This is a genomic window from Bacillus sp. NPDC094064 (assembly GCF_050279585.1).
Classification (GTDB): Bacteria; Bacillota; Bacilli; order Bacillales; family Bacillaceae_G; genus Bacillus_A.
In genome coordinates this window covers 270,256-360,539 of the sequence record NZ_JBNNUI010000006.1, presented here as the reverse complement: position 1 = coordinate 360,539, position 90,284 = coordinate 270,256, and the positions used below count along the sequence as shown (strand labels likewise).

Genomic DNA, 90,284 nt, shown 5'->3' with positions numbered 1-90,284 from the left:
AATTTCACCATTTTCAATTTCGGTAATTTGATATAACCATGAAATAACATAATATTTCCGTTTACTCGATTCGTTGTATAAGATTTTCTACTTTTGAATGTAGGAAAATCACTTTGTCCACTAAAAAAATTCTTATAGGCAGTTTGCAAGTTTAATTGAGCGTTAGTCAACGCTAAGGAATCGACTTCTTTCAACCATTCATACTGCGCCTTGTATTTCGCAGGAGGAGGGAATTTTTGTTTCTTTCGTTCTTCCTTGTTCTCTTTGTATGTTTCGTATATTTCTTTCCGCTCAGCCAGCATTTTATTATACACAAAGCGTACACACCCAAAAGTTTTACGAATGAGATGTGCTTGTTCTTCTGTTGGATACAGACGAAACTTGTACGCCTTATTATGCTTTGTCATATCCATTCATCTCACTTTTCGCTTCATTTCCCGTAAGCTATGACGGTGATCACACAACCTGAACAATAACATGATTATTATCTACTTTCATTGTTATACCAAACTTTACCTCTTATAAGACTGCGTATATCAGAGGCGAAATAAATAGGAAAATCAAATGTTTGGCTACGCCAAACCGAAATTCATCTCCCACCTACCGCTAGACTATCGTCTTTCACACGCCCCAGGAAGGAGACTTCTTTCGGATAATGTGTTAAAAAAACAGCTTTTTTCGCATAACCTCTTTCTCACTTCGCATATAGTTTTAATGATGATAAAGGAGGAATGTTCATGTCTCAATATGAAATCGAAAAATATGGACAAGAAGCTGCCCGTTACGAACAGCTTGCTCGTTACTATCAACATAGTAATCCCAAAAAATATGTAGAACTATATATGAAATATTACGATGCTCTTACAAAACTTGTACAGGCATATGAAAAAAGGGATGCACAAGAATCTACTTTACCCTCCCATATAAGAATTTTTCACGCTGCTCCAAACACGCCAGCGGTAGATATTTTAGTAAATGGACAAAAGGTCATTAAAAGCATTTCCTTTAAGCAATTTAGTCCTTATTTATCATTAGTACAAGGTAAATATCGCATAGATATTGTCCCTGTCGGGAACGAAACTCCAATCTTTTCAGCCTTAGTACCAATAATGGGAAATCATACTTATACGCTTGCTGCCATAAATAGTGACAATCATCTACAGTTACAACCTATACTTGATAATACACATTTACCATCTGGTCAAGCGAAAATCCGCTTTGCACACTTTTCTCCCGATACTCCTGTTGTAAATGTAGATTTGAAAGGTGGAGATCATTTATTTGAAAATGTACTATTTAAACAAACAACAGATTTCATACAAGTAAGCCCTGGTACAGCAGATATTGAAGTTTCACTCGCAGATAACAAAGAAGTTCTGTTAACTTTACCTAAATTCGATGTTGAACCGAATGTAATTTATACCATTTCAATAGTAGGTTATTCAACGAAAGATCCTAAATTAGAAGCTGTTATACTTACAAATTAAAACAGTCTACACCATTTATTTGGTGTAGACTGTTTATTTTTGAAATGCAATTTGAAATTCTGTCCAATCGTTATCTGAACGACACATAATAGATCCATTATGTTTTTCTACAATTTGTTTACATACAAATAACCCAATACCAGTTCCTAACTTTTTAGTAGTTACAAACGGTTCAAAAATCGTTTCAACATTTTCTGCCGGAATCATTGGTCCATTATTTTTTATTACAATTCGTATAGCTTGTTCTTCTTCAAATACATCAATGATAATTTTTCGCTCTTCTTTCATTGATTCCAGAGCATCGATTGAGTTCATTAAAATATTTAAAAATACTTGTCTCACTTCACTCCGATAACCAACAAGTGGAATTGGATATGGCAAATTCTTTTCAATTGAAACATTTGCATTGACCAAACTCGGGTATAAGAACTGTATAATATCTTGAAACAAGTCATTAAGCCAAAACCGTTCTGATTCATTCCACATTTCCTTTTTCGATACGAGTAAAAATTGCGAGATTCGAAAATTCAATTGATCTAATTCATGTGAAATGATATCTAAATACGATAAATTAGGATGATCTGTTTTTAACAATTTGACAAATCCCATTATTGAAGTAAGCGGATTACGAAATTCATGTACAAAACTAGCCGACATTTGCCCTAAAATCGTCAGCCTTTCTTTATGTGTTTCATTAATATATTGCTGTTTTTCTTCTAAATTTTTCGTAATAATTTCGGAGTATTTTAAAACGGTATAATAAATTAATTTGTCAAAACAAGTATGTACTTGAGCCATGATTGGTTTTAGTTCACGAGCGCTTACGTCTAATTCACACATCGCTTCAAAAAGTTCATTTCTTCCCACGTTTGCATTATAGACAAAATCTCCAATATTCGCATCTGCCCCCGCACGCTCAATAGCAATTTTCTCGCATAATGGTTGAAGATAATCAATACCTTTATCTTCCATGGTCAGTTCAATAATTAACTCTAATAAATCCTCTCCATTTTGAACTACCTCTTGTTTAAATGGATCTTTTTCGGAAATTATCATTTTGTTTTTCCAGTTCTCTACGAATTGGTGCCTGTTGTTTTTCAAGTGCGAACAAAATACTTCTTTAATATCCTTATCGATTGGAAAAACCCCCATTTCCTCCATTTCCATACGACGAATACCCTTTATATTTTGAATATTAACATAAAAATCGTAATTCGTTAATAGATTATTGTCACATTTTGTTAATATCTGTTGATAAAATTTTTTTTCGTTTCTTTATAAATTGTTACATTCATTCATTCTCCTTTCCTCCCCTTCATTCAAACTTTATTACATTTCATTCGTCTTTTTTTTGCATCCTGCTTCATTCTTGCGTACAATAGAAAATGAAAGGTGTGAAAAATATGGTAAATAAAAATGTGGAAGATTATCTCCAAGAAGGCATTTATGGCCAAAAGCAAAACAAACCCGAAGAACGTAATATGTATTTAACTACATTACGTGAGCGTGTAGAAATCGCTTTAACTATCGGTCAAGTAATGCAAAGTAATGTATATACAGAAGTAACGAGTAGTATGCGTCCTTCTCAATCATTACAAATATTCCTAAATGGTGGCATTGCTTACCCACATTTATCAAAATACATTAAATTAGCAAATGAAAAAAATGTTCCTTTCACAATTGTTCAAAATAAAGGAACAGAAACACCAATCGGTTTAGTACTATCACATAGCACCGCTGTAGATAAAGAACAAATTTATGTAGAAGATACTATTTTCAAACAAGAAATGAAGTAAACGGTACACTTGATTAAATTAAATCGTTCCGAGAAACGTAGAAAAACAATAAAAAAACGAGTATGGAATCGTAAACATTTCCTACTCGTTTTTTATTGCACTGTTTAAGTGCTATCCTACTTTATTTTTTAATACACACTAATTTCATTTCTGTCATTTCTTCTATTGTATATTGAATTCCTTCACGCCCCGTGTCACTTTCTTTCACACCACCAATTTTTAACTCATCAATCGTACGCATTGCTTTGAACAAATTATTCATGAATACTCCTGCTTGTAGACCGTAACGTGAATGATTTCCTTCCTCTATTGCTTTATCAAATCATTTTAATATACACAATAATAATTCATCTAGTGAAAGGTCTGACTTGTGTTATTGTATCATAGCCCTTATCTCTCCAGGAACATTATACTCAAAAAAACTCTGCCATATAGCAGAGTTTACGAACTAATTTGCTCTTGTAACGAAATTTGTTTTTCATCTTCTAAAATAACAATCGATTCTACTATTTTTGTAACTTCTAACCTTTTAATATAATGTCCATCTAATTCTTTCACACAAAATCTATAATTTTCAATTTCGATGGAATCTTCTTCAGCAATCTCTATATTCTTCGTTAAAATCCAACCACCGATTGTATCAACATCATTATCATCAATCGTTAAACCTAATAACGTATTCACTTCACTAACAAGCACTTTACCCTCTAGTATCGTTTTTGTTTCACTAACTTGTTGAATTTCTGGCTGTTCATCCGTATCAAACTCATCTTGAATATCTCCAACGATTTCTTCTAAAATATCTTCAACAGTAACAAGTCCAGATGTACCACCATATTCATCTATCAATATAGCAATATGTGTTCTTTCTTTTTGCATTTTTAAAAACAAATCATGAATAGGGATGGAATCGATAACTAAAATAATTGGCCTAATATATTGTTCTACTTTCTTTTTACTAACTGCTTTATGCTGCACAAAATCTGTAAAAATATCTTTAAAGTTTACAAAACCTATTACGTGGTCTTTGTCGCCATCAACAACTGGATATCTCGTATATTTTTCCTGAGACATTTTTTGTAAAGCTTCTTCAGCAGGCATTTCTTTACTAATAATATGCATCTCAGTTCGAGGTACCATTATTTCTTTTGCAATACGATCATCAAATTCAAAAATTTTATTCACATATTTATATTCAGACTGATTGATCTCGCCATTTTTATAACTTTCTGAAACTAACAACCGTAACTCTTCTTCTGAATGAACCTCATCATGTCCTTTCGGTGGTTTCAGCCCTAGCAACTTCGTAATAAATCGAGCTGATCCATTTAGGAGCCAAATAAATGGGAATGCGATACGATAAAAGAAAATTAACGGCTTAGCAACAAACAAACTTACTTGTTCAGCTTTTTGAATCGCAAATGTTTTTGGGGCCAATTCCCCAATTACAACGTGTAAAAAAGTAATAAACAAAAACACTAAAATTACAGCAAAAATGTCTGCAAGTTGAGTAGAAATATTCCAATTTGCAAAAAGCGTGTCAAACATTTGCTTTAGCGCAGGTTTACCAAACCACCCAATCCCTAGAGCTGTAACTGTTATTCCTAGCTGACAAGCAGATAAATATTCGTCTAAGTTTGTAATGACTGTTTTGACCGATGTTGCGCCATTATGTCCCTCTGCAATTAAATAGTCAATTCGTGAACTTCTCACTTTAACAATTGCAAATTCTGCTGCAACGAAAAATGCCGTTAAGGCAATTAAAACAATCACTATACTTATACTATATATGTCCAAATACTTTTCCTTACTTACAGTGTAAGCAAGGAAGCCACCTCCTACTTAATTTTATTCAAGTGAAGTAAGCATTCTAATACTCTAACAAAATTCTACATTAGCAACCACCTTTTTATATATTATATGCATACATAAAAAAGATATTTATCATTATGATAATCTAATTCATTTACCCTCGTCAAATCAAATTATTTTAACTCTTAAGACAAAATACTGTTATATAAACGATATATTCTTCACAATTAAATTTCGTGAAAAAACACTTTCTTTGCCGATTCCCCACTTCTTTTGTCACACCAGAAGGGAACTTACTTCATAGATCGAAATCATTCAACAGGATATATATAGGAGGGATTATTTTGGAATATAAAACACCATTTATCGCAAAAAAATTAGGTGTTAGCCCAAAGGCTGTTGTCCGGATTGCACAACAATTAAATCTTACAATAGAAAAAAATAAATATGGTCACTTTATTTTTACACAAAATGATTTAGAACAAATGTTAGAATACCATCGTTCTCAAATAGAACAGACTCAAACCTCTCAGCCTACTCAAAAAACATCATCAAGTGATGTTGAAGAATTAAAAACTCAAGTAAACACAATTGCTCAAAACTCATCATCGAATGATTTGGAGCAACTCGCTTCTCAGTTAAACACCATTACGAGAAGGCTAGATCGTATGGAAGAGCAAATGCAAGATAAAGCAAACGATGTCGTTACGTATCAACTCTTACAGCATCGCCGCGAAATGGAGGAAATGTTAGAACGAATTCAAAAACTAGAAGCTGCCCTTAAGAAAGAAGAACCAATATATATTACTCCCGATTCAAAACCGTCATATGAAAGAGAAAAGAAGCCAAAGCGTCGTAAAATGATTTTTAGTATATTTGGATTATAATTTTTAGACCCTTATTAAAATAATAAGGGTCTTTTTTTATGAAGAATTATATTCTATTTACACATCATTATCTATACTTATACATATTCACTTCTCTTTATTTTGTTAACATAATATTTTTACTGTATTCTGCAATTAATGCCTGTGCCTGAGCATTCCCTTGAATCACATCACGAAATTCTTTTAAAGAATACAAATGCGTAACTCCTTTTCGTGCATGAATTCGAACTGGTACACCTTGTAAAGTATCATGAAACTGAAATGGACTATCTATCGGTTCAATTGGGAAACCGAGTGTGAGTAAATACATATACATTCTTTTTGTTACTGCTGCAATATACCATTCCGCTTTCGTTTCTAACGCATGCATAAATAAAATAGCTGTTAACCTTTTGAAATGTCCTCTCCCGCGTGACGTTTTCGCAATACTTAACTTACCTATTTCATACACATTTTTCAAATCTTTCACTAATTCATTTTTAGAAAACGGATAGAAAAACTCAGAATTTGATTGTTCGGGTACCGTATACTTAATACATTCTACTGTACCAATATGATGATCATCTTCTATTAATAAAAATCGTGATGGATTTAAATTACGTTCTACAAACATTAAGTTTCTTTCTTCACAAAAATCTCCCCATAGTTGCTCGAACCAAAAATGTTCTTCCTTTGTTTGAACACGCTGGAACATATTTAACCGCCTTTCCCATCGTTGCTCTGTTTTTTGACAACGCTTTCACTATCTATCATATAAGAACAAACCTTCGTATGCAACTAAAAATATTTATGACTTATTATATTCTGCAAAATGAATTAAATTCCAACATAATCGTCTTTTATCCCGCATGCACAATTCTATTCAAAACATCTGTGTATCCCATTACAAATTCAAAACACATCGCGCATCTGTCCATATAGCATATAATTCTTCTTAATCTAAAAAAATCCTTTATAAAAAAGGATTTCTTTTACTTATTTACACTTTTTAACCATTTATCAAAAATTTGAACCATCCCATGTTTTCCAGCTAATTTCTCTTCCCCTTGTTTCGTTTTATATGGATATAATTGCAAGAAAACACCACATCCAGATTCAATTTTTTTACTATGCATATGACTTCCTGGATATACACAAATGACTTCATAAATTGCCCTTCGATGAAATACTCGCTTTCCATTCTGTTCTTCTACGTACTTTATAGACCAGTACTTATACATTTGCTCAGTTGCTTTCGTATTTCCAACGTGCTGAAAAATATTGTACATTGGGCTATACTTCACTTCAATAATAATAGAAGATTTATATACGTATTTCTCTTCCTCCCTTACATAACAGTCTAAGCGAATATCTGGCTTTTTTGTGTCTTCACCATTATAAAAATTACTCCCCTTACTTAATGCAATAAGAGGATGTGTTTCAATTAAGTCATTAAATGCGACATGCACCTTTATATCATCTTGATGTAAAATTACTGTCGTTCCATCTTGTAATCCATCTACATAAAAATGTTCTTGTATTTGCTCACGAATGGAATGCTTCGCTTCAAAACCCATTTGCTCCAGCATTGAAATAACGATAAAAAAAGCGTAATATTCATACACTAAAAACGTTGGTTTATATACAAATAATAAAGATGGTGATTGATCTGTATGTTGTGGAAGTAAATCTAAATAATGCAGTAATTGCTGATGTGGTATAGGTAACTCATTTGCATTCATGTGACCTGTTTCAGAAACTTCTCTCCAAAATGGAGAATACATTAAAGTTTTAAAGTATTGTACACTTTCATGCACAATATGCGCTAATATTTTATACTCTTGTATTTTCACAGAGCTTTTCCTTACATCCGCTTCTTTTAGTAAATGTATATTTTTATATTTTTGCTTCTCTCTATCGGTCACAGATCCATTTCGCTCAATTGTTTGCATGATCGTTTTAACAGCTTGAAATTCTTCTGATTTTTTCTTTTTTGCTCTTTCTAAAATTTCAATTGTTTGACGTAAAAAACTTTCCGCTTCAAGTAAATACTGATAAAATTGCAACGCTTTAAATTTAAGAAATGCATTTTCCTTACTATTTTTTTGTTCTATAAACTTACGGTTATAATATTTTGCATAAGGTTTTCTTTCTGCCATTATAGTTCCTTTTCTCGTTGCCTTTCGTTCCTTTGTTTCCCATTTATATTCATGTGTAAATTTAAAATTCGATTCTATCTTCTTAAAAATTCGCTTTATCTTTTTCATTTTTTGCGGCAACTTTCTTAGTAACACTAAATAAGAAGAGTCCTCAATATCGCTTAGTGCAGAGAACGTCTTTTTATAATATCCTCTATCTAAAATTAACTCATTTAAAATGGACTTTACATAGTTTTGAATCATTTCAAATTGATCATCAAAAAAATTTTTTGGTACGACTTGAAAAGCACCATAATACGTTTTCTCTTCTATACGCACTTCAAAATGATACAAACCACATCGCCATGGATAAAAGAACTCTGTTTTCCCGTGTTCATATATTAATACCTTTTGTTTTTTTTCATTTATTTCGTACTGTGACTCTTTTATATTTTTCTGTCCCTCATATACTTTATTCCATATAAACGTTATATTCATTGGATTCTCATAATAGTAATGCAATCTAATCGGTTTTAATTCTTGTATTTTATAAATACATTGAACTAATGCTGTAGTAGATGTACAAAGACGGTTTAATAAAATATGATCCCCTTTTCCTTCTGTTCCAATAATTAATTTCAATACAAAAGGAAGTGTTTCTTTCGTATCAACAATTTCTGTTTTATACTGCTCTTCATTTCGCATATCCATACAACTCCAGTTCTCTACGTTTTTCTCTTATATATGCTAAAGAGTGTTCAAATGTAGAGACTCTGTTTGCAAGTGGAGATTGCAAAAGAGGTACTAAAGTCGCTCCTCTTTTTACTTCTTCAGAAAGTAATGAACCAACCGTCATTTCGGTCCCTCTTAATTTCGTCAGTACACGTTGCTTTATTTGTAAATCAAAACCCTCTTCCCTGCTGATCATATAAGAATGATTATTTTGGAACGGTATATTTTGCAAGTAAGTAGCAATTGCATTTGCACACCGAAAAGAAATTCCCTTTGACGTATCATGTGATGACAATACAGCATGCAACTTATCTAATAGCTCTAACTCTTCCTCAGAAAACACCTCAATCATCGCTTTATTTCTAATCCAATTTATCCGAAATTCTCCCGCTGTTACTTTCAGAGGGGGTTGTAATACAACTTTCTCTTGTGCTATGCCCATCTCACAAAACGGAATTTTTTGTAAAGTAATTAAATTTGTTCGATCTAATAATCGATCGGAGAGCTCTTTCGTTGTTTCATCAAAATTTACAGTACCTACAAATATAATATTTTCTCCGATTTCAATTGTTGATGGAATTTCGTTTTCTACCCCCTGCGCACCCTCATACAAATTCAACATACGATTTTTCTGTTCAAGTTGAAGAACAGATAAAAATGGTGTAAACCAATGCTCAATATGTGACATGTTCATTTCATCAAAAACGATGATATACAATTGATTTTGATTTTCTTTCGCCTTCATTAACGCTCTAACTAACTTTGTTTCACTTTCTATAAAAGTACCATTTGGATGAAGATATCCAAGCAAATCATGTGGTTCTTGGTACGAAGGAGAAATCGGAATCCAAACCAACTCTTCCCCATAGTGTAATCCAAGTGCTTCTGCATAAGCTTGCACAAAACGTGATTTTCCAACGCCTGGTATGCCACCAAGGATCGTTAACATATTTGTTTTTACACTGATATGGAAGTTATAAATATCCGTTTCATCCAAGTATAGTCCTTTATTGCGCACCATATTTTGTACATACTGTAAAAAGGATAATTCACGCTCATCCCATTCCCATTCATCTTTTTGTACTTTTATATCCTCTATTTCAACCAGCTTACCTTCTTCAATAATTCGTTTTTTTAATTGCCCATACACTTGATCACTTACAAAATACAATTGGTCTTCTACCGCTATTTCTACATGCTTCATCCAATCATTAAATTCTATATATTTACATTCCCGATTTTGTTCAAAATACGCAATGGAACTAATTGATGACTTTAATGATATATTTCCATATAACCTTCCATTGTGCCACAATAATTCAGGAGGCTCAAAGTCTTTCGGGAATTTTGGCATAAGAAATGATAAATAACCTTTACTAAGTTTTCGTTCTAAAGACTCTCCTTTTTTGTAATCGGAAACTTTAGGCGCTGGAATCATTTTATAGCCAGTTGCTATTTCTCTCGGTTCCTCTGTACATATTAACTCCACGTATACATTTCCTCTTTCATAGTAGAGACGAAACATGACCAATTGCTTTTCTAACTTTCTCTTCTTTAATTCCAAAAAGATTTTTTCATTTTTTTTATTGCTACATAAACCTTCAAATACATAATGTTCATTTTTAAATTGTTCTTGTAAAGTAAATGGTACCGGTGATAAACATTGTACGAAGAAATTTTCTCCATTCTTCTCTCTCTCCGCTTTTGCAAATATTCCGATAAACCTCATATAGTACATTCGTTTTATAAAACTTGGCTGAAGAGCTTTATGTAATTTCACCTTAGTCACCTTCTTTTTTTCATACTATTCTTAGTGTATGAAAGAAAAGAAAAACTAGAAATAAAAAACCTGACGTTATCCGCCAGGTTCATAATTAAAACGTATTTTAATGAGAAGGAAATGCTTTTTTTTCCTGTAAAATAGCATTGTGAGCAATTTTCATCTTAGCAAGTACGTATCGTAATCGATCTTCTGCATTTTCATCTTTATTTTGCTGTAATCCCGCTAAATTCTCTACAGAACTCGCTAAATTTTCAATCACTCCTCGTAGTTCAGGATGATGATTAAAAAAAGATTCTTGTACTAATACTTTCCTTAACTCGCTGGCTAAATCAATTATTCGAGACAACTGTTCTTTTTCTTCCATTTTCATCCCTCCTGAATATCTTATGTATTAAATATTCTCCAAACAAAGAAAAAAGCCCTTTAAATGAAAAGGACTTTTACATTTTTATATTTCCAGTTAACAACATATAAAGTGATGTGAAAGCTGCAACAACAATTGCCCACATTACATATCTCTCTATACCTGTAAAACAACGATTCCCTTTTTCTTTTCTTGCAAACACGTAAACAACAATCCCGATTCCATATACAATTGAAACGAGCAATAAATTCTTTAAACCAGCTGCATAAATAAGCCATACAGAGTAAATTGAGGCAATTAAAGCTAATGCGCCATTTTTTACTTTTGCATCTTTTAATTCATTTGTAATGACTAATTTGAATTGGAATAATGCTGATAATAAATATGGTAATAAAATTGATGTTGATGCAATGAAATACATAATTTGATATGTTGATTCTGAAAACAGAACGATTATAAATATAATTTGGGCAACACCATTTGAGATCCATAAAGCCATGTGAGGTGTTTGCTTTTTATTTGTTTTCGTAAAGACTTTCGGAAACACACCATCTTTTCCTGCTACATGAGAAATTTCAGAAACAAGTAAAAACCAACCAATTAGCGTACCGACTAGTGAAGCAACTAAACCGATGTTAATCGCAACTGCCCCCCACGGTCCAACAACATGCTCTAATACATGTCCCATTGACGGCGTTTCTAAAACGGAAAGTTCTCCTCTTGTCATCGCTCCCATTGATAAAACTGAAATTAAAATATATATAGACATTACTAAAATTAATCCAAGTACTGTCGCTTTTCCAACGTCTCGGCTATTTTTCGCTCTTCCCGATAACACAACTGCTCCTTCAACCCCAATGAACACCCAAAGAGTTACAAGCATTGTATTTTTCACTTGACCAAGTACAGAGGAAACTGAAATTGTTCCTTCTCCCCAAAAGTCATGTGTAAATGTATCCCAGCGAAACGCCGTTACCATTACAACAATAAATAATACAATCGGAACAAGTTTTCCTATTGTTGCGATCACATTCATAATGGAAGCTTCACGAATTCCAAATAAAATTAGAAAATGAAGTGTCCATAATAAAAGTGAGGCACCCACAATTGACGCAACATTATTTCCTCCTTTAAAAATCGGGAAGAAATAACCTAATGTACTAAACAGCAACATAATGGTTGCGACATTTCCTAATATTCCTGCTAGCCAATATCCCCAAGCACTATTAAATCCAATATATTCCCCGAAACCAGCTCGTGCATAACTATAAATTCCACCCTCAAGCTCCGGTTTTTGTCTTGCTAATGTTTGATATACGAGCGCAAGCGGGATCATTCCCATCGCTGTAATACACCAACCAATTATTGTTGCACCACTATTTGCTCCTACTGCTAAATCATGTGGTAAGCTAAAAACACCGCCACCAACCATTGTTCCAACTACTAATGCGATTAACGGAAAGAATCCTAACTTCTTTTCTATTTGTACCACCCCATCTGTCATTCTAGGTGCTATGTTCATTCAACTATTAAAGTCACCTTTTTCTCTAATAGACGTCTCTCTTATATTTTTTCAGGAAAACATTACTTATTCTAAAAGAAAATGAAGAAAAATGGAATACTTTTTTGAAAAAATGTATAAGTATGCATGAAAAAACCGTTCATTTTGTAATAAACGGTCATTTCAAACAGATAAAATTGTATATTTATTGTAAAATTAACGAAGTAACTTTTCTTTTTGTAAAAATTGTTTTGCAACTTCTTCGCTACTTTTACCATTCACATTTACTTCATAATTCATTTTTCGCATTTCTTCATCTGTAATTTTTCCAGATAATTTATTTAATACTTTTTCGAGTTCAGGATATTTCTGTAGTGTCTCTTTTCTTAGTAATGGTGCCCCTTGATAAGGCGGGAATAGCCCTTTATCATCTTTTAGCACTTTCAGCCCATATTGTTCCAATTCACTATCTGTTGAATATGCATCGATTACGTTCACATCACCTGATTGAATTGCACTATAACGCAGCTTCGGTTCCATCGTTTTAACATTTGAAAACTTATAGTTATATAATTTTTGCATTCCCTTATAACCATCTTCACGATCCGCAAATTCTAATGTAAATCCTACTTTAGCATTTTGTGCAATATTTCCTAAATCAGAAATTGTATTTATATTATTTTGATCTGCTATTTTTTTCGGCATAGCTAGTGCGTATGTATTGTTATACTCCATTGGCTTTAACATAACCATATTATATTTCTTTTCCATTCCAATACGAGCTTGTTCATATACTTCATCACGATTTGTACTTTTCGGTTCTTCTTTCACAAAAGTAGATAAAGCTGTTCCTGAAAACTCTGGGTATATATCTACTTCACCTGATTTTAACGCTTCAAATACAAATGCTGTTTTTCCAAGGCCAGGCTTTAATTCTACTTGTAAATCTGTATCCTGCTCAATAAGTTGCTTGTACATTTGAATTAAAATTTCTGGTTCAGATCCAAGTTTTCCGGCAATAACTATGTCGTTCTTTTGTGTATTCCAAAGAAATGGCGAAGCAATCATTACGCCAACAATACATATCGTCAATATAACGCGCTTATATGAGCGTTTTGGACTCTCAAGCATACGTAGCACTATATCAAAGAATAAAGCGAGTAATGCGGCTGGTACGGCCCCTAAAATGATAAGCGCATGATCATTCCGATCGATACCAAGTAATATGAGCTTACCGAGCCCACCAGCACCTATTAAAGCTGCTAATGTAGCGGTTCCAACAATTAATACCATCGCCGTACGAATACCCGCCATAATAATCGGTAATGCAAGTGGAAGCTCTACCTTCCACAATCTTCTCCAACTATTCATCCCCATAGCTCTTGCTGCTTCAATTAAAGATTCGTCTAATTCCTTTATTCCTGTATATGTATTTCGTAAAATAGGTAATAGTGCATACACAACTAATGCGATAATGGCTGGAAGTTTTCCGATTCCTACTAACGGAATTAATAGTCCGAGTAATGCAAGTGATGGCACAGTTTGCATTACTGCAGAAGTTCCTATTATAAATTCAGCCATTCGTTCTTTTCTTGTTAACAAAATGCCAAGTGGCACCGCAATAATTACTGCAAAAAATAGTGAAATAAGTGATATTTGCAAATGCTCACTTAATGCACTTATCAATTCTATTTTTCGTTCTTGGAACGTTTGAATCAAATCAGTCACTGTTTAACCTCTTTCCTTCATTTGTTCAACAATATAATTGACAATATGACGACTTGTTAACATACCAACATATTGACCATTTTCTTCAACTGGCACTGATTCTTCAGCTTGTAAGCGAATTAGTGCTTCTTGTAAAGGTGAATGTAAAGATAAAGCAATCCCTTCAACTCGTGTACGATTGTCTAGCGGCAATACACCTTCTATACTCATTCCCTCATACCAAGGTCGGCCACGATTTCCAATGAACTCCTCAACAAACTCATTTTTCGGATTATGTATAATACCTTCAGGAGTATCTAATTGGACAACTTTTCCTTCTTTCATAATACAAATACGATCCCCAAGTGATAATGCCTCTTGCATATCATGCGTTACGAACACAATTGTTTTTTGAATCTTTTTTTGTAACTGTACAATATCCTTCTGAAGTTGTTCCCTACTTAATGGGTCTAATGCGCTAAACGGTTCATCCATAAGAACAATTTTCGGGTTTGCGGCTAATGCCCGTACGACACCGACACGTTGTTTTTGCCCTCCTGATAATTCATCAGGCATACGATCGCGATATATATCTGGATCTAGCCCGACCATCTGTAACAACTCGTCGACACGAGCTTTTATTTCCTCCTTGCTCCACTTTCTCATTTCAGGAACAACTGCAATATTTTCAGCAATTGTCATATGGGGAAACAAAGCGATTTGCTGCAACACATATCCTATATCCCAACGTAATTCGTTTATATTATATTGTTGAATATCTTTTCCATCGATTAATATTGAACCTTCTGTCGTTTCAATTAAACGATTAATCATCTTCATTGTCGTTGTTTTCCCGCAACCACTCGGTCCAATGAGAACAAAGAATTCTCCCTTTTGAATTTCTAAATGCAATGAATCCACTGCTTTTGCGCCATCATACGATTTTGACACATGATTAAACTGAATCACAAACACAACTCCTTTATTGTTGTTTCCTTTATTTTGATGGAATATGGAATTCTTTTCAAATGATACGCTTTAAAATTAAAAAAGAGCTCCCATTTGAGCCCTAACGATCGAACAGTATTGTTTTCATAATAGCAGCATATTCACGTACATACATTTTTCTCTTAGAACGCATTGGTGTTTCAGCAGCTAATGCCTCCATCTTCATTCCTAAGCGTTTTGCAATTATTTTCGTTCGATATAAATGATACGTATTACTAACAATTACTGCATGCTCTACATCATATAAATCCATACTAAACTTTACATTTTCATACGTATTTGTCGAACGGTCTTCCATTAATATACGACTCTCATCTATACCGTGTACCATTAAGTAGTTTCTCATACTGTGAGCTTCCGGTATATCTTCATCTTCTCCTTGACCACCTGAAACAATTACTTTTACCTTAGGATGCGAATGTAAATATTCCAACGCTACATCTAACCGATTTTGAAGAGATAAAGACGGTTTATCCCCGAATAACTTTGCACCTAATATAAGAACGTATGGAGAGTGATGACTCAACTTTTCACGAGCAACTTTCTTCATTCGAAACGTCATATAAAGGATGTATAGTGGAGGTAATAATAAGATTATAAGTAATATCCATTTGTTCATATATACGTTTGCACTCCCTTTCTTTTTATTATATAGAAAAAGAAAGGAAGGCAGAAGTGTTTTTTAAACGATCGATTTATTTGAAACACTCGCTTCGAATTTACGTTTTGAGATTACATAATTTATAGCAATTCCTAACGAAAGGATCAATATGAAACTTAGCAAATAAAACGGTACCATTACACCTACTTTAGAAACACCAGCTGTAAACAACATTAACAATACAATTCGAATTCCTGTGCCAATTAATCGAAATAAGCTATCCACTCTTCCCATTACTTCATTTGGAATTTCCTCCATCATCAATACATTTCTTGCTACTCTTGTCCCAGCATTTCCAATCGCATGAAAAATTGCTAGTCCATATAATAACATTATGGAAGGTTCAATCACCATTGCGGTAATTGAAATTATATAAATACCCATCGTCATGACGATCGAAACTTCTGTTTTGACATATTTCATTATGAGTGGAATACTTATCCCTGCGATAACAGCTCCAACACCATACATCATACTTTGTTTCGCGTATACAGAGGCATTAGCTTTTAATATATCTGAAATATAAACCGGGATTAAATAATTTGCCATCATGACACCTATAAACGGCATGTAAGTCGCAAATAAAAACCAAAAGAGCTTAGGACGTTTTTTCATAAAGTGAATCCCTTCGAACAATTGCTTCTTAAATGTTACTTTCCTTTTTACTGCTTTTTTCTTTACATACGGTATACATAAGAAAAGAAAGAATGCTCCTATAAAAGTTAACATATCTACTAATAAGATCCATTTTAAAGAAATGATCTCGATAAGAAAGCTAGCAGCCGCTCCTGCAATAACTTGTGTTAACTGTCCTTGTATTTCCATCGTTCCACTTAAACTTTTATAATGTTCTGCTTGAAATATTTCTTGGTTAAAGGCAAATATCGTAGGATAAAATAATAGATAGTAGAATGACCCCGCTATATAAATGAGAATATAATGAATAGATTGATAAGATTGCCCTGCAAATCCCCATATAACCATTATCCCAATTACGGCTATTCCAATCCCTTCGTTACATAACAATAAAGATTTTCTTGAAAAACGATCAATACTTTGCCCGATAAACGGTGTTAATAAAAACATAATAAGAGTTGAAATGATTGAAACATAACCGAATGTTGTATCTCCTCCACTTTCTTTAATTAACAACCACGGAATCGTTATCATAACAATCCCAGAACCAATAGCGGATAAACTATTGGCTCCTAGAATGTAATACAAGCGAGGATCTTTATAAATAGATGACATATTACTCAACTCCTAGTTGTTTTTTCACCTCTTTATATACGCTCATATACGCTTTTAATTCTTTAACTAAATCGTGAATTAATGGTTTTGCATCTTCTCCAAGTTCACCGTCTTGCACATGAAGTCCATCAAGCACAACTTGTTTTGGAATTGCATTTGCGTAAACACCTCTAGCAACCGTACGCATACTATTTAATGCGTTAATTCCTCCTTTACCGCCTCCTGCAACTGCTAACAAAGCGACAGGTTTATGAATAAATTCACTGCTACTTAAGTAATCTAACGAATTTTTCAGCGCTCCACTCATCGCATTATGATATTCTGGTGTACATAATACTACACCGTCCGCTGCTTTCACTAACGCTTTTAATTTTTTTACTGCTTCTAAATCACGTTGCGATTCTTCACCGTTATATAAAGGCAATTCCTCTACTGCTAAATCATATAACTCCCCTTCAAATTGATCTGCAATATATTTTGCCACTACACGAGTTCTACCGAATTTTCTTGGTGTACCGTTAATAACGACTAGTTTCATACTTATTTCTCCCCTTTGTTTTTAAGTTATATTTATATATTATCAGAAATTTCTATACAAAACACAACATAAAGAGGGAACTAGCTTGAGAAAATAGTATGATAGACGTAAAAAAAACTCATACTTTCGTATGAGTTCTTCACAATTTATTTTTCCTCTTTTATTGCTCAGTATACTTATGCTTTCTTTACAGCTTTTTTATTAGCAAAAACAAATATAAGCCCTTTCTTTCCACTTGTATACAATCATAATTTCTCTCATTAACATGAAAGGTTATGGGATATGAAACAAAAATGAAAGAACTATATTCACTACTACAAACAAATTAAGGAAAAATGAAAAGGCATGAATCCAGTTAAATACCGGACTCATGCCTCGAAATTACCGTTCTATTATTTAAAAAGATTCGCACGACAATGATTTAAACGAAGTGAATTATTTACAACCACAACCGTGTTGTTTAAAATCGATAACCATACGTCCTTGAATTCTACCTTCTTCCATTTCTTTGAATACGTCTTGTACTTCATCTAGTGGACAAGTTTGGACAACCGGCACTACTTTTTCTTCTGCACCAAACATAAATGCTTCCTCTAAATCCTTACGTGTACCGACTAAAGAACCAACTACTTCAATTCCATCTAGTACAAGTCGTGGAATATTTAAGTCCATAGTTTCTACTGGTAAACCTACCGCAACTACTTTACCGCAAGCACGTACCGCATCAACTGCTGAGTTGAAGGCTACTTTAGAAACTGCTGTTACTACAGCAGCATAAGCGCCACCGAGTTCCTCTTGTACAATCTTATCAGCAGGCCCTTGCGTAATTGGATTGATAGTCATATCAGCACCAACCTCTTTTGCTAAGGCTAGTTTGTCATCATTAATATCTACTGCAATTACCTTTGCACCAAATACATGTTTAGCATATTGGATAGCTAGGTTACCTAATCCACCACAACCATAGATTACGATAGGTTGACCTGGTTTAATATCTGATACTTTAATAGCTTTATATGTAGTTACACCTGCACATGTAATTGATGATGCTTGAGCAGGATCTAATCCTTCTGGTACTTTCACCGCGTAATCAGCTGTTACGATACACTGTTCAGCCATACCGCCATCTACTGTATAACCAGCATTTTTAACTTCACGACAGAATGTTTCTCTACCAGTTACGCAATATTCACAACGTCCACAAGATTGGAACATCCATGCAATACTTACACGATCACCAATCTTAAGTGAAGTTACATCATCAGCAATTTTCGTAACAATACCTACACCCTCGTGACCAAGGATGCGGCCATCCGTGTTACCAAAATCATGATTCGCAACGTGCAAGTCAGTGTGGCAAACTCCACAATACTCTACATCTACTAACGCTTCGCCTGAGCGTAACGGACGTAATTCTTTTTCAACAATTTCAATGTTTGCTTTACTATTTTTATTAACGACTACTGCTTTCATATGTGATCTCCCCTTTAGTGTTTTAGAATTTCAATGAGTTTATCTCACAACTTCTGCCTTCACTGTTTTGGTCAATTATTGTACCAAATTTAAGTGTTCAATCATCATTACATGTTCATCATAACATGTAATTTCGCAAGCATATTGTAAAATATTGAACAATATTTGAATTTTTAACCAAATAGTTTTTTAAATAGAGTAGATCTAGTGATTATATCAACAGATTATTAACGAATATAAAAAAGCTCCTCATAAGAAGAGCTTTTTTATATTCGCTTCATCGAAATTAATTGCTCCTATATGTTCTGTCATAACATGTGACACAATTATTCATACTTATTATTAGTTTCCACCATGTTTCACTGCATATAATGCAGCTTGTGTCCGATCATCTACTTCCAATTTAGCTAAAACATTTGAAACATGTGTTTTCACAGTTTGTTCTGTAATATGAAGCGCTGCTGCAATTTCCTTATTACTTCTTCCTTTCGCAATTTCACGAAGTACCTCTTGCTCCCTTTTCGTTAACATAGCAAAAGGATTCTCTTTTTCTTTTTTTACTGCTGATTGTCCTAATAATGCAGGTGTTACTTTCGGATGGAAATTCGCATTTCCTTCATGTACTGCAATGATAGAAGCGACAAGTTGCTCAGGTTGTACTTCTTTTAATTGATAACCATCTGCTCCAGCTTCGAGTGCAGGTAAAACATAATCTTGCTCTGAAAAACTACTTAGCATAAGTATCTTTATCGTCTCATCGTATTCTTTCATACGTTTTGTCGCCTCAATTCCGTCCAGCTTCGGCATAGATACGTCCATTAATACGACATCCGGTTTTTCTTTTTGCACAAAACAAAGTGCCTCTTCACCATTTTCAGCTTCCCCAATAATTTCAAATTCATCTCTTGTTTTCAAAAAGAATACAAGTCCTCTTCGAACGATATGATGATCCTCCGCTAATAGCAATTTAATCTTCACCTATCTTCTCCCCCTTCAAACCGGTAATTGAATTTCTATTTTTGTACCCTTTTTCGGCTCTGTTGTTATTTGAAACGATCCCCTCATTAATTCAATTCGTTCCTTCATACTTTTCAAACCAAGTGCGGACTCTCTTACTTGCTCTTGAATAAATCCTATTCCGTTATCTTCTATGTAAAAATGTAACTGGTTATTTTCTATCTTTAAATGAACATACACCTTTTCACACGAAGCATGTTTTTTACAATTATGTATCGCTTCTTGACTAATACGCCATAATACTTCTTCTATTTCATCTCCAATTGAGACCATTCCATCAATTCGAACTTCCACATGAATCCCTAACAGCTTTCCGTAATTTTGAACCGCTTCTGCTAATCCTTTTTCTAATCCTTCCGGCCTTAATTGCCAAATTAAAAGCGTCATCTCTTGTAATGCTTCTTGTGATAAATCTCCAATATAACTTAACATCTCTTGTAAGTCTCTATCTTCTGTCATATTTAGAGTACCTTTCGCTGTTAACATAATGGAAAAGAGCAGTTGTTTAACGGAATCATGCAAATCACGAGCCAATCGATTTCTTTCCGCTACAACAACGTACTTACGTTCTTTCTCGACTAATTGAATACGTTGTATTGTCGTTCCTATTTGAAATGCAATCGATTCTAGTAATGCTAACTCTTCCTCTGAAAAATGTGTTTTATGAGGCGCAGCCACATTTAATAGACCGAATTTCTCCGATCCAGATCTTAACGGGATTGTTGCATGATGTGTAACATCTTCTGTTTCGCCCCAATTACATTCAATTGCATCTTCTATTCGCTTACATTCAATAATATTAGTCGCTTTTTCCAATCTTCCATTCACAAAACGCTCTACACACCAACAATCCCCTTCACACATTGGCTTCTTTTCTTGCCATGTAAGAGCTGGTGGTAAGTTTTGATCTACAAGCATTCGGTGTTCTCCACTTTCATCAATAAAGAATATCCATCCTGTTTGTAAATTCATAACTTGTAACAATGTATGTAATACTTTTTCTAACATATCCTGTAAATTTGTTGCTTCATTTAATAATTCCGCAATTTCTTTTAATGCTTCTAAACGATGTATCTCTTTTTCATCAAATTTCATTCTCATCACCAATTATCATTATAACATTAAGAAATTTCTAAATTCTACAAATAAAAAAGAACTGAATTCTCCTTCAGCTCTTTTTTCTATATGGACTAATTTATTATTGTTTTTCCTTCCAGTCTTGATAGCGTAACCCTTGCTGCTAAACTACATCAAGAACTGAAAATATCTTTAAAAAAAAAGAGAGAACTCAGCTTGTTTTCTTTAACTATCTGATAAAGATTGCCCCCCATGAATAGGTTGTAAACCTTCAGTAGTAACGAACATGTTCGCAGCTGGCATTTGCACTTGATTTTTATGGAACATAGACATTAATTCAAATCTCACTTGTCTAGAAGCCTCAAAATAATCTTCTGGCTTTATCAAACCTATAATACAAAATTCGTACCCAACATATTTAAGGTTAGGATTTAAGTCTGTAACACCAACATATTTAAATGGTTCAACAGCCTCATCCTCTACTCTATAAAGACTTTGATCTAATTTTTCATTGCAATTAACACAAACTTCTTCTAACAATTCCTTAATTCTTGTAGGATCTTCCTGATAACTTACCGTGATCCGCTCAATAACTCGCATCCATCCTTTATTAAAATTTTGTATCGTTCTGATTTCTCCGTGTGGTATCGTGAGAAGTTTTCCTGACCATTCACGAATTTGCATAAAACGAATACTAATTTCCTCAATCGTTCCTGAATTTGTTCCGTTAAAAGTAACAAAATCGCCAACACGAAACTCTTTATCCGCTAATCTTGCGAATCCCAATATAACATCTTTCAGCATCTGTTGTGCAGCAAAACCGATGACAACTCCAGCTATCCCTGCACCTGCAATAATACTTTTTATATCTACAAATTGGCTAATTAAATATATGATAAGACTGATGATAATGATATATCTAAAAATAGATCGAATTACACTTTGTATCGTCTGCTCTACCTCTTCATCAAAAAAACTTGATTTTTTAAAAAACCAATCAATACTGCGGTTTATAATAAAAGAAATAATGATTAGAACTAAAGCAAATAGTAAAAATCTTAAAAGTAAAAACTCCCTTACATAATTAAAAAACTCTTCAGTATACGTTAATACACTCATCCATCCACTTCCTTACCTAATGAAAATTTCATGCAGCGCTGATTTATTATTAATCCTTTTTAATCATCTCAAATTTTTTCTAGAAACACCTGTCATTCTGATTCGAAATATCACTTTCTTAACTTATGTATTTTACTTTTCATCCTCATTCCATCTTCAAAAATATTCTCCTTTAATTAAATAGTTCATTAACCAATCTAGATGCCCTTTCCTTTTCACTATAAATATACCCTTTTTAATCGCTAAAAGGAATAAATTCACATGACATCGAATATTTCATTTGGTAATTTAAAATCTTATTATTCGTGGAGGGCACAACCAATGGGATATATTGAAGAACTAAGAGAAGTTGTTGGATCAAGACCACTCAATCTAGCAGGCGTTGCTGTAGCTGTTTTCAATAAACAAGGACAAATACTACTACAACAAAGACGAAATGGTATTTGGGGTGTTCCTGGAGGTTTTGTGGAGCTTGGTGAATCAACAGAAGAAGCAGGAAGACGAGAAATACTTGAAGAAACAGGTATTGAAATTGGTACACTTCAGTTAGTAAGTGTATTTTCAGGTAAAGAATTTTTTGTACAATTACCAAATGGAGATGAGTTTTACCCTATTACAATAGCTTACCTTTGCAAAGACATTACAGGCGGTATGTTAAAAGCTGATGGAGTTGAATCATTACATGTACAATTTTTCGATTTAAATAGGCTACCAGAAAACATTAGTCCGTTCGTAAAAAAACTAATTGAGCAAAATATCGTCTCAATTTAAACGTAAAAAAGAGGCCTTTTTGAAGGCCCCTTTTTTCACTTCACTTCTGCATGTAAGCATGCTTTAAAATGTCCAAGTGCAAATTCATGTCCTTGTGCATTAAAAGATGCAACTGCCTTTTCAAAAACAACAATTTTAAATCCTTTATTATAAGCGTCTACTGCTGTGTGAAGAACGCAAATATCAGTACAAACACCTACAAGATGAACTTCTTCTATCCCTCTTTCTCTAAGCTTCATCTCTAAATCTGTTCCAGCAAATGCGCTGTATCTAGTTTTGTCCATATAATATACATTCTCTGCATTTTTATATGTTTCGTATACATTTTGTAATTCACCATATAAGTCTCTTCCATTCGTACCTGCTATATTATGGGGCGGGAATAACTTCGCTTCTGGATGATGTACATCATTTTCTTCATGCTTATCGATTGCAAAGACAACATAATCTCCATTTTCAATATATTGCTTCGTTATATGTACAAGTTCCTTCTCAATTTCTTGGCCTGGTTTCCCACAAGTTAGGGCACCTTTTTCCGCTACAAAATCATATGTATAATCAATATTTATAAGAGCTCGCTTCATTATTTCTATCTCTCCTTTTCCTGTTTCACAATAAACAATAGAAAATTTGTTATTACGACATCGTATGTACTATTCGACATTTCAAACGAAATACCTACATCCTTCTTGTAAAACTTACCTCAATCCGAGTGTATCGTAAAACAGATAAACAAAGACAAAACATACTGTTCCTATTATCATGTCATGGATTCGATAATTGAACGTCATTTGAATAATCTCTTGTATAGTAAACCATATTACTGACATCATCATACTAATCAAGACGATACGAACAAACCGATTCACATCTTCAACCTCTTTCTCTGTCATAGTAGTAATAAGTGATTTCTTACTACTTATTACTACTAGAAAGCAGAACAAATTATTCACTATTACATCATTCAACCCAAACAAAAAAGCACACTACTTTTTAAGTAATGTACTTTTATTCATATTAAGACGCAGGCTTCGTTTCAAACGTCGCTTGATTAAAACTAACGACCTTTCCTTTCGGGTCATTGTTTTCATACTGAACTGCAGTAATCGTATGACTACCTGTCTCAAGAGTCTTTTCTTTTAATTGTACTGTTGTCTGTGTTGTACTAGTTACTTGATGTTTATCTGCATACACTTGGTCTACAAAAACGAATGTTTCTATATCGTTTTGAAAATTAGACAGTTCTAATTCAACTTGCTGAATTAAAGTATCTTTTTTGATGAATACAGTCGGTATATTACCATTTTCAGAAGTGCCATTTGGTGTAATAACTTTTGCTTTTCCTTCTCCAACTGGCATTACTCCTTCAGGAAATACGACCACATTCTCATCACTTGCATTTACAACTTGTTCTTCCTGATTTGACTGTGCGTCCCCTTTTTCCTTTGGAGCACCACAGCCTACTAATAACAATACAGACAATCCAGCGATTATGAATTTCTTCAAAATTCATCCCCCCGGTAATTTCATTATAATTTATTATACAAAAATAATTTATCAATTTGAAAACTAGTTTTCAAAACTTTCATGAACAAACTTAAGTTTACTCACGATTACTGTACCATACTTTCCTTAATAGAACATTAATTTTTTGTAAGCAATAAATAGAAATTCTTTCTTATTCATCATTTTAGCCCAATTTTGCAACAAAATATCCACAAAAATAAAAAAGACATTGTTATTTCCAATGTCCTTTTATCAATTATTTAATAAACAAATGTTGTAATTTCATCTACTTCTTTTCTTGGAAGTTTCTTCGGCTTATCTTTCGGAAAACCAAGGGAAATAACCATATTTATTTGTTTTTCAGATTCAATTTGTAAATATTTTCGCAGTTCATCTTGCGCTAACAATACCGGCCCTGTCATTGGACAAGTGCCAAGCCCCTTCGCATGTGCTGCTAACATTAAGTTTTGTGCCGCTAAACAGCTACTCTTAATCCCTTCTTCTTCCCAAACTGAATCAGGAACGAAAGCAATTGGATCAAATATCTTTTCACGAAACTTTGATTCATATGGTGTTGCCAAACATACGATTAATACTGGCGCTTCAGAGAAAGCTGTCGCATATGGTCCGAAAGAACGTGTAAGTAATTTCCCTGCTTTCTCTTCTCCATTTTCTGCTGCTTTTGCCGCAAGTTTATGTAATGCATCCCATGTCATTTGTTCAATTTCTTTAATTTTCTCTCGATTCATAATAACCAAGAACTCCCACGTTTGTGAGTTCGTATCGCTCGGTGCGTAACGAGCACAATCAATTATCTCTTTTATATCGCTAATAGATACTTCCTGTTCCGTGAATTTTCTAACACTTCTTCTACCGTGAATTATTTCTTTAAAACCATCATAATTCATACATTAAATCCCCTTTTTACAGCGTTTTCAAAACTTGTCCTATGGTTGAATTATATCATGAAAAAAAGCTGGGGGAATACCAGCTTTTTCTTCATTATTAATTTGTCACTTTAAACAAACTAATACTTTCTTCATATGCAGCTTGTAGTTTTTTCGTAATTGGCCCTCTTTCGCCACTTCCAAACTGTTCCTCGCCAATTTGAACAACCGGGAATATTTCAAGTGGCGTCGCTGTAAAGAAACATTCGTCAGCCTCGTATACTTCCTGTAATGAAAATTCCCGCTCTTCTATCTCTATATGTAACGCTTTCGCTAATGTAATAACATAGTGACGAGTAATGCCGTGTAGAATGAAATTATCAGCTGGATGTGTAATCAATTTATTATTTTTCACGATAAAAAAGTTCGAATGACACCCTTCCGTAACAATACCATCTCGTACTAATATCGCTTCTTGATATCCTTGTTCATTTATTTTATTTTTAATCATGATATTAGGTAACAAGTTTAAAGATTTTATATGACAGAACTTCCATCTTATATCCTCTTCTACTGTTACCTTGATTCCTGCTTCCATTGACGAAATGGGCCTTGGGAACGAAACAATATTTGCAAAATATGTCGGTTGTAAATCTTTTTCATATACATGATTACGTGGTTGTGCTCCTCTTGATATTTGCAAATACACATTCCCATCTTCTTGAAATTGATTTTTTTCAATCATTTGAAGCAATTCTTCTACTAACTCTTCCTTCGTAAACGGTGGAATTAGTTTTATTTCTTCCATTGAATTAAAGAAACGATCCAAATGTAAATCTAATAAATGAGGCTTACCACCGTATAGTCTAAATACCTCATAAATACCCTCACCAAATTGGAAGCCTCGCTCTTCTAACGCAACCATCGGCTGTTCTTCCTTCGTATTTATAATTCTTCCATTAAACAAGATCCAATCTTTATGAGTAACCTTCATTCTTTCCACCCCTTTTATTCATAATTGATTTAATTGTACAACTTATGACAACTCAGTTAAAGGAATTTTCTGTATTTTCCCACCGATAAAAAAGTACATCACTTCGTAAGTGATGCACTTCATCATTCATCTATTTAATTAAGAAAATATTTTTCAATATCATCTAACATAAGGTTTGCAGCTACAATACCGCCTGCTGTATTCCAAATCACTTCATCTACTTGGAATACTTTATTATTTTTAGAAGCTTGCAGTTGCTTAAAGAGTGGATCTTCTGTCCATTCTTTCGCTAATGTATTTCCTTCATCATTCTTATCTGCATCTTTATCAGATGTGAAGTAGAATATGTAATCCCCATCCATATTTGGGATTTGCTCTTTTGTAATTCCTTTTATCGCGAATTCATCTTTATCTTGAAGTAGCGGGCGCTTAAATCCAATATCATTTAAAACAACTCCTGAGAATGAGTTTTTCTGGTCAACTACCCCCACTGAGATGAGGCGTTTCAGTGGGGGCTTGAGTTAGAACACTAGGTCTTTTCGTCTATCGCTAGACAGTTTGACGCTCTAGCATTCATGCCACCTTATGTAAGGCGGTTTCTATCATTTTGCTTTAACCAATTTAAAATAAATATATATGATTGATAGTGAATATAACGTATGCAAAATAAAATAAATAAAAGGGCTATTCCAGCACCACTATACAATAAACCGAACTTTAAAAAAATGTTCAAAAGTGGTGGGAAGTTTGTTATATTTTGTAATGTAACAAGCATACAAAACAAAAGGAAAAATACAGGGACGTATTGTATTTCATATGGTTTTCTTTTCTTATTCATTCTGTTCCGAATGTATTTATGGCTTAGTTCTGCTACTATAAAACATCCTCCAATTAATACAAGACCAGAAGTCATCGTCATACATCCACCTGCCTTATATTTATTTTATCGCATAACTAATCATCGTTATATTTTCTTCACATACATTTCATCTACCTCAATAAAACCAAAGCTCTCTATGAAAGATGTAGCTTGTTCTGTCAATTGCTCTTGTAATACTTTTATCTCTTTTATGCCCCTTTGTTTCATCATTTCTTCAAATGTGAAATACGTATTTGTACCATAACCGTAACCTTGATAATCAAAATGAATAATGAGCTGAGATAAAACCGCACTTTCCTCCTGCACACTATAATCTATTACACCAATATATGTATCATCAACTTTTACACAATACTGTACTTTTTTCTCATCTAAACTATGCGAGCTGAACATTTCTTTAACAACGCTTTCATTTTCTACAGTTACTTTCTCAAACGTAATCATATGTTGTCCATCCTTTTACTATTATTGTATCAATAATACGTTCTATTTATGAAAAAAACCTTAAGATCATCTACGATCTTAAGGTTTTTCTTATTAAACTAAGCTATACGCACGTTTTGTTTCTTCGTGGAACTTATTCGTATCGTATTTATGCTCAACATAAATTTGGTGCCATACCATAAATGCAAGTACAGTCCAAATTTTACGGCTATAATCGCCTTTATCTGCACAATGTGCTTCCAGTAAGTTTAATACATACTGTTTGTCGATTAAATGCTCTGTTTTACTTTCGTTAATAATATTTATAGCCCAGTCATGCATTTCGTCTTTTAACCAGTGACGAATTGGTACTGGGAAGCCAAGCTTTTTACGATCTAACACGTGATCTGGAACGATTCCGCGTGCTGCTTCACGTAAAATAGCTTTCGTAGTTCCGTTAGCAATTTTAAATTCTGTCGGAATTTTAGATGCAACGTCGAATACTTCTTTATCTAAGAATGGTACACGAAGTTCTAATGAGTTTGCCATTGTCATTTTATCAGCTTTTAATAAAATGTCACCGCGTAACCATGTGAACATGTCAATGTATTGCATTTTGCTTACATCATCATAATCTTTAATTTCGTTATACAATGGTTTCGTGATATCCATATAGTTAACACTTTCATCGTAATACTTCATTAATTCAGCTTTCTCTTCTTCACGGAAGATTTTCGCATTTCCATAGTAACGCTCTTCAATTGGCGTACATCCACGCTCTAGGAAGCTCTTACCTTTAAAGCCTTCTTTAAGAGCACCACTTAATGCTTTTAAAACGCTCTTACCTGGGCTAGGAATGTAAGAGAACATTTTTAGTGAGTTTGGCTCACGGTAAATGTTATAGCCACCAAATAGCTCGTCTGCACCTTCACCTGAAAGAACAACTGTTACATATTTACGTGCTTCTTTCGCTACGAAGTACAATGGTACAGCTGCTGGATCTGCTAAAGGATCGTCCATATGCCAAATGATTTTTGGGAACTCATCCATAAATTCTTTTGCCGAAATAAATACGTTATGGTTTTTAACGCCTAATTTTTCAGCAGTTTCTTTTGCAACATCAACTTCGCTGAAACCACGTTGCTCAAAACCAACAGAGAATGTTAATAGATTCGGATTCATTTCTCTTGCAATAGAAGCAATAATAGATGAATCGATACCACCAGAAAGGAATGAACCTACTGGTACATCACTGCGCATATGCACTTTTACTGAATCATATAGCACATCACGAATTGCTTGGATATGCTCCTCTTTCGTTGCGCTTGAAGCGTTGAAATAAGGTTTCCAGTAACGATGGATTTCCATCTCTTTTCCAATTTCTTTCACGAAGTAATGGCCAGGCTCGATTTTATTAACATCAACTGTTAATGTTTCTGGTTCTGGACCATATTGGTACGTAAAGTAATGTTGTAATGACTTTGGATTAACTCCTTTGTCTTCCATTACATGCATAATACTTTTCTTCTCAGATGCGAAGAATGTAGTATCACCTTGTTGCGCGATATATAATGGCTTAATACCGAAGTGGTCACGCGCACCGAATAGTTTCTTTTCTTCACGATCCCAAATCATAAACGCGAACATACCACGAAGGTAATCTACACATTTTTCTTTCATATGTGCATACAATGCAATGATAACTTCTGTATCAGATTGCGTTGCAAAAGTTGCCCCTTTTTCAAGTAACATTTCACGTAATTCTACATAGTTGTAAATTTCACCATTAAAAATAATTACATATCGATCATTTTCATAAGTTAGCGGCTGATGTCCTGCCTCTAAGTCAATGATACTTAAACGGCGGAAGCCAAATTGTACATGTTCATCACGAAAATATCCTTCGTCATCTGGACCGCGGTGGAAAATCATCGTGTTCATATTTTCAAATTGATGTTTTTCTGTTTCTGAAAACTCTCTAGGGTTTTCACATAAACATCCTACAAAACCACACATACTTCTTACCCTCTTTCAGTTTTCATTCTGTCTCTATACTACTATATCAACCCTATTTATACTAGCATAATCAACTGAATATGGCGACCAAAAACTATAAAAAAATCACTCCATTTCACATTTTTAACAATTTTTTATGAAAACATGAAAACTAGGCAATCACCTTTCTCCGCTTTTGTCATATGATATTGCAAATTGATTTCTAGGAGGGAATACCATGAGTGAAGAAAAAAAAGAATCTTCTCGCCCACCGGTTCGCAATTATTTAAAGCAAATTGATGATTTCTTCGAGCAAACACCACTTCGCAGCGTAATCGCTGATTTAAATCATTTTTTCCAAAAAGGAAACCGTTTATTAACATTCCCTGTAGATTTATATGAAGTTGGTGAGGAACTTGTTGTTACAGCTGAACTACCAGGTATACAAAAAGAACAAATTCAAATTGAAATACAAAATGAATACTTAAAAGTCTCTGTAAAAGAAGAGATACTTGAAGAGGCCGAAGAAGAAACATCTCATAACTATTATCGCCGAGAACGTTCCATTTCAGAAGCATCAAGATTGATTAAATTACCGTACTCAATTAATAAAAAAGCAGCGAAAGCTTCGTATCAAAACGGCGTGTTAGAAATTCGAGCACCAAAACTTCCACAGCAGCATGACATTTTATCCATAGACTAATGTAAAAAAAGAAGGGTGCTTTGCACCCTTCTTTTTAATCCGCTAATCGCTTCATATCACGTATAATGTCTTCGTACGGCGTGTTACTAATACCATTATACTTCTTCATCACTTTACCGTTTTGATCAATTAAATAAAATGATGTTCCATGTATAACTTGACCATTCTCTGGTTTATCTACAAGTGATTGGAAATTATCTTTTGAAAACTTTGTAATATCTTCTAACGAATAACCTGTTAACAAGTTCCAGTTACTTGTATCTTCTGTAAACTTTTGAATGAAAGCTTTCAAGTTTTCTGGCTTATCAAGGTCAGGGTCTACGCTAAATGATACAAACTGAACGTCTAATTTCTCTTCCTTCGCCATTTTTTGTAATTTCGCCATATTAGCCGTCATTGGTGGACAAACTGTTTGACAGTTTGTGAACATGAAATCTGCAACCCAAACTTTTCCTTTTAAATCTTTTGTACCAAATGGCTTTCCATCTTGATTTGTGAACTGGAAAGTTTCTAAATCCCAATTTAATGGTTTACGAAGCTTTGAACCCGATCCACTACATCCAGCAAGTACAAAGAGACAAAATACAACCATAAGACCAATTATTTTTTGATAACGCTTCATTTATAAACCTCTTTTCTCTATCCTAAATTTAAATAGGCTATGTTTATCATAACAAAAGAAAACACTACGAGAAAATTGTTTACTTCATTTGTTCACGAAATCGTACGAATTTACGTATGTTACTTCTTTATTTCAAGCGAATTACTAGACAAAATATATTTTTTCACTATTATCTCTCGAAATAGTATTTGCAAAACTAATTTTATTGTTAATTTTGTAAATACATCCCCCTATTTTTTAACAATTCCTTTAACATTAATCCATGTTTTTCGCTGTATTCCTTAACAACATTTCGGTACAATACAAATACAACGATTTTAAATGAGGTGATGTTCATGGCAAAGCGCTATGAAAATATGGATAATGTTAGCACAAAAAAACCAATTCGTTCTTTTTTACGATGGCGTAAAGAACGAAAGCAGAACAAAAAAGATTTTTCTTTCTTAGTAGAACAATCACCCGTTAAACAAAATGCATTTTTGCAAAGTAATATTACAAAAACGACTGTCACATGGATTGGGCATTCCACTTTTCTTATCCAAACGAATGGACTTAATATATTAACAGACCCAGTATGGGCCAATAAATTAAAGCTAGTTCCAAGACTTACAGAACCTGGACTTTCTATAAAAGAATTACCTAAAATTGATATCGTCCTTATTTCACACGGTCATTATGATCATTTAGATTTTTCAACACTTCGTCAGCTAAATGATGATGTTCTATACCTTGTACCTATCGGACTAAAAAAATTATTTACTCGTAAAAAGTTCACACAGGTTGAAGAATACAACTGGTGGGAAAGCATAACCATTCATGAAGTAGCTTTCCACTTCGTCCCTGCACAACACTGGACGAGAAGATCCTTATTTGATATGAACACTTCCCACTGGGGTGGATGGATTATTGATAATACGAACACGACAGAAACCATTTATTATTGCGGTGACAGTGGCTATTTCCAAGGCTTTAAAGAGATTGGTAAGCGATTTTCAATTGATATTGCTCTTATGCCAATTGGCGCTTATGAGCCAGAATGGTTTATGAAAGTATCTCATGTTTCACCCGAAGAGGCAGTGCAAGCTTATTTAGATTTAAAGGCTACGCATTTTATTCCCATGCACTACGGAGCTTTCGCACTCGCAGATGAAACACCTCGTGAGGCAATAACTAGACTTCGAAACAACTGGAATTTACGTATGTTACCATGGGAACAACTGCATGTTCTCTTTTTAGGCCAAACTTTCACTTACAGTAATGTAACAAATGATACACACGTAAATGAAAAAATTGAAACGTTACATGTATAACGGAACTACTTATTTCTTGCACCCATCATATACTATAGAAAATCATAAAGGGTGTTTTCTATGAATGAATATTTGCAGATTCGCTATATCATTAGCGGTAGTGCCTGTATAGCTCTTCTTATTTCTTACGTGCTCTTCACATAAAAAAGCTACTTGAAATATTCAAGTAGCTTTTTTATTACTCTGCTAAATACATAAATCCAATTGCGCCTGGACCTGTATGAGTACTAATAACTGGAGTTGTATAGAATATTTCAGATTGTGCAAATCCACTCGCTTTTTCAATCGCTGCTTTCATACTTTCAGCTAACGGAATTGCTTTTGCATGAGGAATCCCAACAGCTTTCACAACTTTTCCAGCTGTATCTTGCTCAAATAATTTTGTTAACGTCTTTACAATCTGCCCTTGACTACGAACTTTTGTCACTGGATTGTATGCTCCACCATCGAGGTTTGCAATTGGTTTGATATTCAGTAAAGAACCAATAAATGCTTTTCCTTTACCAATACGTCCGCCCTTTACTAAGTTCTCCAATGTATCTACGACTACATATAAGCGAGTGTTTTTTCTCACTTCATCAATTCGGTTTAAAATATCTTCTAGTGAGCGCTCTTCTTTTGCCATTTTCGCTGCTTCAATAACTTGATATGCTAATGCATGGCTAATGAACTGAGAATCAACAACTGTTACTTTTGTATCGGTCATTGATGCAGCACTATTTGCTGTTGCAACAGTACCACTCATTCCACCTGTCATATGGATGGATAATACTTCGCTCCCATCTTCCCCTAGCTTTTCGTACATTTCTACAAATGTACCCATAGCTGGTTGTGATGTTTTTGGTAATTCTTCTGATTTTGCCATCTCTTCAATAAATTCATCTGGTTGTAGATCAACGCGATCTAAATATGTTTGTCCATTTACAGAGATTGATAATGGTAGAACATGAATGTCATACTTCTCAATTACCTCTTGTGATAAATCTGCTGTTGAATCTGTTACAATTTTAATTTTTTGCATATTATATTCTTCCCTTTCCAATACGCTCTCCTTGTTATTATACTAGTATTCCCATTGCTTTCAACAATTTGGAACGAAATTTCATCAAATTAATTATATTTTTATATCTAAAATGAAAAAGACAGAGTTTTTAACCCTGTCCCTCCTCTGTATCATGCATTTTTTTCAAGCGTATTTGTTTTATATACATTTAAATAATCATTCCACTTCAAACAATTTTGTAAATATTCACGGAAAGAATATGAAAATCTTGGGTGCTTTTGTTTTTGAATTTTTGCGATAAATAATTGAAGACGGGACTGAATTAGAAACGATAATGGATGCTGCGCCTGTAGGACGGGGATTTCGAATATTTTAATACAATCCCCTGTTGAATGAGTGAAATAAAAACTTTTCGTAATCACAATATCAATCCTCTTTTTCACTGGATTTTTGAACTTCCTCTACTTTACGCTGTAACACGTTGTTTAAAGTGGAGACTCTCATGAATACAACAGTATCCTTAGACAATCCCTATAGTCCTTATGGTTAGAAGATTTATACACTACTCATCTCCACCTAATCCATCCCCTATCCTAAATACACTTTGAGACGGGAATCTCATTATCCGTAAATTGCTTAATACATTCAGTATAAACGTATAAAAGCGCAAAGTTTGTCTAAATTTTGGAGATTCTATAATTTTTTTCTTCTTTATATTGTATACGTTTATAGCTATAGTATAACAACTAAATAAAAAAGTGCCTTTATAACGAGGCACTTTTCGAATGCATTTCTTCTCTTTTCTGTTTTCGCTTACTAACAATCTTTGATAACGCGATGCTAATTTCATAAATACAAATAAGCGGTACCGCTACTAAACTATGTGATAAAAAATCTGGTGGCGATATACACGATGCGATTATTATCAAAGCTACATAAGCATATCTTCTTATTTTCACAAGAAATTCTGCTGTTAAAAGTCCGATACTTGTTAAAAACATTACCACTACAGGCAATTCAAAAATTACAGCAAATGGTACTGTTAAATTAAGTACAAAATGAAAATATTTTTCTGTAGTAAACATCGTATTAAACATTTCATTACCTATCGTAGTTAAAAAATGAAATAAAAACGGCATTACAACGAAATATCCAAAACATAAACCTAAAATAAACAATATAGACAATACCGGTATATACATCACTGTCATCTTTTGTTCATTTGGATGTAAACCTGGTTTTACAAATAACCAAATTTGTATAGCAGCAAAAGGAATTGTACAAACGATAGCAAATACTGTAGCAATCGAGAAAAAAATCCACAATACATCACTCGGTCCCAGAACTGTTAACTTCATCGGCAAATCTTTTACGAGCCAAAAATATATATCCTTCGTAAAAGCAAATCCAATAATTAAAAATAATACAAATGATAAGACTGTATATATTACTCGTTTACGAAGCTCAACAATATGTTCTACTACGCTCATTTCTTGATCTTCCATCTCGTTCACCACACTTTATTTATCCATTACAAGGAAAATTCATTACATTTTTTCTTTCTTTTCCTTCTCTTGAAATGCATCATCTGTCAATTCTCTCGTTGATTTTTTAAACTCTTTTAACGTTTCCCCTAAAGCCTTCCCGATTTCCGGCAATTTTTTAGGTCCAAATAAAATGAGTACAGCTACTAAAATTAAAATTAACCCTGGAAAGCCAATATTTGAAAACATTTCCCCATCCCCTTTATTAGTAGATTCCTTGTCCTACTATTACATAATTTTATTTTGTCAAAAAAGTTTGAAAACGTCAACAAATCCATTGCCTTTTGTCAAAAAAATTCAAAAATATAATCAATTATACAAATTTCATTTTCTATTGTCCTTGTGTATGATATGGTAAGGGAAACGACATATTATTTTATAATAGTAGAAAGGATTTGCATTATGACTAAAAAAATGACACGAATGACGCAATTTGTGAAAGAAGAAATTGCAAATGCAATTACACATGGTATCGGTGCCATTTTAAGCATCCCTGCCTTAATTATATTGATTATTCATGCTTCAAAGCATGGTACCGCATCTGCTGTATTTGCATTTACGGTTTATGGTGTAAGCATGTTTTTACTGTACTTGTTTTCAACATTGTTACATAGCATTCACCATCCAAGGGTAGAAAAATTGTTTACTATTTTAGATCACTCAGCCATTTATTTATTAATCGCTGGCACGTATACTCCTTTTTTACTTATTACGCTTCGTGGACCATTAGGCTGGACGTTACTTGCTATTATATGGACACTAGCAATCGGAGGTATCATCTTCAAAATTTTCTTTGTACGTCGCTTTATTAAGGCATCAACATTATGTTATGTCATAATGGGATGGCTCATAATCGTTGCTATTAAACCACTTTATGAAAATCTAACTGGACATGGTTTTTCACTACTGTTAGCGGGCGGAATTTTATATTCTGTAGGGGCTATATTCTTTCTTTGGGAAAAGTTGCCTTTCAATCATGCCATTTGGCATCTTTTCGTTTTAGGTGGTAGTGCAATGATGTTTTTCTGCGTACTCTTTTATGTCTTACCTACAGCGTAATAAAAAAGGTTTCAGCTTTATGTAAGCTGAAACCTTTTTTACTACTTATGTAATTGTGATGCGATAACATCCTGTGTATGCTTCGTTAACTCTTTAATATCCATATTCGCATACTCTTCAGGCGTAATTGGCTTAGAAATCGTTACGGTTGCATGCGCTCGTTTCATGCGATTTCCATTCGCTTCAAACATTTTATATGTCCCATCCAACGTTACAGGTAAGATTGCTACACCAGATTTTACTGCAAGGTGAAAACTACCAGCTTTAAACTCTCCTATTTCGCCGCCCTTACTTCTCGTTCCTTCTGGAAAAATTACGATAGAATGTCCGTTCTTTAATAACTCGATTCCATCTTTAATTGCTTTAAGAGATTGACGACGATCATTACGATCCATAAATACACAATTCATAAGTTCCATCCAAGTTGGTACAACTGGAAACTTCTTAATCTCTGCCTTTGAAACAAATCCAATTGGCTTATTTAAGTAACCTAGTAAAACAGGAATATCCATATTACTTTGATGATTACTTACAACGAGTACTGGCTTGTCTTTCGGGACATTTTCAAGTCCTTTTACTTCTACTGCCCCTCCAGCTACACGTACCATTTTCTTACCAAACCAGTTTGTTGTTTTATACACAACACTATCTTTTTCTTGCGGTGACATCGTACTTACTTGTTTTTTAAGACGCCACATTCTCGGTGTAATCGCAATTACGATTAAAATTAAATAAAAGATTTTAAAAAACGTTTGAATCATACAGAACCCCCACCTATTATCATTCCGACCTTCATTATACTAGACAAACGAAGGAAAAAGAAGAAAAAATGTCCAAACAGCAAGTGCTTGGACATTTTTTAAGTATTCTATATTAGAAACGTTTTGCTAATTCACGCGCATTAGCAATTGCTACTTCTTTAATTTCTTGTGCTTTTTCAGGGTTTGCATTCATACCTTCAACCGCAATATATTCAGTATCATTTACACCGATGAACCCTAATACTGTTTTTAAGTGATTGCGACCGAAATCTACAGCTGCGTATGCTCCTTCAGAATAAACGCCGCCTGTAGCTTGAATGTGAAGTGCTTTTTTACCTTCTAATAAGCCAACTGGACCGTTTTCAGTATATTTGAATGTTTTACCTGCGATTGCTACGTTATCTAAGTATGCTTTTACTACTGGTGGGTAGCTAAAGTTCCACATTGGAGTTACGAATACATAACGATCTGCATGCATAAATGTTTCTAAGTTTGTGTTCATTGCTGCAACTTTTTGTTGTTGAGCTTCAGTTAAAGTTTCAAAGCCTTCACCTGCTGCAAATTTACCCCAAGCAGCGAATACATCTGCATCGATTGCTGGTACTGTAGTGTTGAATAAATCAATTGTTACTACTTCGTCTTGTGGATGCTCATTTTTATACGCTTCGATGAAAGCTTCTCCTACTGCCATTCCGAAAGAACCTTCTGCTGAATTTGGATTTGCTGTAATAAATAGTACTTTTGTCATTGTATTCTCTCCCTTTTTTCATTTTATTTTTAATTCGAGAATTATAATTTATAAGTAAATAACTTACCTTATGTAAGTATAATACAAAAAGTTATACTCTATGTCAATGAAAAAATAGCTACTTTTTTTTCGTAAGTTAATAATTTATGGAGTTTCATTTTACTTTTGTATATAAACATTAAGATTTTAACCAAATAAAAAACTACCCCCATATTCCATTGGAGGTAGTTTCTATCAATTTCTATTTTTGAAAAACATGTTTTACTTTTTCTGCAGGAATATTACTTCCGCCTCTACCTTTTACATCTTCGATCATCATTGTAATGACCATATCCGGCGCATTCAAATCAAATGCAGCGAACCAGCCTAGTTCTTTTCCCTCGGCCTCTTTTGATACTTTCAATTCCGCTGTACCTGTTTTTCCAGCAAGCGTCTTACCGTCAATTTTAGCAATTTTCCCTGTTCCATCTGGATCATTAATTACTTTAGTCAAAGCAGTTTTTAATATATCTTGATTGCCTTTTGAAATTACATTCTCTTTCCAAACTTTTGGTTGCTTATCTGTTTTAATAATATATGGAGAAGGTATGTTTCCGTCATTAACAATTGGTGCGTACGTTAATGCTAGATGGAGTGGCGTCATTAATACTTCTCCTTGTCCATATCCTGTATCTGCCATTTGAATATCATTTTTTATACCATCATTTGCGATTTTAGAAGCTGGGAATCCATATTCAATTGGTAATTTCTCATCGAATCCGAATTTTTTCGCTTCACTCATAAATTTATCTGTTCCGATTTTCAAAGCTTCTTGTGCGAAATAAATATTGTCCGAGTATTTCATCGCCTTATCAAAATCAATCGGATTTGCATCTTTTACACGTGTTACATAATAATTACCCCAAGAAGAATCTTTTGTCCATTTCAATCCTTCAATTTTCAATTCTTCTTTCGGATCAATTGTTTTCGTTTCAAGACCAATTGCACCTGTAATAGGTTTAAACACCGAACCTGGAACTGATAATTGTGTAAATCGATTCGTCATCGGTTTTTTCGGATCATTATTCCAAGCTTCGCGTTGTGCTTTCGAAGTTCCTCGTGCAATAATATTAGGATCATATGCTGGACTACTTACAAGTGCAATCGTTTCTCCGCTTTTCGGATTAATTGCAGCACTAGATCCAGCCTCTCCTTTCATCTCATTATAAATTTTTTCTTGAGTAGCACTATCAATGGTTAAAGTTACATTTTCTCCATCAACAGCATCTGTTTTCGCTAAATTTTTTATTTCTTTTCCTTGCGCATCTTCCATGAAGACACGGCCACCTTTTTTACCACGCAGCTTTGCTTCCAACACTTGCTCTAATCCAGCCTTACCAACTGGCTCATCAGCTTGATAGCCTTTCTTTTGTAGCGTTTTTAAATCTTCAGCATTTACCTTTCCAATATAACCAGTTAAATGAGCTGCAGCTTCCCCTAACGGATATGTACGAACATTTACAGGTTTTGTTGAAACGCCTGGTAAATCGATGTATGTATTTTGCGTTGCCCCTTCAGGTAATATTCCAATTGGTACGAGATAATTTGGTTTTACCCATTTAGCAGCTAGTTTTTGATCAATTTCTTCTACAGACATATTTAACAACTTCGCTACTGTTTCTTTCGTTTGTGGAGCAGTATCGCCTAATTTTTCTGGAACTATTCCAATTTCAGAAGCTTTCCCATTCGTCGCAAGACCTTTTCCGTTACGATCGTAAATTTCTCCACGTTTCGGCTCTGTTGTTTGCATACGCACTTTACTATCTTTTGTCATGCCTGGGAATATAAAATCAGGAGTCCAATCTATTTTCCAAGATTCTTTATCTCCATCTTTTTCTTTCACCATTTTCGCTTCTTGCCCAAAAGTAATTTTGCCACCAACTGTATCCATACTTACTTTAAAAGGAACAGGACCTTGATCTTTTTTATCTTCTTTTACTTCTCCTGTTTCTACTTTTAAGTTCTTCACTTCAATACCAGAATAAATTTTTTCATATTTCTCAGTGAACTCTTTCTTTGAAATATCTTTTTTTGCATTTTCTGATAATTGATCATACATATCTGCAAACTTTTGTTTATTCCATGCTTTTGCATATGTATCAAACGCTTCTTGTGGTTTTTCTTCTTTACCGCATCCGACTAACATGAATGTTAAGCAAAGAAAAAGAATCCCCCATATCTTTTTCAATCGATTCTCCTCCTCTTTCTATACTAGTACTTTGAAAATTTCAGCATTTTTTACATGCTATCTTTTATTATAGCACTATCGAATCTCATCTATAAACTTATATTCATGAATACAAATAAAAAGATTGATATGAATTTTCACATCAATCTTTTTGATTACTGTTGTTTCTCATATACATGGTAATAATACGTATACGGATTTTTTTCATCCGTTAAGCCTTTCTCTACAAAAACCTCTTTCCAATTTGCCATATCCATTTCTGGGAAGAATGTATCTCCTTCAAATGCATAGTGGATTTTTGTTATATATAACTTGTCTACATAAGGTAAAAAGAGATCATAAATTTGCGCTCCACCAAAAATAAAAATCTCTTCTTCATTTTTACATAGTTCGAATACTTCTTCTACAGAATGAGCAACTTCACAACCTTCAACATAATACCCTTCATTACGAGTTACAATAATATTACGTCTTCCAGGCAACGGTCTACCAATCGCTTCATAGTTCTTTCTTCCCATAATAAGCGGGTGACCCATCGTCGTTTTCTTCACGTATTGTAGTTCACTCGGTAAACGCCAAGGTAAGTTATTATCTTTACCAATTACTCTATTTTCGTCCATTGCGACCATAAATGAAACAATCATCTTTTCATCTCCTCTACAATTACACTGCAACCGGTGCTTTAATTGCTGGATGCGGATCATATCCTTCAATCGTTAAATCTTCCATTTCAAAATCAAACACAGATTTTACATCTGGATTTAATGTAAGTTTCGGGAATGGACGTGGTTCACGTGCCAATTGCTTTTCTACTTGTTCAAAATGATTCGTATAAATATGTGCATCTCCAATTGTATGGACAAATTCTCCTACTTCAAGACCACATTCATGTGCAATTAAATGCGTTAATAGTGAATAACTTGCGATGTTAAATGGAATTCCAAGGAATATGTCACCACTTCTTTGATATAACTGACAAGAAAGCTTTCCATCGGCTACATAAAACTGGAATAGCGTATGACAAGGTGGCAATGCCATACTTGGTACATCTTCTGGATTCCAAGCAGAAACAATTAAGCGACGTGAATCAGGCGTTTTCTTAATCATATCAATTACATCTTTTAGTTGATCAAGTGTTTCACCAGCTGTCGTTTTCCAAGCACGCCATTGTTTCCCGTATACGTCTCCTAAATATCCAAATGTCTTTGAGAATGCATCGTCTTCTAAAACGTTCTTTTTAAACAATTCCATTTGCTCATCATATTGCAATTTAAACTCTTCATCTTGTTGTGAACGAAGACCGAAATCTGTCATATCAGGGCCAGTATACTCATCACTTTCTACCCAGCTCTTAAACGCCCATTCATTCCAAATATTATTATTATGTTGCAATAAATAACGAATATTTGTATCACCTTTCATAAACCAAAGTAGTTCACTTGCTACAAGGCGGAATGGTACTCTCTTTGTCGTTAATAAAGGAAATCCTTTACTAAGATCAAATCGCATTTGATATCCAAATACAGATACAGTTCCTGTCCCTGTACGATCTTCTTTCTTCGTACCGTTCTCCATTACATGACGGCATAAATTTAAATATTCATATTCAGCATGTTTCATATGTAGAAAAACCTTCTTTCAATCTTATATGCAATTTATCATAACATGAAAAACCATAAATTTAATAATCCTAATTAATAAAATTTATTGCAGTAATTCTTACAAAATTATTAACTTTCCATATTTAAAAAGGTTTTCATTTTCTATTACCGAAAGTATAGTGCGGTAGAACAAAATTTATATTTGGAGGTTAGAAGTATGTCTAAAATTGAAACTCCTGTTATGACTTCTTTACAAACAACAGTCGAAAAAATGATGAAAGACTTAAAAGTTCCTGGTACTGCTGTAGCTGTTATAAAAGATGGTAAAGTTATTATTTCAGAAGGTTTTGGCTATCGAAATATAAAAACAAAAGAGCCTGTTACACCAAATACTTTATTCGCAATCGGTTCCTCAACGAAAGCTTTTGGTACACTCTCATTAAGCTTATTATCACAACAAAAAAAGTTTAATTGGGATACTCCTGTCCAGTCTTATATACCTAACTTCTCTTTATCTGACATACTAGCTAGTTCACAAGTTACAGGGCGTGATTTAGCTTCCCACCGCACTGGAGTAAGTCGTCACGATGCCCTCTGGTACAGTTCTTCTTTAACTCGTAAAGATTTAGTAGAAAAAATAAAACATTTATCACTTGATGCCCCGTTCCGCACAGCATTTCTTTATAACAACTTAATGTATGCGACAATTAGCTATGTTGTAGAAAACATTACGAATCAAACATGGGAACAATACGCTACAGAACATATTTTAGAGCCGTTACATATGAGGCATACAAACTTCTCTATTACAGATTCACAACATACAGATGATTACGCATTACCTTACGCTGAAGAAAATGGTGAAATAAAAGAAATACCATTCCGAAATATCGATACAGTTGGAGCTGCCGGATGTATTAACTCTACCATTGAAGATATGGCAAAATGGGTCCTTCTTCATTTGAACGAAGGAAAAATAGAAAATCATGATTTAATTTCTACTGAACTACTCCAAGAAATGTATACACCGCATACACCAATCCCAGATCAGCCAATGCTAGCAACAAGTGAATCACCAGTAAACAGCTACGGATTAGGCTGGTTTATTAGCGCTTACCGCGGTTATAAACTTATTCATCATGGTGGTAATATTGATGGATTTTCTGCACTCGCATCATTTATGCCAAACGAAAAGATCGGTATTATTGTACTAACAAATTCCGGGCAAACTTTACTCCCTACTTACATTACAAAACATATATATGACGAACTTCTCGGACTAGAATATATCAACTGGCATGAACGTGCTGTAGAAGATAGTGAAAAAATGAGAGAAATGATGAAAGAGACATTGGAATCACTTCCTGAAGCAATAAATGGGACTACACCTTCTCACAAATTAGAGGACTACTCTGGTACTTTTGAACATCCTGCTTATGGAACATTACAAGTATACAAACGAGATGAATCGCTATACGTACAATTTATGGAGATGGAGATTCCATTGCAGCATCATCACTACGACATTTTCTCTGCACCAATCGACTTATTCCAAATGAAAATGAGCCTATTATTTGCTTATGAAATGAATGTAAGTGGTGAATTCCCATCCCTTCAGTTGCATGTACCTGCTATGTTAAGTACACAGCCACTTACCTTTAAGAAAATCAAATAATTATTTTACTAGAATCAAAAAAGTAGGTGTGTTATCTCACACCTACTTTTCTTATTTTTCATTTATTATTTCACTATCAAACCAAATTGGCTTCGACAGTTCAAAATTTTTATGATCTTCTAACACAATAGTAAGACGCTCTAACATATCCTCTAACATATGTGGTGCTGCTCGTAAACACCAAACAACTGAAGAGAAAACCGTCATTCCAACGTACATTGCATATAACCGCCAAAACTCTTCTGGTATTTTCCCATTATAATAGCCTACTATTTGCCCGATGGAATACGTGATACTAATATCCCTTGCAAATAGTGCAATTTTTACGAAATCATGAAGTGGGTCGCCCCAATCATAGCCATTAAAATCAACAACACCTACATATTTCGCATCACGTACAATTATATTCTCTAAATGAAAATCATCGTGTTGAAAACGATTTGGGCGGTTTTGTAAATACATTTCATTTTCATCGATAAACTTAATGATTTTATCATCATTTTTAATTTTTATTCCGCATGTTTTGTATGACTCTAAATATTTTCTATGTTTTTTCATTGCTCTTTCATACCATGGAAGTATATTTTTAGGAGCTTCATATGTATGCATTTTTGCTAAATCTTTTCCTGCTTCTATACCAATCTCAAATTGTTCTTTTGGCGTATATGTAGGCAACAGTTTCTTCGCATCCTCTCCTTCTAAATAGGAAAAAATACTATAGCATAAACCTTCCTCTTCCAACAAACCGATTTCAATTGGCTTTTGTGCTTGCACACTACGATTTTTCATTTCATATAAAATTTGAAACTCTATTTTCTTTCTTTCATACTCTTTTATATCACCTGTTCGTAGCAAATATTTTTTATCATCAGTAATCGTAATAATGTATTTTTTATCAGGAGAGAAACCTTTCGCAATTTCTTCAACATTTACTGCATCTTTTACTATTTCTATACTGTTTCTCCACCCTGTAATTGTCTTCATATATTGTCCCCTTACATTTCTGTATTGGGCGTATACGCTACTTCTACAATAAATCCATTTGGATCGTAAAAGTCGATTGTATAGTACCCATCTGAATAATGATTCATTTCAATCGGACCACGTATTACTTTCACTTTCGTACTAAAAAGAAACTCTGCTACTTCATCAACTACACCTCTATGAATAGCTTGATAACAAATATGTCTTGGTCCTAAAGTATTTACAATCTCCTCCTCTACTTCTTTAAAATAAATTTCACTTTCTCCATCCAATTATTGGAAACAACATATCATAAAAAGAAATGGACTCCTCTAAATCCTTTACCAAAAATTCAATATGATGAATACCATCTCGAAATGTATTCATTTTAAGAATGCGCCCCCTGTACTACTTGCACAATTTCCATCGGTGTATGAACCATATAATCCGGTGCATCTTTTTTTACTGTTTCAATGACATCATACCCCCAAGATACCCAAATTACATTCACACCAGCCTTTTTACACGCTGCTACATCTCTCTGCTCATCACCAACGTATAACATATCTTGCTCTGTTATTTTTTTTGATTTTAAAAATCTTTTTATCATTTTATCTTTACCGAATAAATTTTTAGAACAATACACTTCTTTAATATTTTCTATTCCATTGTTGTGTAAAAATGCCCGAATATGCTCTTCTGAGTTCGATGATATGACTGCAATCCCGTATCCCTTTTTATGTAATTCATCTAATACATCCTTCATCCCATGGAACAAAACGAGATCTTTTATAGCGGGTTGATATAATTTATAAAACTCTAACGCTAAAATAGGAAGCTTATACAGTGGTACATCAAGCTTTTTACATCTCTCAGACATAGTCAATTTTCGTAAAGGCTCAATTTCTTCTTCACTAACGGTCTTATAGCCATGCTTTTCAGCAAGTTGATTATAAATCGGAACAAATATATTTTGTGAATCTACTAATGTGCCGTCAAAATCAAAAACAATATATTTTTGCATCCCCATACTCCCTTTATTTCTTTTTTTCCTAAACCTCTGTTATTCAACAACATTGTTGCCTTACCCTTCTATAAGCATAAAAAAAAACAAGATTTTCTCTTGTTCTTTTTAAGAAAGCCATTTTGGCGGTACATTCGTATTCCAATAAATATTTCCTAACTCATGATGCCCATTGTATCCATCATCAAAACGATGATAATGGAAATTAAAATAATAACCATCTTGCGGTGGATGATCTCTTCTTACATGAAATCGCAGTAAGTCATTTCCTGATTTCGTATCATAAACGTGAAAAATCTTTTCATTATTCCCACCAGCTGGTCTTTGAGAAATCGCTAACGATTGTAACGATTCTTCTGGTACATCATTTGCCAATTCAGCAATTGCCTCTTCAATTTTTGGTAATATTACATCTTTAAACTCATCTTCAATTACTGGACCAATTTTAGTACCAAACTTTTGCATCGACTGCTTCTCTGCTTCTTGCATTGCATAAGTAATAAAAGTATCGGTGGTTAACCTGTCATTCGTTTCTTCATATGTATAGGACGTACTCTCCAAATTTTGTTGCCTAGCTGTGCTCGTAGGCTTGTCCGCAGCTTTGGCATTATCAAGCAATATGGAAGGAGGCGTCACTAAACCAAATGTAAGTACGGTAATTAATGCAACTAAGGTTTTTCTAAACCAATTTGGCATTTATGTTCCCTCCCCTTTCACTCATTATATTTTATATAACGGTTGTTTCTTCTATTATACAAAATGATTGTAATTTTTGCACTTTACAATTTTGTTAACGTTCACACATTTTTCACTTGAATATGAAATTGTAAGATTTCATACACTATATATAACAACAATGAGGAGGCAACCTGATGACTTTAGATGTCATGTATTCCGCCGCAAGCATACTCGTTTTAGTGTATTTTATTTATCAATGTGTTACAGACTAGAAAAAGAGCCATTTTTAGGCTCTTTTTCTATGGTAAAAATACAATCCAACCCATCAATAATATAAAAAGAATCCCGGTGATTACAGCTGGCAATAAATAAAAATAAGAAAATATAACGATTCCATATAAAAGTATTGCTGGAAGTAATAAATAACGATTCGCCTTCCATCTTAACAAAAGTAACTTCCCTTCTTCACAATATAAGTGAAGAAACATTTTTTGCGTAAACTCATTCCAATAATCACGTGCATAGCGAGAGATTGCAAATAAAGCGAATACGAGAATAATAGCTGCAATCCACCTCGGACTCATAATAATACTTACCGTGCTTATACATACAATTTGAACATAAAACATTCGTGTACTACTTGTACGGAAAAATTCTTTCAAAAAAGATTCAACAATACGAGAATCGGCTTTCTTTCCTAAAAACCTTTTAGAACGTGGAAACATCCACGGTTTTTTATTCGAACTACTCGGCTTAGCAGCATGACCACCAACTTGCATAATCCCGCTCGTCCAGCGCATACTTTCTTCTTTTTCTTTTTCGACTTCTTTATAAAAGTGATTTTTATAATTCATCTTCTCTTTTACTAATACAATAATTAAAGAAATTGCTAGACTGATACATAGAATTGAATAAAATGGATTTTTATAAATAAAAAATAAACTAACTCCCAAAAAGGATACGCTTATAGAAAATATTACATTTTTTACAATCCATAAAACCCATCGTTTCCCAACACGTACATGAATAAATCTCGTCAACAACGACAACAAAAATCGAAATACAGTAAAGAATACCCAAAATAATACGATTTGTATCTCTGTTACTTTGATGCCTTTTATCAACACTGGTAACATAATAACGACTACTATTACATTCGTTATCGCTATTCGAACAAATGTGTAAATCATGCCATACTGAACTAATTTTTGCATATGAGCTGGATACGAAATTAAAAATAAACTATCTGCTTGTTCAAAAAATGAGCGAACTCCTCTCGAATATGTTACAAGATAAAATATGAGTAACCCTAATCCGAAGTATATCGTCTCTTCCATCGATAATTCATGTATCCATAGTGACCGATAATAGATTCCCATAAATATAAATGCTGGAATAATAATATATAAGGCAACTGTCCAATCTGTTACCGAACGTATAGACTTCCATTTCCGCTCAAGTTCATGGCACAATCTTTTATAAAACTGTTGTTTAATCATGTTGTTCACGCCTTACAATTGCATCAAAGCAGTCTAATAATGGACTCTCCGGCATTTCAGCTAATGTTTGAATCGAATGTAAATTTCCATCTGCTATTAACGTTCCTTGCGAAATAAGCAAAAATCTCTCACAAATTCTTTCAGCGGTATCTAATACGTGCGTACAGAGTAAAATCCCTGCCCCGCGTTCTTTCTCTTTATATAGATAACTTAAAAATTCTTTTGTAGCTACTGGATCTAAGCCGATAAAAGGTTCGTCAATTATATAAAAATCTGGTTCCGTTAAAAACGCCAATATGAGCATTGATTTTTGTTTCATACCTTTTGAAAACTTTGATAAATACTCATGCTTATGCTTATCCATTCGAAATGTATGTAATAATTGCTCCGCCCGTTCTTCCCAGCTTCCAATTTCACTTCTACGAGCTGCCATTAATAATTCAATATGCTCCCAAAGCGTCAAATAATCATAATATGTTGGATGTTCTGGTACGTATGCATAAGAATTTTTCTTTTTGCCAAATGATATTTCACCATTCATATTTACAAGTAATCCGAGCATCGTTTTAATCGTCGTACTTTTCCCGGCACCATTTGCGCCAATAAGAGCAACTAACTCACCCTTTTCGATGGAAAAAGCAATATCATGAATTGTTTTTTCGCCTACTTCATATCCAGCAGAGCGGATATTTACTTTTAACATACATTCCCCTTCTTTCCATTTTCAATACAATCAAGGAAAAGAATAACATACAACCATCTATATATCACTATAAAATATTTATTTTCCTAGCAGGAAAAAACGTTTTTTAACAGAATATTAAATGTTTGATTACATTTTATTGGAGTGGATAGTATGTCTTTTCAAATTCGTGAAGCGACGATAGACGATCTTGATGCACTTTGCTCTTTAACGAAAGAATTAAAAGGTTCCTCTATTTCCTATGAAGATATGAATAACCGATTGCAATTCGTACAAATGAGTCCTTTTGATTTTTTATATGTTTACGAGGAAGAAGAAACTATATTTGGATTACTTGGGTTTCGTATACGTGAAAATTTAGAAGATGTAACTCGGTATGGAGAAATTTCAATTATTAGCGTTGATTCAACAATAAGGCGTAAAGGCATTGGACAAGTGTTAATGGATTATGCAGAGCAATTAGCAAAGAAGCATAATTGCATTGGCACATGGCTAGTTAGTGGAACAAAAAGGGTAGAAGCTCATCCTTTTTACAAAAAATTAGAATATGAAGTAAATGGATATCGATTTGTAAAACATTTTTAAACTACTTATAAATTGAAAGGACTATAACTATGACAAACATCGAAGCTATTTTCATTGATCGTGACGGTACAATTGGTGGCGACACTACAATACATTACCCAGGCTCTTTTACATTATTCCCCTTTACAAAAATAGCCTTGCAAAAACTAAAGTCTAAAAATATTAAACTTTTCTCTTTCACAAATCAACCAGGTATTGCAGATGGAATAGCGACTGTAGCCGATTTTGTACAAGAATTAGAAGGTTTCGGTTTTGATGATATATACGTATGCCCTCATAAACATGGTGATGGTTGTGAATGTCGTAAACCAAGTACAGGTATGCTTCTACAAGCAGCTAAAAAACACGGTCTTGACTTAACACAATGTGCTGTAATTGGTGATCGCTGGACAGATATTGTTGCAGGAGCAGAAGTAAACGCGACAACGATTTTAGTACGAACGGGCGCTGGATATGATGCTTTACATACGTACCGAGACAAGTGGGCACATATTGAGCCGAACTACATTGCAGAAAACTTTGAAGATGCAACAAACTGGATATTAAATCAACTGTAAAACAATTTAAAAGAGACGTTTCACTCTGTAAAATAAAAAAATAGCAATATAAATCCTCTCTTACAAAAACAAGAGAGGATTTATATTGCAGGTTTTGATTCACACGCCACAATGTAAAACATTGTTTACGTTGCTTTTTGAGAAACAAACATTACAAATCACATCATATTTTTATCACTACTATCAATACAATTCTCTGAACAAATAACATCGATATTAACAATACTTGTCATACCCTCCATCTCAGACTGTCAAATCATTTTCTGATTTTATATTAATCGCTTCTTGTAGAAGGCGTTGGAGGATGGCAGCAAAAACAGCAATAACGAGCGAAGCAAAAATGATGATGAGCGCCATTAATCCAATTGGAGGATCAACTTTCTTCGCTATAAAACGAAAGAGTGGCATAGCTAATATATACAAACCACTGATTGCAATCGCGCAACACTTTATGTTCTTTAACGCCTTTACAGATAATTTCGAGAACGCTGTGTTCTTGTCTATATATTGCAAAAGATTTAAAGCTTGGTGGAGAGCAATGTAAAAAGGTAAAGCCGCTCCATACATGACAATGAAAACCAAATATTTCATCAAGATAATATTTGGATACAACTCAGCCGCGAAATTCGCTATTTTGGGCACTAAAAATATACATAATGCAAGCACTGCAATTCCAGCCAGACAAATAATTACTTTTAAAAAAGTAGTTGAACCTCGTTTCACATTCATTTACAATACCTCACTTATTTAATGACAATATGATTTTACCACAAAATTTATTGTTTAACAATAAATTAATATCGTTATTTATTATCCCCATTACTGTTATTGATATGTTTTTTGACAAAAATAAAAAGAATTTCTTATTACAAAGAAATTCTTTTACTTGAAAACGTCTCTTTAATTTTACATATTTTAAAACGTTAATTCATAATGGAAATAACGATTATCTCTTAAATAACCATTTTCAGCGTATAATCGCTGCGCTGATAAATTATCAATCTCTGTTTGTAATTTTACACCTTTTGCGTCATTTTCTAATGCGAATTTTTTAGCAGTTTCTAATAATTTTTTACCTATTCCGGCTCCGCGCTTCGCCTTTTGTACAAACAGATCATTTAATATCCATAACTCTTTCATCGAAATGGAAGAAAATGATGGATATAATTGCGTGAATCCAATATATTCACCATCTTCAACTGCTACGAAAATAACGGATTCTTTTTTCTCAATGCGATTTCGTAAAAATACTTTTGCGCCTTCTATATCTGAATCTTGTTTATAAAACATGCGATAGTTATTAAAAACTGATGCTAGTCCATCTAAATCTGCAATTGTTGCCTCATATATTCTCATTTTACTCCATTCCCCTTCCAATACTGTCTCATTATATCTGTTGCCCATGTAGGCTGTCGTATGTCCTCTTTCGGCATAAACTCTTTCATTATTGGCTTTATATCCAATATAGGGGTACCATCAATAGCATCTAATCCCTCAACAATAATTGATTTACCTTCTCTTTTTATTACTTTTACAATTGTCACACCTATACGATTCGGACGATTTTTCCCGCGCTGTGCAAAAATACCTACTTTAGGATAATCATTATTATTTCTAGGATATCTAGCTACATATTGAATTTGTTCAGCAGTTACTTTATGAAAATAAAAAACAATTTCAATATGAGAAAATTCTTCAATTCCTTGTATACTTTCTTCTGTATACATATCAGTTAAAGTAATGCAGGACCTAACTTCTCCCCACTCATCATCTTTTATTTCCTTTCTTTCATTATGTACAAATGCGATTGGTTGAACTGAAAACATACGCATTCCCCCTCAAATGTAACCACTTACATTATAAAATATTTTCTGAATGTTTTCCAGATAGATGCACTAAGTTTACATAATATAATTATAATCTATCTTTCTAAGGAGACATTTACAGCTTCTATTGCATGTATATGAGTAGTATCAAATACTGGGACTGGTACGTCTTCTTGCTTTATTAATAACCCTATTTCTGTACAACCTAATATGATTCCCTGTGCTCCTTTTTCCACTAACTCTTCTATGACTTTTTTATAACATTCTCTAGATTGAGATACTATTTTTCCTAAACATAATTCTGTATATATTACTTCGCTTACTTTTTCTCTATTTTTTTCTGATGGAACTATTACTTTTATATCATTCTCTTCTATTCTTGACTTATAGAAATCTTGCTCCATTGTATATGTCGTTCCAAGTAGCCCAACCGTTTGAATACCTTTTCTTTTAATTTCTTTTGCAGTTGCATCAGCAATATGCAAGACTGGAATATTAATATTTTCCTTTATTTTGTCAACTACCTTGTGCATTGTATTTGTACAAATGATTATAAAGTCTGCTCCTCCTATTTGCAGTGAATATGCCGCATTCCCTAATACTTCTCCTGCGCCATCCCAATCTCCGTTAGACTGGAATCGTTCAATCTCTTCAAAGTCAACGCTATTAATCATACATTTTGCTGAATGTAATCCTCCTAATCTCTCTTTTATTTCTTCATTAATAATTCGATAATATTCAGAAGTTGATTCCCAACTCATACCACCTATAAGCCCTATCGTTTTCATATAAAAACACCTACCTAAACTATTTTTAGAAAACTAATACCAACATTTTATTATGTATATTATACATAATAAAACAAGACTTTAAGTTTATAATATAAAGTCTTGTTTTAACTAATTTAAGATGTCAATAATGAAAATTAATTCTATATTCATTTCCAAGGAAATTTTTATAGAATATTCAGAAATTAACATTCCGATGTTTTTATAGAATCTTCATATTGATAATTAAAGCATTCTCGATACAACTGTTTAATTTCATCATAAGTAGGAACTCGCGGATTATTACCTGGGCTACCACTTACAATTGCATCTTTCGCCATTTTAGAAATAGCATTTTCAAATTCAACTTCATTAATTCCGTATTCTTTTAAATTTGGAATACGAAGATTAAAACAAAGTTCCTTTATTTCAGCAAGCGTGTAATTCGCTACTTCTTCATCAGAATTTGAGTACAAATCTTTGTTTAAACTGCGTCCAATTTCTGCTAACCTTTTCACTGCACTTGTTTTTGTAAACTCTAAAACTGTAGGTAATAGTATGGCATTCGATATACCATGTGGTACATGAAATAATGCCCCCACAGGCCGAGACATTCCATGAACTAATGTAACGGATGCATTGGAAAATGCGATTCCAGCTTGTAATGAGGCAATCATCATTGCTTCTCTTGCTTCCATATTATCTCCATCTTCATATGCAATACGTAAATATTTCATGATACTTTCAATAGCTGAAAGAGCAAGTACATCTGTAAGTGGCTGTGAAACTTTAGAAATATATGCTTCTATTGCATGGCACAATGCATCTATCCCTGTTGCTGCCGTAATGTGGGGTGGTACCGAACATGTTAAAATAGGGTCAATAATTGCTACTTGTGGTATAAAACTAGGATGCTTCATCATCATTTTTACATCTGTTTTTTTATTCGTAATTACTGCTACACTTGTTACTTCTGATCCAGTACCAGAAGTTGTTGGAATTGCAATAAGTGGTAGTGGATCATTTTCTATTTCGATATCCTTTTGAACGTAATATTCAATTTCTCCACCATTAGTAAATAACACTGCTACCGCTTTCGCAGCATCAATACAACTTCCACCACCAATACCGATAATAAAATCACACTTTCCTTCTTTACAAATAGTTAACGCTTCTAACACGTGTATATTTGTAGGCTCAGCATCCACTTTATTATATGTAATAACAGTTATACCTTTCTTCGTTAGTTGTTTTATACACCTTTCCACATAGCCTAATTTCTCCATAATTGTATCAGTAACTATAAAAGCTCTTTTCCCTAACTTTTTTGATTGTTCTCCCAGTTTTTCAAGCGAATTTCTTCCATATAATACAGACTTCGGCATACGAAACTCAGCAACTTCTTGCAAGTATTCCACCCCTTCTTACCCTAATTAATATTTTATGAAATAAAATATAGATTTGATGAATCTTTATTATTCAATTTTTAATAGATTCCTGTTAAAGTATAGAACGCGATAACTGCAAATACAGCAACCGTTTTCAAAATTGTAATAGCAAATATGTCTTTATATGATTGTTTATGTGTTAATCCTGTTACTGTTAGAATAGTAATAATTGCACCGTTATGCGGCAATGTATCCATACCTCCTGATGCCATTGATACGATACGGTGCATAACTTCTAATGGAATATCAAATTGATTGGCTGCTGCAATAAATTTATCCCCCATAGCACTTAAAACAATTCCCATTCCTCCTGATGCGGAGCCTGTAATACCTGCTAATATATTTGTCGTTACCGCTCCATTCACTAAAGGATTCGTGAACGTTGCAGAAATACTGTCTCTCATTATCGCAAAACCAGGAAGTGCTGCAATCACACCGCCAAATCCAAATTCAGCCCCTGTATTCATTGTCGCAAGTAGTGCTCCCCCAATACTTGTATTTAATCCAGCTTGAAAACCTGTTACTACTCGTTTCCAATATAATAAAAGTGTTGAAACAATCCCAATAATAAGTGCCAACTCTACTGACCAAATTCCCACTACTGCACTTAATTCTACTTTTCCAAATGCTTTCATACCAATAGCAGAAAAATCAAAACCGTCCGGATACCACTTCGGTATCATGATTGTGAAAACTTTATTCATTACACCTACTAAAATAAGTGGTACAAATGCAATCACTTGCTGTACTCTTGTAATCTCAATACTGCTCATTAATGGCATAGCTTTTTGCTCTAATTGCAAAGATGCAGCCATTTCATTATTCCCATCATTAAATCCGAAATACCCTTCTCCTGCTACCTTAGCCTTTTTACGTCTACTCTCTAAATATAGTAAACCTAACGTTAAAACAAAGATTGCTCCTAAAATACCTAGTATCGGTGCTGCATAAATATCAGTTTTAAAAAAAGTTGTAGGTATTACATTTTGAATTTGTGGTGATCCAGGAAGTGCATCCATTGTAAACGTCGCTGCTCCGAGAACAATCGTTCCAGGAATTAAACGCTTTGGAATATCCGCTTGTCGAAACAACTTAGCCGCAAACGGGAATATAGCGAATACCACTACATACACACTAACACCGCTATACGTTAAAATCGCTCCCATTAATACAATTGCTAAAATTGTACGTTTTTCCCCAACTAACTCTACAATTGTCTTTGCGATTGAATCAGCAATTCCTGACATTTCTACTACTTTCCCAAATATTGCTCCAAGTAAAAACACAGGGAAATATAGCTTAATAAACCCTACCATTTTCTCCATAAAAATATTAGAAAAGAAAGGTAATACAAAACTAGGTTCTGTCAAAAATACCGCAAACAATGCAAAAATCGGTGCAAATAAAATAACAGAAAACCCTCTATATGCTACAAACATAAGTAAACTAAGTGCTAATAAAATAATAACTAGCTCCAATTATACCCCTCCTTTAAACTGAAAATTCAATCTTTTAACAACAAACTTCTACAATCATGTCAAACTCTATTCTATCCAGACAAACCTCCTCTATTTATTACAAATTTTTCATGCTAAAAATGTCTAATTATACATATTCGATTACATATGAAAAATCCCTTTAAACAATAACGACTTCATCATCATATGTTAAAGGGATTACTAGTATCTATATTTATTATTTTATCAAACTTGTTTCTACACAAAAATGATGCAGTTCTTTAATATCCTTCACTATATGAGTCGCTTTAACTTCAGTCAATTCAGTTTCACTACCATACCCATATAACACACCGATTGAAGCAATTCCATTATGATTCGCACCAATTATATCGTGCTTTCTATCACCAATCATGACCATTTCTTCTTTTTTAAGCCCTTCATTTGTTTGTAAAATATGAGCAATGATTTCTTCTTTTTTTATTCTCGTACCATCTAAATTACTCCCAACAATATCTTCAAAATAACCCGTCAACTGGAAATGATCTAGTACTTGTTTCGCAAATATAGTAGGCTTTGACGTTGCTACAAATAAATGATTGCCTCCATCTTTTAATTCTTGCAAAAGATTAGGAATACCATCATATACTTTATTTTCTAATAAGCCACTTTGTTTTAAATATTCACGAAAATAATAGACAGCTTTCTCAACTTCTATTTCACTCATATTATATCTATTTGCAAACGATTGTTGAATTGGCGGGCCGATAAATGCATCTAGCTCGCTTATATTTCCTTCTTCTATCCCCATTTTCTCTAACGCATATAGAACAGAATTTATAATCCCTTCTTTCGGATCTGTTAATGTTCCATCTAAATCAAAAAGAAATGTTGTATACATATTGAATTCCTCCAGTTACTTTACTTTATATGTAACCCACCAAAAACACTCACCTATATGAAAAGTTAAATCTAATGCAAATGGTTCAAAAATAGAGCGCAACTCTTCTTTCGTATAATAGTTTTTAATAATCTCATGTCTCTCGCCATTCGAGAGTGTGCGAATTTTATATGTATTTACATCTCCATCTTTACGAATAAGCTCTCCACCAATTCCTTCATTGAACATATTATCTGCGAAACATACAGTTGATCCCTGTTGCAATACTCGGTGGAACTGTTTTAAAAAACTAATAATCTCTTCTTTTTTTATATGTGAAAACCAAAAGTTTGCATATCCCCCTTGAAAGATATCTTTCATTTGTTCTAGTTTAAAAGCATCACCTTTCTGAAAGGTAACCTTTTCCTTAGAAAGCTCTTTTCCCTTCGCTATCGCTAGTACTTCCTCAGAATAATCGATCGCTGTTATATGTGTAGCTACACCTGCTACATACTTCGTCCAATATCCTGTTCCGCAAGCCACTTCAAGAACTTTTCTTCTATTACATATTTCTTTTAATTTCTGTTCAAGCATCTTTTGTTCCGCCTGCCTTACTGGATCTTCCCGATTGTACACCGCTTCATATTCACTCGCTCGATTACCATAATATGTATACATAAAAAAACTCCCCCTCTATTAAACAAATCACACCATTTCCATAATATCATTTTTATTCTTTTCAGAAAATTACTTTTTCACCCTCTCATACTTTCAGTTACAAAACACAAAAGATATGATAAAGTAAAAAAGTTACAATTATTTTAATAGAAACTGGTGAAATACATGTCAAGCACAGCTTCTGTCCTTGTAAATGGTTTTGCTACTATTTTATTAACAGTTTTACTTGATCCACGCATCGCCCTTTTAACAGAACGGGCTCTTCAATCAGAAGAAGGTGCTGAAGCAATGAGTAAAATGTATGGTTGGCTAATGATTTCTAGAATTCTCGGCACGTTATTAGCAAAACTATTATTTGTACCAGGTGCTTACTGGATTTTGTGGATTATTGAACTAATGCATTAATTCGCTAACTCTATAAACAGAGGGGAATTTATCAATGACTATAAAAACCGAGCAAGATATTATTCAAATGATACAAAATGAAGAGTGGATGATGAATGTATTACAAATGGCAAAATCACTAGAGCTACCTGATTGGTGGATTTGCGCCGGGTTTGTCCGTTCTAAAATTTGGGATACTTTACATAACTACGAAGTAAGAACAACTACACCAGACGTGGATGTCATTTATTTTGATTCTTTTCATAAAGATGAGGCATACGAACAATTACTAGAAAAGAAGCTGATAAATTTGGATGCTTCTATACCTTGGTCAGTAAAAAATCAAGCTCGTATGCATGTAGTGAATAATATGCCACCGTATTCTTCTTCTGTTGATGCTATTTCTAAATTCCCTGAAACAGCAACTGCTTTAGGCGTGACACTTGATGAACAAAACAATATTATATTAACGTCTCCATGCGGAACAGAAGATGTACTTTCATTACAAGTAAAGCCTACAGCTCATTTCCTTGAAACGAAAGAACGAATACATATGTACAATAAAAGAGTTATGAAAAAGAATTGGCATAGCAAATGGCCTAACATAACTATCACTTATCCAGAAATGTAGAAAGGGTGCTTCTCATTTGTAGAAGCACCCTTTTCTTCATTTCAAAAAATGAATGACTGTTTCAGCAAATCGATCTGCTTCCTCATAATGAGGTGTATGACCACTCTCTTCAAACATAATATACGTACCGTTTCGAGCATCTTTATTAAATGTGTCAATTTGTTTTTCACACGTTACTACATCATGTTTTCCTACAATTAATAACATCGGACTCTCTACATCTTTTATTTTAGATAATAATGACGTATAATATGCTCCTTCTGACTTTAATCTATCGAAATGGATTTTGGAACGATTTGAAAATACTTCCCACTCTTCATCACTATATAAACTATAATCTGTTTCATCTTCTTTATAATTGTAAATCTCCATTCTTTTTTCTTCTAATTCAGCGCTTAAACTTATATAAGCTTCGAGTAACTCTCCTGAACTAGCATTTGCATTACTAGATGAATAAGCAAAACAGTCTTCTGCCGCTAATTCTTTTCCATATTTCTTTAATAAAGTTCCTGTCTTTTGTAGTAAAGCTCTACTTGTTAATGCAAAATCGAAAGTTGGCCCTTCAAATATGATTTTCTCTATTGAATTTGGATACGTCTCTGCATATAACAATGCTAAATATCCACCGAAAGAGTGCCCGATTACAGACCATTTTTCAACCTGTAATACTTTCCTTAATTCCTCACAATCTTCAACTAAATCGCTTAATCCAAAAGATTCTGCTTCGGTAATTACTTCTGAACGGCAAACCCCTCGTTGATCCAACATAATTACATGTAAGGAATCTTTTAATCGCTCCGCTTGATGAAATGAAAAATCATAACAACTTTCACCTGGACCTCCATGCAAATACAATACTGACTTATTTTTAGAGTTTCCATACGTTTCAACGTATAGCTTTTCACCTCTAATGTTCATGTATTTCCCCGCTTCAGTCAAATTCGCCTTTATAATCATCACCTTCTTTTCACTGAATATTATAACATTTAAACTTAAATAATCCCTATTACATTTAAAAAGACGATGATGATTGCAAGTGGTGCTACAAATCGAAGTAAAAACGCCCAACAAGTGAATACTTTTTTTCCGTAATTTCCACCTACAAAAAATTCTGCTTCTAACACTTTCTTTTCCATTTTGAAGGATACGAAAATACTAATAAATAGTGCTCCGAGTGGCATTAATATATTACTAGATAAGAAGTCTACTGCATCAAAAATATTCTTTCCGAAAATCGTAATATCACTCCATACACCAAATGAAAGCGCTGATGGAATACCGACTAGAAAAATACAAAAACCGATAACCCAAGATAGTTTATTTCTTCTTTCTTGCTTCCCATTCGCCATTGCTGAAACAACTGTTTCAAGTAAAGAGAAAGCTGATGTTAATGTGGCAAATGTAAATAGTGCAAGAAATACTGTTAAGAACAATCCGCCAAATGGAATTTGACTAAATACTGATGGTAGTACAATAAATAGAAGTCCAGGTCCTTCTGTCGGCTCCATGCCTAATGAGAATACTGCTGGAAAAATAGCAAGACCGGCAAATAAAGAAACAAATAAATTCAATCCAATAATTGTAACTGCTGATTTTGGTAAACTTTCTTTTTTATTTAAATAGGAACTATACGTAACCATAATTGAAATCCCTATACTAATCGCGAAGAATGATTGGCCCATTGCGAACAAAATATTTTCTGAAGTAATCTTTGAAAAATCCGGTTGTAAGAAAAATTTTACACCTTCTATTGCGTCATCAAGTGTCAACGAACGAATGATAAGAGCGACAAATAAAACGAACAATGCTGGCAACATATATTTACTTGCTTTTTCAATCCCATTTTGTACCCCTTTTGATACAACCCATATTGTAATAAACATAAATGCAAAATGACCGATAATGGCCCAAGTGGGATTTCCAATTGTCTCTGTAAATAATGTACTATAATTTTGTCCTGGAGTAATAAGCTGCCCTGTTACTCCCCTGAACAAATAAATTAATACCCATCCACCTACAACACTATAAAACGAAAGTAATATAAAACATGTTCCAACCCCAAGCCGTCCAATCCAATGCCATCCTGTATTTGGCGCGATACTTTTAAATGCTCCAACTGCTTGTTTCTGTGTACTGCGTCCAATCATAAATTCAGCTATTAGTAATGGCAGTCCAATTAATACAGTAAATAATATAAAGATTAAAAAGAATGCTCCTCCCCCGCTTTTCCCAGCGATATAAGGAAACTTCCATATCGCACCTAATCCAATTGCTGATCCTGCCGCAGCCATTATAAAACCTAATTTCGAAGTCCATTGCTCCGTCTGTTTCATCTTATTTTCCTCCTAATAAATCTTTTTATATAGATAATTAAATTTTATAAAATTATCCAAATAAACCCTCCATTTCTTTTTCCATAAAATAAAAAATGGCCCAGCATCTCTTTTAAAGAGACGCTAAGCCATTTACTTAACGCGGTACCACCCTTATTGATTCCATTATGAATCCACCTTAGTAGTAATCGTTTGATTACAAACCTAATATCGAAGGTTAACCGTTAAGATTTACTAAGAATGTAATTCCGTTCCACCTTACTGCTCCTAGGCGAGTTCAGGATGTCATTTGACTATGTCACACCAACCCATAGCTCTCTGTACAAATACATGACCTTACTACTCCTATTCAACACGTTTTAATATTTAGAATATATTTTCTTTTGAAATTAATATGAAGTATATCGGTTATATGTATAACTGTCAAGGTATATATTAATTTTTTTGTCGAAAAGGATTTTTATATAGATTTATAGAAAATATTTACAATAAAGTGAAACTTTATGCAGTGGGGGGGCCATCCCCCACTGATTATTAGTTTAACCAATCGGGCTTTTACGGGCAGCCCGACCCCCACCTAACTTCTTCGCTTTTGCTGAATTTTGAGGTGGGGGTCTTATTGTCCACAAATAGCGGGATAAAAATAAAAGGAGCTTAAAACGTTATGTCACTATTAAAAAATGGTTGTTTTTTTGTTATCCGCTCATTTTTCATCATTCTTGGTATTATTGCGATTTGTTCCTTACCACAATTGTTTTTCGGTGCACCTCCAAATTCAGCAAAATCGCTAGCAATTCCGCCTACACCAACTTTACAATTTAATTTTAGTAACTATTTAGATTCGATATCAAATGTAATTTCTTCTTTGTTTCACCCTACAAGTATTACTTATAAAATTAACAATGCTGGCACTCAGTCGCCGGACCGTGATCTTTTTCCATACTTACTAGAATCATATACGCATACATTAACGATTATGATTTGCGCCTTCCTTATCGCCGTACTTCTTTCTACTACTTTTACTATACTTACATTTTACTTCTCTAAACGCATTCAATTTCTTATTCTTAAAACTTTACACGTACTAGAATCATTGCCAGACTTGTTTTTTGTCGTTTGCGTACAGCTATTTGTCATTTGGATTTATAAAAATACGAATTTACTCGTTACGGTTCCCTTTTCTACTATGCAAGAAAAAACATATTTATTACCAATATTAACACTGAGTATTTTACCGACTATTTATTTATACAAAATTTCCCTTTTAAATTATAATGATGAGCTACAAAAGGATTATATAAACGTTGCGGTCGCAAAAGGATTAAAGCCATTTTACATTTTATATAAACACGTACTCATTAACGCATTACTCTCCATCTTTTATAATGCAAAATCTATTTTTTTATTTATGATTTCCAATATGATCGTACTGGAGTATTTATTTAATTCCTACGGCTTATTTAAATTTTTAATTACGCACCAAACACCGGAAATTATTACTGTAAGTATATTAATTTTAACAATTCCATTCTATCTCTCCTTTGAACTATTAAAACGCATTTTACCAGGAAGTAGGGATTTACATGCTTAAAAAGATAGTTTTTAACATACGATTTTTAATCGGACTCTTGATTTTAGTATCCATTATTATTTCAAGTTATATTACAAAAGAGAAAGTAGACACAGGAAAAATCAAACCTATCCCTGAATATCAATACATCGAAGGTAAAATAACTCGTACAGCCCCAGCACCGCCATCTTTTGCTCATCCTTTTGGGGTAGATATGCACGGAAATGATGTGTTAATTCGGACTCTTTACAATGCAAAAACACCCATTTTTTATGCAATAATTATTAGCTTTTTCCGTATAACCTTTTCACTTATATTTGGTGTTCTTCATGCATATTTTTATCGATACGTACGCTTTTTAGATGTTCTATTTGAAACATTCCAATACGTCCCTAGCACCTTATTAGCGATATTTTTACTATCACCTGTAATGTTCGTATCTCCAGAAGATGAACACCTTTGGCTTACTTATACGATTTCGGTTTTAATTTTTATTAGTGTACCTAATTTATTACAACTTTTCAGCAATGAAATTCGTTTATTACTACAAAATGAATTTGTGACAAGTTCTAAAACATTAGGTGGTGGTTTTTTTCACATTTGTAAATTACATCTTAAACCCTTTCTTACACCAAAAATTTTCATTTGGATAAATCAACAAATGCTGCAAACTTTAGTATTATTATTGCATTTAGCACTGTTTCAATCCATTTCATTTAACATTGCGGGTACACTTGTTTTACTTGGTCATAATCACCAGTTTTTAAATGTTTTACCTTGGGTAGCGTTCGGCCCCGTTTTATTTTTCACTATCGTTATTTTAGCTGTATACATGATGTTATTTGGAATGCAAAATGCACTAAAAAGTGATATAGATCAAATTGATAACTCACTTTTATTAAGTGTATTAGCGAAAGAAAAGAGAGAAAAAAAGAGTCTATATTTCTCCCTTTTTAAACCGAATGTAAAAATAAAAGAACATTAAAAAAAGAATCTTCGCGATAATCGCGAAGATTCTTTTTACGGTATAAGGCGAGTACAATCTCTCGGAAAAGCACTCGCTTCTCTCACATTCGATAATTGTAAAAACTTATACACAACTCGTTCTAATCCAATTCCAAAACCACCATGCGGCGGACATCCGTAGCGGAATGTATCTACATACGATCGGAATTTCTCTGGATGTAATCCTTTTTCTTTAAAAGAAGTGAGTAACATATTATACTCATGAATTCGCTGTGCGCCTGACGTTATTTCTAATCCTTTATATAGTAAGTCAAAAGAATCCGTTATAGCTGAATTCTCCTTATTTGGCATCGTATACATCGGCCTAGCTTCTTTCGGATAATGTGTAATGAAAACAAATTCACTACTATATGTTTCCTTTACATATTTCCCTAACAACTTTTCCCCTTCTGTATCTAAATCCCCAATTGGCGATTCTTTCCGGTACTTATTCTTCAAAATGTCTTGCGCTTCTAACAATGTGATTTTAGGAATTTCAGTAATTACGGGTACTGCTACTTGTAGTAGTTCCAATTCTGCTTCACATTTTTCTCCTACTTGTTGAAACATATATCGTAAAACATCTGTTTCCAATTGCATCACTTCATAAAAATCACGAATAAACCCTAATTCTACGTCTAACGATATATATTCATTTAAATGCCGTGAAGAGTTATGATGTTCAGCGCGGTACACTGGAGCAATTTCAAAAACACGTTCTAATCCTCCCGCTACCATCATTTGTTTATAGAACTGTGGTGATTGGGCTAAATACGCTTCTTTTTGGAAATATGGAAGTTTAAAAACATTCGCTCCGCCCTCTGCTCCTTGCGAAACAATTTTCGGCGTAAATATACGTGTGAAATCGTTCTCCGTTAAATATTCACTAAAGCTTTGAGCGAGTGTAGCTTTCACTTTAAAAATCGCCGCGGTTCGCTCATGTCTTAATGATATTACCCGCTCATTCAATATTTGATCTAAACCAACTTGTAACTTCTTTTTGTTTATTTCAAATGGAAGTGGTTCCGCATTATTTAATATTTTCACTTCATGCGCAAGCACCTCAACACCTAATTCTGTTTTCGATGTCTCCACAATCTTTCCAATTACTTGAACAACACTTTCAACATCAATTTTATATCCCGCTAACTCGTTTTCTAATACACATTGTATAACTCCTGACCTGTCCCTCAATAATAAAAAACTAACATTACCTAAATGCCGAACTTTTTTTACCCATCCTTGTAGTAATACAGTCTTTCCGGTATGCCCCGTACATTCTCGTGTGAGTGAACGCTTCATTATTTGACCCATTACATTTCCCTCCAGTAATTTTATTTTTATTTACGTTATTGTTATCATCGTCATCATCCACGGTCACTCACCTCCTTTCAAAGAATACAAAAATCCGCCCCTATAAATAGGGACGGATTTTTCCGCGGTACCACCCAAATTGTCATACTGACCATCTTAGTCCTGATAACGGTAGGTACCGTTTGCTTTTACTAATTATCACGTTCAAAGCAACACTCACAGGTGTCTTTCCATCATGCAGTATCGCAACCTTCCCAGCAATCGGCTGCTCTCTGTAGACCTTTGCATCATGTACTTTTCCTGATCATCACTTTTTATATTTACAGAGTATTCTAACTCTTATTTTTGTAAAGTGCAAGCCTTTTTATTAAATTCTCTTCCTCTATAGTTTTTTAGTAATTTTTTTTACGTTTTATTATTATTTACCCATTTAGATTTGCATTAGTCTTTTCAATAACACCTTCCATTTTATTACATAAACTCTACATTTTCCACACATATTAATATCAAAATTGTAACGGAGGTATACATATGAAAAAAGCAATTAGTTTCTTTCTCTTGTTGTTATGCTTAATTGTAGTGAATGAAACATACGCCTATTCACCAAACTCTTTACCAATCTCTCAAAATTCTGATCAATGGCGAGTGAATATTGCTGAACCGAAAAAAATAAGCAAGAATATGCTTCAAGCTAAAAAAGATGAATTTCAAACATATCAATTTTCAGTAACGAATGTTGGAGAAAACGAAGTATATAACGTACAAGTTGAAGTCTTCCGTAATGAACCAAATATGAAAACAAAATACGAACTCTTTTCCCTAGAAGAAAGTCGACTAGCAAGCGGAAAAACTGGATTCAGACATGCTAACTTCCCTGTTGCTACAAAATCAAATGAAGTGGACGTGATCATTACGTGGCAAGAACATCCTTTCCGCTCGATGAGAAACGGTCAAAAAGTTGAGTCTAGAAAATTTAAAGAGCATTTTGTTTTTAAAGATACAAAAAAGTAAATGGAATGTGGATATATTCACACTATCATTGATATCACCTAATTTACTCATACCAGTTCTTAGAAAAATAAAAAAGTCGTGGCTTATAAAATACCACGACTTTTTTATTTTAATTCGTACTAATTCCTCTTGCTGCCCAAATACGATCGATATCAGCGGCATGTTGTCCGCCATATAAAAGAGCATCCGCTTGCTTAATTGCCTTCGCACCATCACGGAATTTCGCATTTGGTGTTAATGACCAATGTGATTGTAAAATAATTTTTGTTGCTACATCACGGCCAAAAGCTTGTGCCATTTCGTATTGGCCTTGTGCCCAAATTTCCCCATCATCATGTACTTCATTCGTAATATCTTTCGGATACACTTTATTATTATCTAATCGGCGTAAGCACGTTGGATCTGAACTAGAATATGCAGTCGCATCCCATTCTCCAACACATGCTTTTCCGTACCCTGTAGTCGACACTGCATCTTCATAAGTAGCACCTAAGAAGTCACCAAACCCTTCTCCCATCGCTCCACCTTCTGGTGAACTACCGAATCCAGGTACTTGATTATCTTGAATTGAATGTCCATATTCATGTGCAATAATACCCGCATCTTCTGCATCATCCACTCCGCCAGTACCGAAAGTTAAAGCTTTCGTTGATGGAGAATAGAATGAATTATCATCTGTTGTACCATTTACATTCACTTTAATGGAACGATTGTTAATATTTTTGAATCCTAGCCCTTGAATGTAACGTTGTAATGTATCAATATGATAATATGACATAACATCTTCAAAGCTATCATTCGCGCGTGTATAGTTAAATTGTAAATTTGTAGATTTTGTCTTCGATTTTGAAGAAATTGTTACATACTCTCCAATTAAAAACCCTGTACCATCTAAACCTTTTAAAGTAACTGTTTTCAATTGATTCGTTAAAGCCGTTGAATCTGCATCTTTATTATCCTTTAACCCTGCCAGACTACCACTTGATACGACAGGATTAGGTAAAAATACTTTTCCAGTTCCTTCTACTTTTCGGTTTATATCAACTTTTTTAATTAACTTTCCATTTTCCGCATCAACAAATGTTTCCCATGCACCGAATGGATTATTAGAATGGACTACAACTTTATATACTGGAATAGCGACTCCATCTTCAACAATATATCCGAATTCTTTCTCTGTAGGAGCCCATAAGTTTTGCTCACTTTCCCCTCCAACATACGCCATTGATTTTTGTTCTGCATCTTTTTCACTAATCTTTTTCGTTATTTCCTTCACATTTTGAACAGGCTGGTAATCAGACACAGCAAGTACTCCTTGCCCCTGTCCATTAATAGTAACTGTTATTTGTTTTGAAAATACAGGAGCACCGTTAACTACTTGTTGGAATCGAACATATGAAGCTACTGACGTATCCGTTGTAGAAATATATTGTAAATCTGAAAGGTCTGGCTTTAATCCATATTCCGTAGCATGTCCTTTCAAATATTCAATTGCTTTCTTTTGCGGTGAATATGCTTCTAGCTTTACTTGTTGTTTTTCCAATGCCGAAACAGTAGAAATTGTCCCCATTACTAATGGTACAGTCATTGCCATTGCCACCATTTTTTTATTAAACATGAAACCACTCCCCCTAATAAATTGAAACCTTTACCCCATTCCTATAAGGCTATTACTGTCCATAAGTAACGAAATAAAGTGAATCTACGAGTAATTCTATACGAGCAAATCTATTACCTTTACATTTAGGGGGAGTGGAATTTTCTCAATATTTATGTGTAAAAGGAGCAAAATACTGTAGAAATATATTTCTTTCCTAACCATACAAAAAGGAAGTTGGAATGATTCCAACTTCCTTTTTCTTTAATTTGCCGCGTTTAATTTAATGCGAACTTTCGTCTCACCTAAAGATAGTTCATCGTCTTCATTCGTTAAGCGATCAAATGTAAATTGCTTAACGAGTAAGTTTTCTTCCAACAAACCTTTATGATTCGTTAACGTTTTTTGTAGTTCTTGCTCTGTATCAAGAATAACATCCACACGTAAATTAACCGGTAAATTCAACTGCTTACGATATTCTTGAACGGCGCGAATAAATTCACGTGCTACCCCTTCTTGTAACAATTCTTCCGTTACATTCGTATCTAACATAACCGTATATTGCCCGTTAGTCGTATTAGAGAAGCCTGATTTTGCAACTTTCTCAACCAATACATCTTCAGCTGTTACAACTACTTCTTCCCCTGACGTAGCTTGATATACCGCTTTTTCAGTTGAGACAAAGCGCTGTACTTCTTCTTGTGACAATTGTTTTAACCAGCCATTTACTGCATTCACATTTTTACCGAACTTCGGCCCAGCTGTTTTAAAATTCAGCTTTAATTGATAGGATGTATACTTCGTTTCATCGAGTTCCACATGGAATACTTTTACATTTAGCTCATCCATTACGATATCACGATAAGATTCCCAATCGATATCATTCTCTTTATGCTCAAGTAATACAAGTTCTGCTAACGGCTGTTTTACTTTTAAAGAATGCTGATTACGGTTACTTCTTCCAAGTTCAACAACTTGTAAAACAGCATCCATTTCCGCTTCTAATTTCGGCTGAATAAGTGATTCATTTACAACTGGATAATCTTCTAAATGAACGCTTCTGCCTTCTAAATTCAAATGAATATCTTCAGCGACAAATGGTGTAAATGGTGCAATTAATTTACTAACTGTTACAAGCACTTCATGAAGTGTGTCATACGCAGCTGCTTTCTCAGCATTCATACCAGATTCCCAAAAACGAGTACGTGAACGCCTTACATACCAATTACTCACTTCATCTACAAGCGCCGCGATTTCACGAGCTGCATTTGTAAACTGGTAATCATCCAGTGCCGTTCTTACCTTTTTCGTTGTGCTATGCAATCTTGACAATACCCATTCATCTAATTTCGTCCGCTTTACGTCATACATTTCGTTCGGATTATAACCATCTAAATTTGCATATAAAACGTAGAAGCTATACACATTGACTAACGTATCTACAAATTTAGATTTGGCTTCCAGTACTGTTCTTTCAGAAAAACGTTTCGCATTCCATGGAGCACTATCAACGAGTAAAGCCCACCGTAGCGCATCCGCACCAAACTTCTCTACTAAATCAACAGGATCTAGTGCATTGCCTTTACTTTTAGACATCTTTTGTCCTTCTTCGTCTAGAACATGCCCTAGTGATAACACTCGCTTATAAGGCACTTTTCCTGTATATAGTGCTGACACTGCTAATAAACTATAAAACCAGCCGCGCGTTTGATCAATGCCTTCTGCAATAACATCCGCTGGAAACTGTTCTTCAAATAACTCTTTATTTTCAAATGGGTAATGATATTGTGCAAACGGCATGGAACCACTATCAAACCAAACATCAATTACTTCAGGTGTACGATTCATTGTACTTCCGCATTTTTCGCAGCAAACTTGCACTTCATCTACATATGGCTTGTGCAATTCTAAATCTTCAGGCGTTTCTTTCGTGCTATGTTTTCTTAATTCAGCAATACTTTTTGGCGCAAATTGATGATCACAGCTTTCACATTCCCATACGTTTAATGGTGTTCCCCAATATCTATTTCGGCTAATATTCCAGTCCACCATATTTTCTAAAAACTTACCGAATCTTCCATGTTTCATATGATCTGGATACCAAGTGACAGAATCATTATTTTGTAAAAATGTATCTTTAATTGCAGTTGTTCGGATTAACCAACTCTCTCCTGCATAATACAGTAACGGTGAATCACAGCGCCAGCAATGTGGATAGCTATGTTCATACTTTTCTTTATGATATAGTAACCCTTCCTTTGCCAAATAACGAACGATATCAACGTCACAATCTTTTACAAACTTACCTTTCAAAAACGGTACTGCTTCCGTATACTCACCTTTTTCATCTACAACATGTAAGAATGACAATCCTTCACTTTGAACGACTTTATAATCGTCCTCGCCATATGCTGGAGCGATATGAACAAGTCCTGTACCACTATCTGCCGTTACGAAATCTGCTCCGATAACGCGGTAGCCATTTGTAACTTCTTTCATCGGAAATGGTGCTGTATACGATGTGTTTACTAATTCTTCACCTTTATGAACAGATAATACTTCATAGTCTTCTTTTAATACATCTTGTACACGTTCTTTCGCAACAATGTATACATGACCTTCTTGTTTTGCTTTAACATATTCCATATTCGGATGTACAGCGAGCGCCACATTTGCTGGAAGCGTCCAAGGTGTTGTTGTCCAACCTAAGAAATACTCATTTTCACTATCTTTCACTTTAAACTTAACTGTTGCGCTTAAATCTTTTACTGTTTTATACCCTTGTGCAACCTCATGTGAACTAAGAGATGTTTGACAGCTTGGGCAGTATGGTGAAACTCTATGCCCTTTATACAATAATCCTTTTTCATGAATCGTCCCTAAAATATGCCATACACTTTCGATATAGGGATTTTCTAACGTAACGTATGGATCATCCATATCTACCCAATAACCGATACTTTCAGTGAATTCACGCCACTGCTTCTCATAAGTAAATACACTCTCTTTACACTTTTGAATAAACGGTTCAATGCCGTACTCTTCAATTTCATGTTTACCCGAAATACCGAGTTGTTTCTCAACACCTAATTCTACAGGTAAACCATGTGTATCCCAGCCCGCTTTTCTTAATACTTTATAGCCTGCCATCGTTTTATATCTTGCTACTACATCTTTAATTGTTCGTCCAAGTGCATGACCTACATGCGGTAATCCATTCGCCGTTGGTGGCCCTTCATAAAACACAAAAGATTGTGCGCCTTCTCGATTCTGAATTGATTGCTCGAAAATGCTTTGCTCGTTCCACTGTTTACGAATACGTGTTTCTCTCCCTACAGCTGACTCTTTTACATCTACTTTCTTCATCTACAATCACTCCTTTTGAATGTTTTAAAGCACACAAAAAACCCGTCCCTATAAAGTAGGGACGGGTTTACCCGCGATACCACCCTAATTCTATTAGCTATTCACTAATAGCACTTAGCAACGTACTATCATACGTGTTCTTTGTAACGGTAGACATCCGTCCGAGCTTACTTATGTTCAGCCTCGGCTCCTCGGAGATGATTTTCAAATAACGTCTGAACACCGGCTTTCAGCTATACACCGGTTCTCTGGGGAACAGTTCATTATTTTACTCGTTCTCGTCTTCAGATTTGTATACTTTGTTAAAAGCTATTCTATGCCATTTGGCAATCAATTGTCAACTAATTCGAAATATATATTTAATTATATCCTTGCTTAACCATTCCTATACAGTTACTTCTCAAGTTCTCGTATTCCTGCTAAATCCTCATCTTTCTCGATAAGCTCCGCAAAAAATCCAGTTCCATCTTCCCGAATTACAATTTCAAGCTCTTGTTTAGCCTCTTCATGTCTGTTTAATTGAGCTAAGTAACAAGCGTGATCATATCTTGCTAACAAGTCTGTAGCATCCATAGTTAATACTTCACTTGTTATTTTTTCTGCCTTTATCGTTTGTCCAGCCCCATGATATGAAGATGCTAAAGAAAGAAGAATTGCCGTATCGTTTGGATGATGTATAGAAGCGCCTTCTAATAAGTGAATTGCCTCTTCAAATCTCTCTTGACTTTCATACATTTCCCCTAAAGCAAGGAATCCTCTATTTACAAACGGTGTTTTCTCCGTTAATTGTAAATAAATCTTTTCTGCTTTTCTTTCTTCTCCGGCTTCAAAGAAAACATGTGCTTGTAAAAAAAGAGTATCATAGTCATCTGGTAACTCTCGAACCATTTGCTTCGTTAGTTCCAAAGCATCTTGCAATCTATCTTGTTCTTCACACTCGATAAAAAGATTTACTAGTTGCTTCGCTACATCATAATCCCATTTATTTTCTAACGATGTTTCCAAAACTTCTATCGCTTCTTTATTCATCGCTGCATTCTCGTAAAATTGTGCAAATCGCTGCGCTGCCATACTATTTTTCGGATTTAACTTTAACGAAATTTCATATAATTCAATGATTATTGTTATCATTGAAATTTCTTTCGCACGGTTTTTCATACGATAAAACGCTCTCGTAAATATAGACTTTTTCGGTTGTTCATTTTGCTGGCGTTCAATCCACATTTCAGTAACCGCAGCTGCTGCATACATAAATGCCGCACTTCTTTCTGCTTTTTTCACTTTCAATGTATGCAAAAAATCACGTATGTTAGACAATTTCTGATGTTGTTCTACTGCTTTCACATAAACATCAAAAATACGTTCATTACCTATATCTTGTCGCATGACTTTCATTGCAACTTCCATTGCTTTTGCATCTCTTTTTTTCACCAATACATTCGCATAATGATATAGAACTTCCGTATGTTCCCCATCTAATTGTATCGCTTGCTCAATTTGTTCTTTTTCCTTATCTATTTCATTCATTGCTCCATACACATATGCGATCGCATCTAATCGCCATATTTCAGGTACTTCTCCAGCTAACCGTTCTAATTCCGCTAGCAACTCTTCCTGTAATTCTACTTTTACTGAAAGCTGCGCCAAGTATTCCATATTTATATGCAATGGTTCCTCTTTCATCGCCTGAACCATATGACTTTGTTCCTTTGAATGATTTTCTTCTTTTTCATATATTTCTGCAAGCTGTAAATGTACACCTACGAAATTCCCATCAAGCTCTAAACATGTTTCATACGCTTGTTTTGCTTCTGTCAATTGCCCTAATGCCATAAGTGTTTCGCCAATTCGGTAATAAGGTAATGCCGTTTTCTTTTGTTCTATTGCCTTATTATATCTTTTCATTGCTTGGCCGTACTGTCCAATAGATTCATATAAAATACCTATATAACAACCGTATTCACTTACTTCATTTCTTTCTTTTTGTAACGTTCTTAAAAAAGCTATACCTCGTTGTACAAACACAGTTCCTTTAATTCGATTTACATATTCATCTAATGCACTTGCTACACTATAATCTCCCTGCTTTATACCACTCTCTAATTTAACCAATGCTAATTTTAGTTCTTCCTCATTCCCGCCCAGTTCGATTTCTGCATCCCATAAAACCATCCCAGCATTCATAAGGAAATCTTGACTCTTTTCAATTTGTTTTTCGATACCGAGAATATATTGTTTCGCTTCTTTATATTGCTCTTTTGCCATATACACTTGCGTAATTCCGAAATGAGAATAAACATCTTCATCATTTTCTTCTAAAGCACGCTCATACAATACTTCTGCTTCTTCTAAACTATCATTCTGAAAATGATAGTCACCTAACCTTACGTAAAGAGATGCTTTATCATCACAATTCTCAATACCTTTTAATAAAATTTCTTTCGTACTTTTATCATCCTTCAAATCTGATTCGTATATTTCCGAAAGTTTCGTATAAATGTAAGGTGCATTACTATCCAAATGAATCGCTACTTTAAGCCCTTTTATCGCTAAATGTAACTTCCCTAATTGATGTGCACATCTCGCTCGCTCATACCATACATGCGCCTCACTTTTATACTCTTTTAACAAATCATTAAAGATGTCATATGCTTCTTCATATCTTTCTAAATCGATTAATATTAAACCGTGATTCGTTAACGTGAATCTTTCAGGACTACGCTCTAAAGCAACTTGAGAAAACTGCAGCGCATTTTCACATTTATCGATATACATATAGGATAAAGCGAGAAAACTCCAAGCAATCGGCTGATCTGCGTCCAATTGTAACGACGAACGAAAACTTGAAATTGCTTCTATATAATTTTCTTGTTCAAATGCATATCTTCCATTTATCAAATGATACAAAGCACGATTATTTTTCTTCTCAACACTTGTCAGCATTTGCCCAGCTTTCTCCATTTCTTGAAGACGGATAAAGCACTGGGCACCATGTAATTTAACAAAATCCGAGTTCGGAAACTTTTCCGTTAACTTTTCTATACAATTAAGAATAAACTCTTTATCTACTTCAACATCTAGATGTTTAATCGTATATAACCACGTATTCGGATTATCACTCGTCTCTTTTAAAAAGTGTACTAAATGACTAACCCCCTCTTTATCGTGTTCATCTAAATGATCTGTAAGAGAAAAAATGGATTTAAAATACTGATTTTCTTCTTCACTTAAAAACGATAGTTGTTCCTTCTTTTCTTTCGGAACAAACGTGATTGCCAAACAACCTGTATAACGATATTTCTCTTGCAATTTACTATATTCCACAAGAACTGGTTCTATAAAGTTTGGATCTTGAACATAAAAAGCTTGTAACGTATCATCATATCCAGATAGTACTTGCACATGCGAAGCATGCTCAATATCTATACTTAATAAAACGGGAATTCCTCGGTCAAGCAGTCTCTTATAGTTTTCCTCATTCCCTTTGAAATAACGATATTCATAACCTAATCCTTCTAAATACGAAACAGTATCCGAAAACTTTGAACCTGTCATATCAAAAATAAACTCTGCAATTTCGTCTTGTGTATGTTTCTCTCCCCAAATTTGCAACATCATTTCTAAGCTTGTCGGAACACAATAATTATCCTTTTGTACAATAGGAACTATCGGCAGGTGAACCTTTTTTCCATCTCGATTTTTTTCTAAATTATGATACAAGGATTCTTTTAAACTTTTTTCTTCTTTTAATAACTCCTGTAAGTTTACAAGTTTATTCATTTTATACAGCGCTTCTGCACGTAAATGAATAAAGTAAGCCTCATAAGCATGATAAGGAAGCTGACGATTAATATTATCTATTACCGCTAACATCTCTTCATATTGCCCTAAATCTAATAAATACTTCACCTTTTCAAAGTGAAAATATGGTACTTGCGGGAACTTTACAATCGCATCATCAATTAGCTGTAATGCACGTTTCTGTTCCCCTTTATTCGCATATAACTGTGATAATAAATAGGTAGATAACTCTTCACAATCTTTATGCTGCATGCCGGCTATAAATTGTTCCTCTGCTTTCTCCCACTCACCTGTATGCATATAGACGTAGCCCCATTTATCAAAAACCGCACGTGTACTGTACTCCTCTGCTTTTTGCATATAGATTAGCGCTTCTTCATTTCGTTTCATTTCTAACAGACATCGTACTAACGTAAAGTATGTTTTCGCTAAAAAATCGACATCTATTTTTTCTTTATTACTCTCTTCTAAAGAATCTTTTAACAACTGTTCTGCTTCAAGAATTTTCCGCTCATCAATTAACTCGTCACAATATAAAGAGAGCGTTCTCATATTTGGGAATTTTTTATAAGCGTAGCGAATGAGGAATGAACTGTATTGGTGCATAAGCCCTTCATCAGTAAGGCGAATTAATATATCAAACTCCTCATGTGAAGGAATATTAGCAAGCCACTTTTTCACATAAGATATAGTATTCGTTTCTTTTATATATGAAATTTCTTTATTTATTTCCTGTAATCCATCTACAAATCTCTTGTCTTTCAAACAAGCTTCTAACTGCTTAAAATCTAGCATGCATTCACCTCGAATTTATATTTATACTGCTACTTGCTTAGATTTTACACATCATATTGTAGGTATTCAACTATAATCTCTTATAATGAGTGGTATTATTTAATATTATTCTAATCCATAACAGAATATAGTAAAAATGTTTGTTTTTCTCTGTATTTTGTTTGATTTTATGAAATAACGTAACATGTAGCTCTTATCTTTCAAAAGGTGAACTCTATATATAAAATTATATCGGCGATTTTCAAAATATATCAGCGATTATATGTCGAATATCGACTTACCAACATTAAACGACATTATTTTCACTTATCAAATTCCAAATCTGCAAAAACACCGTAATGATCACTAGGAAACACACCAGTTGAAGTTAGTACCGAATCCCCAAATATAGATACGTTTTCAATCGTAGGAAATTCAAATGCGGCATTTTCTTGTATCATGATCCAATCGTATCTTTTTTCTTGCTTTACATAGCCTTTTAAATTCAGATTCTCTCTATAATCTAAAGTTGGTTGAGCTATCATGTTCTCTTCGATTTCTTTAAACTGAGCTACATCTATCCAATGCTTCCGAATTAAGTATTGATGCACCATTGAATATGGATCATCATTAAAATCGCCACATAATAATTCATAATTACTGGCTCTGTTTTCAATCCAATTATTCACAGTGTTCATTTGTTCTTGTCTTATCCTACTAGATTTCCAATTTAAATGAACATTCGTAACTCCGAACTTCCAATCTTTATATTTAAATGTGATTCGAATGGCACAATAATTTGATTCCTCTATATCAGTTTCCCAAATTGCTTCTTCAGCTATAATAGGAATTTTACTAAAAAAAGCTAGTCCTTCATCTGGAGAATCAGGGTACTCTTTAAATATACAAAACGGATATCCAGTTTGATTCGCTATATACTGGGCCACATTTTCCTTTGATTTCAAATTAACAGAACTTCTAACTTCCTGTAGAGCAAGAATATGCGGAGAAATGCTTCGAATCTCCTCACAAATAGCTTCTAACCTTTCAAACCAAAGACTCTCATGGTTCCATATATTAAAGGTAGCAATCCTCAATAAAGCGCTACCTTTTAACATACTATTTCACCATATGTAATTTTCATATTCGGAGTATATACTAAAGAAGAATGTAGATGAAATGCTTTAAAAAATCGTAGTTCAGCTTCATATTGAGCTAGCGCATCATCATATGTTAATTCCCTGGCCATTAAACGTTCTATAAATTGCTGTTTATCTCCTAGATTGCCCGCTATTCCCTCTTCTTTTAACGAATGATACAAATCGTTTTTATCTTTGTGATGTATATTAGAGTCTAAAAAATTCACTTTATCGCTCACTCTACACTCAATATTTTTCACACCTAATTCACTTAAATACATCGGTATTTTCATGCCGATATTGCCATCTTTACCACTTCTCTGCGTGTCACTTTCAAATAATTTCTGTAAAATGCCTAGCTGGATAATTTTCGATTGGCTCTCTCCATCTAACACGTATGAAGACATATTTGAAATCCAATGTGGTTCAAAACAGATTATTTTACCACCATCCTTAATTGACTGTATCATTTTTTCTAGCATCTTTTTTGGTGAGTTCATATGTAATAAGAAAGCATGACAGATTGCTATATCGTATTTATTTTTTAATTCAATTTCTGTAGCATCTCCTTCAATAAATTCTGATTCATATGGAAGTGAACGAAATAACTCTCTTGCTTTAGCTATTAATGTTTCCCCGCTATCAATACCTGTATACTTTGAGCCCTTTGGAAGTAAAGGCAACAATACTAGGCCTAAATAGCCGTATCCACAACCGTAATCAACAATATGTACTGGCCCAGAGATCTGCCAAACTGTATTTACTAAAAAACTTAAATAATCGTCATTGTAATATAAGTCTCTCGTGTTTTTTAAATATATCAGTTTACTATTCCAATCGTACGTTTCCAATGTCTATTCCCCCTTTATATACAACACAAAAATAAAATTCTATTTATAGAAGACATATTCCTACACTTGTGTGGAATATTTAAGCCAGTTAATCATAAATAGCAAAATTCTAAAGCAAAAAGGGCTAGTGCATCGTTAAAAATACACTAACCCTTTTTACTTTGAAGAAAGATAGATCAATAGAAGCTTAATCATTACAATCACAATCTAAACAATCAGTACAATCTAAATCGCCGCAGTCGAAATTTCTTCTTTTTTTGCTTCTTTTAAGATAATAATATAGCACGCCAATAAACAATGTGCACATACCAAAAGCTATTATTGCTTCTGTATATTTCTCGTGCATGATAAAACCAATTCCACTTCCTCCTGAAATGCAAATTAGAATTAAATAGATCCAGAACATCTAAGTAGCTACCTCCATTAATATACGCTTTAAGAAAGAATCCATATAATGCTAGATGAAATGAGTAATCCCATCCCATTACCGCTTAATATACCGGTAGTTACTCTTAGCAAATTTGTGCTGCTTCTCCATTTCCATTTTTGGGTGAATCCATCAATAAGTAACGGAATTTGAGCGCAAATTGATAGTATGATTGCCATAGGAAATGAAGGTGTTATGTAAAAATAAATTGGAAACAGTAAAATACCAATAAGCATGCCCGTACAACGCGTACATAAAGGTATGTACTTTTGTAGTTTAAGGAAACTTCTTTTAGATTTTCTATGACAAGGAATTTGTAAGATAAAAGTTCGAATCAATATGAATCACCCTCTCTAAATAGATTTTAATTGATTTTGCAAAAAAATTATATATCAATAAAAAAACAAACCAGGTTCATACTAGACCCGGTTTGTCAGTTTACTACTATTTCACATCTCCTCAGGAGCACCCACCCCAAGTAATCGTAATCCTTCTTTTAATACAACCGTCACAGCATACACTAATGCCAGTCTACTATCCTTTTCTTCACTCTCTTCCAATATACGCACATTTCCATAATATTTATTGAACGATTGTGCTACATCTAATACGTATTTTGAAATAATGGATGGCTCATTTTTGTTACATGCTGCTTCAATTACTTGCGGGAATTTGTTTAGTAATTTTACGACGCTCCAGCTATAATCATCTTTTAATGCAAACGTACATGTTTCAAATTCCACACTTTCTTTTCTTAAAATAGAGCAAGCACGTGCATGTGTGTACTGTACATACGGACCTGTTTCCCCTTCAAATTTCAGCATATTTTCTAATGAAAATTCGATATTATGCATACGCTCATTTTTTAAATCATGGAATATGATTGCCCCAACACCGACCTGCTTTGCTACTTCTTCTTTTTGTTTTAAGTTTGGATTTTTCTCTTCAATATTTTGTTTTGCCAGTTCGATCGCTTCTTCAAGTACTTCTTCAAGTAAAATAACTCTTCCTTTACGCGTCGACATTTTCTTACCGTCTTTTAATATGAATCCAAACGGTACATGTTCCATACCATCAACCCAAGTGTAGCCAACCTTTTTTAATACAGTGAAAAATTGATTGAAATGCAAGCTTTGTTCCGGGCCAACTACATATAACGCTTTATCAAATCCATATGTGCTTTGACGATATAATGCTGCTGTTAAATCGCGTGTTGCGTAAATTGTCGCACCATCTGATTTTCTAATTAAGCAAGGTGGCATACCTTCTTCTTCTAAATTAACGACTAATGCGCCTTCTGACTCTTCAAGTAATTCATGTTCCTCTAAAATCCCAATAAAATCTTCCATTAAGTTATTATAAAAAGCTTCTCCTTGAAAATTAGTAAATTCTACACCGAGAAGTTCATAAATACGAGAAAACTCTTTTAAAGATTCGTGACGGAACCAATTCCAAAGCTCGACTGCTTCTTCATCACCTTCTTCTAGTTTCTTAAACCAAGCACGACCCTCTTTTTCTAGTTCTTCGTCTTCTTTTACCTCTACATGAAACTGAACATATAGTTTAAATAATTCACGTATTGGATCCTCTTTAACTACTTCTTCATTTCCCCATTTTTTATATGCGGTAATTAACTTTCCAAACTGTGTTCCCCAATCACCAATATAATTAATTCCTACAACTTCATATCCACATTTTTCGGCGATATGCTTTAATGAATTACCAATCATTGTAGAACGTAAATGCCCCATTGAAAAAGGTTTCGCGATATTAGGCGAAGAATAATCGATAACTACCGTTTTTTCACATCCAAAGTGGTTTTGACCGTACTCTTCTTTCTCCGCTAAAACCTTTTTTAATACATCATCACTTACAGTTTCACGATTAAAAAATACATTTACATACGGACCAACGGCCTCTACTTTCATAAAGAACGGATCATTTAATTTCTCTGCAATTTCCTTTGCGATAATAGCCGGTGATTTTTTATATTGCTTCGCTAGTGAAAAGCATGGGAACGCTGCATCTCCAAATTCATCTTGTTTCGGTGTTTCAATTAAATCTAAAATTTGCTTTTGCGCTAATTCATCCGTAAAAATATTGGATAAACTTTCCGCAAACTTCGTTTTATAATCCATACTACAACCTCCTTATTTTTTTAAACACAAAAAACTCGTCTCTAATAAAGAGACGAGTTTTAACCCGTGGTACCACCCTTGTTGTTCAATACGAACCACTTTCCCGTTTATAACGAGGACAGGGGGCCTCGGCTTACTCTACTATTCGTTCAAGAAGCGTCTCCGAAGTGCGCTTCATCTTTTTCTTCCGCACTAGGCTCACACCATCCCTAGCTCGCTTTCCTTCTAAAAAAGACTACTCTCTTCATCACAGACAATATATTTAATTAATTATTGCCTATTATACATCTTTTCAAACAATTAGCAAGGGTCAATTACACCAAAGTGAAACTTTGCACTTTTTCTTTTGTATACGTGAAAATTGTGTTTTTCAAATCTAGAACTACGGAAATGATCTTTCAGAACGACACGTTTACTCGCCACACGCTTCGCTTCCGCAATTGTTTCGTCAGTTATATCATGATACAAAGCGAAGTGTTTTAATCCTTTTATCCCATCTGATTCTATGACAGTTTCTTCAAACATTGGATCCAGGTAAACAACATCATAACTATTATCTTCACATTGTTTTAAAAATGCGTAATGCTCCGTTTGCTTTACATCGATTCTTTGCATTGCTTCATCAATTTCAGAAACGGATGAAGACCATGTTTGCAAACCATTTTTCATAATATAAGCCATATATTCATTACCTTCAAGCCCTGTTACTGTTCCACTTTCACCAACAACATAACTAGCTACAATACTATCTGATGCCATACCGAGCGTACAATCTAACACTGTCATTCCACTCTCTAATTTAGCAGCTTGTACAAACGGATCGTGTTCTCCGCGCATTAATCTTTTCACACGAAACATCGCTGAGTTAGGATGAAAGAAAAACGACTCTTCCGTTCCTTTCGGATAAATAGCTAATCGATTCTTCCCTACAACAAGCACATCTTGTTCATACTGTTCATGCAGTTTATGTACTGGTATGTCATTACGTTTAACGAATGAAACATTTAACTCTGCTGCTACCTTGTTTGCATAATCTGTCATTTCTTTGTTTGTTCTTCCTGCTGTTGTTACTATCATTATTTCACCTCTATATAAAGAAAAGAGGGAGATTTACTCTCCCCCTTCTTTAGCAATTCTTTTCGAAAGCTTGTTCTAAGTTCGTAATAATTTCGTCCATAGTTGCACCTTCAATTTCATGACGGTGAATGAAGTGAACAACTTCTTTCCCTTTTAATAATGCCATAGATGGTGAAGATGGAGGAATTTCTCCGAAGTATTCACGCATTTTTGCAGTAGCATCTTTATCTTGACCTGCAAATACAGTTACAAGATGATCAGGTTGTTTTTCAGCACGAACAACCGCTTGACCTGCTGATGGACGTGCTAAACCAGCTGCACAACCACAAACTGAGTTTACAACTACTAAAGTTGTACCTGATGCATTCTCCATAAATTCTGTAACAGCTTCTTCTGTAGTTAATTCTTCAAATCCAGAACGCACTAATTCTTGGCGCATTGGAATTACCATTTGACGCATGTATTCTTCATAAGCATTTGACATCGTGTAATCTCTCCTTCAACTTTCATTCCAAATTCATCATATCACGCTCTATTAATAGGTGCAAAAGAAAGATAGTGACGATTTCATTTTTTTGAAGGGATTTCACAAACCCCTTCACGGCAATGTCCAACTGGGACGAGTTTTCTATTGTTAGCGATATAATCGTATACTTTACTTCCAAATCCAAGTACGATAGATAGCTTTATAAAAGGAACGGCAAACCAATAAGACGGAACAGCCTTTGCTAATACATGTATGCTATGGATTCCGTCATACCATTTATTATTTTTTAAAATATACAATCTTTGTTCCATCTTACTTTGTAGTTCTTGAGAAAGCTCATACTTCGAGACTACATCTTCATCTCGAAATGAAACAAATTTCATCTTTCCCTTTTTATCTAATTTTTTCGTACGTTCTGCAACCGCCGTACACATCAGACACCAACTATCATAGAAAACAATCATACATTATTCCCCTTTACGAGACTCCGTCATTTGTTTCCATACTGAACCTTTCGCTTCTTCGCCGCCTTCAATACGCTCTAACGCAAGACGGGCTTGCATTGCTACTTCAAACTCTGGGTCATCTTGCGCTGCTTTTAGTGCTGGAATTGCACTTTCGTCACCTAGTTCAAATAAGAACATTGCTGCACGCCAGCGTACTAATTTACTTGAATCTTTCAGAGATTTAATCATAACGAACATTGCTGCTGGATCACCTACGTCTGATAAACAATCTCCCGCAGTACGACGAACACTTACTGAACGGTCTAGTAACGCTTTATATAATAACGGCAATGCTTCATCACCTTTTACCATGCCTAAATAAGCTGTCGCTAAGCGGCGAATAGATACTTTCTCATCATCTAACGCCAATTTCAATACCGGAATATCTTCTTCAGTAGGATCCATTTGCTCTAATGCTGCAAAACGGTTTTTCCAGTCAGAGTCTTTCATCATCTCTTCTGTTACTTTATATGGCTCACGCTTTTGAATCGTTACTTCAACTGCTCCTGCCTGATTTAATAATTCTTTAACCGTTTCATTTACACGTTCTTCTGAATAAGCAGCAACGATTTCTTCTACAACTTCTTTTCCGATTTCTTCAAAGTTACCGTAACGTGTACTTTGCTCTACCCATTTACGCTCTTTCACAACGTTCGGTGCAGACATTTGCACTTTCATAATTGCTTCTTTAAATCGATCTGGTAAACCAACACGTTCTTCCGATGTTCCATCTGTTAACTTCACTTGCATTGGGATAGTAAAGAACATTTGAATAAACACTTTCACTTCTCCAAAATGAGACAGTTGTTGTTCTTCGCTTTCTCCTACTATTTCTTCCCCGAAAACGGCACGAACTTGTTGTAATAAAACTTTCCAGTCATACTTCGCATTACGCTCCACTGCTAAAAAGTCTGCAACATGATATACACCTTTAATACCTTCAATTTTCAAAATCTCTTGCACTTGCATCGGTGCTTGTTCTTTATTTTCATTTGTATAATTATTACGCGCTCCTGATGGTAATACTTCATTCAAAATAACTTTCATTGTATTTGGACTTGGCGTCGGTTCAATTGCTTTAATCTTCACGTAAAAAACTCTCCTTTATTGCGTGTTCTTAGGTGTATTGTAACATGTTATCACTCTATACTCCTACTCGGATGCTTTATTTTACGACTATCTTTTCTTTTTAAGCAGGTTATTTGTTTTCTTTGTCGTACTTAAAAAGAGTCAACTATTTAATTGGCAATTTAGTTTATAGAAAACTTTATAAGTAGAAGAAGCTTTGGAGGATATTCCATGAAAAAAGAAGAACTTTTTAAAAATATAAGAACATTGATGAAAATGCACTCTGAAGGGCTTATTGGTGGAGAAACAATGCCTGAAGACGTTTTGATTGGTGTTATTCCGGAAGATGAATTAATGGATGTTTTAACACTAACTATGGCCTTGAATTATCAACGAAATTCCTATACTTTGTGGAAAGCAGTTGTAAAGGCGTATCAAGATGAAGAAACAAAGTGGATTTTCAATCTACACGATGTAGCAAATAGCGACATAAATACCCTCCGTAGCTCATTACTTTTTCACCGTGTAGGATTACAACCTAACCGTCATCCAGAGATTTGGAGACGTGTAGCTAATGGGATAGTACAATCTTCAAAAAAAGGAAATGTACAAGGTCTTCTAGAATCGGTGCGATTTGATATTTCTTCCTTAAAGAATATTATGCAAGGCACACGTAAATCCGATTTCCCCTATCTTTCCGGACCAAAAATCTTCAATTACTGGTTATATGTCTTAGAGAGTTATGCAAATGTCGCCTGGAATTCTCGTGAACTTATTACAATAGCCCCAGATACACATATATTGAAAGCTACAGTAAAGTTAGGACTATGTTCTTCAGACGTATTAAATGGAAGTACTTCAGATCGACAAACTGTATCTAAAATATGGGAGACTGTATTGACTAATAGTAACATCTCCCCTATCGATGTCCATACACCATTATGGTTGTGGAGTCGTGCAGGTTTTCCGCAACTTTCAAGCTTGGAAACATTACAAAACAACCCCTAATAAAAATGGATAAAAAATAAATCTATATTTTTTATCCATTCCTTTAAGTTTTATCAAAATACTTTCATAGAATTCTATCGAACCTATTATTTAAAGCCTTATTTTATTGCGATGCCCCTCCCGCCTTCTCTCCAAAAAGGTAATACTCTCAATCACGACTTCCGTTCTATATATTCTCTTTCCTTGCTCATCATCGTAATTACTCGTATGAATACGTCCGGTAATCCCAACAAGTGACCCCTTCGTACAATATTCAGTTACATTCTCAGCCGACCTTCGCCATACGACACAATTAATAAAATCTACTTGTTGTTCACCCAAACTATTTCGAAAACCTCTATTCACCGCAATACATATTCGTGCATAAGCGACTCCTTGTTTTGTGTAGTATAATTCTGGCTCCTTTGTCAATCTACCGATTAATACAACTCGATTCATCATAAGTTATACCACCTCACATGTTTTTCTTTATTGTAAAGAAAAATGTGCAAAGGGTAAAAAGTGCAAAAGGGTATGTTTGTATATAAAAATGTTGATTTTCTATTTTATAAATACAAAAAAGAAACCTTACACATTTTAAACATGTAAGGTTTCAAAAATATTATACTTCACTACAAGATATATAATAGCCTCCGTTAGCTATCTTTATCGCAGTATACTATATTTCGTTTTCTAAGTAGAAAGTAATTGGTTTAACTTTACTCTCAAATTTTAGTTACTCATTGCATTCAGCTACACATAATTCAATCACTGAAGTAATGACTTCCTATGATGGATACGTTCAAGCTTCATCTAGTTCTATGAAAAACTTTTAGAAAATAGTTTTATCATAAGCCCTTTTCCCTTTCAGCATATTCCATCCCCTTCAGTTCGAGTTATCAATCCCCCTTTTTAATTTATCTTTGAAAATATAAAAATCCTGCATTTTTCATGCAGGATTTTTTACTAGTCATTTTTCGTAAAGTAAGAAACGAAACGAAGAATTTCTAAGTATAACCATACTAGAGTCATCATGAGACCCATTGCACTGTACCACTCCATATATTTTGGAGCTTGGCTACGCACACCACTTTCGATTAAATCGAAATCTAGTAATAAGTTTAATGAAGCAACTACAATAACAACCGCACTAATGATAATACCAATAGTTCCACCTTGGTGAATATATGGTACAGTTACACCGAACATATTTAATAAGAATACGATCAAATACATAACCAGAATCCCCATTGTTGCAGCCATTACACCCGTACGGAATTTATCTGTTACCTTTACAACGCGCGTCGCATATAAAACTAACATTGCAAATAAAATTGAAATTGTTAGTAATACAGCGTTTAAAACGATAGCATCGCCAAATTTCATTGTATAAATCGCTGAAATACTTCCTAGTACAACCCCTTCTACCGCTGCATAGATTGGCGCCCCAATTGGTGCCATTCGCGGGAAGAAGATAGATGCAAATGCAATAATTGCTGCGATTACTAATGCACCAATTAATACTGGCATTTTCATCGTACCCTCTACCATCTGTATGTATGAATAGACAGACGTTGCAAGTAGTAAGATAAGCATAATGAACGTTTTGCCTACTGTTCCGCCAATAGTCATCGCAGAAGCATTTGCTCCCTCTTTACGGAATGCCTCTTTTTTCAACATTGGATTAGATGTTCTCATTTTTTCCCTCCTAAAATAGGTTCTACCAATAGTGTAAAGTTTTTCTCTTTACTTTTCAATATATGCTGCTTGTTTTTATTTTAAACCTTCAACGATGTCTGATAATTCGCTCCATCTTTCCATCGTTTTCTCTAGCTCTTCTTCTGTTTTCTGCTGTGCTTCAGACAATTCTTGCGCTTTCGTAAAATCAGAACCAACATTCGCAAGTTCTTCTCCAAGCGATTCAAGTTTTTCTTCAAGCTCTGCAATAGTATCTTCAATTGTTTCCCATTCACGCTGCTCGTTATATGAAAGTTTACGTTTACGTTGTTGTTTCGGTGCTTCTTCTACTATTTTTTTCTCTTTTTGCACTTCCGCTTTCTCAATAAGCTCTCTCGTTTTTTCCATCTCTAAATAATCTGTATAACTACCTAGAAATTCACGCACTTCGCCCTCGCCAGTGAAGATGAACAATTCATCAACTACTTTATCTAAAAAGTAACGATCATGCGATACAGTTAAAACAACACCTGGGAAATCTTCTAAATAATCTTCTAGTACTGTTAATGTTTGTGTATCTAGATCATTCGTAGGTTCATCAAGTAATAGTACGTTCGGTTCTCCCATTAATATACGTAATAAGTATAAACGTCTTCTTTCACCACCAGATAGTTTACCAAGGGGTGTACCATGTGAATGTGGCGGGAATAAGAAACGTTCTAACATTTGAGACGCACCGATTACTTTTCCATCTGTCGTATGAATGACTTCTGCAATTTCTTTAATGTATTCAATCATACGTTGATTTAAATTCATCTCTTCATTTTCTTGCGTATAATAAGCAATTTTGACTGTTTGTCCAACTTCAATTTCACCACTATCAGGAGATATCTTACCTGCAAGCATATTTAATAAAGAAGATTTTCCACTTCCATTCGCTCCAATAATCCCTATACGATCGCCTGGTTTTACAATATGATTAAAATTATGTAGTACCGTTTTATCGCCAAATTTTTTCGTTACATCTTTCAACTCAAGTACTTTTTTCCCAAGACGGCTCCCGCTAAGTGCAATATCAACTGACTGTTTTGAAGCTGGTCCTTCTTGTCCTTTTAATTCGTCAAAACGCTGAATACGTGCTTTTTGTTTTGTTGAACGAGCTTTTGCCCCGCGGCGAATCCATGCTAGTTCACGGCGATATAAGTTTTGGCGTTTTGATTCTTGCGCAATTTCTTGTTCTTCACGAAGTGCTTTCGCTTCTAGAAACGTACTGTAGTTACCTTCATAACTATATAACTTTCCGTTGTCTAATTCGAAAATACGATTCGTCACACGGTCTAAGAAATAACGATCGTGGGTTACTAGCAATACTGCACCCGTGTATCTTGCTAAATATTCTTCTAACCATTCAACTGTCTCATGGTCAAGATGGTTCGTAGGCTCATCTAAAATTAATAAATCAGGCGTTTCAATAAAGCATTGCGCCATCGCAATACGTTTTTTCTGTCCACCAGATAAATTTCCAACAGTTGCTGTAAAATCAGTAATACCTAACTTCGTTAATAACGATTTCGCATTCGCATTTGCTTCCCATGCACTCATCGCATCCATACGCTGTTGAACTGCGAATAATCGCTCTTGAACTTTCTCATTGCTTGGATCTTTTTCAATATGTAATAATGCTTCTTCATATTCACGAAGCAAACGAATTAACGGTGTATCACCATGAAAAACTTGCTCTAGTACCGTTAAATTCTCATCAAAATCCGGTTGCTGTGATAAATAACTAATCGTATATCCACGTGTATGTGTCATATCGCCAGTGTCAGGAATTTCAGCCCCTGCAATAATTTTTAATAAGGTCGATTTACCAGTACCGTTCACACCGATAATACCTGCGCGTTGTCCTTCTGCAATACTAAATGATAATCCATCAAATAACGGTTTTTCTCCATATGATTTCGATAAGTTCTCCACAGTTAACATTTTCATATTTGTGCATTCCACTCTTTCATAAATTGTTCAATAAATTGTTCCATATAACGATGACGAACTTCAGCCTCTTGTTTTGCTGCGTTCGTATTCATTAAATCTTTTAATTTCAATAATTTTTCATAAAAATGATTTAAAGATGGATCGTTATTTTTTCTATACTCTTCTTTCGTCATCACTTCACGCGGCGGAATAGTTGGATCATACATTAATCTACCTTTCGCTCCGCCGTATGCAAATGTACGTGCAATTCCAATTGCTCCAAGGGCGTCTAAACGGTCCGCATCTTGAACAATCTTCCCTTCAAGTGACTCAACAGCGCCGCCATGGCCACCTTTATAAGACATATTTGCAATAATATGAAGAACATGCTTACTTACCTCTTCTTCAACACGTAACTCTTCTAACCAATCAGAAACTTTTTTCATTCCTGCTTCTTCACTTTCATTTAACTTTTCATCTGCCACATCGTGAAGTAATGCCGCCATTTCAATTATAAAACGATTTCCACCTTCTTGCTCAGATAAAGAAATCGCCAGTTTATGTACACGCTCAATATGATACCAATCATGCCCACTCGCATCTTTTTCTAAAATATGTTTTACAAAAGTAATTGTTTTTTGAATTTTTTCTTGTTTTGTCATTTTATCTTCACCCAGTTACTTATTGTAACACGCCCGCATTTTTTCATCACATATTTTCTTGTCCGCCCATACACTAGGTGGTAGGCATTATCATGAAGGAGGAATAAATATGTTCTATAATAATCAACCGCCTTACCCAAGGCAACCATTTTACCCTCAGCAACAGGAACAAGAACAAAGATATACAGAACAATATGAAGAACAAGAGCAACAATTTCAACAAAATCCATACGCAACACCGCAATATCAAGAAGCTGATTATCCACAAAATCCATATGAAGCGCCGCAAACTCAGGAACAACAATATCAGCAAAATCCATATGGCACACGTCCAAGTTACGAATATCCACAAAATCCATATATAGCACCACAAACTCAAGAACAACAATATCAGCAAAATCCATATGCAGCACCGCAAACTCAAGAACAACAATTTCAACAAAATCCATACGCAACTCAGCTACAACAAACGCCATTCCAACAACAAATGTATCAACCAAACTATGACGCACGTGTCTCACCACCTAAACCACCAACAATTGATCCGACACAACCACAAATTTTACCACCAGGACCGACACTTGATATTACACAACCACAAATCTTACCTCCTGGACCAATTACAGAACCAACGCAACAACAAATTCAACAAGTTGTCGGTACACAGTTTTTACCTTTAAAGAAACCTGTATTAGATTTCGTAAAACCTTGGGTAGATTACGGTTTAAATGAAGCGAAACATACATCACACAAACATGCTTTAACAGAAGTTGCTGCGATTATGTTTTTAGTTGGTAAAGGATTTAATCCTACGATTGCGCATTATATTGTAGAATCTTGGGAGAAGAATGAGCAGTTTTAGGGTTGTTCATTTTATATTATATAAAACTATAAAAGTGCTGCAAATGCCTATTATACAAGCATTTGCAGCACTTTTTATTTGTTATATTATATTCTATTCCAAAAGGTATTTCATATTTTCCCGCGTGTTTTTATATTATTTGTGAGCAAATAATAGCCTTTTAATTCAACTGTATTAGGTCGATTTTCATTTTAAAAACAATTCATTTAAGATAAATTTCTACGATAAATCTTGAATTACAATCATCTTGATAAATAGGTATTACCGTTCTCATTGTTGAACTTTTATGCGGATCAAGCTTCACACCCTAATAACATATCAAAGTAATCACGAAACCCCTATTTATAGGGAATCTTAAAAATTTGAAACTCAAAACAAATAATATTGTTTCATTATTTCGTGGGCGTTTTGTGGGTACTTTTGTGGGCATCTATTAATCAAAAAACAAAAGAGCACAGCATGTATATAAAGTGCTACCAACACTCTATATACCGTCCGCCTACTCACGATAGGTAAACACTTATATAAAAATCATGGTTAGTTAAATCCGTATTGATTATATGTGGAACCAAAAATCCCTACGTATGCATTTTATTATTTCATAAATAATACACATATCTCCAAAAACCTGTATAATGATACAGTTATTTATAACAATTAAGGGGATATACAAACATGTCAAAAAGAAGAGAAATAGTTAAGCAGACTCCATCCGCTTCGATACCGAAGAAATTCATCGGTATTGGTAAGATTATAAAAAAACAAACAAAAGTGGAGCGTCCTACATTAACCCAAGACGAACAAGAAATGATTGAAAACAAGTTATTATGTGCATACCTTTCTGAAGAGAAGATATCGATTACTTATTATAGAGATGGTCATTTGCTAACTAGATATATGACTGTAACTGACATAAATCCGATAAAGAATTTAATAACTTGCACTGACGCATCCTATAACAGAATTTTTCTTGATTTTATAGATATAATTGATTTAAGCTAAAAAACATAAAGTTTTCCAAAGATAGCCGGAATATCAGACTTTGAAATAGAAAATCTGATATTAGAAGACAGTACTATGAAGGTTATGAGGTCTATTTTTAACGCGTTTCGTTTACTTAGTAAAATCATAAACCTTATATTAAAGGCATTATCTAAAAATAAATTCTAGTTACATAGAAATTAAAAAAACCGTCATTTAAATAGGCGGTTTTTCTATTTTCACCTTCCTTTCTCCTATCTACACATCCACAATTTACTTTCCAATCCTCCCCCTATTCTTCGCATAGCATGTACTAAAAAGGAGATGCGTGCTTAATATGTCAAACTATTATTACTTCACTCCTCTCAATCATATTTATATTTCAGATATTCCCTCCTTTAGAACAATTCCAGCACTTTTATGTATAGGCTAAAGTCTGCTCTTTTTTAATACAAACATTCCCTTTTCAATGCCCACCATAAATTACCTCATTTCTCTACAAAATGAAATTTTTACCACAAAAGTAATTATTAAATATTTTACGCTTATACATTATAATGGAATAGTTATTGTATATTGGCATTAAGAGAAGCGCTCTGATTAAGCGCTTCTCTTTTTTGATATTGATAAAATAACGAACATTCATTTTGAAATCCAGCTGCCCCCTATAACACACGAATATTTTATATTATATAAAACTATAAAAGTGTCACAGATGCCTGTTATATAAGCATTTGTGACACTTTTCATTTGTTATATTCATGTTTATTACTAAGAATGCGACTTTATAACATTATGCATAGAATTATAAATCAAAAAGAAAAAGGCCAATTTCTATCGCCCCTTTCAAACTACATCTTATTAATATTCTTTATTAAGACCTTTTCTTTCTAGGACCTACAATTAATTTAATTGCTGTTCTTTCTTGATCATTAATAGAAATCTCTTGAAATGCTGGAACAAAAGTCAAATCAACACCACTTGGAGCGACAAATCCTCTTGCAATCGCAATTGCTTTAATTGCTTGATTTAAAGAACCAGCCCCAATCACTTGAATCTCCACATTGCCACTTGCTCTTAGTACACCTGCTATTGCACCTGCGACTGAATTTGGACTTGATTTTGAAGATACCTTTAATATATTTTCCATGTAAGTTGCTCCCTCTATTATTTAATCCCTCTTTTGTTACAGCTTAAAATCTTTTAACATATCTTTAACTACTATTCACACCAAAAGCAAACAATGCTATTTAAGTACATTCATTCGATACTTTTCGTCTTCTTCCTGCCCGACTGCATAAATAAAAACCGACAACCAAAAAACCTTTTTATACAAATATTTAAATAACAGAAATCTAGCTCCTTTTATAGAACGTAAGCTCACTTTTCTATTCGTATAATACACACGAAAAAAATGCAGAAATCTTTTTAACACAAGGTTTCTGCACTTTTATATTAATACATTTTTATTCTATCTTACTTCTCCACATAAACCGACTTAACTAGCGTACGACTATATGGTTGTCCTTCTTTATTCGTCCCTTTTATATCCATCGTT

At 34.1% G+C, this 90,284-nt stretch carries 87 protein-coding genes, 4 pseudogenes and 4 other annotated features (1 of these 95 running past the window's edge); of the genes and pseudogenes, 18 read left to right on the top strand and 73 right to left on the bottom strand.

The window, feature by feature from the left end; all coding sequences use genetic code 11:
- Nucleotides 1-407: helix-turn-helix domain-containing protein (locus tag ACQKNI_RS16510; protein WP_427282500.1), on the bottom strand; the 407-nt coding region annotated here is incomplete at its 3' end.
- A gap of 330 nt (nucleotides 408-737) precedes the next feature.
- Here ACQKNI_RS16510 and ACQKNI_RS16505 point away from each other — a divergent pair.
- Nucleotides 738-1,487 (top strand): DUF4397 domain-containing protein, encoded by a 750-nt coding sequence (locus ACQKNI_RS16505; RefSeq protein WP_098252916.1) that lies wholly within the window; start codon nucleotides 738-740, stop codon nucleotides 1,485-1,487.
- Nucleotides 1,488-1,520: 33 nt separating this feature from the next.
- On the opposite strand, the gene ACQKNI_RS16500 is transcribed toward ACQKNI_RS16505, so the two are convergent.
- Nucleotides 1,521-2,654, bottom strand: a complete 1,134-nt coding sequence (locus ACQKNI_RS16500) for a BA2291 family sporulation histidine kinase (protein WP_088230353.1) — start codon at nucleotides 2,652-2,654, stop codon at nucleotides 1,521-1,523.
- Between the two features lie 236 nt (nucleotides 2,655-2,890).
- Here ACQKNI_RS16500 and ACQKNI_RS16495 point away from each other — a divergent pair, with 236 nt between their 5' ends.
- The gene (locus ACQKNI_RS16495; RefSeq protein ID WP_088230354.1) at nucleotides 2,891-3,283 is read left to right on the top strand and encodes a YueI family protein; all 393 of its coding nucleotides are present in this window, start codon (nucleotides 2,891-2,893) and stop codon (nucleotides 3,281-3,283) included.
- Nucleotides 3,284-3,404: 121 nt separating this feature from the next.
- On the opposite strand, the pseudogene ACQKNI_RS16490 reads toward ACQKNI_RS16495, so the two are convergent.
- Nucleotides 3,405-3,605 (bottom strand): annotated as a pseudogene (locus tag ACQKNI_RS16490) (aldehyde dehydrogenase family protein); the annotation flags it as partial.
- Between the two features lie 119 nt (nucleotides 3,606-3,724).
- Nucleotides 3,725-5,080, bottom strand: a complete 1,356-nt coding sequence (locus tag ACQKNI_RS16485) for a hemolysin family protein (RefSeq protein ID WP_088230355.1) — start codon at nucleotides 5,078-5,080, stop codon at nucleotides 3,725-3,727.
- Between the two features lie 359 nt (nucleotides 5,081-5,439).
- On the opposite strand from ACQKNI_RS16485, the gene racA reads away from it, so the two are divergent.
- Nucleotides 5,440-5,982, top strand: a complete 543-nt coding sequence (racA, locus tag ACQKNI_RS16480) for a chromosome-anchoring protein RacA (protein ID WP_088230356.1) — start codon at nucleotides 5,440-5,442, stop codon at nucleotides 5,980-5,982.
- Nucleotides 5,983-6,079: 97 nt separating this feature from the next.
- Here racA and ACQKNI_RS16475 read toward each other — a convergent pair whose 3' ends face one another.
- From ACQKNI_RS16475 to ACQKNI_RS16410, 14 genes are all read right to left on the bottom strand, one after another.
- Entirely contained in the window at nucleotides 6,080-6,676 is a 597-nt protein-coding gene (locus tag ACQKNI_RS16475; protein WP_088230357.1) for a hypothetical protein, read from the bottom strand.
- A gap of 277 nt (nucleotides 6,677-6,953) precedes the next feature.
- Complete coding sequence (locus ACQKNI_RS16470) at nucleotides 6,954-8,804, bottom strand: hypothetical protein (protein ID WP_098252917.1); 1,851 nt, start codon at nucleotides 8,802-8,804, stop codon at nucleotides 6,954-6,956.
- The gene (locus ACQKNI_RS16465) at nucleotides 8,794-10,611 is read right to left on the bottom strand and encodes an AAA family ATPase (protein ID WP_140417334.1); all 1,818 of its coding nucleotides are present in this window, start codon (nucleotides 10,609-10,611) and stop codon (nucleotides 8,794-8,796) included. The genes ACQKNI_RS16470 and ACQKNI_RS16465 overlap by 11 nt, the downstream gene beginning before the upstream one ends.
- A gap of 106 nt (nucleotides 10,612-10,717) precedes the next feature.
- The gene (locus tag ACQKNI_RS16460; protein WP_000391450.1) at nucleotides 10,718-10,978 is read right to left on the bottom strand and encodes a hypothetical protein; all 261 of its coding nucleotides are present in this window, start codon (nucleotides 10,976-10,978) and stop codon (nucleotides 10,718-10,720) included.
- A 76-nt stretch (nucleotides 10,979-11,054) separates the two neighbouring features.
- The gene (locus tag ACQKNI_RS16455) at nucleotides 11,055-12,482 is read right to left on the bottom strand and encodes a basic amino acid/polyamine antiporter (RefSeq protein WP_088230621.1); all 1,428 of its coding nucleotides are present in this window, start codon (nucleotides 12,480-12,482) and stop codon (nucleotides 11,055-11,057) included.
- A gap of 213 nt (nucleotides 12,483-12,695) precedes the next feature.
- A complete protein-coding gene (locus tag ACQKNI_RS16450; RefSeq protein ID WP_088230360.1) occupies nucleotides 12,696-14,207 on the bottom strand; it encodes an ABC transporter permease/substrate-binding protein in 1,512 nt (503 codons plus the stop codon).
- Nucleotides 14,208-14,210: 3 nt separating this feature from the next.
- Nucleotides 14,211-15,155, bottom strand: coding sequence for an ABC transporter ATP-binding protein (locus ACQKNI_RS16445; RefSeq protein ID WP_088230361.1), 945 nt, complete (start codon nucleotides 15,153-15,155; stop codon nucleotides 14,211-14,213).
- A gap of 100 nt (nucleotides 15,156-15,255) precedes the next feature.
- On the bottom strand, nucleotides 15,256-15,813 hold the full coding sequence (locus tag ACQKNI_RS16440; protein WP_088230362.1) for a YdcF family protein: 558 nt from the start codon (nucleotides 15,811-15,813) through the stop codon (nucleotides 15,256-15,258).
- A 63-nt stretch (nucleotides 15,814-15,876) separates the two neighbouring features.
- Entirely contained in the window at nucleotides 15,877-17,106 is a 1,230-nt protein-coding gene (locus tag ACQKNI_RS16435) for an MFS transporter (RefSeq protein WP_088230363.1), read from the bottom strand.
- A gap of 1 nt (nucleotide 17,107) precedes the next feature.
- Nucleotides 17,108-17,644, bottom strand: coding sequence for an NADPH-dependent FMN reductase (locus ACQKNI_RS16430; protein WP_071709518.1), 537 nt, complete (start codon nucleotides 17,642-17,644; stop codon nucleotides 17,108-17,110).
- A 435-nt stretch (nucleotides 17,645-18,079) separates the two neighbouring features.
- Nucleotides 18,080-19,117 carry an alcohol dehydrogenase AdhP gene (gene adhP / locus ACQKNI_RS16425; protein WP_088230364.1) on the bottom strand — a complete coding sequence of 346 codons (1,038 nt, stop codon included), beginning with the start codon at nucleotides 19,115-19,117 and terminating at the stop codon, nucleotides 18,080-18,082.
- 342 nt (nucleotides 19,118-19,459) lie between these two features.
- On the bottom strand, nucleotides 19,460-20,095 hold the full coding sequence (locus ACQKNI_RS16420) for a response regulator (RefSeq protein WP_088230365.1): 636 nt from the start codon (nucleotides 20,093-20,095) through the stop codon (nucleotides 19,460-19,462).
- A 15-nt stretch (nucleotides 20,096-20,110) separates the two neighbouring features.
- A complete protein-coding gene (locus ACQKNI_RS16415) occupies nucleotides 20,111-21,229 on the bottom strand; it encodes a GAF domain-containing sensor histidine kinase (protein ID WP_088230366.1) in 1,119 nt (372 codons plus the stop codon).
- A 207-nt stretch (nucleotides 21,230-21,436) separates the two neighbouring features.
- Nucleotides 21,437-22,330 (bottom strand): mechanosensitive ion channel family protein, encoded by an 894-nt coding sequence (locus ACQKNI_RS16410; protein ID WP_088230367.1) that lies wholly within the window; start codon nucleotides 22,328-22,330, stop codon nucleotides 21,437-21,439.
- 321 nt (nucleotides 22,331-22,651) lie between these two features.
- Between ACQKNI_RS16410 and ACQKNI_RS16405 the strand changes: the two genes are divergently transcribed.
- A complete protein-coding gene (locus tag ACQKNI_RS16405; protein WP_088230368.1) occupies nucleotides 22,652-23,101 on the top strand; it encodes an NUDIX hydrolase in 450 nt (149 codons plus the stop codon).
- Between the two features lie 35 nt (nucleotides 23,102-23,136).
- On the opposite strand, the gene ACQKNI_RS16400 is transcribed toward ACQKNI_RS16405, so the two are convergent.
- The 9 genes and pseudogenes from ACQKNI_RS16400 to asnB all read right to left on the bottom strand — a co-directional run bounded on the left by ACQKNI_RS16400 (nucleotide 23,137) and on the right by asnB (nucleotide 29,807).
- Entirely contained in the window at nucleotides 23,137-23,685 is a 549-nt protein-coding gene (locus tag ACQKNI_RS16400) for a cysteine hydrolase family protein (RefSeq protein WP_088230369.1), read from the bottom strand.
- A 114-nt stretch (nucleotides 23,686-23,799) separates the two neighbouring features.
- Nucleotides 23,800-24,054, bottom strand: coding sequence for a hypothetical protein (locus tag ACQKNI_RS16395; RefSeq protein WP_240522858.1), 255 nt, complete (start codon nucleotides 24,052-24,054; stop codon nucleotides 23,800-23,802).
- Between the two features lie 64 nt (nucleotides 24,055-24,118).
- Nucleotides 24,119-24,607: a hypothetical protein gene (locus ACQKNI_RS16390; protein WP_088230370.1), complete on the bottom strand. Its 489-nt coding sequence runs from the start codon at nucleotides 24,605-24,607 to the stop codon at nucleotides 24,119-24,121.
- 260 nt (nucleotides 24,608-24,867) lie between these two features.
- Entirely contained in the window at nucleotides 24,868-25,515 is a 648-nt protein-coding gene (locus tag ACQKNI_RS16385; protein ID WP_088230371.1) for a nitroreductase family protein, read from the bottom strand.
- A gap of 97 nt (nucleotides 25,516-25,612) precedes the next feature.
- Nucleotides 25,613-26,488, bottom strand: coding sequence for a D-amino-acid transaminase (gene dat, locus ACQKNI_RS16380; protein WP_088230372.1), 876 nt, complete (start codon nucleotides 26,486-26,488; stop codon nucleotides 25,613-25,615).
- Nucleotides 26,489-26,622: 134 nt separating this feature from the next.
- A pseudogene (locus ACQKNI_RS16375) lies at nucleotides 26,623-26,964 on the bottom strand (ABC transporter substrate-binding protein); the annotation flags it as partial.
- Nucleotides 26,965-27,071: 107 nt separating this feature from the next.
- The gene (locus ACQKNI_RS16370; RefSeq protein WP_088230373.1) at nucleotides 27,072-27,401 is read right to left on the bottom strand and encodes a hypothetical protein; all 330 of its coding nucleotides are present in this window, start codon (nucleotides 27,399-27,401) and stop codon (nucleotides 27,072-27,074) included.
- Nucleotides 27,402-27,452: 51 nt separating this feature from the next.
- Nucleotides 27,453-27,812 carry a GNAT family N-acetyltransferase gene (locus ACQKNI_RS16365; protein WP_088230374.1) on the bottom strand — a complete coding sequence of 120 codons (360 nt, stop codon included), beginning with the start codon at nucleotides 27,810-27,812 and terminating at the stop codon, nucleotides 27,453-27,455.
- A 93-nt stretch (nucleotides 27,813-27,905) separates the two neighbouring features.
- Nucleotides 27,906-29,807, bottom strand: coding sequence for an asparagine synthase (glutamine-hydrolyzing) (gene asnB / locus ACQKNI_RS16360; RefSeq protein WP_088230375.1), 1,902 nt, complete (start codon nucleotides 29,805-29,807; stop codon nucleotides 27,906-27,908).
- 217 nt (nucleotides 29,808-30,024) lie between these two features.
- Here asnB and ACQKNI_RS16355 point away from each other — a divergent pair, with 217 nt between their 5' ends.
- Nucleotides 30,025-30,489, top strand: coding sequence for an Hsp20/alpha crystallin family protein (locus ACQKNI_RS16355; protein ID WP_088230376.1), 465 nt, complete (start codon nucleotides 30,025-30,027; stop codon nucleotides 30,487-30,489).
- A gap of 34 nt (nucleotides 30,490-30,523) precedes the next feature.
- Here the strand turns inward: ACQKNI_RS16355 and ACQKNI_RS16350 are convergent, their stop codons facing one another.
- Nucleotides 30,524-31,111: an SCO family protein gene (locus ACQKNI_RS16350; RefSeq protein WP_078418580.1), complete on the bottom strand. Its 588-nt coding sequence runs from the start codon at nucleotides 31,109-31,111 to the stop codon at nucleotides 30,524-30,526.
- 335 nt (nucleotides 31,112-31,446) lie between these two features.
- Here ACQKNI_RS16350 and ACQKNI_RS16345 point away from each other — a divergent pair, with 335 nt between their 5' ends.
- Nucleotides 31,447-32,421 (top strand): MBL fold metallo-hydrolase, encoded by a 975-nt coding sequence (locus ACQKNI_RS16345; protein WP_088230377.1) that lies wholly within the window; start codon nucleotides 31,447-31,449, stop codon nucleotides 32,419-32,421.
- A gap of 178 nt (nucleotides 32,422-32,599) precedes the next feature.
- On the opposite strand, the gene ACQKNI_RS16340 is transcribed toward ACQKNI_RS16345, so the two are convergent.
- From ACQKNI_RS16340 to ACQKNI_RS16325, 4 genes are all read right to left on the bottom strand, one after another.
- Nucleotides 32,600-33,442, bottom strand: a complete 843-nt coding sequence (locus tag ACQKNI_RS16340) for a DegV family protein (RefSeq protein ID WP_088230623.1) — start codon at nucleotides 33,440-33,442, stop codon at nucleotides 32,600-32,602.
- Nucleotides 33,443-33,594: 152 nt separating this feature from the next.
- Nucleotides 33,595-33,846, bottom strand: a complete 252-nt coding sequence (locus ACQKNI_RS16335) for a DUF2535 family protein (RefSeq protein WP_000629012.1) — start codon at nucleotides 33,844-33,846, stop codon at nucleotides 33,595-33,597.
- 342 nt (nucleotides 33,847-34,188) lie between these two features.
- A complete protein-coding gene (gene tatC, locus ACQKNI_RS16330) occupies nucleotides 34,189-34,929 on the bottom strand; it encodes a twin-arginine translocase subunit TatC (protein ID WP_088230378.1) in 741 nt (246 codons plus the stop codon).
- A gap of 42 nt (nucleotides 34,930-34,971) precedes the next feature.
- On the bottom strand, nucleotides 34,972-35,157 hold the full coding sequence (locus ACQKNI_RS16325) for a twin-arginine translocase TatA/TatE family subunit (RefSeq protein ID WP_088230379.1): 186 nt from the start codon (nucleotides 35,155-35,157) through the stop codon (nucleotides 34,972-34,974).
- Between the two features lie 213 nt (nucleotides 35,158-35,370).
- Here ACQKNI_RS16325 and trhA point away from each other — a divergent pair, with 213 nt between their 5' ends.
- Nucleotides 35,371-36,027, top strand: a complete 657-nt coding sequence (gene trhA / locus ACQKNI_RS16320; RefSeq protein WP_098252920.1) for a PAQR family membrane homeostasis protein TrhA — start codon at nucleotides 35,371-35,373, stop codon at nucleotides 36,025-36,027.
- Nucleotides 36,028-36,068: 41 nt separating this feature from the next.
- Here the strand turns inward: trhA and ACQKNI_RS16315 are convergent, their stop codons facing one another.
- The 5 genes from ACQKNI_RS16315 to ACQKNI_RS16295 all read right to left on the bottom strand — a co-directional run bounded on the left by ACQKNI_RS16315 (nucleotide 36,069) and on the right by ACQKNI_RS16295 (nucleotide 41,383).
- Entirely contained in the window at nucleotides 36,069-36,788 is a 720-nt protein-coding gene (locus ACQKNI_RS16315; RefSeq protein WP_088230381.1) for a lysophospholipid acyltransferase family protein, read from the bottom strand.
- A 112-nt stretch (nucleotides 36,789-36,900) separates the two neighbouring features.
- On the bottom strand, nucleotides 36,901-37,536 hold the full coding sequence (locus ACQKNI_RS16310) for an FMN-dependent NADH-azoreductase (RefSeq protein WP_088230382.1): 636 nt from the start codon (nucleotides 37,534-37,536) through the stop codon (nucleotides 36,901-36,903).
- 241 nt (nucleotides 37,537-37,777) lie between these two features.
- Nucleotides 37,778-39,763, bottom strand: coding sequence for a penicillin-binding protein 3 (gene pbpC / locus ACQKNI_RS16305; protein WP_098252921.1), 1,986 nt, complete (start codon nucleotides 39,761-39,763; stop codon nucleotides 37,778-37,780).
- Between the two features lie 155 nt (nucleotides 39,764-39,918).
- Nucleotides 39,919-40,407 carry a dihydrofolate reductase gene (locus tag ACQKNI_RS16300; protein WP_088230384.1) on the bottom strand — a complete coding sequence of 163 codons (489 nt, stop codon included), beginning with the start codon at nucleotides 40,405-40,407 and terminating at the stop codon, nucleotides 39,919-39,921.
- Between the two features lie 19 nt (nucleotides 40,408-40,426).
- Nucleotides 40,427-41,383 (bottom strand): thymidylate synthase, encoded by a 957-nt coding sequence (locus ACQKNI_RS16295; RefSeq protein ID WP_088230385.1) that lies wholly within the window; start codon nucleotides 41,381-41,383, stop codon nucleotides 40,427-40,429.
- Nucleotides 41,384-41,581: 198 nt separating this feature from the next.
- Between ACQKNI_RS16295 and ACQKNI_RS16290 the strand changes: the two genes are divergently transcribed.
- A complete protein-coding gene (locus ACQKNI_RS16290; protein WP_088230386.1) occupies nucleotides 41,582-43,039 on the top strand; it encodes a serine hydrolase in 1,458 nt (485 codons plus the stop codon).
- A 51-nt stretch (nucleotides 43,040-43,090) separates the two neighbouring features.
- On the opposite strand, the gene ACQKNI_RS16285 is transcribed toward ACQKNI_RS16290, so the two are convergent.
- The 6 genes from ACQKNI_RS16285 to ACQKNI_RS16260 form a co-directional block, all read right to left on the bottom strand.
- Entirely contained in the window at nucleotides 43,091-44,023 is a 933-nt protein-coding gene (locus ACQKNI_RS16285; protein WP_088230387.1) for an aminoglycoside phosphotransferase family protein, read from the bottom strand.
- Nucleotides 44,024-44,034: 11 nt separating this feature from the next.
- Nucleotides 44,035-44,295, bottom strand: coding sequence for a topoisomerase IV (locus tag ACQKNI_RS16280; RefSeq protein ID WP_088230388.1), 261 nt, complete (start codon nucleotides 44,293-44,295; stop codon nucleotides 44,035-44,037).
- Between the two features lie 95 nt (nucleotides 44,296-44,390).
- Nucleotides 44,391-45,026 carry an HAD family hydrolase gene (locus ACQKNI_RS16275; protein WP_140417335.1) on the bottom strand — a complete coding sequence of 212 codons (636 nt, stop codon included), beginning with the start codon at nucleotides 45,024-45,026 and terminating at the stop codon, nucleotides 44,391-44,393.
- Between the two features lie 108 nt (nucleotides 45,027-45,134).
- Nucleotides 45,135-45,722 (bottom strand): YpjP family protein, encoded by a 588-nt coding sequence (locus ACQKNI_RS16270; protein ID WP_088230390.1) that lies wholly within the window; start codon nucleotides 45,720-45,722, stop codon nucleotides 45,135-45,137.
- 281 nt (nucleotides 45,723-46,003) lie between these two features.
- Complete coding sequence (locus ACQKNI_RS16265; RefSeq protein WP_098252923.1) at nucleotides 46,004-47,203, bottom strand: ABC transporter permease; 1,200 nt, start codon at nucleotides 47,201-47,203, stop codon at nucleotides 46,004-46,006.
- Nucleotides 47,196-47,906, bottom strand: coding sequence for an ABC transporter ATP-binding protein (locus ACQKNI_RS16260; RefSeq protein WP_098356880.1), 711 nt, complete (start codon nucleotides 47,904-47,906; stop codon nucleotides 47,196-47,198). The genes ACQKNI_RS16265 and ACQKNI_RS16260 overlap by 8 nt, the downstream gene beginning before the upstream one ends.
- 153 nt (nucleotides 47,907-48,059) lie before the next feature.
- Here ACQKNI_RS16260 and ACQKNI_RS16255 point away from each other — a divergent pair, with 153 nt between their 5' ends.
- Nucleotides 48,060-48,491 carry a GNAT family N-acetyltransferase gene (locus ACQKNI_RS16255; protein ID WP_098252924.1) on the top strand — a complete coding sequence of 144 codons (432 nt, stop codon included), beginning with the start codon at nucleotides 48,060-48,062 and terminating at the stop codon, nucleotides 48,489-48,491.
- A 29-nt stretch (nucleotides 48,492-48,520) separates the two neighbouring features.
- Nucleotides 48,521-49,048 (top strand): HAD-IIIA family hydrolase, encoded by a 528-nt coding sequence (locus ACQKNI_RS16250; RefSeq protein WP_098252925.1) that lies wholly within the window; start codon nucleotides 48,521-48,523, stop codon nucleotides 49,046-49,048.
- 243 nt (nucleotides 49,049-49,291) lie between these two features.
- Here ACQKNI_RS16250 and ACQKNI_RS16245 read toward each other — a convergent pair whose 3' ends face one another.
- The 8 genes from ACQKNI_RS16245 to ACQKNI_RS16210 form a co-directional block, all read right to left on the bottom strand.
- Nucleotides 49,292-49,777, bottom strand: coding sequence for a DUF2975 domain-containing protein (locus ACQKNI_RS16245; RefSeq protein ID WP_098252926.1), 486 nt, complete (start codon nucleotides 49,775-49,777; stop codon nucleotides 49,292-49,294).
- Nucleotides 49,778-49,963: 186 nt separating this feature from the next.
- Entirely contained in the window at nucleotides 49,964-50,404 is a 441-nt protein-coding gene (locus ACQKNI_RS16240) for a GNAT family N-acetyltransferase (RefSeq protein ID WP_098252927.1), read from the bottom strand.
- A complete protein-coding gene (locus ACQKNI_RS16235) occupies nucleotides 50,401-50,874 on the bottom strand; it encodes an SAM-dependent methyltransferase (protein WP_098252928.1) in 474 nt (157 codons plus the stop codon). The genes ACQKNI_RS16240 and ACQKNI_RS16235 overlap by 4 nt, the downstream gene beginning before the upstream one ends.
- Nucleotides 50,875-50,969: 95 nt before the next feature.
- Nucleotides 50,970-51,662 (bottom strand): aspartate/glutamate racemase family protein, encoded by a 693-nt coding sequence (locus ACQKNI_RS16230; RefSeq protein WP_098252929.1) that lies wholly within the window; start codon nucleotides 51,660-51,662, stop codon nucleotides 50,970-50,972.
- 185 nt (nucleotides 51,663-51,847) lie between these two features.
- Nucleotides 51,848-53,050, bottom strand: coding sequence for an iron-containing alcohol dehydrogenase (locus ACQKNI_RS16225; RefSeq protein WP_098252930.1), 1,203 nt, complete (start codon nucleotides 53,048-53,050; stop codon nucleotides 51,848-51,850).
- Nucleotides 53,051-53,127: 77 nt separating this feature from the next.
- On the bottom strand, nucleotides 53,128-54,567 hold the full coding sequence (locus ACQKNI_RS16220; RefSeq protein WP_427282498.1) for a GntP family permease: 1,440 nt from the start codon (nucleotides 54,565-54,567) through the stop codon (nucleotides 53,128-53,130).
- Between the two features lie 217 nt (nucleotides 54,568-54,784).
- Nucleotides 54,785-55,447 (bottom strand): HAD family hydrolase, encoded by a 663-nt coding sequence (locus ACQKNI_RS16215; protein ID WP_427282497.1) that lies wholly within the window; start codon nucleotides 55,445-55,447, stop codon nucleotides 54,785-54,787.
- Nucleotides 55,448-55,462: 15 nt separating this feature from the next.
- Complete coding sequence (locus ACQKNI_RS16210) at nucleotides 55,463-56,104, bottom strand: class I SAM-dependent methyltransferase (RefSeq protein ID WP_088230401.1); 642 nt, start codon at nucleotides 56,102-56,104, stop codon at nucleotides 55,463-55,465.
- Nucleotides 56,105-56,272: 168 nt separating this feature from the next.
- Between ACQKNI_RS16210 and ACQKNI_RS16205 the strand changes: the two are divergent.
- A pseudogene (locus tag ACQKNI_RS16205) lies at nucleotides 56,273-56,509 on the top strand (lipid II flippase family protein); the annotation flags it as partial.
- A gap of 34 nt (nucleotides 56,510-56,543) precedes the next feature.
- A complete protein-coding gene (locus ACQKNI_RS16200; protein WP_088230402.1) occupies nucleotides 56,544-57,119 on the top strand; it encodes a nucleotidyltransferase family protein in 576 nt (191 codons plus the stop codon).
- 36 nt (nucleotides 57,120-57,155) lie between these two features.
- On the opposite strand, the gene ACQKNI_RS16195 is transcribed toward ACQKNI_RS16200, so the two are convergent.
- Both ACQKNI_RS16195 and ACQKNI_RS16190 read right to left on the bottom strand, forming a co-directional pair.
- A complete protein-coding gene (locus ACQKNI_RS16195; protein WP_088230403.1) occupies nucleotides 57,156-58,076 on the bottom strand; it encodes an alpha/beta fold hydrolase in 921 nt (306 codons plus the stop codon).
- A gap of 35 nt (nucleotides 58,077-58,111) precedes the next feature.
- Nucleotides 58,112-59,452 carry a sodium-dependent transporter gene (locus tag ACQKNI_RS16190; protein WP_098252932.1) on the bottom strand — a complete coding sequence of 447 codons (1,341 nt, stop codon included), beginning with the start codon at nucleotides 59,450-59,452 and terminating at the stop codon, nucleotides 58,112-58,114.
- Between the two features lie 113 nt (nucleotides 59,453-59,565).
- Nucleotides 59,566-59,814: a binding site (T-box leader), on the bottom strand.
- Nucleotides 59,815-60,116: 302 nt separating this feature from the next.
- Here ACQKNI_RS16190 and ACQKNI_RS16185 point away from each other — a divergent pair.
- Both ACQKNI_RS16185 and ACQKNI_RS16180 read left to right on the top strand, forming a co-directional pair.
- Complete coding sequence (locus tag ACQKNI_RS16185; RefSeq protein ID WP_098356887.1) at nucleotides 60,117-61,043, top strand: ABC transporter permease subunit; 927 nt, start codon at nucleotides 60,117-60,119, stop codon at nucleotides 61,041-61,043.
- On the top strand, nucleotides 61,036-62,007 hold the full coding sequence (locus ACQKNI_RS16180; protein ID WP_098356888.1) for a peptide ABC transporter permease: 972 nt from the start codon (nucleotides 61,036-61,038) through the stop codon (nucleotides 62,005-62,007). Before ACQKNI_RS16185 ends, ACQKNI_RS16180 begins: the two co-directional genes overlap by 8 nt.
- Nucleotides 62,008-62,042: 35 nt before the next feature.
- On the opposite strand, the gene aspS is transcribed toward ACQKNI_RS16180, so the two are convergent.
- On the bottom strand, nucleotides 62,043-63,341 hold the full coding sequence (gene aspS / locus ACQKNI_RS16175) for an aspartate--tRNA(Asn) ligase (protein ID WP_088230407.1): 1,299 nt from the start codon (nucleotides 63,339-63,341) through the stop codon (nucleotides 62,043-62,045).
- 105 nt (nucleotides 63,342-63,446) lie between these two features.
- Nucleotides 63,447-63,658: a binding site (T-box leader), on the bottom strand.
- Nucleotides 63,659-63,872: 214 nt separating this feature from the next.
- Between aspS and ACQKNI_RS16170 the strand changes: the two genes are divergently transcribed.
- Nucleotides 63,873-64,352: a hypothetical protein gene (locus ACQKNI_RS16170; RefSeq protein ID WP_088230408.1), complete on the top strand. Its 480-nt coding sequence runs from the start codon at nucleotides 63,873-63,875 to the stop codon at nucleotides 64,350-64,352.
- A gap of 109 nt (nucleotides 64,353-64,461) precedes the next feature.
- Here ACQKNI_RS16170 and ACQKNI_RS16165 read toward each other — a convergent pair whose 3' ends face one another.
- The 12 genes from ACQKNI_RS16165 to ACQKNI_RS16110 all read right to left on the bottom strand — a co-directional run bounded on the left by ACQKNI_RS16165 (nucleotide 64,462) and on the right by ACQKNI_RS16110 (nucleotide 81,604).
- Complete coding sequence (locus tag ACQKNI_RS16165; protein ID WP_088230409.1) at nucleotides 64,462-65,970, bottom strand: M36 family metallopeptidase; 1,509 nt, start codon at nucleotides 65,968-65,970, stop codon at nucleotides 64,462-64,464.
- Nucleotides 65,971-66,213: 243 nt separating this feature from the next.
- Nucleotides 66,214-69,315, bottom strand: a complete 3,102-nt coding sequence (ileS, locus tag ACQKNI_RS16160; RefSeq protein ID WP_088230410.1) for an isoleucine--tRNA ligase — start codon at nucleotides 69,313-69,315, stop codon at nucleotides 66,214-66,216.
- Between the two features lie 54 nt (nucleotides 69,316-69,369).
- Nucleotides 69,370-69,609: a binding site (T-box leader), on the bottom strand.
- Between the two features lie 99 nt (nucleotides 69,610-69,708).
- On the bottom strand, nucleotides 69,709-73,911 hold the full coding sequence (locus ACQKNI_RS16155; RefSeq protein ID WP_427282496.1) for a tetratricopeptide repeat protein: 4,203 nt from the start codon (nucleotides 73,909-73,911) through the stop codon (nucleotides 69,709-69,711).
- 302 nt (nucleotides 73,912-74,213) lie between these two features.
- On the bottom strand, nucleotides 74,214-75,008 hold the full coding sequence (locus ACQKNI_RS16150) for an endonuclease/exonuclease/phosphatase family protein (RefSeq protein ID WP_098252934.1): 795 nt from the start codon (nucleotides 75,006-75,008) through the stop codon (nucleotides 74,214-74,216).
- On the bottom strand, nucleotides 75,002-75,880 hold the full coding sequence (locus tag ACQKNI_RS16145) for a class I SAM-dependent methyltransferase (protein ID WP_427282495.1): 879 nt from the start codon (nucleotides 75,878-75,880) through the stop codon (nucleotides 75,002-75,004). Before ACQKNI_RS16145 ends, ACQKNI_RS16150 begins: the two co-directional genes overlap by 7 nt.
- Nucleotides 75,881-76,067: 187 nt before the next feature.
- Nucleotides 76,068-76,286 carry a hypothetical protein gene (locus ACQKNI_RS16140; protein ID WP_088230414.1) on the bottom strand — a complete coding sequence of 73 codons (219 nt, stop codon included), beginning with the start codon at nucleotides 76,284-76,286 and terminating at the stop codon, nucleotides 76,068-76,070.
- A 29-nt stretch (nucleotides 76,287-76,315) separates the two neighbouring features.
- Nucleotides 76,316-76,645, bottom strand: coding sequence for a DUF2085 domain-containing protein (locus ACQKNI_RS16135; protein WP_088230415.1), 330 nt, complete (start codon nucleotides 76,643-76,645; stop codon nucleotides 76,316-76,318).
- 111 nt (nucleotides 76,646-76,756) lie between these two features.
- Nucleotides 76,757-78,445: an arginine--tRNA ligase gene (gene argS / locus ACQKNI_RS16130; protein WP_088230416.1), complete on the bottom strand. Its 1,689-nt coding sequence runs from the start codon at nucleotides 78,443-78,445 to the stop codon at nucleotides 76,757-76,759.
- A 45-nt stretch (nucleotides 78,446-78,490) separates the two neighbouring features.
- Nucleotides 78,491-78,705: a binding site (T-box leader), on the bottom strand.
- Between the two features lie 40 nt (nucleotides 78,706-78,745).
- The gene (locus ACQKNI_RS16125; RefSeq protein WP_098882502.1) at nucleotides 78,746-79,522 is read right to left on the bottom strand and encodes a class I SAM-dependent methyltransferase; all 777 of its coding nucleotides are present in this window, start codon (nucleotides 79,520-79,522) and stop codon (nucleotides 78,746-78,748) included.
- A gap of 49 nt (nucleotides 79,523-79,571) precedes the next feature.
- On the bottom strand, nucleotides 79,572-80,006 hold the full coding sequence (locus ACQKNI_RS16120) for a BrxA/BrxB family bacilliredoxin (protein ID WP_000063703.1): 435 nt from the start codon (nucleotides 80,004-80,006) through the stop codon (nucleotides 79,572-79,574).
- A gap of 83 nt (nucleotides 80,007-80,089) precedes the next feature.
- Entirely contained in the window at nucleotides 80,090-80,473 is a 384-nt protein-coding gene (locus ACQKNI_RS16115; RefSeq protein WP_088230418.1) for a thiol-disulfide oxidoreductase DCC family protein, read from the bottom strand.
- 3 nt (nucleotides 80,474-80,476) lie between these two features.
- Nucleotides 80,477-81,604, bottom strand: coding sequence for a conserved virulence factor C family protein (locus ACQKNI_RS16110; RefSeq protein WP_088230419.1), 1,128 nt, complete (start codon nucleotides 81,602-81,604; stop codon nucleotides 80,477-80,479).
- A gap of 210 nt (nucleotides 81,605-81,814) precedes the next feature.
- On the opposite strand from ACQKNI_RS16110, the gene ACQKNI_RS16105 reads away from it, so the two are divergent.
- Nucleotides 81,815-82,591, top strand: a complete 777-nt coding sequence (locus ACQKNI_RS16105) for a hypothetical protein (protein ID WP_088230420.1) — start codon at nucleotides 81,815-81,817, stop codon at nucleotides 82,589-82,591.
- A 90-nt stretch (nucleotides 82,592-82,681) separates the two neighbouring features.
- Here ACQKNI_RS16105 and ACQKNI_RS16100 read toward each other — a convergent pair whose 3' ends face one another.
- The 5 genes and pseudogenes from ACQKNI_RS16100 to ACQKNI_RS16080 all read right to left on the bottom strand — a co-directional run bounded on the left by ACQKNI_RS16100 (nucleotide 82,682) and on the right by ACQKNI_RS16080 (nucleotide 86,883).
- On the bottom strand, nucleotides 82,682-83,032 hold the full coding sequence (locus ACQKNI_RS16100) for a single-stranded DNA-binding protein (RefSeq protein WP_427282494.1): 351 nt from the start codon (nucleotides 83,030-83,032) through the stop codon (nucleotides 82,682-82,684).
- A 217-nt stretch (nucleotides 83,033-83,249) separates the two neighbouring features.
- Nucleotides 83,250-83,422: pseudogene (locus tag ACQKNI_RS16095) on the bottom strand (DUF4318 domain-containing protein).
- A 114-nt stretch (nucleotides 83,423-83,536) separates the two neighbouring features.
- Complete coding sequence (locus ACQKNI_RS16090) at nucleotides 83,537-84,268, bottom strand: Bax inhibitor-1/YccA family protein (RefSeq protein WP_427282493.1); 732 nt, start codon at nucleotides 84,266-84,268, stop codon at nucleotides 83,537-83,539.
- A 75-nt stretch (nucleotides 84,269-84,343) separates the two neighbouring features.
- The gene (locus ACQKNI_RS16085; protein ID WP_098252938.1) at nucleotides 84,344-86,239 is read right to left on the bottom strand and encodes an ABC-F family ATP-binding cassette domain-containing protein; all 1,896 of its coding nucleotides are present in this window, start codon (nucleotides 86,237-86,239) and stop codon (nucleotides 84,344-84,346) included.
- On the bottom strand, nucleotides 86,236-86,883 hold the full coding sequence (locus ACQKNI_RS16080; RefSeq protein ID WP_088230424.1) for an HD domain-containing protein: 648 nt from the start codon (nucleotides 86,881-86,883) through the stop codon (nucleotides 86,236-86,238). The genes ACQKNI_RS16085 and ACQKNI_RS16080 overlap by 4 nt, the downstream gene beginning before the upstream one ends.
- A gap of 109 nt (nucleotides 86,884-86,992) precedes the next feature.
- On the opposite strand from ACQKNI_RS16080, the gene ACQKNI_RS16075 reads away from it, so the two are divergent.
- Nucleotides 86,993-87,745, top strand: a complete 753-nt coding sequence (locus tag ACQKNI_RS16075; RefSeq protein WP_088230425.1) for a hypothetical protein — start codon at nucleotides 86,993-86,995, stop codon at nucleotides 87,743-87,745.
- 675 nt (nucleotides 87,746-88,420) lie between these two features.
- Nucleotides 88,421-88,747: a YolD-like family protein gene (locus ACQKNI_RS16070; RefSeq protein WP_088230426.1), complete on the top strand. Its 327-nt coding sequence runs from the start codon at nucleotides 88,421-88,423 to the stop codon at nucleotides 88,745-88,747.
- Between the two features lie 853 nt (nucleotides 88,748-89,600).
- On the opposite strand, the gene ACQKNI_RS16065 is transcribed toward ACQKNI_RS16070, so the two are convergent.
- Both ACQKNI_RS16065 and ACQKNI_RS16060 read right to left on the bottom strand, forming a co-directional pair.
- Nucleotides 89,601-89,876, bottom strand: a complete 276-nt coding sequence (locus ACQKNI_RS16065) for a stage V sporulation protein S (RefSeq protein WP_088230427.1) — start codon at nucleotides 89,874-89,876, stop codon at nucleotides 89,601-89,603.
- A 326-nt stretch (nucleotides 89,877-90,202) separates the two neighbouring features.
- Nucleotides 90,203-90,284: the 3' portion of an esterase/lipase family protein gene (locus ACQKNI_RS16060; protein ID WP_088230428.1), read on the bottom strand. It continues 1,523 nt past the right edge of the window; only the last 82 of its 1,605 coding nucleotides appear in the window; its start codon lies off the right edge, out of view; it ends in the stop codon at nucleotides 90,203-90,205.

Excerpts from the sequence above, each read along its gene's own strand:
- ACQKNI_RS16505 (WP_098252916.1), top strand. The coding sequence starts at position 738 with ATGTCTCAATATGAAATCGAAAAATATGGACAAGAAGCTGCCCGTTAC.
- ACQKNI_RS16500 (WP_088230353.1), bottom strand. The coding sequence starts at position 2,654 with ATGGAAATGGAGGAAATGGGGGTTTTTCCAATCGATAAGGATATTAAA.
- ACQKNI_RS16495 (WP_088230354.1), top strand. The coding sequence starts at position 2,891 with ATGGTAAATAAAAATGTGGAAGATTATCTCCAAGAAGGCATTTATGGC.
- ACQKNI_RS16475 (WP_088230357.1), bottom strand. The coding sequence starts at position 6,676 with ATGTTCCAGCGTGTTCAAACAAAGGAAGAACATTTTTGGTTCGAGCAA.
- ACQKNI_RS16470 (WP_098252917.1), bottom strand. The coding sequence starts at position 8,804 with ATGCGAAATGAAGAGCAGTATAAAACAGAAATTGTTGATACGAAAGAA.
- ACQKNI_RS16460 (WP_000391450.1), bottom strand. The coding sequence starts at position 10,978 with ATGGAAGAAAAAGAACAGTTGTCTCGAATAATTGATTTAGCCAGCGAG.
- ACQKNI_RS16455 (WP_088230621.1), bottom strand. The coding sequence starts at position 12,482 with ATGACAGATGGGGTGGTACAAATAGAAAAGAAGTTAGGATTCTTTCCG.
- ACQKNI_RS16440 (WP_088230362.1), bottom strand. The coding sequence starts at position 15,813 with ATGAACAAATGGATATTACTTATAATCTTATTATTACCTCCACTATAC.
- ACQKNI_RS16435 (WP_088230363.1), bottom strand. The coding sequence starts at position 17,106 with ATGTCATCTATTTATAAAGATCCTCGCTTGTATTACATTCTAGGAGCC.
- ACQKNI_RS16430 (WP_071709518.1), bottom strand. The coding sequence starts at position 17,644 with ATGAAACTAGTCGTTATTAACGGTACACCAAGAAAATTCGGTAGAACT.
- adhP (WP_088230364.1), bottom strand. The coding sequence starts at position 19,117 with ATGAAAGCAGTAGTCGTTAATAAAAATAGTAAAGCAAACATTGAAATT.
- ACQKNI_RS16415 (WP_088230366.1), bottom strand. The coding sequence starts at position 21,229 with ATGAAATTTGATGAAAAAGAGATACATCGTTTAGAAGCATTAAAAGAA.
- ACQKNI_RS16410 (WP_088230367.1), bottom strand. The coding sequence starts at position 22,330 with ATGAGTGTATTAACGTATACTGAAGAGTTTTTTAATTATGTAAGGGAG.
- ACQKNI_RS16405 (WP_088230368.1), top strand. The coding sequence starts at position 22,652 with ATGGGATATATTGAAGAACTAAGAGAAGTTGTTGGATCAAGACCACTC.
- ACQKNI_RS16400 (WP_088230369.1), bottom strand. The coding sequence starts at position 23,685 with ATGAAGCGAGCTCTTATAAATATTGATTATACATATGATTTTGTAGCG.
- ACQKNI_RS16385 (WP_088230371.1), bottom strand. The coding sequence starts at position 25,515 with ATGAATTATGATGGTTTTAAAGAAATAATTCACGGTAGAAGAAGTGTT.
- dat (WP_088230372.1), bottom strand. The coding sequence starts at position 26,488 with ATGAAGGTTACTCATAAAGATTGGATCTTGTTTAATGGAAGAATTATA.
- ACQKNI_RS16370 (WP_088230373.1), bottom strand. The coding sequence starts at position 27,401 with ATGACTTCTGGTCTTGTATTAATTGGAGGATGTTTTATAGTAGCAGAA.
- ACQKNI_RS16365 (WP_088230374.1), bottom strand. The coding sequence starts at position 27,812 with ATGATTACGTTTGAGAAAGTAACTGTAGAAAATGAAAGCGTTGTTAAA.
- asnB (WP_088230375.1), bottom strand. The coding sequence starts at position 29,807 with ATGTGTGGTTTTGTAGGATGTTTATGTGAAAACCCTAGAGAGTTTTCA.
- ACQKNI_RS16355 (WP_088230376.1), top strand. The coding sequence starts at position 30,025 with ATGAGTGAAGAAAAAAAAGAATCTTCTCGCCCACCGGTTCGCAATTAT.
- ACQKNI_RS16350 (WP_078418580.1), bottom strand. The coding sequence starts at position 31,111 with ATGAAGCGTTATCAAAAAATAATTGGTCTTATGGTTGTATTTTGTCTC.
- ACQKNI_RS16345 (WP_088230377.1), top strand. The coding sequence starts at position 31,447 with ATGGCAAAGCGCTATGAAAATATGGATAATGTTAGCACAAAAAAACCA.
- ACQKNI_RS16340 (WP_088230623.1), bottom strand. The coding sequence starts at position 33,442 with ATGCAAAAAATTAAAATTGTAACAGATTCAACAGCAGATTTATCACAA.
- tatC (WP_088230378.1), bottom strand. The coding sequence starts at position 34,929 with ATGGAAGATCAAGAAATGAGCGTAGTAGAACATATTGTTGAGCTTCGT.
- ACQKNI_RS16325 (WP_088230379.1), bottom strand. The coding sequence starts at position 35,157 with ATGTTTTCAAATATTGGCTTTCCAGGGTTAATTTTAATTTTAGTAGCT.
- trhA (WP_098252920.1), top strand. The coding sequence starts at position 35,371 with ATGACTAAAAAAATGACACGAATGACGCAATTTGTGAAAGAAGAAATT.
- ACQKNI_RS16315 (WP_088230381.1), bottom strand. The coding sequence starts at position 36,788 with ATGATTCAAACGTTTTTTAAAATCTTTTATTTAATTTTAATCGTAATT.
- ACQKNI_RS16310 (WP_088230382.1), bottom strand. The coding sequence starts at position 37,536 with ATGACAAAAGTACTATTTATTACAGCAAATCCAAATTCAGCAGAAGGT.
- ACQKNI_RS16300 (WP_088230384.1), bottom strand. The coding sequence starts at position 40,407 with ATGATTGTTTCATTTATGGTCGCAATGGACGAAAATAGAGTAATTGGT.
- ACQKNI_RS16295 (WP_088230385.1), bottom strand. The coding sequence starts at position 41,383 with ATGAAACATGCTGAATATGAATATTTAAATTTATGCCGTCATGTAATG.
- ACQKNI_RS16290 (WP_088230386.1), top strand. The coding sequence starts at position 41,582 with ATGTCTAAAATTGAAACTCCTGTTATGACTTCTTTACAAACAACAGTC.
- ACQKNI_RS16285 (WP_088230387.1), bottom strand. The coding sequence starts at position 44,023 with ATGAAGACAATTACAGGGTGGAGAAACAGTATAGAAATAGTAAAAGAT.
- ACQKNI_RS16275 (WP_140417335.1), bottom strand. The coding sequence starts at position 45,026 with ATGCAAAAATATATTGTTTTTGATTTTGACGGCACATTAGTAGATTCA.
- ACQKNI_RS16270 (WP_088230390.1), bottom strand. The coding sequence starts at position 45,722 with ATGCCAAATTGGTTTAGAAAAACCTTAGTTGCATTAATTACCGTACTT.
- ACQKNI_RS16265 (WP_098252923.1), bottom strand. The coding sequence starts at position 47,203 with ATGATTAAACAACAGTTTTATAAAAGATTGTGCCATGAACTTGAGCGG.
- ACQKNI_RS16260 (WP_098356880.1), bottom strand. The coding sequence starts at position 47,906 with ATGTTAAAAGTAAATATCCGCTCTGCTGGATATGAAGTAGGCGAAAAA.
- ACQKNI_RS16255 (WP_098252924.1), top strand. The coding sequence starts at position 48,060 with ATGTCTTTTCAAATTCGTGAAGCGACGATAGACGATCTTGATGCACTT.
- ACQKNI_RS16250 (WP_098252925.1), top strand. The coding sequence starts at position 48,521 with ATGACAAACATCGAAGCTATTTTCATTGATCGTGACGGTACAATTGGT.
- ACQKNI_RS16245 (WP_098252926.1), bottom strand. The coding sequence starts at position 49,777 with ATGAATGTGAAACGAGGTTCAACTACTTTTTTAAAAGTAATTATTTGT.
- ACQKNI_RS16240 (WP_098252927.1), bottom strand. The coding sequence starts at position 50,404 with ATGAGAATATATGAGGCAACAATTGCAGATTTAGATGGACTAGCATCA.
- ACQKNI_RS16235 (WP_098252928.1), bottom strand. The coding sequence starts at position 50,874 with ATGTTTTCAGTTCAACCAATCGCATTTGTACATAATGAAAGAAAGGAA.
- ACQKNI_RS16230 (WP_098252929.1), bottom strand. The coding sequence starts at position 51,662 with ATGAAAACGATAGGGCTTATAGGTGGTATGAGTTGGGAATCAACTTCT.
- ACQKNI_RS16215 (WP_427282497.1), bottom strand. The coding sequence starts at position 55,447 with ATGTATACAACATTTCTTTTTGATTTAGATGGAACATTAACAGATCCG.
- ACQKNI_RS16210 (WP_088230401.1), bottom strand. The coding sequence starts at position 56,104 with ATGTATACATATTATGGTAATCGAGCGAGTGAATATGAAGCGGTGTAC.
- ACQKNI_RS16200 (WP_088230402.1), top strand. The coding sequence starts at position 56,544 with ATGACTATAAAAACCGAGCAAGATATTATTCAAATGATACAAAATGAA.
- ACQKNI_RS16195 (WP_088230403.1), bottom strand. The coding sequence starts at position 58,076 with ATGATTATAAAGGCGAATTTGACTGAAGCGGGGAAATACATGAACATT.
- ACQKNI_RS16190 (WP_098252932.1), bottom strand. The coding sequence starts at position 59,452 with ATGAAACAGACGGAGCAATGGACTTCGAAATTAGGTTTTATAATGGCT.
- ACQKNI_RS16185 (WP_098356887.1), top strand. The coding sequence starts at position 60,117 with ATGTCACTATTAAAAAATGGTTGTTTTTTTGTTATCCGCTCATTTTTC.
- ACQKNI_RS16180 (WP_098356888.1), top strand. The coding sequence starts at position 61,036 with ATGCTTAAAAAGATAGTTTTTAACATACGATTTTTAATCGGACTCTTG.
- aspS (WP_088230407.1), bottom strand. The coding sequence starts at position 63,341 with ATGGGTCAAATAATGAAGCGTTCACTCACACGAGAATGTACGGGGCAT.
- ACQKNI_RS16170 (WP_088230408.1), top strand. The coding sequence starts at position 63,873 with ATGAAAAAAGCAATTAGTTTCTTTCTCTTGTTGTTATGCTTAATTGTA.
- ACQKNI_RS16165 (WP_088230409.1), bottom strand. The coding sequence starts at position 65,970 with ATGTTTAATAAAAAAATGGTGGCAATGGCAATGACTGTACCATTAGTA.
- ileS (WP_088230410.1), bottom strand. The coding sequence starts at position 69,315 with ATGAAGAAAGTAGATGTAAAAGAGTCAGCTGTAGGGAGAGAAACACGT.
- ACQKNI_RS16155 (WP_427282496.1), bottom strand. The coding sequence starts at position 73,911 with ATGCTAGATTTTAAGCAGTTAGAAGCTTGTTTGAAAGACAAGAGATTT.
- ACQKNI_RS16150 (WP_098252934.1), bottom strand. The coding sequence starts at position 75,008 with ATGTTAAAAGGTAGCGCTTTATTGAGGATTGCTACCTTTAATATATGG.
- ACQKNI_RS16140 (WP_088230414.1), bottom strand. The coding sequence starts at position 76,286 with ATGTTCTGGATCTATTTAATTCTAATTTGCATTTCAGGAGGAAGTGGA.
- argS (WP_088230416.1), bottom strand. The coding sequence starts at position 78,445 with ATGGATTATAAAACGAAGTTTGCGGAAAGTTTATCCAATATTTTTACG.
- ACQKNI_RS16125 (WP_098882502.1), bottom strand. The coding sequence starts at position 79,522 with ATGATAGTAACAACAGCAGGAAGAACAAACAAAGAAATGACAGATTAT.
- ACQKNI_RS16120 (WP_000063703.1), bottom strand. The coding sequence starts at position 80,006 with ATGTCAAATGCTTATGAAGAATACATGCGTCAAATGGTAATTCCAATG.
- ACQKNI_RS16115 (WP_088230418.1), bottom strand. The coding sequence starts at position 80,473 with ATGATTGTTTTCTATGATAGTTGGTGTCTGATGTGTACGGCGGTTGCA.
- ACQKNI_RS16105 (WP_088230420.1), top strand. The coding sequence starts at position 81,815 with ATGAAAAAAGAAGAACTTTTTAAAAATATAAGAACATTGATGAAAATG.
- ACQKNI_RS16100 (WP_427282494.1), bottom strand. The coding sequence starts at position 83,032 with ATGATGAATCGAGTTGTATTAATCGGTAGATTGACAAAGGAGCCAGAA.
- ACQKNI_RS16090 (WP_427282493.1), bottom strand. The coding sequence starts at position 84,268 with ATGAGAACATCTAATCCAATGTTGAAAAAAGAGGCATTCCGTAAAGAG.
- ACQKNI_RS16085 (WP_098252938.1), bottom strand. The coding sequence starts at position 86,239 with ATGAAAATGTTAACTGTGGAGAACTTATCGAAATCATATGGAGAAAAA.
- ACQKNI_RS16080 (WP_088230424.1), bottom strand. The coding sequence starts at position 86,883 with ATGACAAAACAAGAAAAAATTCAAAAAACAATTACTTTTGTAAAACAT.
- ACQKNI_RS16075 (WP_088230425.1), top strand. The coding sequence starts at position 86,993 with ATGTTCTATAATAATCAACCGCCTTACCCAAGGCAACCATTTTACCCT.
- ACQKNI_RS16070 (WP_088230426.1), top strand. The coding sequence starts at position 88,421 with ATGTCAAAAAGAAGAGAAATAGTTAAGCAGACTCCATCCGCTTCGATA.
- ACQKNI_RS16065 (WP_088230427.1), bottom strand. The coding sequence starts at position 89,876 with ATGGAAAATATATTAAAGGTATCTTCAAAATCAAGTCCAAATTCAGTC.